General features: G+C 71.8%; 106 protein-coding genes and 1 tRNA gene (2 of these 107 cut by a window edge). 63 read left to right on the top strand and 44 right to left on the bottom strand.

The window, feature by feature from the left end:
* A protein-coding gene (locus M6G08_RS01080) for a class I SAM-dependent methyltransferase (RefSeq protein ID WP_272585305.1) crosses the window boundary here: on the top strand, window positions 1–252 show its end. Its footprint begins 444 nt before the window's first position; only the last 252 of its 696 coding nucleotides appear in the window; its start codon lies off the left edge, out of view; it ends in the stop codon at window positions 250–252.
* A gap of 64 nt (window positions 253–316) precedes the next feature.
* Window positions 317–793, top strand: coding sequence for a DoxX family protein (locus M6G08_RS01075; RefSeq protein WP_272585304.1), 477 nt, complete (start codon window positions 317–319; stop codon window positions 791–793).
* Window positions 794–820: 27 nt separating this feature from the next.
* Here M6G08_RS01075 and hslR read toward each other — a convergent pair whose 3' ends face one another.
* Window positions 821–1,372, bottom strand: a complete 552-nt coding sequence (hslR, locus tag M6G08_RS01070; protein WP_272585303.1) for an Hsp15 family ribosome-associated heat shock protein — start codon at window positions 1,370–1,372, stop codon at window positions 821–823.
* A gap of 135 nt (window positions 1,373–1,507) precedes the next feature.
* Here hslR and M6G08_RS01065 point away from each other — a divergent pair, with 135 nt between their 5' ends.
* Window positions 1,508–2,221 carry a uracil-DNA glycosylase gene (locus tag M6G08_RS01065; RefSeq protein ID WP_272585302.1) on the top strand — a complete coding sequence of 238 codons (714 nt, stop codon included), beginning with the start codon at window positions 1,508–1,510 and terminating at the stop codon, window positions 2,219–2,221.
* A gap of 41 nt (window positions 2,222–2,262) precedes the next feature.
* Window positions 2,263–3,363, top strand: coding sequence for a prolyl aminopeptidase (gene pip, locus M6G08_RS01060; RefSeq protein WP_272585300.1), 1,101 nt, complete (start codon window positions 2,263–2,265; stop codon window positions 3,361–3,363).
* On the opposite strand, the gene M6G08_RS01055 is transcribed toward pip, so the two are convergent.
* Window positions 3,323–3,736: a RidA family protein gene (locus M6G08_RS01055; protein ID WP_272585298.1), complete on the bottom strand. Its 414-nt coding sequence runs from the start codon at window positions 3,734–3,736 to the stop codon at window positions 3,323–3,325. The two genes, pip and M6G08_RS01055, sit on opposite strands and share 41 nt — an antisense overlap.
* A 152-nt stretch (window positions 3,737–3,888) precedes the next feature.
* Between M6G08_RS01055 and M6G08_RS01050 the strand changes: the two genes are divergently transcribed.
* From M6G08_RS01050 to M6G08_RS01035, 4 genes are all read left to right on the top strand, one after another.
* Window positions 3,889–4,662, top strand: coding sequence for a nucleotidyltransferase domain-containing protein (locus M6G08_RS01050; protein WP_272585297.1), 774 nt, complete (start codon window positions 3,889–3,891; stop codon window positions 4,660–4,662).
* Window positions 4,663–4,887: 225 nt separating this feature from the next.
* Window positions 4,888–6,267 carry an amidohydrolase gene (locus M6G08_RS01045; protein ID WP_272585296.1) on the top strand — a complete coding sequence of 460 codons (1,380 nt, stop codon included), beginning with the start codon at window positions 4,888–4,890 and terminating at the stop codon, window positions 6,265–6,267.
* 127 nt (window positions 6,268–6,394) lie between these two features.
* A complete protein-coding gene (locus tag M6G08_RS01040; protein WP_272585295.1) occupies window positions 6,395–7,084 on the top strand; it encodes a DUF899 domain-containing protein in 690 nt (229 codons plus the stop codon).
* A gap of 155 nt (window positions 7,085–7,239) precedes the next feature.
* Window positions 7,240–7,428 carry a DUF8839 family protein gene (locus M6G08_RS01035; protein WP_272585294.1) on the top strand — a complete coding sequence of 63 codons (189 nt, stop codon included), beginning with the start codon at window positions 7,240–7,242 and terminating at the stop codon, window positions 7,426–7,428.
* A 28-nt stretch (window positions 7,429–7,456) separates the two neighbouring features.
* On the opposite strand, the gene M6G08_RS01030 is transcribed toward M6G08_RS01035, so the two are convergent.
* From M6G08_RS01030 to M6G08_RS01020, 3 genes are all read right to left on the bottom strand, one after another.
* Window positions 7,457–9,322 carry an ABC transporter ATP-binding protein gene (locus M6G08_RS01030; protein ID WP_272591217.1) on the bottom strand — a complete coding sequence of 622 codons (1,866 nt, stop codon included), beginning with the start codon at window positions 9,320–9,322 and terminating at the stop codon, window positions 7,457–7,459.
* A gap of 270 nt (window positions 9,323–9,592) precedes the next feature.
* Window positions 9,593–10,033, bottom strand: coding sequence for a hypothetical protein (locus M6G08_RS01025; protein WP_272585293.1), 441 nt, complete (start codon window positions 10,031–10,033; stop codon window positions 9,593–9,595).
* The gene (locus M6G08_RS01020; protein WP_272585292.1) at window positions 10,024–10,665 is read right to left on the bottom strand and encodes an ATP-binding protein; all 642 of its coding nucleotides are present in this window, start codon (window positions 10,663–10,665) and stop codon (window positions 10,024–10,026) included. The genes M6G08_RS01025 and M6G08_RS01020 overlap by 10 nt, the downstream gene beginning before the upstream one ends.
* Before the next feature lie 223 nt (window positions 10,666–10,888).
* Here M6G08_RS01020 and M6G08_RS01015 point away from each other — a divergent pair, with 223 nt between their 5' ends.
* Both M6G08_RS01015 and M6G08_RS01010 read left to right on the top strand, forming a co-directional pair.
* The gene (locus M6G08_RS01015; RefSeq protein ID WP_272585291.1) at window positions 10,889–11,749 is read left to right on the top strand and encodes a Sco1979 family transcriptional regulator; all 861 of its coding nucleotides are present in this window, start codon (window positions 10,889–10,891) and stop codon (window positions 11,747–11,749) included.
* A complete protein-coding gene (locus M6G08_RS01010) occupies window positions 11,750–12,025 on the top strand; it encodes a DUF397 domain-containing protein (RefSeq protein WP_272585290.1) in 276 nt (91 codons plus the stop codon).
* A gap of 125 nt (window positions 12,026–12,150) precedes the next feature.
* On the opposite strand, the gene gltD is transcribed toward M6G08_RS01010, so the two are convergent.
* Both gltD and M6G08_RS01000 read right to left on the bottom strand, forming a co-directional pair.
* Window positions 12,151–13,641, bottom strand: coding sequence for a glutamate synthase subunit beta (gltD, locus tag M6G08_RS01005; RefSeq protein ID WP_272585289.1), 1,491 nt, complete (start codon window positions 13,639–13,641; stop codon window positions 12,151–12,153).
* 128 nt (window positions 13,642–13,769) lie between these two features.
* Complete coding sequence (locus tag M6G08_RS01000) at window positions 13,770–14,249, bottom strand: anthrone oxygenase family protein (RefSeq protein ID WP_272585288.1); 480 nt, start codon at window positions 14,247–14,249, stop codon at window positions 13,770–13,772.
* 162 nt (window positions 14,250–14,411) lie between these two features.
* On the opposite strand from M6G08_RS01000, the gene M6G08_RS00995 reads away from it, so the two are divergent.
* The gene (locus M6G08_RS00995) at window positions 14,412–15,044 is read left to right on the top strand and encodes a nucleoside/nucleotide kinase family protein (RefSeq protein ID WP_272585287.1); all 633 of its coding nucleotides are present in this window, start codon (window positions 14,412–14,414) and stop codon (window positions 15,042–15,044) included.
* A gap of 24 nt (window positions 15,045–15,068) precedes the next feature.
* Here the strand turns inward: M6G08_RS00995 and M6G08_RS00990 are convergent, their stop codons facing one another.
* Window positions 15,069–16,196 carry a magnesium and cobalt transport protein CorA gene (locus tag M6G08_RS00990; RefSeq protein ID WP_272585286.1) on the bottom strand — a complete coding sequence of 376 codons (1,128 nt, stop codon included), beginning with the start codon at window positions 16,194–16,196 and terminating at the stop codon, window positions 15,069–15,071.
* Between the two features lie 220 nt (window positions 16,197–16,416).
* Here M6G08_RS00990 and M6G08_RS00985 point away from each other — a divergent pair, with 220 nt between their 5' ends.
* Window positions 16,417–17,211: a methyltransferase domain-containing protein gene (locus M6G08_RS00985; protein ID WP_272585285.1), complete on the top strand. Its 795-nt coding sequence runs from the start codon at window positions 16,417–16,419 to the stop codon at window positions 17,209–17,211.
* A gap of 181 nt (window positions 17,212–17,392) precedes the next feature.
* Here M6G08_RS00985 and M6G08_RS00980 read toward each other — a convergent pair whose 3' ends face one another.
* Window positions 17,393–18,310 (bottom strand): carbohydrate kinase family protein, encoded by a 918-nt coding sequence (locus tag M6G08_RS00980; protein ID WP_272585284.1) that lies wholly within the window; start codon window positions 18,308–18,310, stop codon window positions 17,393–17,395.
* The gene (locus M6G08_RS00975) at window positions 18,307–19,215 is read right to left on the bottom strand and encodes a pseudouridine-5'-phosphate glycosidase (RefSeq protein WP_272585283.1); all 909 of its coding nucleotides are present in this window, start codon (window positions 19,213–19,215) and stop codon (window positions 18,307–18,309) included. The genes M6G08_RS00980 and M6G08_RS00975 overlap by 4 nt, the downstream gene beginning before the upstream one ends.
* Before the next feature lie 159 nt (window positions 19,216–19,374).
* Here M6G08_RS00975 and M6G08_RS00970 point away from each other — a divergent pair, with 159 nt between their 5' ends.
* Window positions 19,375–19,803, top strand: a complete 429-nt coding sequence (locus M6G08_RS00970; RefSeq protein ID WP_272591216.1) for a VOC family protein — start codon at window positions 19,375–19,377, stop codon at window positions 19,801–19,803.
* Window positions 19,804–19,837: 34 nt separating this feature from the next.
* Here M6G08_RS00970 and M6G08_RS00965 read toward each other — a convergent pair whose 3' ends face one another.
* Window positions 19,838–20,392 (bottom strand): methylated-DNA--[protein]-cysteine S-methyltransferase, encoded by a 555-nt coding sequence (locus tag M6G08_RS00965; protein ID WP_272585282.1) that lies wholly within the window; start codon window positions 20,390–20,392, stop codon window positions 19,838–19,840.
* A gap of 33 nt (window positions 20,393–20,425) precedes the next feature.
* A complete protein-coding gene (locus M6G08_RS00960; protein ID WP_272585281.1) occupies window positions 20,426–21,340 on the bottom strand; it encodes a glycerophosphodiester phosphodiesterase in 915 nt (304 codons plus the stop codon).
* Between the two features lie 290 nt (window positions 21,341–21,630).
* Here M6G08_RS00960 and M6G08_RS00955 point away from each other — a divergent pair, with 290 nt between their 5' ends.
* The 6 genes from M6G08_RS00955 to M6G08_RS00930 all read left to right on the top strand — a co-directional run bounded on the left by M6G08_RS00955 (window position 21,631) and on the right by M6G08_RS00930 (window position 30,034).
* Window positions 21,631–22,509 (top strand): MHYT domain-containing protein, encoded by an 879-nt coding sequence (locus tag M6G08_RS00955; RefSeq protein WP_272585280.1) that lies wholly within the window; start codon window positions 21,631–21,633, stop codon window positions 22,507–22,509.
* Between the two features lie 40 nt (window positions 22,510–22,549).
* Window positions 22,550–24,694, top strand: a complete 2,145-nt coding sequence (uvrB, locus tag M6G08_RS00950; protein WP_272585279.1) for an excinuclease ABC subunit UvrB — start codon at window positions 22,550–22,552, stop codon at window positions 24,692–24,694.
* Between the two features lie 141 nt (window positions 24,695–24,835).
* Entirely contained in the window at window positions 24,836–25,414 is a 579-nt protein-coding gene (locus tag M6G08_RS00945; RefSeq protein ID WP_073721720.1) for a TerD family protein, read from the top strand.
* A 74-nt stretch (window positions 25,415–25,488) separates the two neighbouring features.
* The gene (locus tag M6G08_RS00940) at window positions 25,489–27,498 is read left to right on the top strand and encodes a TerD family protein (protein WP_272585278.1); all 2,010 of its coding nucleotides are present in this window, start codon (window positions 25,489–25,491) and stop codon (window positions 27,496–27,498) included.
* Window positions 27,499–27,771: 273 nt separating this feature from the next.
* Window positions 27,772–28,761, top strand: coding sequence for a TerC family protein (locus M6G08_RS00935; RefSeq protein ID WP_443048714.1), 990 nt, complete (start codon window positions 27,772–27,774; stop codon window positions 28,759–28,761).
* 172 nt (window positions 28,762–28,933) lie between these two features.
* Window positions 28,934–30,034 (top strand): calcium:cation antiporter, encoded by a 1,101-nt coding sequence (locus tag M6G08_RS00930; protein WP_272585276.1) that lies wholly within the window; start codon window positions 28,934–28,936, stop codon window positions 30,032–30,034.
* A gap of 31 nt (window positions 30,035–30,065) precedes the next feature.
* Here M6G08_RS00930 and M6G08_RS00925 read toward each other — a convergent pair whose 3' ends face one another.
* Window positions 30,066–31,112: a S66 family peptidase gene (locus M6G08_RS00925; RefSeq protein WP_272585275.1), complete on the bottom strand. Its 1,047-nt coding sequence runs from the start codon at window positions 31,110–31,112 to the stop codon at window positions 30,066–30,068.
* A 104-nt stretch (window positions 31,113–31,216) separates the two neighbouring features.
* Between M6G08_RS00925 and aroQ the strand changes: the two genes are divergently transcribed.
* Entirely contained in the window at window positions 31,217–31,690 is a 474-nt protein-coding gene (gene aroQ / locus M6G08_RS00920) for a type II 3-dehydroquinate dehydratase (RefSeq protein ID WP_272585274.1), read from the top strand.
* A gap of 54 nt (window positions 31,691–31,744) precedes the next feature.
* Here the strand turns inward: aroQ and M6G08_RS00915 are convergent, their stop codons facing one another.
* Both M6G08_RS00915 and M6G08_RS00910 read right to left on the bottom strand, forming a co-directional pair.
* On the bottom strand, window positions 31,745–32,401 hold the full coding sequence (locus tag M6G08_RS00915; RefSeq protein WP_272585273.1) for an MBL fold metallo-hydrolase: 657 nt from the start codon (window positions 32,399–32,401) through the stop codon (window positions 31,745–31,747).
* 54 nt (window positions 32,402–32,455) lie between these two features.
* The gene (locus M6G08_RS00910; protein WP_272585272.1) at window positions 32,456–33,142 is read right to left on the bottom strand and encodes a maleylpyruvate isomerase family mycothiol-dependent enzyme; all 687 of its coding nucleotides are present in this window, start codon (window positions 33,140–33,142) and stop codon (window positions 32,456–32,458) included.
* A 223-nt stretch (window positions 33,143–33,365) separates the two neighbouring features.
* Between M6G08_RS00910 and uvrA the strand changes: the two genes are divergently transcribed.
* Entirely contained in the window at window positions 33,366–36,407 is a 3,042-nt protein-coding gene (gene uvrA / locus M6G08_RS00905) for an excinuclease ABC subunit UvrA (RefSeq protein WP_272585271.1), read from the top strand.
* 69 nt (window positions 36,408–36,476) lie between these two features.
* On the opposite strand, the gene M6G08_RS00900 is transcribed toward uvrA, so the two are convergent.
* The 3 genes from M6G08_RS00900 to M6G08_RS00890 form a co-directional block, all read right to left on the bottom strand.
* Window positions 36,477–36,866, bottom strand: coding sequence for a YceI family protein (locus M6G08_RS00900; protein ID WP_272585270.1), 390 nt, complete (start codon window positions 36,864–36,866; stop codon window positions 36,477–36,479).
* Between the two features lie 84 nt (window positions 36,867–36,950).
* Complete coding sequence (locus M6G08_RS00895; protein WP_272585269.1) at window positions 36,951–37,859, bottom strand: carbohydrate kinase family protein; 909 nt, start codon at window positions 37,857–37,859, stop codon at window positions 36,951–36,953.
* On the bottom strand, window positions 37,856–38,920 hold the full coding sequence (locus M6G08_RS00890) for a LacI family DNA-binding transcriptional regulator (RefSeq protein WP_272585268.1): 1,065 nt from the start codon (window positions 38,918–38,920) through the stop codon (window positions 37,856–37,858). The genes M6G08_RS00895 and M6G08_RS00890 overlap by 4 nt, the downstream gene beginning before the upstream one ends.
* A gap of 233 nt (window positions 38,921–39,153) precedes the next feature.
* Here M6G08_RS00890 and M6G08_RS00885 point away from each other — a divergent pair, with 233 nt between their 5' ends.
* On the top strand, window positions 39,154–39,579 hold the full coding sequence (locus tag M6G08_RS00885; protein WP_272585267.1) for a Rieske (2Fe-2S) protein: 426 nt from the start codon (window positions 39,154–39,156) through the stop codon (window positions 39,577–39,579).
* A 24-nt stretch (window positions 39,580–39,603) separates the two neighbouring features.
* Here M6G08_RS00885 and M6G08_RS00880 read toward each other — a convergent pair whose 3' ends face one another.
* On the bottom strand, window positions 39,604–40,554 hold the full coding sequence (locus M6G08_RS00880; RefSeq protein ID WP_272585266.1) for a hypothetical protein: 951 nt from the start codon (window positions 40,552–40,554) through the stop codon (window positions 39,604–39,606).
* A 397-nt stretch (window positions 40,555–40,951) separates the two neighbouring features.
* On the opposite strand from M6G08_RS00880, the gene uvrC reads away from it, so the two are divergent.
* The 11 genes from uvrC (at window position 40,952) to pgi (ending at window position 55,827) form a co-directional block, all read left to right on the top strand.
* Window positions 40,952–43,099: an excinuclease ABC subunit UvrC gene (uvrC, locus tag M6G08_RS00875; RefSeq protein WP_272585265.1), complete on the top strand. Its 2,148-nt coding sequence runs from the start codon at window positions 40,952–40,954 to the stop codon at window positions 43,097–43,099.
* Window positions 43,096–44,112: an RNase adapter RapZ gene (rapZ, locus tag M6G08_RS00870; RefSeq protein ID WP_272585264.1), complete on the top strand. Its 1,017-nt coding sequence runs from the start codon at window positions 43,096–43,098 to the stop codon at window positions 44,110–44,112. The genes uvrC and rapZ overlap by 4 nt, the downstream gene beginning before the upstream one ends.
* Window positions 44,109–45,200: a gluconeogenesis factor YvcK family protein gene (locus tag M6G08_RS00865; RefSeq protein ID WP_272585263.1), complete on the top strand. Its 1,092-nt coding sequence runs from the start codon at window positions 44,109–44,111 to the stop codon at window positions 45,198–45,200. The genes rapZ and M6G08_RS00865 overlap by 4 nt, the downstream gene beginning before the upstream one ends.
* Window positions 45,191–46,183, top strand: coding sequence for a DNA-binding protein WhiA (gene whiA / locus M6G08_RS00860; protein ID WP_272585262.1), 993 nt, complete (start codon window positions 45,191–45,193; stop codon window positions 46,181–46,183). The genes M6G08_RS00865 and whiA overlap by 10 nt, the downstream gene beginning before the upstream one ends.
* 661 nt (window positions 46,184–46,844) lie before the next feature.
* Window positions 46,845–49,808, top strand: a complete 2,964-nt coding sequence (locus tag M6G08_RS00855; RefSeq protein WP_272585261.1) for a M14 family metallopeptidase — start codon at window positions 46,845–46,847, stop codon at window positions 49,806–49,808.
* A gap of 226 nt (window positions 49,809–50,034) precedes the next feature.
* On the top strand, window positions 50,035–51,042 hold the full coding sequence (gene gap / locus M6G08_RS00850) for a type I glyceraldehyde-3-phosphate dehydrogenase (protein ID WP_272585260.1): 1,008 nt from the start codon (window positions 50,035–50,037) through the stop codon (window positions 51,040–51,042).
* 142 nt (window positions 51,043–51,184) lie between these two features.
* On the top strand, window positions 51,185–52,402 hold the full coding sequence (locus M6G08_RS00845) for a phosphoglycerate kinase (RefSeq protein ID WP_272585259.1): 1,218 nt from the start codon (window positions 51,185–51,187) through the stop codon (window positions 52,400–52,402).
* A 5-nt stretch (window positions 52,403–52,407) separates the two neighbouring features.
* Window positions 52,408–53,184 carry a triose-phosphate isomerase gene (gene tpiA, locus M6G08_RS00840; protein ID WP_272585258.1) on the top strand — a complete coding sequence of 259 codons (777 nt, stop codon included), beginning with the start codon at window positions 52,408–52,410 and terminating at the stop codon, window positions 53,182–53,184.
* Window positions 53,185–53,316: 132 nt separating this feature from the next.
* Window positions 53,317–53,547, top strand: a complete 231-nt coding sequence (secG, locus tag M6G08_RS00835) for a preprotein translocase subunit SecG (RefSeq protein ID WP_055416354.1) — start codon at window positions 53,317–53,319, stop codon at window positions 53,545–53,547.
* A 248-nt stretch (window positions 53,548–53,795) separates the two neighbouring features.
* Window positions 53,796–54,083, top strand: coding sequence for an RNA polymerase-binding protein RbpA (locus M6G08_RS00830; RefSeq protein WP_007448238.1), 288 nt, complete (start codon window positions 53,796–53,798; stop codon window positions 54,081–54,083).
* Between the two features lie 91 nt (window positions 54,084–54,174).
* Window positions 54,175–55,827: a glucose-6-phosphate isomerase gene (gene pgi, locus M6G08_RS00825; RefSeq protein WP_272585257.1), complete on the top strand. Its 1,653-nt coding sequence runs from the start codon at window positions 54,175–54,177 to the stop codon at window positions 55,825–55,827.
* A 37-nt stretch (window positions 55,828–55,864) separates the two neighbouring features.
* Here the strand turns inward: pgi and M6G08_RS00820 are convergent, their stop codons facing one another.
* The 3 genes from M6G08_RS00820 to M6G08_RS00810 are packed head-to-tail and all read right to left on the bottom strand — an operon-like array spanning window position 55,865 to window position 59,874.
* On the bottom strand, window positions 55,865–58,543 hold the full coding sequence (locus M6G08_RS00820) for an ABC transporter permease (RefSeq protein ID WP_272585256.1): 2,679 nt from the start codon (window positions 58,541–58,543) through the stop codon (window positions 55,865–55,867).
* Window positions 58,544–58,594: 51 nt separating this feature from the next.
* Entirely contained in the window at window positions 58,595–59,362 is a 768-nt protein-coding gene (locus M6G08_RS00815; protein ID WP_272585255.1) for an ABC transporter ATP-binding protein, read from the bottom strand.
* Window positions 59,359–59,874: a PadR family transcriptional regulator gene (locus M6G08_RS00810; RefSeq protein ID WP_272585254.1), complete on the bottom strand. Its 516-nt coding sequence runs from the start codon at window positions 59,872–59,874 to the stop codon at window positions 59,359–59,361. Before M6G08_RS00810 ends, M6G08_RS00815 begins: the two co-directional genes overlap by 4 nt.
* Before the next feature lie 347 nt (window positions 59,875–60,221).
* Here M6G08_RS00810 and M6G08_RS00805 point away from each other — a divergent pair, with 347 nt between their 5' ends.
* The 5 genes from M6G08_RS00805 (at window position 60,222) to M6G08_RS00785 (ending at window position 66,945) form a co-directional block, all read left to right on the top strand.
* Window positions 60,222–61,487 (top strand): ABC transporter substrate-binding protein, encoded by a 1,266-nt coding sequence (locus tag M6G08_RS00805; RefSeq protein WP_272585253.1) that lies wholly within the window; start codon window positions 60,222–60,224, stop codon window positions 61,485–61,487.
* A gap of 169 nt (window positions 61,488–61,656) precedes the next feature.
* Window positions 61,657–63,282 carry a glycoside hydrolase family 13 protein gene (locus M6G08_RS00800; RefSeq protein ID WP_272585252.1) on the top strand — a complete coding sequence of 542 codons (1,626 nt, stop codon included), beginning with the start codon at window positions 61,657–61,659 and terminating at the stop codon, window positions 63,280–63,282.
* Between the two features lie 36 nt (window positions 63,283–63,318).
* Complete coding sequence (locus M6G08_RS00795; RefSeq protein ID WP_272585251.1) at window positions 63,319–64,647, top strand: ABC transporter substrate-binding protein; 1,329 nt, start codon at window positions 63,319–63,321, stop codon at window positions 64,645–64,647.
* A gap of 13 nt (window positions 64,648–64,660) precedes the next feature.
* On the top strand, window positions 64,661–66,025 hold the full coding sequence (locus M6G08_RS00790; protein ID WP_272585250.1) for an ABC transporter permease: 1,365 nt from the start codon (window positions 64,661–64,663) through the stop codon (window positions 66,023–66,025).
* 80 nt (window positions 66,026–66,105) lie between these two features.
* Entirely contained in the window at window positions 66,106–66,945 is an 840-nt protein-coding gene (locus M6G08_RS00785; protein ID WP_272585249.1) for a carbohydrate ABC transporter permease, read from the top strand.
* Between the two features lie 131 nt (window positions 66,946–67,076).
* On the opposite strand, the gene pgl is transcribed toward M6G08_RS00785, so the two are convergent.
* Genes pgl through tkt form a run of 5 tightly spaced genes read right to left on the bottom strand, consistent with a single transcriptional unit; the run spans window position 67,077 to window position 73,683 of the window.
* Window positions 67,077–67,859 (bottom strand): 6-phosphogluconolactonase, encoded by a 783-nt coding sequence (gene pgl, locus M6G08_RS00780; protein ID WP_272585248.1) that lies wholly within the window; start codon window positions 67,857–67,859, stop codon window positions 67,077–67,079.
* Window positions 67,856–68,920, bottom strand: a complete 1,065-nt coding sequence (opcA, locus tag M6G08_RS00775; protein ID WP_272585247.1) for a glucose-6-phosphate dehydrogenase assembly protein OpcA — start codon at window positions 68,918–68,920, stop codon at window positions 67,856–67,858. Before opcA ends, pgl begins: the two co-directional genes overlap by 4 nt.
* A complete protein-coding gene (zwf, locus tag M6G08_RS00770) occupies window positions 68,917–70,440 on the bottom strand; it encodes a glucose-6-phosphate dehydrogenase (protein WP_272585246.1) in 1,524 nt (507 codons plus the stop codon). Before zwf ends, opcA begins: the two co-directional genes overlap by 4 nt.
* A 2-nt stretch (window positions 70,441–70,442) precedes the next feature.
* Window positions 70,443–71,561, bottom strand: a complete 1,119-nt coding sequence (gene tal, locus M6G08_RS00765) for a transaldolase (RefSeq protein WP_272585245.1) — start codon at window positions 71,559–71,561, stop codon at window positions 70,443–70,445.
* 34 nt (window positions 71,562–71,595) lie between these two features.
* Window positions 71,596–73,683 (bottom strand): transketolase, encoded by a 2,088-nt coding sequence (tkt, locus tag M6G08_RS00760; protein WP_272585244.1) that lies wholly within the window; start codon window positions 73,681–73,683, stop codon window positions 71,596–71,598.
* 375 nt (window positions 73,684–74,058) lie between these two features.
* Between tkt and M6G08_RS00755 the strand changes: the two genes are divergently transcribed.
* The 3 genes from M6G08_RS00755 to M6G08_RS00745 all read left to right on the top strand — a co-directional run bounded on the left by M6G08_RS00755 (window position 74,059) and on the right by M6G08_RS00745 (window position 76,686).
* The gene (locus M6G08_RS00755) at window positions 74,059–75,012 is read left to right on the top strand and encodes a heme o synthase (RefSeq protein ID WP_272591215.1); all 954 of its coding nucleotides are present in this window, start codon (window positions 74,059–74,061) and stop codon (window positions 75,010–75,012) included.
* An 86-nt stretch (window positions 75,013–75,098) separates the two neighbouring features.
* A complete protein-coding gene (locus M6G08_RS00750; protein WP_272585243.1) occupies window positions 75,099–75,446 on the top strand; it encodes a hypothetical protein in 348 nt (115 codons plus the stop codon).
* Between the two features lie 82 nt (window positions 75,447–75,528).
* A complete protein-coding gene (locus M6G08_RS00745; protein WP_272585242.1) occupies window positions 75,529–76,686 on the top strand; it encodes an amidohydrolase family protein in 1,158 nt (385 codons plus the stop codon).
* On the opposite strand, the gene M6G08_RS00740 is transcribed toward M6G08_RS00745, so the two are convergent.
* The 4 genes from M6G08_RS00740 to M6G08_RS00725 all read right to left on the bottom strand — a co-directional run bounded on the left by M6G08_RS00740 (window position 76,673) and on the right by M6G08_RS00725 (window position 80,610).
* Window positions 76,673–77,680 (bottom strand): COX15/CtaA family protein, encoded by a 1,008-nt coding sequence (locus M6G08_RS00740; protein ID WP_272585241.1) that lies wholly within the window; start codon window positions 77,678–77,680, stop codon window positions 76,673–76,675. The two genes, M6G08_RS00745 and M6G08_RS00740, sit on opposite strands and share 14 nt — an antisense overlap.
* 55 nt (window positions 77,681–77,735) lie before the next feature.
* Complete coding sequence (locus M6G08_RS00735; protein ID WP_272585240.1) at window positions 77,736–78,509, bottom strand: ABC transporter permease; 774 nt, start codon at window positions 78,507–78,509, stop codon at window positions 77,736–77,738.
* 88 nt (window positions 78,510–78,597) lie between these two features.
* Complete coding sequence (locus tag M6G08_RS00730; RefSeq protein WP_272585239.1) at window positions 78,598–79,521, bottom strand: ABC transporter ATP-binding protein; 924 nt, start codon at window positions 79,519–79,521, stop codon at window positions 78,598–78,600.
* Window positions 79,522–79,821: 300 nt separating this feature from the next.
* Complete coding sequence (locus tag M6G08_RS00725) at window positions 79,822–80,610, bottom strand: AAC(3) family N-acetyltransferase (protein WP_272585238.1); 789 nt, start codon at window positions 80,608–80,610, stop codon at window positions 79,822–79,824.
* Window positions 80,611–80,770: 160 nt separating this feature from the next.
* Between M6G08_RS00725 and M6G08_RS00720 the strand changes: the two genes are divergently transcribed.
* From M6G08_RS00720 to dapD, 11 genes are all read left to right on the top strand, one after another.
* Window positions 80,771–81,529 carry a helix-turn-helix transcriptional regulator gene (locus tag M6G08_RS00720; protein WP_272585237.1) on the top strand — a complete coding sequence of 253 codons (759 nt, stop codon included), beginning with the start codon at window positions 80,771–80,773 and terminating at the stop codon, window positions 81,527–81,529.
* On the top strand, window positions 81,526–82,947 hold the full coding sequence (sufB, locus tag M6G08_RS00715) for a Fe-S cluster assembly protein SufB (protein ID WP_272585236.1): 1,422 nt from the start codon (window positions 81,526–81,528) through the stop codon (window positions 82,945–82,947). The genes M6G08_RS00720 and sufB overlap by 4 nt, the downstream gene beginning before the upstream one ends.
* 81 nt (window positions 82,948–83,028) lie before the next feature.
* The gene (gene sufD, locus M6G08_RS00710; RefSeq protein ID WP_272585235.1) at window positions 83,029–84,219 is read left to right on the top strand and encodes a Fe-S cluster assembly protein SufD; all 1,191 of its coding nucleotides are present in this window, start codon (window positions 83,029–83,031) and stop codon (window positions 84,217–84,219) included.
* Complete coding sequence (locus M6G08_RS00705; RefSeq protein WP_073721582.1) at window positions 84,216–84,533, top strand: non-heme iron oxygenase ferredoxin subunit; 318 nt, start codon at window positions 84,216–84,218, stop codon at window positions 84,531–84,533. Before sufD ends, M6G08_RS00705 begins: the two co-directional genes overlap by 4 nt.
* A 7-nt stretch (window positions 84,534–84,540) precedes the next feature.
* Window positions 84,541–85,305 (top strand): Fe-S cluster assembly ATPase SufC, encoded by a 765-nt coding sequence (sufC, locus tag M6G08_RS00700; protein ID WP_073721580.1) that lies wholly within the window; start codon window positions 84,541–84,543, stop codon window positions 85,303–85,305.
* A complete protein-coding gene (locus tag M6G08_RS00695) occupies window positions 85,302–86,558 on the top strand; it encodes a cysteine desulfurase (protein WP_272585234.1) in 1,257 nt (418 codons plus the stop codon). Before sufC ends, M6G08_RS00695 begins: the two co-directional genes overlap by 4 nt.
* 17 nt (window positions 86,559–86,575) lie before the next feature.
* Window positions 86,576–87,046: a Fe-S cluster assembly sulfur transfer protein SufU gene (gene sufU, locus M6G08_RS00690; RefSeq protein ID WP_272585233.1), complete on the top strand. Its 471-nt coding sequence runs from the start codon at window positions 86,576–86,578 to the stop codon at window positions 87,044–87,046.
* Window positions 87,043–87,375, top strand: coding sequence for a metal-sulfur cluster assembly factor (locus M6G08_RS00685; protein WP_073721574.1), 333 nt, complete (start codon window positions 87,043–87,045; stop codon window positions 87,373–87,375). The genes sufU and M6G08_RS00685 overlap by 4 nt, the downstream gene beginning before the upstream one ends.
* A 99-nt stretch (window positions 87,376–87,474) precedes the next feature.
* A complete protein-coding gene (locus tag M6G08_RS00680) occupies window positions 87,475–87,795 on the top strand; it encodes a DMT family transporter (protein WP_272585232.1) in 321 nt (106 codons plus the stop codon).
* Window positions 87,795–88,373 (top strand): TetR/AcrR family transcriptional regulator, encoded by a 579-nt coding sequence (locus tag M6G08_RS00675; protein ID WP_272585231.1) that lies wholly within the window; start codon window positions 87,795–87,797, stop codon window positions 88,371–88,373. Before M6G08_RS00680 ends, M6G08_RS00675 begins: the two co-directional genes overlap by 1 nt.
* A gap of 53 nt (window positions 88,374–88,426) precedes the next feature.
* Window positions 88,427–89,416, top strand: coding sequence for a 2,3,4,5-tetrahydropyridine-2,6-dicarboxylate N-succinyltransferase (dapD, locus tag M6G08_RS00670; RefSeq protein WP_073721568.1), 990 nt, complete (start codon window positions 88,427–88,429; stop codon window positions 89,414–89,416).
* A gap of 76 nt (window positions 89,417–89,492) precedes the next feature.
* Here the strand turns inward: dapD and M6G08_RS00665 are convergent, their stop codons facing one another.
* Entirely contained in the window at window positions 89,493–89,663 is a 171-nt protein-coding gene (locus M6G08_RS00665) for a hypothetical protein (RefSeq protein WP_272585230.1), read from the bottom strand.
* A gap of 186 nt (window positions 89,664–89,849) precedes the next feature.
* Here M6G08_RS00665 and M6G08_RS00660 point away from each other — a divergent pair, with 186 nt between their 5' ends.
* Entirely contained in the window at window positions 89,850–90,080 is a 231-nt protein-coding gene (locus M6G08_RS00660; RefSeq protein ID WP_217254245.1) for a hypothetical protein, read from the top strand.
* Here M6G08_RS00660 and dapA read toward each other — a convergent pair.
* Window positions 90,065–90,985: a 4-hydroxy-tetrahydrodipicolinate synthase gene (dapA, locus tag M6G08_RS00655; RefSeq protein ID WP_272585229.1), complete on the bottom strand. Its 921-nt coding sequence runs from the start codon at window positions 90,983–90,985 to the stop codon at window positions 90,065–90,067. The two genes, M6G08_RS00660 and dapA, sit on opposite strands and share 16 nt — an antisense overlap.
* A 156-nt stretch (window positions 90,986–91,141) precedes the next feature.
* On the opposite strand from dapA, the gene M6G08_RS00650 reads away from it, so the two are divergent.
* The 3 genes from M6G08_RS00650 (at window position 91,142) to M6G08_RS00640 (ending at window position 92,862) form a co-directional block, all read left to right on the top strand.
* Window positions 91,142–91,561, top strand: coding sequence for a phage holin family protein (locus tag M6G08_RS00650; protein ID WP_272585228.1), 420 nt, complete (start codon window positions 91,142–91,144; stop codon window positions 91,559–91,561).
* On the top strand, window positions 91,558–92,022 hold the full coding sequence (locus tag M6G08_RS00645; protein WP_272585227.1) for a DUF3618 domain-containing protein: 465 nt from the start codon (window positions 91,558–91,560) through the stop codon (window positions 92,020–92,022). Before M6G08_RS00650 ends, M6G08_RS00645 begins: the two co-directional genes overlap by 4 nt.
* 135 nt (window positions 92,023–92,157) lie before the next feature.
* Complete coding sequence (locus M6G08_RS00640) at window positions 92,158–92,862, top strand: antibiotic biosynthesis monooxygenase (RefSeq protein ID WP_272585226.1); 705 nt, start codon at window positions 92,158–92,160, stop codon at window positions 92,860–92,862.
* Between the two features lie 22 nt (window positions 92,863–92,884).
* On the opposite strand, the gene M6G08_RS00635 is transcribed toward M6G08_RS00640, so the two are convergent.
* Complete coding sequence (locus tag M6G08_RS00635) at window positions 92,885–94,714, bottom strand: DUF8508 domain-containing protein (protein WP_272585225.1); 1,830 nt, start codon at window positions 94,712–94,714, stop codon at window positions 92,885–92,887.
* 289 nt (window positions 94,715–95,003) lie between these two features.
* On the opposite strand from M6G08_RS00635, the gene M6G08_RS00630 reads away from it, so the two are divergent.
* The 4 genes from M6G08_RS00630 to M6G08_RS00615 all read left to right on the top strand — a co-directional run bounded on the left by M6G08_RS00630 (window position 95,004) and on the right by M6G08_RS00615 (window position 100,218).
* Window positions 95,004–96,431 (top strand): hypothetical protein, encoded by a 1,428-nt coding sequence (locus M6G08_RS00630; protein ID WP_272585224.1) that lies wholly within the window; start codon window positions 95,004–95,006, stop codon window positions 96,429–96,431.
* Between the two features lie 256 nt (window positions 96,432–96,687).
* Window positions 96,688–98,160, top strand: a complete 1,473-nt coding sequence (locus M6G08_RS00625; RefSeq protein ID WP_272585223.1) for an alkaline phosphatase PhoX — start codon at window positions 96,688–96,690, stop codon at window positions 98,158–98,160.
* Between the two features lie 45 nt (window positions 98,161–98,205).
* A tRNA-Lys gene (locus tag M6G08_RS00620) sits at window positions 98,206–98,275 on the top strand.
* A 359-nt stretch (window positions 98,276–98,634) separates the two neighbouring features.
* The gene (locus tag M6G08_RS00615) at window positions 98,635–100,218 is read left to right on the top strand and encodes a TROVE domain-containing protein (protein WP_272585222.1); all 1,584 of its coding nucleotides are present in this window, start codon (window positions 98,635–98,637) and stop codon (window positions 100,216–100,218) included.
* A 25-nt stretch (window positions 100,219–100,243) separates the two neighbouring features.
* On the opposite strand, the gene M6G08_RS00610 is transcribed toward M6G08_RS00615, so the two are convergent.
* The gene (locus M6G08_RS00610) at window positions 100,244–100,717 is read right to left on the bottom strand and encodes a hypothetical protein (RefSeq protein ID WP_272585221.1); all 474 of its coding nucleotides are present in this window, start codon (window positions 100,715–100,717) and stop codon (window positions 100,244–100,246) included.
* A 119-nt stretch (window positions 100,718–100,836) separates the two neighbouring features.
* Between M6G08_RS00610 and M6G08_RS00605 the strand changes: the two genes are divergently transcribed.
* Window positions 100,837–101,421 (top strand): TetR/AcrR family transcriptional regulator, encoded by a 585-nt coding sequence (locus M6G08_RS00605; protein WP_272585220.1) that lies wholly within the window; start codon window positions 100,837–100,839, stop codon window positions 101,419–101,421.
* Window positions 101,422–101,475: 54 nt separating this feature from the next.
* On the opposite strand, the gene M6G08_RS00600 is transcribed toward M6G08_RS00605, so the two are convergent.
* The 8 genes from M6G08_RS00600 to M6G08_RS00565 form a co-directional block, all read right to left on the bottom strand.
* A complete protein-coding gene (locus M6G08_RS00600; RefSeq protein WP_272585219.1) occupies window positions 101,476–102,699 on the bottom strand; it encodes a TerD family protein in 1,224 nt (407 codons plus the stop codon).
* Window positions 102,700–102,763: 64 nt separating this feature from the next.
* Window positions 102,764–103,009, bottom strand: coding sequence for a hypothetical protein (locus M6G08_RS00595; protein ID WP_272585218.1), 246 nt, complete (start codon window positions 103,007–103,009; stop codon window positions 102,764–102,766).
* Window positions 103,010–103,182: 173 nt separating this feature from the next.
* Window positions 103,183–104,172: a zinc-dependent alcohol dehydrogenase family protein gene (locus M6G08_RS00590; RefSeq protein ID WP_272585217.1), complete on the bottom strand. Its 990-nt coding sequence runs from the start codon at window positions 104,170–104,172 to the stop codon at window positions 103,183–103,185.
* Window positions 104,169–105,056, bottom strand: a complete 888-nt coding sequence (locus M6G08_RS00585; protein ID WP_272585216.1) for a carbohydrate ABC transporter permease — start codon at window positions 105,054–105,056, stop codon at window positions 104,169–104,171. The genes M6G08_RS00590 and M6G08_RS00585 overlap by 4 nt, the downstream gene beginning before the upstream one ends.
* The gene (locus M6G08_RS00580; protein ID WP_272585215.1) at window positions 105,053–105,997 is read right to left on the bottom strand and encodes a carbohydrate ABC transporter permease; all 945 of its coding nucleotides are present in this window, start codon (window positions 105,995–105,997) and stop codon (window positions 105,053–105,055) included. The genes M6G08_RS00585 and M6G08_RS00580 overlap by 4 nt, the downstream gene beginning before the upstream one ends.
* Window positions 105,994–107,367: an ABC transporter substrate-binding protein gene (locus M6G08_RS00575; protein WP_272585214.1), complete on the bottom strand. Its 1,374-nt coding sequence runs from the start codon at window positions 107,365–107,367 to the stop codon at window positions 105,994–105,996. The genes M6G08_RS00580 and M6G08_RS00575 overlap by 4 nt, the downstream gene beginning before the upstream one ends.
* Window positions 107,368–107,461: 94 nt before the next feature.
* Complete coding sequence (locus tag M6G08_RS00570) at window positions 107,462–108,232, bottom strand: DeoR/GlpR family DNA-binding transcription regulator (RefSeq protein WP_272591214.1); 771 nt, start codon at window positions 108,230–108,232, stop codon at window positions 107,462–107,464.
* A gap of 272 nt (window positions 108,233–108,504) precedes the next feature.
* Window positions 108,505–109,314 carry an NAD-dependent epimerase/dehydratase family protein gene (locus M6G08_RS00565; protein ID WP_272585213.1) on the bottom strand — a complete coding sequence of 270 codons (810 nt, stop codon included), beginning with the start codon at window positions 109,312–109,314 and terminating at the stop codon, window positions 108,505–108,507.
* 196 nt (window positions 109,315–109,510) lie between these two features.
* Between M6G08_RS00565 and M6G08_RS00560 the strand changes: the two genes are divergently transcribed.
* Window positions 109,511–110,461, top strand: a complete 951-nt coding sequence (locus M6G08_RS00560; RefSeq protein ID WP_272585212.1) for a 5-dehydro-4-deoxyglucarate dehydratase — start codon at window positions 109,511–109,513, stop codon at window positions 110,459–110,461.
* Window positions 110,458–111,627 (top strand): hypothetical protein, encoded by a 1,170-nt coding sequence (locus M6G08_RS00555; protein ID WP_272585211.1) that lies wholly within the window; start codon window positions 110,458–110,460, stop codon window positions 111,625–111,627. The genes M6G08_RS00560 and M6G08_RS00555 overlap by 4 nt, the downstream gene beginning before the upstream one ends.
* A gap of 110 nt (window positions 111,628–111,737) precedes the next feature.
* Here M6G08_RS00555 and M6G08_RS00550 read toward each other — a convergent pair whose 3' ends face one another.
* Window positions 111,738–112,215, bottom strand: the 3' portion of a protein-coding gene (locus M6G08_RS00550) for an MFS transporter (protein WP_272585210.1). The gene runs 704 nt beyond the window's last position; only the last 478 of its 1,182 coding nucleotides appear in the window; the start codon falls outside the window, past its right edge; the stop codon is at window positions 111,738–111,740.

Here is a 112,215-nt window from a genome sequence, read left to right as displayed (position 1 = left end):
GAGCGGGTCGATCCCCGCGGCTTCACGGTACGGATCGTGTCGTCGGAGCCGGTCGGGGACGGCGTCAACTCGGTGCGCGCGGAGTACGAGTTCCCCGACGCGGTCTGGACGCAGACGTTCCGGGCGCGGCCGATGACCGACACGCAGTTCGAGGAGGCGCTGTCCGAGGCGGGGCTGCGAGCGGACCGCGTTCTGACCGACGACGGGACGTGGGTGAGGGCGGTGCCCACATCGTGGAGTGAGGGGCGATGAGTTCCGGGCCGACCGGCGGTCTACATCCCCGACAGCATCACGGACCGCTCACCAGGAGAGCCCCATGTCTCAGCCCGTCGCCTCCACCGTCCCCACCTCCCCCGCGGCCCCTGCCGCTTCCGCGGCCTCGGCGACTTCCGCCGCACCGGCCCGTGGGCGGGGCGCCCGGATCGTCCTGCGTGCGGTGCAGGTGCTCCTCGCGGTGTTCTTCGCCGTGGCGAGCGCCCTGCCCAAGCTGATCGCGCACTCCTCGGCGGCCGACATCTTCGCCGACATGGGCTGGGGCAACGCGGGCATGTTCACCATCGGCGCGCTCGAACTGGCGGGTGCCATCGCCCTGTTGATCCCCGTACTCCAGTCGGTGGCCGCGACGGCGCTCAGCGCTCTGATGGTCGGCGCGTTCGTGGTCCAGCTCGCCTACTTCGACGGAGCCAACGCCGCGACTCCCGTCATCCTCATGGTGCCGCTCCTGATCATCGCCTGGGCCCGCCGTGGACACAACGCGGAGCTTCTCCGATGGGCACGGATTCGGCGCGCCTGAGCCGGTCACGCGGATCGCCGCACGCTCTCAGGGCCTGGTCTGGGCGTCCTTGCGGGCGCGGTTCAGGCCCTCGAGCCCACGCAGCCGTTCCAGCTCGCGGCGGTCGCGCTTGGTCGGGCGGCCGGTGCCCCGGTCGCGGACGCCGGCCGGGGCGACGGCCTCGCGGGGCGGAGGCGGAGGGGAGTTGTCGAGGTAGCACTGGGCGGCGACCGGTGCACCGACGCGCTTGCGGATCAGCCGCTTCACGACGACGACGCGTTCCCTGCCCTCGTGGCGCAGGCGGACCTCGTCCCCGACGCGCAGCGAGTACGCGGGCTTCACCCGCTCGCCGTTCACCCGGACATGGCCGCCTCGGCAGGCGGTCGCGCCCAGGGATCGAGTCTTGATGAGACGGACGGCCCAGATCCAGCTGTCCACGCGGACGCTCTCGCCGCTCTGCGGCCCGGCCGCCTCGGCGGCGGCGATCGCTGCGGCGGTCTTCGGGTCCGGGAGCGGGGCCTGGGATGTGGCGGCACCACCGTCGCCGGTGCCGGTTCCGGCCGGCCCGCCGTTCCTGCCCTCGTCATGCTCGGAAGCCATGCCCCGACCTTAACCGCCCGGCGCACCGGGCGGGGCCGCCATTTCCGGGGCGACCCGGGTCCGACCCCGGTGTCCCGGCGTCCCCGCGTTCGGCCGGCAGGTCCCTGTGGGCCGGGGCGGACCTACGGTGGAGGCATGGACACCAGCGGCCTCTGCGAACTCGACCGGCGGATCTCCGGGTGCCGGGCCTGCCCACGGTTGGTCGACTGGCGGGAGGAGGTGGCCCGTACCAAACGGGCGGCCTTCGCCGACTGGACCTACTGGGGCCGGCCGGTGCCGGGCTTCGGCCCGCCGGACGCGCGGCTGCTGATCATCGGCCTCGCCCCCGCGGCCCACGGCGGCAACCGCACCGGCCGGATGTTCACCGGTGACCGCTCCGGGGACATGCTGTACCAGACGTTGTACGACGTGGGCCTCGCCTCACAGCCCACCGCGGTCGCCGCCGACGACGGCCTGGAGCTGTACGGAGTGCGCATCACCTCGCCGGTGCACTGCGCCCCGCCCGCCAACAAGCCCACTCCCACCGAACGGGACACCTGCCGTTCCTGGCTCGTCCAGGAGCTGGGCCTGCTGAGGCCGACGCTGCGGGCCGCGGTCGTACTCGGCGCCTTCGGCTGGCAGTCCGCACTGCCGGCGTTCGCCGAGGCCGGCTGGACCGTGCCCCGGCCACGCCCCGCCTTCGCACATGGCGCGCACGTCGCCCTGGACGCCGCCGAGGGACCGGCCCTGCGCCTCTTCGGCTGCTTCCACGTCAGCCAGCGCAACACGTTCACCGGCCGGCTCACCCCCGAGATGCTCCGCGAGGTGCTGCGCACGGCGGCCCGGACGGCAGGGCTGACCGTCAGGTAAAGGAGATGAGCGGTTCCGGCCGGCCGGGCTACGGTGCTCCGATGGGCCTCTATCCGGTGATCGAACCGTACGACCACGGCATGCTCGACGTGGGCGACGGCAACCACGTCTACTGGGAGACCAGCGGGAACCCGCACGGCAAGCCCGCGCTGGTCCTGCACGGGGGGCCGGGGAGCCGGACGAGTCCGAACCTCAGGCGGTACTTCGACCCCGCCGCCTACCGGATCGTCCTGCTCGACCAGCGCGGCGCCGGGCGGTCGCTGCCCCGCGCGAGCGCCCACGACACCGACATGAGCGTCAACACGACCGCCCACCTCATGGCCGACCTGGAGCGGCTGCGCGCCCACCTGGGCATCGAACGGTGGCTGGTGTGGGGCGTGTCATGGGGCTCGATACTGGGCCTGCGGTACGCGCAGACCCACCCGGGAGTGGTGTCCGAGCTGGTGCTGACCGGAGTCGCGACCGGTTCCCGCGCCGAGGTGGAGCTGCTGACGCGCGGGTTGGGCAAGATCTTCCCCGACGCCCACGAACTGTTCCTCGCCGAGCTGCCCCCGAAGGACCGCGACGGCAACCTGGCCGCCGCGTACAACCGCCTCCTGGAGTCGCCCGAGCCCTCGGTGCGTGACCGGGCCGCGCGTGCCTGGACCGACTGGGAGACGGCGACGATCCCGGCACCGCCCGGTTCGGTCGCCCGGTTCGAGGACCCGGAGTTCCGCAGGGGCTTCGCCCGCACCGTCACGCACTACTGGGGCAACGACCACTTCCTCGGCGAGGGCGAGGGCGAGGGCGAGGGCGAGGGCGAGAACGAGAGCGACGGTGGCGACGAGGGCGTGGTCCTGAGGGACGCGCACCTGCTGGAGGGCATCCCGGGCACCCTGGTGCAGGGCAGCCTCGACTTCGGCAACCTCCTCGGCATCGTATGGAGACTCCACCACGCCTGGCCGGACAGCGAGCTGGTGGTCGTGGACGAGGCCGGACACGACGCGGGAGCGGTCGGTGACGAGGCGCTGCGGGCGGCGACCGACAAGTACGCCCGAGCCGGGGACCGGACCACCGGCCGTTCCTCCTCGCGCACGGACCTCTCGCGCACGGACCCCTTGCTCACGGACTCGTCCGTTCCGGCACGGCCGCCGTCGCCGTGATCTCCACGAGCTGCCCCGGGTATCCGAGGCAGGCGACCCCCAGCAGCGTCGAGGAATGCGGCCCGGTACTGAGCCCGGACGCCTCGACGACCTCCCACACGGCGGACAGCGCGGCGGTCTCGGTGCTCACGACGTACACGTCGGTCGACAGGACGTGCTCCGGCCCGCTGCCCACGGCGTGCAGCTGCTCGGTGAGATTCGCGATCACCTGCTCCGCCTGCCGGACCGGATCGCCCTCACCGACCAGCTTTCCCTCGCCGTCGAGCGGCACCGATCCGGCGAGGAAGGCGAGCTTCGTCCCCGCCTCGACGACGGAGGCGTGGGAGTAGGCGGGCGGCGGAAACAGACCCGGTACGGTGACGCGCTGAATCATGTGGGCTCCAGGGAGGCGAACGGACAATGCTCCGATCGTCCGCTCATCCCGCCCCGCGCCGCACCTGAATTTCCCTCGCTCCCCGCGCTCCGGCCGCCTAAGCTGCCGACTCCCACCACACCGGCCCTCCCCGCCATCAGGAGCCCCGCGCAGTGCCCTCCCTCACGGACCAGGCCTTCCTCGACACGACCGCCGACCGGCTCGCCGCCCTGCCCGCCGTCCGGGCGGTCACGCTGGGCGGCTCCCGGGCCCAGGGCACCCACGGGCCCGGCAGCGACTGGGACCTGGCGGTCTACTACCGGGGCGACTTCGACCCCGACGACGTCCGCGCCCTCGGCTGGCCCGGTGAGGTCTCCGAGGTCGGTGCCTGGGGCGGCGGCGTCTTCAACGGCGGCGCCTGGCTGACGATCGACGACCGCCGGGTCGACCTGCACTACCGCGATCTCGACGCGGTCGAACACGAGACGGCGCAGGCGGCGGCGGGACGCTTCCGCATCGAGCCGCTGATGTTCCACCTCGCCGGCATCCCGACGTACCTTGTGGTCGCGGAACTGGCCGTCAACGAGGTGCTGCGCGGCGAACTGCCCCGCCCCGCCTACCCCGGGGCCCTGCGTGCCACCGCTCCCGACCGCTGGCACGGTGCGGCCGCCGCCACCCTCGCCTACGCCAAGGCGGGCCACGCACCCAGGGGTGCCCTCACCCAGGTGGCCGGCGCGATCGCCCTCGCCGCCACCCAGACGGCACACGCGGTCCTGGCGGCGCGGGGGGAGTGGGTGACGAACGAGAAGGGGCTGACCGGGCGCGCCGGGCTGGACGGCGTCGACGCGTTGGTGGCGGACCTGACGCCGGAGCCGATGAACTTGGCGCGGGCGGTCGGTGACTGCGAGACGCTGCTCGGCCGGGCAGTACGGACGGCGGCCGGGTGAGAGCGGTTGCTCGTGCGGATGTCATCGATCGGCTGTCCACGATCGGCGGACCGGGCAAGCAATGGAAGGCGGAGCGGCCCCGGGCCGTCCGCGCGGCGTCCCTTTCGCCGGGGAGCGATCGCGAGGAGCGCCACGCGAGCCAGGCACGTGAGCGGTTGGCGGAACCGGAGGCCCTGTCGACGGACGCCCCCGAGACCGGACGGACCGCTGCCGTACGTTGACGTGATGACGCCTCCTTCCCATGAGAAGCGCCCCCGCGAGACGCCCGCCGACCTGATCGTCACCGGATGCGCCGTCCTCGTCCACGACGACCGGGAACGGATCGGCTTCGAGGAGGACGCGGCCGTCGTCGTACGGGACGCGGTGGTCGACTCCGTGACCACCGCCGCCGCGGTGGACGGCCTGCCCGCCGCCGAGCGCATCGATGCCCGCGGACAGGTCGCCCTCCCCGGGCTGATCAACTGCCACACGCACGCGCCGATGGTCGCCCTGCGCGGCCTCGCCGAGGACCTGCCCACCGACGAGTGGTTCAACGACGTCGTCTGGCCGGTCGAGTCCAACCTCGGCGAACGGGACGTGGAACTGGGCGCCCGGCTCGCCTGCGCCGAGATGATCCGGGCGGGGGTGACGACGTTCGCGGACCACTACTTCGCCATGGACGCCGTCGCCGCGGTGGTCGCCGACTGCGGGATGCGGGCGCTGCTGGGGCAGGCGTTCTTCTCCTCACAGGGACCTGAAGGGCGGGAAGCGTCACTGGAGTTCGCGCTGCGGCACCGCGGCTCCGCCGACGGGCGCATCACCACCGCCCTCGCCCCGCACGCCCCCTACACCGTGACCGACGCCGACCTCGCGGCCACCGCCGGCCTCGCCCGCGACCACGGCCTGCCGGTGCACCTGCACGCCGCCGAGAACCGCGACCAGACCGACACCAGCCTCGCCCGGCACGGCGCCACCCCGATCGGCGTCCTGGAGCGCACCGGCATCCTCGACACCGACGTGCTCATCGCCCACGGCACCGGCATCACCGAGGACGACCTCCCGCTCCTCGCCCGCGCGAGCGGCCGTACGGCCGTGGCCACCGCACCACGCGGCTACCTGAAGTTCGCCTGGCCCACCACCACACCCGTGCGCGCCCTGCGCGACATCGGCGTCCCGGTCGGACTGGCCACGGACGGCGCCGCCTCCAACAACTCCCTGGACGTGTGGGAGTCGATGGCGCTGACGTCCCTGGTCCAGAAGACCACCGAGGGCGACCCACGCTGGCTCACCTCCCGCCAGGCCCTGCACCACGCCACCGCGCAGAGCGCCCGAGCGGTCGGGCTCGGTGACAGCGTCGGACGCATCGCGCCGGGACGGCGCGCCGACCTCGTCCTCGTCGACCTCACCGGCCCCCACACCCAGCCCGTGCACGATCTCGCCGCCACCCTCGTGCACAGCGCGCGCTCCGCCGACGTGCGTACGACGATCGTCGACGGGCGCGTACTCATGCGGGACCGCGAGCTGCTGACCCTGGACGTCCCCGCGGTGGTGCGCGAACTGGGGGAGCGGCTGCCGGCGCTGACCGACCGCCGCCACGGCCGCCGTATCCAGAAGTACGACACCTGAAAGGCGAGGTCAGCGGCTTACGGGTGCCGCCGTGAAAAAAATGTCGCCGGACGGCGATGAGTTCCGCTCCGCGCGACGGTCACCTCCCCGACGGACCGTCGCATGCCGCACAGGAGGAGCTGGAGCCATGTCGCTGCCCGAGATCGTCAGCCGCGCGGACTGGCGCGCGGCGCGCGAGGCCTTACTGACCAAGGAGAAGGCGGCCACACGCGCGCGTGACGCGCTCAACGCCGAGCGGCGCGGGCTGCCCATGGTGGAGGTCGACAAGGAGTACGTGTTCGAGGGCGGCGACGGCAAGGCGACGCTGCTCGACCTCTTCGAGGGCCGCGACCAGCTCGTCGTCTACCACTTCATGTTCGCGCCGGAGTGGGACGCCGGCTGCCGCAGTTGCTCCGCCTTCCTGGACCAGCTCGGGCACCTCGCGCACCTGCGGGCCCGCGGCACGTCGTTCGCGGCCGTCTCCCGGGCGCCGTACCCGAAGATCCTGCCGTTCAAGGCGCGGATGGGCTGGACCCTGCCCTGGTACTCGTCGCACGTGTGCGACTTCAACACCGACTTCGAGGTGACCCTGGAGCACGAGGGCGAGCTCGTCGAGCGGCCGGGGCTCAGCTGCTTCCTGCGGGACCGCGAGCGGGTCTTCCACACCTACTCGACGTACGAGCGGGGCCTGGACGGACTCGGTTCGACCACCAGCCTGCTCGACCTGACCGCGCTCGGCCGGCGGGAGCAGTGGGAGAAACCCGAGGGGCGTGCGTCGGCTCTCGGGGCGCCCGCGGGCAGCGAGGGAATCAGGTACCACGACGAGTACGAGGACTGACACGCTCGGTAGCGGTTCGAGTCAAATGGATGAGGAGCCGCTCACACTTTGCGGTGAACGAGTGTCAACTATGTCTCAGTACCATCACCACGCGAGGCATTCGCTCCATGGTTGGCGTTTGACTCTACGAGTACAGCGCTACATGGAGGTGCAGGATGGTGAACGGGCGAACGGTGCTCGGGCGCTTTCCCGCCGGCGGACCGCGAGGATCATGGCCGGCGGAGGAGTTCGCGCAGGCACGCCGTCTGGAGGGCCTGCCCGCCGAGGTCGTCATGGATCTGGCCACGGACACGTTCCTGGTCATCGTCCGCGGCGGCGACACCGTGGCCGGCGTGGCCGCCTGACCCGCGGACATCCGTGAGACGGCTCTCGTCAGCCGGCCCTCGGGGCGGGCACCGGCCGGCTGGTGAACTGCTCCGCCTGCAGTGAGTACAGCTCCGCGTAGACCCCGCCGGCCGCCAGCAGCTCGTCCGGTGTCCCGGACTCCACCAGCCGGCCCTGGTCGAGGACGTGGACGAGGTCCGCGTGGCGCACGGACGCCAGCCGGTGGGTGATCAGCACGACCGTCTGCCCGCTGCCGGCCAGGGCACGGATCTTCTCGAAGACCTCCAGCTCGGCCCGTGCGTCCAGGGCCGCCGTCGGCTCGTCCACGATGAGGATGCTGCCCTGCCGGTACGCCGCCCGCGCGATCCCGACCCGCTGCCACTGACCGCCGGACAGCTCGTGGCCGCCGCTGAAGTTCCGGGCCAGCAGGGTGTCCAGGCCGCGCGGCAGGTCCGCGACCACCTCCTCGGCTCCCGCCTCGGCGACCGCGGAGGCCACGCGTTCCTCGCCGAGCGGCACGGAGGAGCGGCCCACCGCGACGTTCACCCGCGCGGTGAACGGCCACCGCTTGAAGTCCTGCGCCACCATCGCGACCCGCTCGGCGAGCGCGTGCCGGTCCGCGGTCGACACGTCGACGCCGTCCCACGTGATGCGGCCCGCCTCCGGCGTGTACAGCCCCGCGAGCAGTTTGACGAGGGTCGTCTTGCCCGAGCCGTTCTCCCCGACGAGCGCCACGATGCGGCCCAGCGGCAGGGAGAGCGTCACGTCGTCGAGGGCCGGGCGGGCCGCGTCGCCCGGGTAGCGGAACGTGACGTTCTCGAAGCGGATCTCCTTCGGGTCCTCGGGCAGCGCGGCGCCGCCCACCGGGATGGCCCGGCCGGCCGCCTCCACGTGCAGCCGTTCCAGGTCGCCGACGAACAGGGCCTCCTCGTGGAGCGCGTTGACCTCCACGACCAGGGTGCCGAGGCTCTGCGAGCCGGTGCGGATCGCGATCACGGCCGTGCCCGCCACGGACAGGGCCATCGCGCCGCCCAGCAGCAGTCCGCCGAGCGTCGCGTACGTCGCCGCCGTCGCCAGCCCCGTCAAGGCCCCCGCGATCAGCCCCGTACGGGCCGCCAGCCGGGCCAGCCGCGTCTGCTCCGCCTCCGCGGTCTCCGACATGGCGCGGAAGTGGCGCAGCAGGAAGGGACCGACTCCGTGCACCCGGATCTCGGGGGCGGCGGCCGGTTCGATCAGGAGACTCGCCAGCAGCCGGCCCGCCCGCTCGTGCTGCACCCAGGCGTGGAAGGACTCGTACCGGCGGCGGGCGAGGGTCAGCGCGCTCCAGGCGCTCGGCAGCGTCATCGTGACCAGCAGCGGCAGCAGGACCGGGTGCAGCACGGCCAGCACGCCCGCCGCCGCGATCAGCGAGATCACCGCGTTCACCACGCGCGTGCCGTACGAGATCATGCGCCGTGCGGAGGCGGCACCGTACTGGGCGGTGTCCAGCAGCTTGTGGAAGGCGTGGTCCTCGATCGCGGACAGCTCCACGGCCGCCGCCCGCTCCAGGTACCGCTCGGTGGCCACTCGCTCCACCTTGGGTTCGAGCCGCCCGGTCGCGTATGTCGACGCCGCCCGCAGCAACGCCGCGACCAGCATGACCACGGCCACCGTGATCAGCGCCGGGGCGGCCCCGCGCAGCCGGTCCTCGATCGGGCCTTCGGCCATCAGCCCGGCCAGCACGCTGTTGACCGCGAGCAGACTGACCGCCTGCGCCACACCCCGGCCCGCCTCGGCCGCCAGCACCGTCCGCGCGGCCTGCGGGTCGGCCTGCCGGGCGAGTCGCAGGCTGGACGCCAGCAGGGACGGCAGCCTGGTCAGCATCGCCCGGAAGCCCAGCTCCAGGAAAGCGTCCGCGTGCTGGTTCCACCCCATGTCGTAGCGCAGCGGGCCGCCGAAGAGCAGCCGCTCCGACTCCGACACCCCGGCCGCTTCCGTGCCGCCCTTCCTGCGCACCGTCTGCCTCCCCCGATCGTGGACGGACGGCCACTATCGCGGGGTGTGGGTGTCTGCGGGCAGGGCGCGGGCGGGGGGAGACCGGAGCGCGCGGGCGCACTCCCGGCCCGGGCGCGCCGGAAGGGGGCGTGCGGGGGTGGGTCGGGGGAGTGGGGTGGAGTCCAGAAGCGTGCCCGGCGCGCGGCAGCGTTACGCGCTCACCGGGCGCGACCAGGTCGGCGTCGTGTTCGTCAGCCGGCACAGCGCCAGGTACAGCGGGATGGGCGGGGTGTACGGGACCGTGCCGTCCGGCCGGTGGATGAGCCCGGGGACGTCCGGGGAGTCGGCGACGACCGCGCCGGTGGCGTACCGCGCGGGGGCGGGCCACTCCAGGGCGTAGTCGGAGTCGGACGGAACGATCCACCACCAGTGCGCGTCGTCGGCGTAGACGCAGCCCACGCGCGGCAGCCGGGGCATCACCAGGGGCCCGAAACGGGCGGGCACCGCCACCGCGTCGCAGCCCAGTGGGGCCGTCATGCCGTCCGGTACGAGCAGCCGCCGGGGCGTCCCGGGGGCGTCCAGCCGCCGCTGCAGGCGGACCAGTGTGTCGAGGCCGAGTGGCCGGATGCCGGACGCAGCCCTCACAGCCATGCGGTCCCCGTTCCGCGGCGGGCCTGCGGATGGCGTCCCTCCGCCTCGCCGTCGTCGCCCGAGCCGTCGGCCGGGCCGGGCTTGGGGCGGGCGCCCCAGCCCAGGTCGTTGTGGGGCTCCGCCGGGTCGCGCGGGCCGTCGGCCTTGCGCGGCAGCTCCGCCCAGACCAGCAGTCCGGGCCCGTGCTCGTGGGCTCCCCACGCGTCGCACAGGGCGTCGACGAGGAGCAGGCCCCGGCCGTGCTCGTCCTCGGGCTGCTGACCGGCCTGCGGGTGTGGCTGACCGGGGGCGCATCCCTCGTCACGTACGGCTATGCGCACCAGGTCGGCACTGTCGTGCAGCTCGCACACTATGTGCCGGCTCGCGGTGTGCACGATCGCGTTGGTGACCAGCTCGGAGACGACCAGGGCCGCGGTGTCGCAGGTGTCCTCGCACACCGACCAGCCGTTCAGCCGGGCGCGCGTCAGGCGTCTGGCCTGCGCGGGCGAGCCCGGATGTGCGGCCAGCTCGAACCGGAACCGGCGCTCGGCGGCGGTGGTCCCCGAAGGGCCGGCTCCCACGGCGGCGGTGAGGCCCAGGGAGCCCGCAGTGGCCTCTGTTCCTAAGGGCGCGGACGGAATCACGCTTGCCACTATCTCCCCGTCGTGAACACTTGGCAAGTGTCACTCTGAAAAATGCAGAGTGCGGTGTGACGGTCTGCAAGGCCGTGGCACACTGCTCGCAACAGCACGTCGAGCGGCGCCACTTCAGGTCACCGAAGGTCTGCACGGGCTTTCGAAAGGGCCTTCGAATGGCGCCGCCGGGCTGTGTGCACAAAGACGCAACGGGCTCTTCGGGATCTTCAGGAGGTGGGCGGTGAGCGAGCCCCGGTCGGCGCCGACGGTCGGCCAGGTCGTCCTCGGCCGGCGCCTGCTGGACCTGCGCGAACGCGCCGGTCTCAAGCGCGAGGAAGCCGCCCGCGTCCTGCGCGTCGCCCCTGCCACGGTACGCCGGATGGAGACGGCCGAGGTGGCCCTCAAGATCCCGTACCTCCAGCTCCTGCTGAAGGCCTACGGCATCGGCGACGAGGAGGCCGACGCCTTCGTCAAGCTGGCCGAGGACGCCAACAGACCCGGATGGTGGCAGCGCTTCCACGACATCCTGCCGGGCTGGTTCTCGATGTACGTCAGCCTGGAGGGCGCGGCCTCCCTGATCCGCTCCTACGAGCCCCACTTCGTCCCCGGCGTGCTGCAGACCGAGGACTACGCGCGCGGTGTGCTCCGCTCCGGAGCGATCGGGCAGACCCGGCCCGACGACATCGAACGCCACGTCGACCTGCGCATGCGGCGCCAGGAGCTGCTCACCCGCAAGGACGCACCCAGGTTCTGGGCCGTGATGGACGAGACGACGCTGCGCCGCCCCGTCGGCGGCCCGGAGGTGATGCGGGCCCAGATCGACAGACTGCTGGAGGCGACGGAACTGCCCAACGTGACGCTGCAGGTCGCCCCGTTCTCCAACGGGCCGCACCCGGGCACGTACGGCCCCTTCGTCCTCTTCCGATTCGCCATGCCGGAACTGCCGGACATGGTCTACAGCGAGTACCTGACCGGCGCCGTCTACCTCGACGCGCGCGCGGAGGTGGCGACCCACCTCGAGGTCATGGACCGCATGGCGGCGCAGGCCGCCACGGCACACCGCACGAAGGAGATCCTCCGGGACCTCCGCAAGGAGCTGTGAATGAGTCACATCAAACCCCAGCGCTCGCCGCGCAACCGCAGCGAGCGGATCTACAACGGCATGCCCGCCCGTGAGCTGGGCAGCGAGGGCTGGCACAAGCCGTGGAGCGGCGGCAACGGAGGGAACTGCCTGGAGGCCATGAAGCTCGCCGACGGCCGGATCGCCGTACGGCAGTCCACCGACCCCGACGGCCCCGCGCTGATCTACACCTCCGACGAGATAACGGCCTTCATCGAGGGAGCGAAGGCGGGAGAGGCGGACTTCCTGCTGTCCTGAGCGTGCTCTGTTGCTGCTTGTTCTGCCTGTTCTGCTTGTTCTGCTTGTTCTAAAACTGTTTGTACTGGTCCAGCAGGACTCAAGGAAAACTCGACACCTAGCCGGAGGGAGCCTTCGCGGAGCGCTCAAGCCGTCATCGGCCGGTCGTACGGGCCGACCGGTGCCGGCAGCCGGGTAATGCCGCCGGACAGGTGACGGTCGACGGCCGCCGCCACCGCCCGGCCCTCCGCGATCGCCCACACGACGAGCGACTGACCGCGCGCCGCGTCCCCGGCCGCGAACACGCCCGGGACGTTGGTCGCGAACCCCCGGTCCCGGGTGATCGTGCCCCGGGGCTCCGTCTCCAGCCCCAGTCCGCCGACCAGCCCGTCCTCCAGGTCCGGGCCCGAGAAGCCGAGGGCGAGGAGGACCAGGTCGGCGGGGAGCGGGCGCTCGGTGTCGGGCAGCGGCCGACGGCCGGCGTCCACGGCGACCAGGTGCAGCCACCGCACACGTCCCTCGGCGTCGCCGGTGAAACGGAGCGTGGACGCCGCGAACAGCCGCGCGTCCGCGTCCGCCGCCGGTGCGGACCGCAGGTCCCGTGCCTCCTCGTGGGCGGCCGACAGCCGGTACAGCCGTGGATAGGTCGGCCACGGCTCGGCCCCCTCGTCGCGCTCCGGGCCCGGCCGCGCGTAGATGTCCAGCTGGGTCACGGAGGCGGCCCCCTCCCGCACCGCCGTGCCGAGGCAGTCCGCGCCCGTGTCACCGCCGCCCACGATGACGACGTGCTTCCCGGCCGCCGACAGCGGAGAGCGCTCCAGATCGCCCTCGCACACCCGGTTGGCCAGGGGCAGGTACTCCATCGCCTGGTGGACACCGGCCAGCTCCCGGCCGGGCACGGCCAGTTCGCGCCACGCGGTCGCCCCGGTGGCGATCACCACCGCGTCGTAGCGGGCCCGCAGCCCGGCCGCGTCCACGTCCCGTCCGACCGCCGTCGACGTACGGAACCTCGTCCCCTCGGCCCGCATCTGCCCGATGCGCCGCTCCAGATGGCGCTTCTCCATCTTGAACTCGGGGATGCCGTACCGCATCAACCCGCCGATCCTGTCGTCCCGCTCGTAGACGGCGACCGTGTGGCCGGCCCGGGTCAGCTGCTGTGCCGCCGCGAGCCCGGTGGGTCCCGACCCGATCACCGCCACCGTCCTGCCGGACAGCCCCTCCGGCGGCCGCGGCGGGGTGAAGCCCTCCTCCCACGCCTTGTCGGCGATCGCGCACTCGACGTTCTTGATCGTGACGGCCGGCTGGTTGATGGCGAGCACACAGCCCGCCTCGCACGGCGCCGGGCAGAGCCGGCCGGTGAACTCGGGGAAGTTGTTCGTGGCGTGCAGCCGGTCGCTCGCCGCCCGCCAGTCCGAGCGGGAGACCAGGTCGTTCCACTCCGGGATCAGGTTGCCCAGCGGGCACGCCTCGTGGCAGAAGGGGACGCCGCAGTCCATGCAGCGGTCGGCCTGCGGGCCGACGATCGGCAGCAGGGCCCCGGGCACGTACACCTCGTCCCAGTCCCGCACCCGCTCTCCGACCGGCCTTCGGGGCCACTCCCGGCGGGGCGTGGTCAGGAAACCCTTGGGATCGGCCATGACCGTCTTCCTTGCCTGCGGGGCCGGCCGTGCGCGGTCGGGGCGGCGTCCGCTCCTGCGGCCACGATACGGCCCGTCGCCCCTGCGCGCAGCGCGCCCGGTGGCTCTCGCCGACGGCGCCCGCCCCCTCAGACCAGGGCAAGCACGTATGCCACCGCGGCCGCGGCAGAGGCGACCGTGCGGACGTGGTTCCACGCCGTCCACTGGCGAACGTACGTGGGCCACCGGACGGCCGCCTCCGCGGTGCCCGGCTCCAGCCGGAGCAGCGCGGTGTTGCGTGGCACATGGGCGGCCGCGGTCACCCCGAACGACCCGAGGAGATGGAGCGCGCTGCCCAGCAGCAGCTCCACCGCGGCCCCGTCCGGCCACAGCACGAACGTCACCACGGCGATCACCGCGGCCAGTACCGCCGTCCCGAGGAACACGAGCATGAACGGCGGCCTCACCGCGGCCGTGTTGATCGAGTTCATCGCGGCGACCCCCTGCGCGGGAGGGAGCGCCGCGAGCCCCCGCATCACGAACGTCGAGAAGGCGCAGAAGACGCCTGCCGTCAGGCCGGTGCCGAGCACGCCCAGCACCGTCAGCACGAAGTACGGTCCGTCGATCATGTCCTGTCAACTCCCACCCGTCGAGTCGATGCCCGCGCGGTGCCGGCGGCCGTCGATGCCCCGAGTCAACCTCGGTGCGGCCATGGTGACCATGGCCGGTCGGCGCGGGCGCATGTGCGAGCGTCCACGCGGGCGGACCGGTGGGCGGAGCATCATGGGCGGGTGCGACTGGAAGCGATCACCTGGGACAGGCTCGGCGACCTGCTCGCCGAGCGCCTGCTCGACCTCGAGCCCGCCGACGGCGGCGACCGGCCACGCGTCGCCTTCGACGGCGCCCCGGCCGCCCGCCCCGGCGAACTCGCCCAGCGGGTGTCCGACGCGCTGCGGATCCGCGGCCGCCCCTCCCTCGTCGTCGGGACGGAGGGCTTCCTGCGCCCCGCCTCGGTCCGCCTGGAGTACGGGCGCCGGGACGCGGAGTCCTACTACAGCGGCTGGTACGACACCGGTGCCCTGTGGCGGGAGGTCTTCGACCCGCTCGGACCCGGCGGGGACGGACGTGTGCTGCCGGACCTGTGGGACCCGGTCACCGACCGCGCCACCCGCAGCCCCTACGTCCACCTCCCGTCCGGTGGCGCGCTGCTGCTGCACGGCCCCTTCCTGCTGCGCCACTGGTTCCCCCTCGACCTCAGTGTCCACCTCGTCCTGACCCCCGGGGCCCTGCGACGCCGCACTCCCGACTCCGAGCACTGGACCCTCCCCGCCTTCGAGCGCTACGAGGAGGAGACCGACCCCTCGGCCACCGCCGACGTCCTGGTGCGCACCGATGATCCGCGGCACCCCGCGTGGAACGGCTGATCCGCCGGCCGGGTCCGCCAACGCTCAGAGCCAGCCGTTGCGCCTGAACCCCCGGTGCAGCGTCACGCAGGCGACGGCTATGACGGCGATGACCATGCCGTAGCCGTACCGCCAGCCGAGTTCCGGCATGTGGTCGAAGTTCATGCCGTACACCCCGCAGACCATCGTGGGCACGGCGATGATCGCGGCCCAGGCGGTGATCTTCCGCATGTCCTCGTTCTGCGCGACCGTCACCCGGGCGAGGTGCGCCTGGAGGATGGAGTTGAGCAGTTCGTCGAACGCCGCGATCTGCTCCGCGGCTCGCAGGAGATGGTCGGCGACGTCCCGGAAGTACGCCTGTATGTCCGGCTCGACCACCCGGACCGGCCGCGTGGCCAGCTCGTCCAGCGGCCGGCCGAGCGGCACCACGGCCCGCCGCAGCTCCAGGAGTTCCCGTTTGAGCTGGTAGATCCGGCCCGGGTCGACCCGCGCCCCGTGCTCCGCGAACACCTCCGTCTCGACCTGGTCGATGTCCGCCTGGAACGCCTCGATCGCACTGAGGAAGGCGTCCACCACGTGGTCCGCGATCGCGTGCAGCACCGCGGACGGCCCCTTGGCGAGCTGCACCGGGTCGGACTCCAGTCCCTCCCGGAGGGGGCCCAGCGAGCCGTGCCGTCCGTGCCGCACGGTGATCACGAAGTCCCGGCCGACGAAGACCATGATCTCGCCGGTGCTCACCACCTCGCTCGTGGCCGTGAGCTGCTCGTGCTCCACGTAGCAGACGGTCTTGAACACGGCGAAGAGCGTCTCGTCGTACCGCTCCACCTTCGGGCGCTGGTGGGCCTCGATCGCGTCCTCGACCGCCAGTGGATGCAGGTCGAAGAGGTCCGCCACGCCCGCGAACTCCTGGTCCGTCGGCTCGTGCAGACCCAGCCAGACGAAACCGTCTCCCCGGCTGCGCATCCGCTCCACCACCCGGGCCGGGTCGCCTGCCTCGGGGGTGCGGACACCGTCCCGGTAGGTCACGCAGTTCACCACCGAGGAACCCAGCGGCGAGCGGGCCGGGTGGCTCAGGTCCACCCGCGGGCGCCGCCGGGCCAGCCGTGCCACCTTGCGGAGGCCGCCGGTCCGTCCCAGGCCCGTGACCTTCCGCAGATTGCCTGCCATCGTCATCCGCGTCTCCCCGCGTGGGTCCCCTCGCGCCGTGCTTCCCGCGCCCTGGCGCGCCAGTCTGCCAGGCCGGCGCGGACGGCGGTCGAGCCTGTGGAAAGGGAGCATTCCGCTTTGTTCCCGGCTGTGGACGGGTGGTGCGGAGCCCCTTCCAGTCCCCTCCTGTCCCGTGGCCGGAGCGTCGACCACTTCGGGCAAGCGGGACAACTGGGATGATCGCCGCATGACGCGAACCGACGGGTACCTCCTCGACAACCGGCAGACCGAGGCGGCAGAGCGTTTCGACGCCTTCGCCACCCTCTTCGACCCCACGACGTTCCGGCACCTCCAAACGCTCGGCGTGGGGCCCGGGTGGCGCTGCTGGGAGGTCGGGGCCGGAGGCACCTCCGTGGTGTCCTGGCTGGCCAAGAGGGTGGGGCCGACCGGCAGGGTCCTCGCCACGGACATCGACACCTCGCGGGTCGCACCGGCCGGTCGCCATCCCGTCGAGGTGCGCGTGCACGACGTGGGCGCGGAGGAACCGCCGGGCGAGGGCTTCGATTTGGTGCACGCTCGACTCGTCCTGGTCCATGTGCCGGACCGCGAGCGGGCATTGCGCTCCATGATCAGGGCCCTGCGTCCGGGGGGCCGACTCCTGGTCGAGGACGCCGACCCCGCGCTGCAGCCACTGCTCTGCCCCGACGAGCACGGTCCCGAGCAGCAACTGGCCAACCGGCTGCGGCACGGCTTCCGCCAGTTGCTGGCCCGTCGCGGGGCCGACCTGTCCTACGGCCGCCGCATCCCGCGTCTGCTGCGGGAGGCAGGGCTGCGCCGAGTGGAGGCCGACGCCTACTTCCCGGTCACCTCGCCCGCGTGCGCCGCTCTGGAGTCCGCGACGGTCCGTCAGGTCCGCGACCAACTGGTCGCCGCGGGTGCGGCCACCCACGACGACATCGACCGGCACCTCGCGAACGTGGCATCGGGCAGCATGGACCTGGCGACGGCGCCGATGATCTCCGCGTGGGGACGCAAGGCATAGGGGAGCGGCACCCGGGCCGGCCGACGGCTGACGTCGGCCACGTACGACGCGCGCCGCGAGCAGCCAAGGGTCCACGGGATTCCCGCCCTCCCGAACGAAGCGGTACCCGCTGGGCTCGGGCGTGCCGACGGCCCACGGAAGCCACGCGTGAGTTACCCGGCCCGAAGCCGCGCCCCGGTCCTCAGTCCGCCGCCCCCGGAGGCCTCGCCCCTACCCGCTCGACCGCCCTCGCCCCCGCCCGGCACCCCGCGGCGGCCGCCTCCCCGGGAGCCGCGCCCGTGAGGAGGGCGGCGAGGAACGCTCCGGTGAAGGCGTCGCCGGCGCCGGTACTGTCCCGTGGCGACGCCGGGACGGCGGGGACCCGCGCGCACACGGTGCCGGCCCGGGCGACCAGGGCCCCCTCCGCGCCCTGTTTGACGATCACCGACGGAACGTGCCGGCTCAGCTTCGCCGCGGCGTCGACCGGGTCGGGCAACCCGGTCAGCAGGCACGCCTCGTCACGGCTCGGGAGCAGGACGTCCACTCCCTCGACCAGGTCGAGGAACCGGTCGACGCCCAGCTCGGTGAGGAACCCCGCCGATGCCGGGTCCAGACTCACCGGGACCCCACGCGCGTGTGCGGCGGCCAAGGCGACCGGCACCAGGGCGCGGCTCGGCTCCGAGAACAGGAGGTAGCCCGACAGATGCAGCCGGGCGGCACCGTCGAGCAGCGTGTCCGACCAGTCGCCGGGCGCCAGCCGCAGGGATGCCCCGCTGTCCGTGAGGAACGTCCGCTCGGCCGAGGCGCCCGCGTCGACCAGGCAGATCACCGTCCCCGTCGGTGCGTCCGAGTCGACGACCAGGTGGGGACGCACGCCGAGGGCCGTCAGCTCCCGCCGGTGCCAGTCCGCCGCGTCCGAACCGACCCGTCCCAGCAGCCGGACGTCCCGGCACCCGGCGTACGCGGCCCAGCAGGCCACGTTGGCACCCGCCCCGCCGGGCAGTCGGCGGATCGCGGCGGCCGTGTCCGTGCCGGCGGCCAACGGTCCCCGGTGCCGGGCGACGACGTCCGTCACCACGTCCCCGACCACCAGCAGCGCGCCGCCCCGTCCCGCGGTCATGCTCCGGCCCAGGCCGCCGCGACGCGAGCCGCCAGCCGTACGTTGCCGCGCACCGCCGCCAGATTGGCCTTCAGTGACGCCCCGTCGGTGTGCCGGACCAGATGGGCGAGGAGGAAGGGGGTGACCGCCTGGCCGCTGATCCCCTCTGCGTCGCACGCCCGCAGCGCGTCGGCGAGCACCCGCGCGTGGAGCGCGGGATCCAGCTGCTCCTCCTCGGGGACGGGGTTGGCGACCACGAGCGCGGACCGCGGGCCGCGCAGCGAGTCCTGCGCCCGCATGACGGCTGCCACCTGCGCCGGGGTGTCCAGCGTCCAGTCCACCGGGTGTCCCGAGTCGGACAGGTAGAAGCCGGGGAAACGGTCCGTACCGAAGCCGGCCACCGCGATGCCCAGCGTCTCCAGTCGCTGCAGGGTCGCCGGTACGTCCAGGATGGACTTCACTCCGGCGCAGACCACCGTGATCCGGGTGCGGGCCAGCAGGCCCAGGTCGGCGGACTCGTCCTGCGTGGCCGTCCACTGCCGGTGCACGCCGCCGAGGCCGCCGGTCGCGAACACCCGCACCCCGGCCAGCTCCGCCAGCAGGGCGGTCGCCGACACGGTGGTGGCTCCGCTCGCGCCGGTGGCCACCGCGAGCGGCAGGTCCCGGTGGCCCAGCTTGCGGATGCCTTCCTCGGTCGCGACCCGCTCCAACTGCTGTTTGTCCAGGCCGACGTGCGGCCGTCCGTCCAGCACGGCGATCGTCGCCGGTACCGCGCCCTCCTCCCGGACCGCCTCCTCCAGTTCCCGCGCCACCCGCAGGTTGCGGGGGCGTGGCAACCCGTGCGCGATGATCGTGGACTCCAGGGCCACCACGGGGCGCCGCGCGCCGATCGCCGCCCGTACCTCTTCCGACACCACCAGGGTCACGCGTCCGCCTCCTGTCGTCGGTCCTTCCTCATCTCTGGCGGGCACGGGTGCGGGCCAAACCCGCACCCGGGGGTGGGCCGGACTTCCCCCCGGCTCCACCATCGGCCTCTTGCGGTGCGCTCGGGAGGAAAGGAGCCTGGGCGCATGACGTCTGAGCGCATGACGGACCACACGACACGCCTCGACCACGTAGTCCTCTGGGTGCGCGATCCGGTCGCCGCGGCCCAGTTCTACGAGAAGACCCTGGGGACGGAGCCCCTGCGGGTCACCGAGTACGCCGCGGGAACCGTGAGCTTTCCCTCCGTGCGCCTCAACGAGGAGACCATCCTCGATCTCGCGCCCCGCTCCATGGCGGAACGGATGCGAATGGTCCCCGGCGCCGACACGAGCGCGGGCCACCCCGTCAACCACATCTGCGTGTCCCTGTCACCGCACGACTTCGACGCACTCCGCGCCCGCCTGACGGAGCAGTCCGTTCCGGTGTCCGAGCTCGCGCACGATTCCTACGGCGCACGCGGCCTGGCGAAGCGCAGCTTCTACTTCCCGGATCCGGACGGCAACATCATCGAGGCGCGGCACTACGAGTAGCCCCGGCCCACCGCCACGCAGGGCGGCCGGTCGGTCAGAACAGCGGCTCCGGCAACACGCCCTCCAGCGCGAGCAACTGCCGCTTGGTGTCCACGCCGCCCCCGAACCCGCCGATGCCGCCGTCACTCCCGACGACCCGGTGGCACGGCACCACGACCGGCAGCGGATTGGCCCCCATGGCCGTGCCCACCGCCTGAGCGGCGCCCGGCTGACCGACCCGGCCGGCGAGGTCGCCGTAACCGACGACCGAGCCGTACCGGACGCCGGACACCAGCTCGCGCAGCACCTCCCGGTTGAAGCCCGAGATCAGCGACCAGTCCAGCGGCAGGTCGAAATCACGACGCCGGCCCGCGAAGTACGCCTCCATCTGCCGTATCGCCTCGGTCAGCAGAGGGGAGCCGGGCGCCTCGACGGGCTCCGTGCCGAGCCGGGCCGCCAGTCTTTCGAGGGCCTTGCGGCGCACGGCGCCGGTGGCGTGGAACACGACGTTGACCAGGCCGTCGCGGGTGGCGGCCAGCAGCAGTGGACCGATGCCGGTGTCGATGACGGTCCACACGATCCGCTGCTCGTACTGCCCATTGCTGTCCATGCGCCCACGGTACGGCCGGCCACTGACAACGGGTCACCAACCGGTGAGGAGACCGCCCCGGTCCTCGTCCCCGTCCTCACCCACGGCCTCGCGCACCACGTCGGGCTTGTTGGTGATGATGCCGTCGACGTCGTACCCGGCCACCCGCCGGGCGGTGGCCGCGTCGTCGACCGTCCAGGTGAGGACCTCCAGCGGACGGCCGTGCGGCCCCGTGAACGCGTGGACCGAGGAGACGTAGCTCATGGAGAGCGAGCCGTGTGAGGGATTGATCTGGTCGGCGAACTCCGCGTACTCGGGCAGGTCCGACACGGACGGCGTGCCGAGGAATCCGGTCTTGACGGCCGGCTTGAGCTCGTGGACGGTCCGGATGCTGTCCGCACTGAAGCTCTGCACGACCAGTCGGCCCGCCACGTGCCGCCGGTCGAGCCAGCCCTCGTTGGCGAGCACCTTGAGGGTCTGCTCCTCGATGCCCGGGTACAGCCCGGGATTCTTCAGTTCCAGGAGCAGTTTCTGGTGGTTGTCCTCCACGCGCTCCACGTACTGCTCCAGCGTCGGCACGCGCGCGCCCGCGTACTCGGGACCGAACCAGCTCCCGGCGTCCAGCCTGGCGATCTCCGCGGCGGTGAAGTCCTTCACCTTCCACGGAGAGCGGTCGGGGAAGACCTCCTCCACGTCGGTCGTGCGCCGCAGGCTGTCGTCGTGGAGGACCACGAGTTCGCCGTCCCTGGTGCGCTGGACGTCGTTCTCGACCCAGCGGATGCCCAGCTCGGCGGCCCGGTCCACGGCGGCCAGCGTGTTCTCCGGCGCGTACCCGGAAGCGCCCCGGTGGGCGACGACCACGGGCCCGTCGTCCTCACCGATCTGGGGGGCCCGGGCGTGGGAGAGGGGGGTCAGCAGGGCCACCCCCAGGAACGCGGTGGTCGTCACGGCGACTGCGCGTGCGTACATGCGTGCTCCTCGCGTCGAGCGATCACGGACAGCAATACTGTGACACCGGTGAGTCAACGGGAGAGGGGTGCGGAGTGGCCGCGGGCTGAATGGAAATGCTCAACTCCGCTCACCGGGGCGGCACAAGTGGGGCAAGGCCGTGATTCTTTGCAGGAGAATCGTTCGACCATTCCGGTGGGCGTCATACTCTCTGCCTCGGCCCTGGCCGTTCGTTCGGCTCTGGGATGGGGTGCGCATCAGGACATTCCGGGGTGTATCCGGGCAGCAAGAACGCGGAAGGGCGGCCGCAGATGCAAGGCACGGTCGACGGATTCAGTTACGGACTGGTCACACCGCTGGTGGCCTACCTCATGGCCTGCCTCGGCGGTGCCCTCGGGCTGCGCTGCACCACCCGGACCCTGCGGGTCACCAGCTCCTGGCGTCCCGGATGGCTCGCCCTCGGCTCGGCGGCGATCGGTTCCGGGATCTGGACCATGCACTTCATCGCGATGATGGGGTTCACGATCGAACACACGCCGGTCCGCTATGACTGGCTGCTGACCTTCGTCAGCCTGGCCGTCGCCATCGTCATGGTGGGCGTGGGGGTCTTCATCGTCGGCTACCGGGGGGCGCGGGGAACGGCCCTGTTCACCGGCGGCACCATCACCGGTCTGGGCATCGCCTCGATGCACTACCTGGGCATGGCGGGCATGCGCCTGGACGGGCAGCTGACGTACAACACCTTCACCGTGGCCGTGTCCGTCGTCATAGCCATGGCCGCCGCCACCGCCGCCCTGTGGGCGGCCGGACAGGTCCGGGGCTTCCTGTGGAGCGTCGGAGCCAGCCTCGTCATGGGGCTGGCCGTCACCGGCATGCACTACACCGGCATGGCCGCCCTGGAGGTCCACGTCCACGGCACGAACGACCCCGGCACCGGCGGGTCCCCGGCCGAACTGCTCGCCCCGATGCTGATCGGCCCCCTCGCCCTCCTCCTCCTCGCCGCCGTGGTGGTGATGTTCGATCCGCTGATGGTCACGGGGAAGCCCGCAGGGGCGCCAGTCGAGCGGAAGCCGGGCGTCCCCGCCCACACCGCTGCCCCGCGCACCGTCCCCCGCCCGGTGCGCCGCCCCGCCCTCCGCACCCGCCACCCCCTCGCGCACCGCCGCTCCCGCACCCCGCAGAACCGCTGATCCGGGCCGGTTGTCAGTGGGTGGCCGTACGGTGGAACCCATGCGGCCCGTTTCCCAGATCGAACGCACGGTGGCGCCCTTCGAGGTCGTCAGCCCCTACCAGCCCAACGGCGACCAGCCGGCGGCCATCGCCGAGCTGGCACGGCGTGTCCAGGCGGGTGAGAAGGACGTCGTCCTGCTCGGCGCCACCGGCACCGGCAAGTCCGCCACCACCGCGTGGATGATCGAGAAGATCCAGCGCCCCACCCTCGTGATGGCGCCGAACAAGACCCTGGCCGCCCAGCTGGCGAACGAGTTCCGCGAGCTCCTGCCGAACAACGCCGTCGAATACTTCGTCTCGTACTACGACTACTACCAGCCCGAGGCCTACGTCCCCCAGTCGGACACCTACATCGAGAAGGACTCCTCGATCAACGAGGAGGTGGAGCGGCTGCGCCACTCCGCGACCAACTCGCTGCTCACCCGCCGTGACGTCGTCGTGGTCGCCTCCGTCTCCTGCATCTACGGACTCGGCACCCCGCAGGAGTACGTGGACCGCATGGTCCCCCTCCGGGTCGGCGAGGAGTACGACCGGGACGAGCTGCTGCGCCGCTTCGTGGACATCCAGTACACGCGCAACGACATGGCCTTCACCCGCGGCACCTTCCGGGTGCGCGGCGACACCATCGAGATCTTCCCGGTCTACGAGGAGCTCGCCGTCCGCATCGAGATGTTCGGCGACGAGATCGAGGCCCTGTCCACCCTCCACCCGGTCACCGGCGAGATCATCAGCGACGACCAGCAGCTGTACGTCTTCCCGGCCTCCCACTACGTCGCGGGCCCGGAGCGCCTGGAGCGGGCGGTCAACGACATCGAGAAGGAGCTCGCCGAGCGCCTGACCGAGCTGGAGAAGCAGGGCAAGCTCCTGGAGGCGCAGCGGCTGCGGATGCGCACCACGTACGACATCGAGATGCTCCGCCAGATCGGCTCCTGCTCCGGCGTGGAGAACTACTCGATGCACTTCGACGGCCGCTCGCCCGGCTCCCCGCCGAACACCCTGCTGGACTACTTCCCGGACGACTTCCTCCTCGTCATCGACGAGTCGCACGTCACCGTGCCGCAGATCGGCGCCATGTACGAGGGTGACGCCTCCCGCAAGCGGACCCTGGTCGACCACGGTTTCCGGCTGCCCTCCGCCCTCGACAACCGCCCGCTGAAGTGGGAGGAGTTCCAGGAGCGCATCGGTCAGACCGTGTACCTGTCGGCCACTCCCGGCGCCTACGAGCTGTCCCGTTCGGACGGGGCCGTCGAGCAGATCATCCGCCCCACGGGCCTCGTCGACCCGGAGGTCGTCGTCAAGCCCACCGAGGGCCAGATCGACGACCTGGTGCACGAGATCCGCACCCGGACCGAGAAGGACGAGCGCGTCCTGGTCACCACGCTCACCAAGAAGATGGCCGAGGACCTCACCGACTACTTCCTGGAGCTCGGTATCCAGGTCCGCTACCTGCACAGCGACGTCGACACCCTGCGCCGCGTCGAGCTGCTGCGTGAGCTGCGCGCCGGCGAGTACGACGTCCTGGTCGGCATCAACCTGCTCAGGGAGGGCCTCGACCTGCCGGAGGTCTCCCTGGTGGCGATCCTGGACGCCGACAAGGAGGGCTTCCTGCGCTCCGGCACCTCGCTGATCCAGACCATCGGCCGCGCCGCGCGCAATGTGTCCGGCCAGGTCCACATGTACGCCGACAAGATCACGCCGGCGATGGAGAAGGCGATCGACGAGACCAACCGCCGCCGCGAGAAGCAGATCGCGTTCAACCAGGCGAACGGCATCGACCCGCAGCCCCTCCGCAAGAAGATCAACGACATCGTCGCGCAGATCGCCCGCGAGGACATCGACACCGAGCAACTGCTCGGCTCGGGCTACCGCCAGGCCAAGGAGGGCAAGGGGGCCAAGGCCCCTGTGCCGTCCCTCGGCGGCGAGGCGGCAACCGGCGGCAAGGCGGGCAAGGGCAGGGGGAAGGCCAAGGAGACGCCGGTGACCGACCGTCCGGCGGCGGAGCTGGCCGCGCAGATCGAGGACCTCACCACGCGTATGCGGGCCGCCGCCGCGGACCTCCAGTTCGAGATCGCGGCCCGGCTGCGCGACGAGGTCTCCGAGATGAAGAAGGAACTGCGCCAGATGAAGGAGGCAGGTCTGGCCTGACGGCCCACCCGGGCACGCGCTGTGTTGCAAGACCGACACAAAGTGCGCTCCTGGGTGGGGCGCTGTCAGTGCCCCTGCGTAGGGTTCTGGTCAACCGCGGGCGCCGCGGCAACAGGGGACAGTTCGAGAGGGGATCAGCGCGTGACCGTCAATATGACCAAGGGTCAGGCCATCAGTCTGCAGAAGGACGACGGCGGCAGCCTGACGTCGGTGCGCATGGGTCTCGGCTGGCAGGCGGCTCCCCGGCGCGGTCTGTTCGGTTCCCGCACGCGGGAGATCGACCTGGACGCCTCCGCAGTCCTGTTCGCGGACAAGCAGCCCGTCGACGTCGTCTTCTTCCGCCACCTGGTGAGCGACGACGGCTCGGTGCGCCACACCGGGGACAACCTCGTCGGCGGGGTCGGCCAGGGCGGTGACGACGAGGCGATCCTCGTCGACCTGCAGCGCGTCCCGGTCCACATCGATCAGATCGTCTTCACCGTGAACTCCTTCACGGGCCAGACCTTCCAGGAAGTGCAGAACGCGTTCTGCCGCCTGGTCGACGAGACCAACGGGCAGGAGCTCGCCCGCTACACGCTGGCCGGCGGCGGCGCCTTCACGGCCCAGATCATGGCGAAGGTGCACCGGGTGGGGCAGGGCTGGTCGATGACCGCCATCGGCTCCCCGGCCAACGGCCGCACCTTCCAGGACCTGATGCCCGCGATCCTGCCGGTCCTGTAACGGACGCAAAACACGGCCGCCGCGCGCGTGCCACGGACGCACGAGTGGGCACGAGTGACACAGGGGGAAAGGCGATGACGGCCGAGCTGACGCGGGGGCAGAACCACCCGCTTCCCCGGGCCCGTCTGGAGATCCGGGTCTCGGCCGGCACGCCGGTCGTGGTCGGAGCCACGCTCGGCGACGAGAACGGCGAGGTCCACGACGTGGAACGGGTGGCCCACCCGGGCACACCCACCCTGCCGGGGCTGGAGGTCTCCCGGCAGGCCGCCGCCGACCACCGCCTCGCGGTCGACCTGGACGCGGTGCCGGACGCCGTGCACCGCGTCAGCGTGCTGCTCGCTCTGCCCGTCGGCGGCCAGGGCCCTGCCCGCTTCGGAGCCGTGGCCGCCCCCTTCGTCGCCGTCACGGGCCTCGACGGCGAGGAGGTCGCCAGTTACACCCTCACCGGCCTGGAGGCCGAGTCCGCCGTCGTCGCGCTGGAGCTCTACCGACGCCAGGGCGCCTGGAAGGTGCGCGCCGTCGGCCAGGGCTACGCGGGCGGGCTCGCCGAGCTGTTCGCCGACCAGAAGCTGCCCGAGGCCCACCGCCTCGCCGGCGACATCCAGGACGCGGTGGCCCGCGGCCTGGCCCGTTCGGTGCCGGCCCCCTCGCCCCGCACGCCGGACGGGGACCGCTCCCGGCCCGCCACCGCCTCGGCGCACGACCCCGGCGCGGCCGCGGTCCAAGGCGCCACCGGGGGCGTGCCACCCACACCGCAGACCGACCCCCAGGGCCCTTCGGCACGACAGACGCCCGCTGCCCCGGGACAGCACGCCACGCCGCAGTCGTACCCGGCCACCACGGAACCGTCCGCGGCCACCGGCGGCGGTCCCATCGACTACAGCCACCCCCGCCGGCAGCACGGCGCTCCGCCCCCGCCGGCCGCGCCCCCGACCGCACCCGGGCAGCCCGCAGCACCCGTCGCGGGCGACGCCACCGGCTGGAGCATGGAGGAGCGGCTCTACAACCAGGTCTGGGGCATGTTCGAGGACCTGGCCCGCACCACCGCCGCCTACCGCAGTGCCGTGGACTTCGCGGACTCACGCATGGAGAAGGAGTTCGACCAGGTCCTGTCCGACCCGCGCAACCGGATCGGCGGTCAGGGCGACGCCGCCCGGGACGCGGCCCGCGCCCGGCACGAGCAGCTCGTGACACAGGCCGGGGAGGCCCTGGACCGCGACGTGGCCCAGCTCGCGGCCGAGGCCGAGGTGGTCGAGCCGGCCCTGCCGGCGGCCTACGCGCGCTGGGACAGCCCCGTCTGGCACGCCTACCGCGTGCCCATGGAGATCCCCATGGCCGTCAGGCTGGGCGACCTCCATCTGTCCGAGGCGGACCGCATACGCATTCCGATGCTGGTCCGGTTGCCGCTGGAGCGCGGCCTGTGGATCGACAGCGGACGCGCGGCCTCGCTGGACGGCTCGTACACCGACCCGCACGAGACCCGGCGCCTGGGACTGGAGACCGCGGTCGCACACGCGGCCCGGCTGCTCGCCGTCTACCCGGCGGGCGAGTTCACCGTGCACGTCGTCGACCCGGCCGGATCAGGGACGCAGCCGCTGGCACCGCTGGTGCAGTCCGGGGTGCTCGACGCCCCGCCGGCCCTGGGCGCCGCCGGGACGGCGGACGTGCTCGCGCGCCTGACCCAGCGCGTCGACCTGGTACAGATGGCGTTGCGCGGTGGCGCGCCCGACGCGCTCCCGCCCGGTCTGGACACCTCCCAGCAGCTCCTGATCGTCAACGAGTTCCCGCACGGCTTCGACGACCGGGCGGTGAACCAGCTGCGCTACCTCGCCGACGAGGGACCGGCCGTCGGCGTCCACCTGATGCTGGTCGCCGACCGTGAGGACTCCGCCGGGTACGGGCCGCTGCTCGACCCGCTGTGGCGTTCGCTGCTCCGGCTGACGCCCGTCGCCGACGATCACCTCGCCGACCCGTGGGTGGGACACGCCTGGACGTACGAGCCCTCGCTCGTCCCGCCCGGCAGCCAGGTGCTCCGGCAGGTGCTCGACCAGGTCGCCGCAGCCCGCCGTTCGTGGCCTCGGTAAAAGGCTCTGAGCTGCCCTTTTGAGCTTTATTTGCGAATCTCTTTACCTTCCCTTGGGAAATGGGGTACTGTCGTCCGTACGGAGGGGAGTACTCCCTGCCAACTACTGCGGCGTACCCGTCAATACGGATCAGGCCAGATCCCGGGGCGTCGGCCCGTGGGTTCCGGACGCGTGTCGCGTACCGGGCGCCCGGGGTGGAAGAGACCTCCGGCAGCGACGACGCTGACATCTGCCGTGTGACGTACTGCCGGAGGCGTAGTAGTGGAAGTTTCCATGACCCTGTGGGTCCTGACCGTCGTGGGCCTCGCCGCTCTGATCGGGGCCGACTTCTTCATCGGCCGCAAGCCGCACGACGTATCGATCAAGGAAGCCGGGATCTGGACGGCCGTCTGGATCGCCCTGGCGGGCCTCTTCGGAGTCGGCCTGCTCATCTTCGGCGGCGGCCAGCCCGCCGGCGAGTTCTTCGCGGGCTTCATCACCGAGAAGTCCCTGAGCGTCGACAACCTCTTCGTCTTCATCCTGATCATGGCGAAGTTCGCGGTGCCCTCGCAGTACCAGCAGCGAGTGCTCCTCATCGGTGTCCTCATAGCCCTGGTCCTCAGGGCTGTCTTCATCGCGGCGGGTGCCGCGATCATCGCCAACTTCGCCTGGGTCTTCTACATCTTCGGTGCCTTCCTCATCTACACGGCCTGGAAGCTCATCCAGGAGGCCCGTGCCGACGAGGAGGACGAGGAGTTCGAGGAGAACAAGCTGCTCAAGGCGGCCGAGCGCCGCTTCGGCGTCGCCGACCGCTACCACGGCACCAAGCTGTGGATCGAGGAGAACGGCAAGCGCGTCATGACCCCGATGCTGGTCGTGATGCTCGCGATCGGCACCACCGACGTGCTCTTCGCACTCGACTCCATCCCGGCGATCTTCGGCCTGACCCAGGACCCGTACATCGTTTTCACGGCCAACGCGTTCGCCCTGATGGGTCTGCGCCAGCTGTACTTCCTCCTCGGCGGTCTGCTGAGGAAGCTGGTCCACCTCTCCTACGGCCTGTCGGTCATCCTGGGCTTCATCGGCGTCAAGCTGGTGCTGCACGCTCTGCACGAGTCCGGGGTCCACGTCCCCGAGATCAGCATCCCGGTCTCGCTCGGCGTGATCTGCTCCGTCCTGATCGTCACCACGATCACCAGCCTGCGAGCCTCCAAGAAGCAGGCCGAGGCGGAGGCCGCGGAGAGCCGGAGCGACGACGCCCCGAAGGACAGCGTCGAGGCCTGACCGGAAGTACCGCCCCAGCACGGGCGGAAGCGACCACCGGGAGCGGCGGGCGGCGAGGAGCCGACCGCCGCTCTTCCGTGATGGGCCGTGGAGAGCCCGCGAAACCGCCGTGGTCGGCCCGGTCCGCGGCACAGCGAATGCCGGGACCGTCGCCCTCTGCGACGATCGCGTCATGATCACTCGCCCCAGGGAGTTCCTCACTCAGTGGACGGCCGTCACGCCCGTGGTCGCGGTCGTGCTGCTGGTCCTCACCTGGGGACGCGATCTGCCCGGGGCCGTCGTCGCCCTGCTGACGATCGTCCTCGCCGCCTCCGTCCTCGCCGCCGTGCACCACGCCGAGGTAGTCGCTCACCGGGTCGGCGAGCCCTTCGGTTCCCTGGTTCTCGCCGTCGCCGTCACGGTCATCGAGGTCGCGCTCATCGTGACCCTGATGGCCGACGGCGGCGACAAGAGCGCGTCCCTGGCCAGGGACACCGTCTTCGCGGCCGTGATGATCACCTGCAACGGTGTGGTCGGCCTCAGCCTCCTGGTCGCCTCCGTGCGGCACGGCACCGCGGTCTTCAACCCGGAGGGCACCGGGGCCGCCCTCGCGACCGTCGCCACCCTGGCCACGCTCAGTCTGGTGCTGCCGACGTTCACCACGAGCGCGCCCGGTCCCGAGTTCTCCACCGTGCAGCTGACCTTCGCGGCGCTGTCCTCACTCGTCCTCTACGGCCTGTTCATCACGACCCTGACCGTACGGCACCGCGACTACTTCCTGCCGGTCACCCGGCAGGGCGAGGTGATCACCGTCGAGAACCACGCCCACGCGCCGTCCTCCCGCACCGCGCTGATCAGCCTGGTGCTGCTCGCCCTTGCTCTGATCGGCGTGGTCGGCCTGGCCAAGGGGGTGTCGCCCACCATCGAAGACGGGGTGCAGGCCGCCGGGCTGCACCATGCCGTCGTCGGCGTCGTCATCGCCCTGCTCGTACTGCTCCCCGAGACCATCGCCGCGGTGCGCTCCGCGCGCCGCGACCGGGTGCAGACCAGCCTGAACCTCGCCCTCGGTTCGGCCATGGCCAGCATCGGCCTGACCATCCCGGCCGTCGCCCTCGCCTCCCTGTGGCTCTCCGGGCCGCTGATCCTGGGGCTCGGAGCGGTCCACATGGTGCTGCTCGCCCTGACCGTGGTGGTGGCCTCGCTGACGGTCGTCCCGGGCCGTGCCACGCCCTTGCAGGGAGGCGTCCACCTGGTGCTGTTCGCGGCGTACCTGGAGCTCGCGATCAACCCCTAGCGCCGGCCGGTCCCCCGAACGCGGGGGAGCGTCAGTACGTGACGGTGATGCGCCGCGCGGGCCCGTCGACCCGCACGGTCCCCCCGTAAGGGACGACGACCTGCGGATCGGTGTGGCCGAAGTCCACGTCGAAGACGATCGTGGCCTCGGGGGCGTAGACCCGCATCGCACGCAGCACCGCCTCACGCTGCTGAGCCGCGTACCGTTCGCCCTCCTCGGGGCTGTTGGGGCGTTCGAAGGACCAGGTCTTCGGACGGGCCATCAGGAGCGCGGAGAAACGGCCGAGCAGCCCGCGCTCGCCCATGTTGCGCAGGGTGCGGAAGACCTCCGTCGCGCTCGGCAGCTCCTCGGAGGTCTCCAGGAGCAGCACGCCGCCGTCGTACTCCGCCGGGTCGCGGGCGATCTCGCGGTCGGCCATCAGCAGCCAGGCCAGGATCTCCAGGCAGCCGCCCCAGGTCCGTCCCTCGACCACACGGCCGGCGTTCACCCAGGACCAGCCAGCCCCGGTCCGCATCGACGGTTCCGCCTCGAAGGTGGCCGGGTCGGCCCAGTCGCGGTTGACGTCGTTGAAGCGCTCGGCGGGGCGAAGCTCGTACGGACCGGAGGTGAACAGCGCCGCGCGCAGTGAGTCGGCGGTCTGCGGGTGCATGGCGACGGGGCGCCCCAGCTCCACCATGACGCTCGCGCCGTGGTAACCGACGATGCCCGTGTTGCGCAGGTAGGCGAGCAGGTTCGTGTTGTCGCTCAGGCCGAAGAACGGCTTCGGGTTGGCCCGGATCAGCTCCCGGTCCAGCAGCGGCAGGACGGTGATCTGGTCGTCGCCGCCGATCGACGCGATGACGGCCTTGATCTCCGGATCGGCGAAGGCGGCGTGGATGTCGGCGGCCCGCTCGGCAGGCGTCGAGCCCATCCTCCGCGTCGCCGGATACTCGACGGGCTCCAGGCCGAACTCCTTGCGCAGCCGCTCCAGGCCCAGCTCGTAGGGGAGTGGGAAGAGCCCCGGCAGCCCGGAGGAGGGTGATATCACCGCGATGCGGTCGCCGGGCGACGGCTTGGGCGGGTACTCGATCATCGTCATGGACGGAGGGTAGGGCCGGCCGGGCAGCCGGTGCACCGTGATAAACCGGGGTCCGAGCGGCGGCCCGTACGGGGACCGCCGCATCCGAACGGACCGGAGGAACCGTGCCCCGCACCCTGGCCAACGCCCCGATCATGATCCTCAACGGCCCCAACCTGAACCTGCTGGGCCAGCGCCAGCCGGAGATCTACGGCTCCGACACCCTCGCGGACGTCGAGGCACGGTGCGTGAAGGCGGCGGCGGCACACGGCGGCACGGTGGACTTCCGGCAGTCCAACCACGAGGGTGAACTGGTCGACTGGATCCACGAGGCCCGGCTGAACCACTGCGGGATCGTGATCAATCCCGCCGCCTACTCGCACACCTCCGTCGCGATCCTGGATGCCCTCAACACTTGCGACGGCCTGCCGGTGGTGGAGGTCCACGTCTCCAACATCCACCAGCGTGAGCCGTTCCGGCACCACTCCTACGTGTCGCAGCGCGCCGACGGGGTGATCGCGGGGTGCGGTGTGCAGGGGTACGTGTTCGGCGTGGAGCGGATCGCGGTGCTGGCCGGGACGGGAACGGCCCGGGCCTGAGGCGCCGGGGCCGGCCCCGCGACACCGAGGCCGGTCCCTCCCTACCCCGTGGGCTCACCAGCCGCGCGCGTGCCACTCCGGCAGGTGCGGCCGTTCCGCGCCGAGCGTGGTGTCCCTGCCGTGCCCGGGATAGACCCACGTCTCGTCCGGGAGGACGTCGAAGACCTTGGTCTCCACGTCCCGCATCAGACTCGCGAACGCCTTGGGATCGTCATGGGTGTTGCCCACACCACCCGGAAAGAGACAGTCCCCGGTGAACACATGGGGATGCCCGTGCGGGTCGTCGTACACCAGGACGATGGAGCCCGGCGTGTGTCCGACCAGGTGGCGTGCCGTGAGCTCCACCTGCCCCACCCGGACCGTGTCGCCGTCGTCGAGGAGGACGTCGGTCGGCACGGGGATGCCCTCGGCGTCGTGCCGTCCGGCGTGGGTGCGGGCCCCGGTGGCCGCGACGACCTCGGCGAGCGCCTGCCAGTGGTCGCCGTGCCGGTGGGTGGTGACGACGGAGGCGATGCCGTCGTCACCGATCGTGCCGAGCAGCGTGCGCGCGTCGTTCGCGGCGTCGATCAGCACCTGCTCGTCGGTGGCCCGGCAGCGCAGCAGATAGGCGTTGTTGTCCATCGGGCCGACCGCGACCTTGGTGATCATCAGGTCTTTGAGTTCGTGCACGTCGGCGGGTCCGCCGACCCTGACCTCTCCGCTGTACGTCATGCAGGCCAGCCTAGCGCCGGGAGGCGGCCCGCAGACCGCCTCCCGGGGGCGGCGCTACAACGGAGGCAGCGTCGGCAGCGGGCCGCCCTCCGCGGTCAGCTCGGAGCCCGCGCGGCGTCCGGCGAGCCAGCCGAGCAGGTCGGTCGGGCGTCCGGTGACCGTCACCTCGGGAGCGTCCGCCTCCCGGCCCGTGCGCCACGCGCGCGTGCCGTCGGTGAGCCGGGTGGCCGCCACGTCCGGGTGCCCGGCGAACCGTGCGGCGAGGAAGTCGGTCTCCCGCTCCGTGAACTCCGCCGGAAGATCCTCCAGCTCGTACCCGATGCCCAGGTCCACGTGGTGCAGCTCGACCTCGACCCAGCGCCGGAACGGCAGCCGGGACGCCGAGTCGGTGATCCCGTTGCGCAGCTCCACCGTGCGCGACCAGTCCGCGGGAACGGCGGCGACGTCCTGGAAGCGGGCCGCGCTCTCGCGCACGTCGGCGAGCTGGGCGTCGAGGGGCCGCGGCGCGCCCCGCTCGATGTCGGCGTCCCGCGCCTCGCCGGAGACGTACATGGGGCGTCCTTCGAGGACGTTCACGAGGGCGTCCGCGTTGCGGGCGAGGTGGGCGAGGACGTGGCCACGACTCCAGCCGGGAAGCCGTGACGACTCCGTCACGGACGCGTTGTCCAGTTTCCCGACCGCGCCGAGCAGCCGCTCGGTAGCGTCACGTACAGACTCCAGGTCACGAGCGTGGTCAATCATGATGCTGACCCTAGACCTCGCTACACCTTCGGGTGAAGGTTGTGGACGACCCCCGCAATTCGAATGCACGTGCTATATGGTCGGAAGCGGCGTCGGGCATGCTGGGAAGTCGGGGTTTGTTGACAACCGGTGAATCCGACCGGCGTTGTCAGTGGCTCCCCCTAGTCTGAGAAAGACGGGGGCCTCGCCCCTGTCACTTCTCTCAAGAAAGGTGCGGACCGGCGTGGCCGACCGTCTCATCGTCCGTGGCGCGCGCGAGCACAACCTGAAGAACGTCTCGCTCGACCTGCCTCGTGACTCGCTCATCGTCTTCACGGGCCTGTCCGGGTCGGGCAAGTCCTCCCTGGCCTTCGACACCATCTTCGCCGAGGGCCAGCGGCGCTACGTGGAGTCGCTCTCCTCTTACGCCCGGCAGTTCCTCGGCCAGATGGACAAGCCGGACGTCGACTTCATCGAGGGGCTCTCCCCGGCCGTCTCCATCGACCAGAAGTCGACCTCCCGCAACCCGCGCTCCACGGTCGGCACCATCACCGAGGTCTACGACTACCTGCGCCTGCTCTTCGCGCGCATCGGCAAGCCGCACTGCCCTCAGTGCTCCCGGCCGATCTCGCGCCAGTCGCCGCAGGCCATCGTCGACAAGGTCCTGGAGCTGCCGGAGGGCAGCCGCTTCCAGGTGCTGTCGCCGCTGGTGCGCGAGCGCAAGGGCGAGTTCGTCGACCTCTTCTCCGACCTCCAGACCAAGGGCTACTCCCGCGCGCGGGTGGACGGCGAGACGATCCAGCTCTCGAATCCGCCCACGCTCAAGAAGCAGGAGAAGCACACCATCGAGGTGGTCGTCGACCGCCTCACGGTGAAGGACTCCGCCAAGCGCCGGCTCACCGACTCCGTGGAGACCGCGCTCGGCCTGTCCGGCGGCATGGTCGTGCTCGACTTCGTCGACCTCCCCGAGGACGACCCCGAGCGCGAGCGCATGTACTCCGAGCACCTGTACTGCCCGTACGACGACCTGTCCTTCGAGGAGCTGGAGCCCCGCTCCTTCTCCTTCAACTCGCCCTTCGGCGCCTGCCCCGACTGCTCCGGCATCGGCACGCGCATGGAGGTCGACCCGGAGCTGATCGTCCCCGACGAGGAGAAGTCCCTCGACGAGGGCGCCATCCACCCCTGGTCGCACGGGCACACCAAGGACTACTTCGGCCGCCTGATCGGTGCCCTCGCGGACGCCCTAGGCTTCCGCACGGACATCCCCTTCGCCGGTCTGCCGCTGCGCGCCCGCAAGGCCCTGCTCAACGGCCACAAGACCCAGGTCGAGGTCCGCTACCGCAACCGGTACGGGCGCGAGCGCCGCTACACCACGGCCTTCGAGGGCGCGATCCCCTTCGTCAAGCGCCGGCACAGCGAGGCCGAGAGCGACGCCAGCCGCGAGCGCTTCGAGGGCTACATGCGCGAGGTGCCCTGCCCCACCTGTGAGGGCACGCGTCTCAAGCCGCTCGTCCTCGCGGTCACCGTGATGGGCAAGTCGATCGCCGAGGTCTCGGCGATGTCCATCAGCGACTGCGCCGATTTCCTCGGCGAGCTGAAGCTCAACGCCCGCGACAAGAAGATCGCCGAGCGCGTCCTGAAGGAGGTCAACGAGCGGCTGCGGTTCCTGGTCGACGTCGGCCTGGACTACCTCTCGCTGAACCGCGCGGCCGGCACCCTCTCCGGCGGCGAGGCGCAGCGTATCCGCCTGGCCACCCAGATCGGCTCCGGCCTCGTCGGCGTGCTCTACGTCCTCGACGAGCCGTCCATCGGCCTGCACCAGCGCGACAACCACCGGCTGATCGAGACCCTCGTCCGGCTCCGCGACATGGGCAACACCCTCATCGTCGTCGAGCACGACGAGGACACCATCAAGGTCGCCGACTGGATCGTCGACATCGGCCCCGGCGCCGGCGAGCACGGCGGCAAGGTGGTCCACAGCGGCTCCCTCAAGGAGCTGCTGGACAACGCCGAGTCGCAGACCGGCCTCTACCTGTCCGGGCGCAAGGCCATCCCGCTGCCCGACATCCGGCGCCCCCGCGACCCGGCCCGGCAGCTCACCGTGCACGGCGCCCGCGAGAACAACCTCCAGGACATCGACGTCTCCTTCCCCCTCGGCGTCTTCACGGCCGTCACCGGCGTCTCCGGCTCCGGCAAGTCGACCCTGGTCAACGACATCCTGTACACCCACCTGGCCCGCGAGCTGAACGGCGCGCGCAACGTGCCCGGCCGACACACGCGCGTGGACGGTGACGACCTCGTCGACAAGGTCGTGCACGTCGACCAGTCGCCCATCGGCCGCACCCCGCGGTCCAACCCGGCGACGTACACCGGTGTCTTCGACCACATCCGCAAGCTGTTCGCCGAGACGACCGAGGCGAAGGTCCGCGGCTACCTGCCGGGCCGCTTCTCCTTCAACGTCAAGGGCGGCCGCTGCGAGAACTGCGCGGGCGACGGCACCATCAAGATCGAGATGAACTTCCTCCCGGACGTCTACGTCCCGTGCGAGGTCTGCCACGGCGCCCGGTACAACCGGGAGACCCTGGAGGTCCACTACAAGGGCAAGTCCATCGCCGACGTGCTGAACATGCCGATCGAGGAGGCCACGGACTTCTTCGAGGCGGTCCCCGCGATCTCCCGGCACATGAAGACCCTCAAGGACGTCGGCCTCGGCTACGTCCGGCTCGGCCAGTCCGCGACCACCCTCTCCGGCGGTGAGGCCCAGCGCGTCAAGCTCGCCAGCGAGTTGCAGCGCCGCTCCACCGGGCGCACGGTCTACGTCCTGGACGAGCCGACCACCGGTCTCCACTTCGAGGACATCAGCAAGCTGCTCACGGTCCTGTCCGGCCTCGTCGACAAGGGCAACTCGGTCATCGTCATCGAGCACAACCTCGACGTGATCAAGACCGCCGACTGGGTCGTCGACATGGGCCCCGAGGGCGGCGCCGGCGGTGGCCTGGTGGTCGCCGAGGGCACGCCCGAGCAGGTCGCCGCCGTGCCCGCCAGCCACACCGGCAAGTTCCTGCGGGACATCCTCGGCGCGGACCGCATCAGCGACGCCGCCCCCGTGAAGGCCCCGCGCAAGGCGGCCGCGAAGACGGTGGCGGCCAAGGCGTCCGCCACGAAGACCACCACCAAGGCGGTCACCGGCACGGCGGCGAAGAAGCCCGCCACCAAGCCGGCCAAGACTGCCAAGACGGCCGCGAAGCCCGACGCGAAGAAGACGGCGCGGACGAGCAAGGCCTGAACCGGAGCCGAGCCGGGCCCCACGGACGATCCCGCGGCGCCCGGCTCGGCGTGCGCCCGGCTCGGGGGCTCAGGCGCCCTCCGGCTCCGAATTCGCCGCGTCGGATCTCACCCGTCGCCTCGAACCCGTCGTGCCGCCCGTCACCGCCGACGGCATGGCGCCCAGCCCGCCGAACTCCACGGCGAACATCACCGGCCGGGTCATGTCGCCGATGGTCGGCTCGCCCCTCCATGGTCCCGTCCCTCGCCTCCGCCCGACACCCGGATCGAGCGGTAGGCCATCGTCGGGCGCTTCGCCACGTCGAGCAAGGTCGGAGGCGCGTACGCGCGCGTCCCGGTCGGCGTTCCCGGTGTCGAAGGAGGCCAGGTCGACCGCGGCGGACACCCGGACGTCCTCGTCCCACTCCCGACGAACAGTGACGAACAGTTCGGCCTGCTCGCCGCTGAAGCGCCCGCGCACCTTGGCGAGCCGAGGTGGCCGACGGTGAAGTTCACGCAGCCATGGACCGCCGGGCCCCCGGGGACGGACCGGTGCCGTCGGCGTTCAGCCGGCCACCTCGTGCGCGTACGGCGGCTCCGCGCCCGCCCGCGAGCAGGTGACCGCCGCCGCGCGGGCGGCGAAGCCCAGCAGCCCCGCCCAGCCCTCGGGCCCCAGCGCGGCCACCGCCTCCGCGCTGAGCGCGTCCCGCACCGCGAGGCCGTGCAGCAGCGCCGCGTTCACCGTGTCGCCCGCGCCGATCGTGTCCACCACCTCGACTCGCTCGCCCGGTACCGAGTACTCGCTTCCGTCGCGGGTGTACGCCGTCAGTCCGGCACCGCCCCGGGTGACCACGACCGCCGCCGGACCCGCCGCCAGCCATTCCCGGGGCGTTCCGCCGAGCCACTCGGCGTCCTCGGCGGACAGTTTCAGCAGGTCCACGGAGGGCAGCCAGCTTTTGAACCGGGCCCGGTAGGCGTCGGCGTCCAGGATCAGGCCGGGCCGGATGTTGGGGTCCAGCGCCGTGAGTACGCCCCGGGAGGCCGTCTCCCGCAGCAGTTCCTCGTAGGCGCTCGCGCCCGGCTCCAGCACCAGCGAACAGGTTCCGAAGGAGACCGCACGGGTACCGGACGGCAGCGCGGCGGGCACCGCGAACAACCTGTCCGCCGTCCCGTCGACGTAGAAGGAGTACGCGGCGGAACCGTCCGCGTCCACCGAGGCCACGGCGAGCGTGGTGGGCTCGGCCCCGCGCTGCACGGGGGACACGTCCACGCCCGTCTCGCGCAGCCGCTCCAGCAGGGCCTCGCCGAAGGCGTCGTACGACACCCGGGAGCAGAAAGCGGCGGGGGAGCCGAGGCGGCCGAGCGCGACGGCCGTGTTGTAAGGCCCGCCGCCGAGCGCCGGGCGCAGGGCGGCGAGGGCGCCCGTCCCCTGCGGGACCAGGTCGATCAGGGCCTCACCGGCGACGACGATCACGGGAGTGTCCTTTCGTGAACCATTACGGGGGCTTGCTCGGACCGCTCGGGGCAGCCGCACGAGGTGCGGTGCACGAAGGCGCACGGCAACCGCACGGTCCGGGCGGGCCGGTCCGGCTCGGCGAGGCGCTCCAGCAGCAGCCGGACGGCCCGGGCGCCGAGCTCTCTGCTGGGCTGCGCCACGGCCGTGAGCCGGGGGGAGAAAAGGTCGGCCCAGGGGAAGTCGTCGAAGCAGCACAGCGCCAGGTCGCCGGGTACGGACAGACCGCGGTCCCGCACGGCGCGCAGCGCTCCGATGGTCATCGCGTTGTTGGCGGTGACCAGTGCGGTGGGCGGTACCGGCAGGGACAGCAGGGCGGCCGTGGCCCGTTCGCCGCCGGCCGCCTCGGAGTCGCCGTGGACCAGGAGCCGTTCGTCGAAGGGCAACCCGGCGGCGGCGAGGCCGTGCCGGTACCCGGTGATCCGCTCCCGCGTGGTGCTGAGCCCCGGCCGGCCCGCCACCAGGCCGATCCCGCGGTGGCCGAGCCCGGCGAGATGGGTCACCAGCCGGGTCGTCGGCTCGGCGCCCTCGGCGCAGACCTGGTCGAAGCGCGGAGCGCCGTCGCCGTCCGGGGGGTCCACGACCCGGTCGAGGAACACGGTGGGCACGCGATGGCGGCCGAGGTAGGCGACGAGGCCGCGCGGTTCGGCGGAGGGCGCGACGATCATGCCGTCCACCCGACGCTCGTGCAGCAGCCGTACGGCCTTGCGCTCGTGGTCGGGGTCGTCGTGCGGATCGGCTATGAGCAGGCCGTACCCGTGTTCCAGAGCGGCGGTCTCGACGCCCTGGAGGATCTCCGTGAAGTACGGGTTGCTGATCGCCGACACCGCGAGGCCGATGGAACGGGTGCGGGAGGTCACCAGGGAGCGGGCGAGGGTGTTCGGGGTGTAGCCGAGTTCCTCGATGGCGTCCAGCACCGCCTGCCGGGTACGTGGCAGCACCGGACGGGTGTCGTTGAGCACGTGCGAGACGGTCGCCACGGAGACCCCGGCGCTCCGGGCGACATCGGCCATGGTCGCCATCGACGGCTCCCCTTCCCGTGTACGGCCGCAGATCGGCCGGCCACACCGCACCGTGGGCCACTGGCCGGGACCGTACCTCATGCCCAGTGAGCGCGTAAACGCTCGCGCAAGCGTTTACGCGCCCCGCTCCGAAGGCCACCGGGGTCGTGCCACTTCCGCGCCACCCACCCCGCGGCGGGACCCCGGCCGCCGGATATCGTCGCCCTGCACATCCCCCGACCAGTGGAGCCCGCATGCCCGGCCGTCCCGCCCCGAGCCGCCGTACCGTCCTGCGTACGGCGGCCCTCACGCCCGTCGCCGGACTCGGCGCGGCCGCCTGCTCACCGGGCGATGACGGTGCCGCGCCCGCCCGGCCGACCGCACCCGTCGACCTCGGCGCGGACGGGGCGGTCGCCAAGGGGGCGACGAAGCTGGACCGGGACCACAACGTGGTGGTCAGCCGGGCCGAGGACGGGTCGCTGAAGGCGTTCAGCACGGTCTGCACGCACGCGGGGTGCCCCATCAGGAAGCTGGAAGGGACGAAACTGGTCTGCCCCTGTCACGGCAGCGAGTTCGACGCCCGGACCGGCGAGGTGCTGCACGCCCCGGCGACCGTGCCGCTCGTCGAGCTGCCGGTCGAGGTGAAGCAGGGCCGGATCGTCGCGAGTCCCGGGACCTGACCGGTCGGGCCCGCGACCGCCCGTTCACTCCCAGTCCCACCCGATCCCCAGCATCCCCGACCGCATCCGCGGTTCCACGAGGTGCACCGAGTGGTGCTGCCCGCTGAGGACGAGCTCCTGCCGACCGCCGCGCGGAGCCGCCGGCGAGTGCTGTGTGAACCGGTGGCAGCGCACCGGCAGGGCCGCCGCGTCGAAGCGCACCTGGAGGGCGTACTGCCCGCCCGCCGCGCCGAATCCGCGGGTGTACTCGCGGCTCACCCCCGCCGTGCCGTCCTCGACGCCGTAACGGAAGAGGTGGGTGTCTCCGGTCCGCAGACGCGTGTCGAAGAGCAGCTCGGTCACCAGCACACCGGTGTCGTGGTGGATGCGTACCCGTCCCGTGCGGCAGTTCTCCAGCGCGTGGACGGTCATCCGCGCGGGAGCGCAGCCCGGGTCGCCGTGGTGGACGGCGACGAAGCGGTCGACGCCGTCGCGGTGGGCGCGGACGATGTGGTGCGACTCACGGGCGGCGAGCTCGCGGCGGGTTCCGATCCGGATCCGTTCGTGGTGCCCGAGGACGTGCACCCCGCCGTCCGACGAGTGATGGTCCAGCTCGGCCAGCAGCCGCTCCAGGACGCCGGAGGCCTCCATGTGGGCGCGGTAGGAGCGGACGGCGGGCCGCCGGTCCGCGGGGTCCTCCTCGGCCCCGGCCAGCAGCCGTATCAGCGACTCCTCGGGCAGCTGGAGTATCTCCTCCAAGGCCCGTACGGCCCGCAGCGACTCCGGGCGCTGGGGGCGCCGGGCGCCCTGCTGCCAGTAGCTGAGGCTCGTGACGCCCACCTTCACCCCGTGGCGCGACAGATGGTGCTGCACGCGCTGCAGCGGCAGTCCCCGCGCGGCGATCGCGGCGCGCAGGGCCACGTGGAAGGGGCCACCGCGCAGGGCCGAGTCGAGTTCCGCGGTGGCGACGTCCAGGTGCTGGGTGGCGTGCGGCATGCAGGGGCCTTTCTGTGAAGGACACGACGGCTGGTCAGACCGTTCGGCGCGGATCGACCGGGGCCGCCCCCCGGCCGCGGCGCAGGGCTCTGCACATCCGTACGCCGCGCTTCAGGGCCCCGAGTCCCCCCGCATTGAAGCGCGTTGGTCTGTTCCCGACAACACCTGAAGCCCGACCGTGACGCGCTCCTGGCCGAGAACGCACGGGCCGGGCGCCCCAAGGGCACCCGGCGTGACCGGGTGGCCCCGGACCGTCTCTCCCCGGCCGTGCACCGGGGCGTCCACATACCCCCGCGACCGGTGTCCACAGGGCCCGGCGAAGGGTTGTCCACAGGCCTCGCGGCCCGTCGTCCACAGCCCAGCCGCTGTGTCGGTCCCCGCCAGTAGGGTGTGAGTCATGGCCGACCCCTCCAGCTACCGCCCCAGGCCGGGTGAGATCCCGGACTCCCCGGGGGTGTACAGGTTCCGTGACGAGCACCGCCGGGTGATCTATGTCGGAAAGGCGAAGAGCCTGCGCCAGCGCCTGGCCAACTACTTCCAGGACCTGGCGAACCTGCACCCCCGCACCCGCACCATGGTCACCACGGCCGCCTCCGTGGAGTGGACGGTGGTGTCCACGGAGGTCGAGGCGCTCCAGCTGGAGTACTCCTGGATCAAGGAGTACGACCCCCGGTTCAACGTCAAGTACCGCGACGACAAGAGTTACCCGTACCTCGCGGTGACGATGAACGAGCAGTTCCCGCGCGTGCAGGTGATGCGCGGCCACAAGAAGAAGGGCGTGCGCTACTTCGGGCCGTACGGCCACGCCTGGGCGATCCGCGACACGGTCGACCTTCTGCTGCGCGTCTTCCCGGTGCGCACCTGCTCCGCCGGCGTCTTCAAGAACGCGGCCCGCACCGGCCGCCCCTGCCTGCTCGGCTACATCGGCAAGTGCTCCGCCCCGTGCGTCGAGCGGATCTCCCCCGAGGACCACCGGGAGCTCGCCGAGGAGTTCTGCGACTTCATGGCCGGCCGCACCGGCACCTACCTGCGCCGCCTGGAGCGGCAGATGGCCGACGCGGCCGAGGACATGGAGTACGAGCGGGCGGCACGCCTGCGCGACGACATCGGCGCCCTGAAGAAGGCCATGGAGAAGAGCGCGGTCGTGCTCGCCGACGCGACCGACGCCGACCTGATCGCGGTCGCCGAGGACGAGCTGGAGGCGGCCGTCCAGATCTTCCACGTACGTGGCGGACGGGTGCGCGGCCAGCGCGGCTGGGTCACCGACAAGGTGGAGGAGATCACCACCGGCGCCCTCGTCGAGCACGCCCTCCAGCAGCTCTACGGCGAGGAGACCGGGGACGCCGTTCCCAAGGAGGTCCTGGTCCCCGCCCTGCCCGACCCGGTGGAGCCGGTCCAGCAGTGGCTGGCCGGGCGCCGGGGCTCGGGCGTCTCGCTGCGCATCCCGCAGCGCGGCGACAAGAAGGCGCTGATGGAGACCGTCCAGCGCAACGCCGAGCAGGCGCTCGTCCTGCACAAGACCAAGCGCGCCTCCGACCTGACCACGCGCTCGCGCGCGCTGGAGGAGATCGCCGGGGCCCTGGACCTGGACAGCGCTCCGCTGCGCATCGAGTGCTACGACATCTCTCACCTCCAGGGCGACGACGTCGTGGCCTCCATGGTCGTCTTCGAGGACGGGCTGGCCCGGAAGAGCGAATACCGCCGGTTCCAGATCAAGGGCTTCGCGGGACAGGACGACGTCCGTTCCATGCACGAGGTCATCACCCGCCGCTTCCGCCGCTATCTCGCCGAGAAGGAGAAGACCGGCGAGTGGGCCGACGGCCCGGACACGGACGCGGCGGAAGCGGACGGTGCCGAGCGGCGCGCCGACGGCCTGCCGCTCACGGACGGCCAGGCCGCCCAGGACGACGGCGAGACCCTCGTGGACGGCCCGGCCCTCAAGGACGACGACGGCCGCCCCAAGCGCTTCGCCTATCCGCCCCAGCTCGTCGTCGTCGACGGCGGTCAGCCGCAGGTCGCGGCGGCCCAGCGGGCGCTGGACGAGCTGGGGATCGACGACATCGCCGTCTGCGGTCTCGCCAAGCGCCTGGAGGAGGTGTGGCTGCCCGGCGACGACGACCCGGTCGTCCTGCCCCGCACCAGCGAGGGCCTGTACCTGCTCCAGCGGGTCCGTGACGAGGCCCACCGCTTCGCGATCACCTACCAGCGCGCCAAGCGCGCCAAGCGCTTCCGGTCGAGCCCCCTGGACGACGTGCCCGGACTGGGGGAGACCCGCAAGCAGGCGCTGATCAAGCACTTCGGTTCGGTGAAGAAGCTCAGGTCGGCGACGATCGACCAGATCTGCGAGGTGCCCGGCATAGGCCGCAAGACGGCGGAGACCGTCGCCGTGGCCCTCGCCCAGGCCACTCCGGCGGCACCCGCCGTGAACACGGCGACCGGAGAGATCATGGATGACGAGGACGGGGCACCCGGGACGACGACGGATGCCCCGGGGGAGCCCGTGCCCGCGGGCACCCCGGACGAACGACGGGGGCAGGAGCGATGACCGAGCACGAGGCACAGCCCACAGCGGGACGAGAACAGGCCCACGGAACGGCCGGCGAGGACGCGGACCCGCGGACGGCCGGACCGGGCCCGGGCCAGAACGACGGAGCACAGGTGAGTACGGGCAAGGAAACAGCCGGGGCGCACGAGGCGGCCATCCCCGAGCTGGTGATCATCTCCGGCATGTCCGGGGCCGGTCGCTCGACGGCCGCCAAGTGTCTGGAGGACCTCGGCTGGTTCGTCGTCGACAACCTGCCGCCCGCGCTGATCCCCACCATGGTGGAGCTCGGCGCCCGCTCGCAGGGCAACGTGGCGCGCATCGCCGTGGTCGTCGACGTCCGCGGCCGGCGCTTCTTCGACAACCTGCGGGAATCGCTCGCCGACCTCGACGCCCGCGGCGTCACCCGCAGGATCGTCTTCCTGGAGTCCTCCGACGACGCCCTGGTGCGCCGCTTCGAGTCGGTGCGCCGCCCGCACCCCCTCCAGGGCGACGGCCGGATCGTGGACGGCATCGCCGCCGAGCGGGAGCTGCTTCGCGAGCTGCGCGGCGACGCCGACCTGGTGATCGACACCTCCAGCCTCAACGTGCACGAGCTGCGCGCCAAGATGGACGCCCAGTTCGCCGGCGACGAGGAACCCGAGCTGCGGGCCACCGTCATGTCCTTCGGCTTCAAGTACGGACTCCCGGTCGACGCCGACCTGGTCGTGGACATGCGCTTCCTGCCCAACCCTCACTGGGTCCCGGAGCTGCGCCCGTTCACCGGCCTGAACGAGGAGGTGTCCTCCTACGTCCTCAGCCGGCCCGGGGCCAAGGAGTTCCTCGACCGCTACACCGAGCTGCTCCAGATGATCGCCGCGGGTTACCGTCGGGAGGGCAAGCGCTATGTGACCGTCGCCGTCGGCTGCACCGGCGGCAAGCACCGGTCCGTGGCCATGTCGGAGAAGCTCGCCGCCCGGCTCGCCGCCGAGGGCGTGGAGACGGTGGTCGTCCACCGGGACATGGGACGGGAATGACAGGACGTACTCCGCGGCTGAGCAGGCTGCGCCGGGTGGTGCCCGAAGGGCGCGGCGGCAGACCCGTCGAGGCCCGCGCCGCCCGGCCCGAGCAGGCGCGCGGCGGCAAGCCGCGCCGCCGGGGCGCCCAGCCCAAGGTCGTCGCCCTCGGCGGCGGCATGGGCCTGTCCGCCTCGCTGGCCGCGCTGCGTCGGATCACCGGCGACCTCACCGCCGTCGTCACCGTGGCCGACGACGGCGGTTCCAGCGGGCGCCTCCGTGACGAGCTCGGTGTGCTGCCGCCCGGCGACCTGCGCAAGGCGCTGGCCGCGCTGTGCGGTGACGACGACTGGGGCCAGACCTGGGCCCGTGTCATCCAGCACCGCTTCCAGTCCCAGGGCGACCTGCACGAACACGCGGTCGGCAATCTGCTGATCGTCGCCCTGTGGGAGCAGCTCGGCGACCATGTCCAGGCCCTCGACCTGGTCGGCAAGCTGCTCGGCGCGCACGGGCGGGTGCTGCCCATGTCCGCCGTGCCGCTGGAGCTCCAGGCCCTGGTCAAGGGGCACGACCCGGAGCGGCCCGACGAGGTGGACACCGTGCGCGGGCAGGCGACCGTGGCTCTCACCCCGGGCGAGGTGCAGTCCGTGCACCTCGTGCCGAACGACCCGCCGGCCGTCCCCGAGGCGGTGGACGCCGTCCTGGACGCCGACTGGGTGGTGCTGGGCCCAGGCTCCTGGTTCTCCTCGGTCATCCCGCACCTGCTCGTACCCGACCTGCTGGACGCGCTCGCCGAGACGAAGGCGCGCCGGGTGCTCTCCCTGAACCTCGCGCCGCAGCCCGGGGAAACCGAGGGCTTCTCACCGCAGCGTCATTTGGAGGTTTTGGGACGACACGCCCCTAAACTCGCCCTGGACGTGGTGCTGGCCGACGAGGCCGCCGTGCCCGACCGTGACTCGCTCACCGATGCCGCGAAACGGTTCGGCGCCGCGGTCGAGCTGGCTCCGGTCGCCCGGACCGACGGGACCCCGAGGCACGACCCGGAGCTGCTGGCCGCCGCGTACGACCGTATTTTTCGGATGCATGGAAGGATCGGCCCATGGCGATGACGGCAGCGGTGAAGGACGAGATCTCCCGGCTCCCCGTCACCCGGACCTGCTGCAGAAAGGCGGAGGTCTCCGCCGTCCTGCGGTTCGCCGGCGGCCTTCACCTGGTGAGCGGGCGCATCGTGATCGAGGCGGAGCTGGACACGGCGAGCGCGGCGCGCCGGCTCAAGCGGGACATCCTGGAGATCTTCGGGCACAGTTCCGAGCTGATCGTGATGGCGCCCGGCGGGCTGCGCCGCGGCTCGCGTTACGTCGTTCGGGTGGTCGCGGGCGGTGACCAGCTCGCCCGGCAGACCGGCCTGGTCGATGGGCGGGGCCGGCCGATCCGCGGTCTGCCGCCGCAGGTGGTCTCGGGGGCCACCTGCGACGCGGAGGCCGCCTGGCGGGGCGCGTTCCTGGCGCACGGTTCGCTCACCGAGCCCGGCCGGTCCTCCTCCCTGGAGGTCACCTGCCCGGGCCCCGAGGCCGCGCTGGCCCTGGTCGGCGCCGCCCGCCGGCTGTCGATCGCCGCCAAGGCCCGCGAGGTGCGGGGCGTGGACCGGGTGGTCGTCCGCGACGGCGACGCGATCGGTGCCCTGCTCACCCGGCTCGGCGCCCACGACTCGGTGCTGGCCTGGGAGGAGCGGCGGATGCGTCGTGAGGTCCGGGCCACCGCCAACCGCCTCGCCAACTTCGACGACGCCAACCTGCGCCGCTCCGCCCGTGCGGCCGTCGCCGCCGGGGCCCGGGTCCAGCGGGCCCTGGAGATCCTCGCCGACGACGTCCCGGAGCACCTCGCCGCCGCGGGGCGGCTGCGGATGGAGCACAAGCAGGCCTCGCTGGAGGAGCTGGGTGCCCTCGCCGACCCGCCGCTGACCAAGGACGCGGTCGCCGGCCGCATCCGCCGCCTGCTGGCCATGGCCGACAAGCGGGCCTCGGACCTCGGCATCCCCGGCACGGATGCCAACCTCGGCGAGGAGGAACTGGCCGACAACCTCGTCGGCTGACCGAACGCGCAGAGCCTGCCGAGTGTCCGGACGTACAGAGCCTGTCGGCTGTTCGGACGCGCAGAGCCTGTCGGCTGACCGGGTCTGCAAGCCGGTCGGTTCGCAGGTTGGTCGGTGGTCGGGTCCGCAGGTTGGTCGGTCGTCCGGGTCCGCAGGCCGGTCGGCTACCGGGCGCGCAAGCTCGTCGGGCCGATCGGGGCCGCCAGCCGGTCGCCTCACAGGGAACGCCAGCCGGCAGCCTCACAGGGAACGCCAGCCGGTCGCCTCGCGGGGCACGCCGGCCCGGCGCCCGACCAGGCCCGCAAGCCCGCCGGCTGACCGGACACGCAAGCCCGTCAGCCAACCCGGCAGGCAAGCCGGGCGGGCGGGCGGCCGGGCACCCGAGCCGGTCAGCCGAGCCGGATAGCCGAGCCGGGCGGACGGCCGGACACCCGAGCCGGACAGCCGGCCGAACGCGCGACGGCCCGCCGCACATGCCCCGCCCCCCCCACACACACGGGCCGTCAACCAGCCGGTACGGGCGACCACTTGGGTGACCCGTGCCGGCTTTCGCGTGTCCTTCCCGTGCTCTTGACTCGATCATGAGCTGTCATGAGCCTGGCATCTGTTCGCTGCTGTGGCGAACCCAGGCCTGTCGGACAGGCCCCATCTAGGGGGGTTCATGAGACGAAGAGCGAGATCGATCCTCGCTGTCGGCGCGCTCCTGATCGGCGGAGCGAGCTTCGCACCCATCGCCCAGGCACAACCCTCGGACACCGCGGACACCAACGCGACCGAGGCCGACGAGATAAAGGTCTTCCGCGCCGACGTCACCCAGGAGCAGGTACCCCTGCTGCTGGCCGCCGGTCAGGACGGTCACGAACTCAGTGAGCGGGTCCCCGACAAGGGCACCGCCACCGTCGAGGTCTACCTCACCGACCAGCAGGCCGGAAAGCTGGAGAAGCAGGGCGTCGACCTCAAGGAGCACACCCTCTCCACCCGGGCCGAGAAGCGGGTCGAGGACGCCGCCGAGGGCGTCTTCCGCCCCTACAGCGGCAGCGGCGGCCTCAGGGAGGAGATCCTCCGCACCGCACAGGAGCACCCCCGCCTCACCAAGGTCGTCTCCATCGGCAAGACGGTGAACGGCCAGGACATCCTCGCCCTCAAGCTCACCAAACACGCGGACAAGACCCGCGACGGCTCCAAGCCCGCCGTCCTCTACATGTCCAACCAGCACGCGCGCGAGTGGATCACCCCGGAGATGACCCGGCGGCTGATGCACCACTACCTGGACAACTACAAGAAGGACCGGCGGATCAAGAAGCTCGTCGACCGCACCGAACTGTGGTTCCTGCTGTCGGCCAACCCCGACGGCTACGACTACACCTTCCAGGACGACGACAACCGCCTGTGGCGCAAGAACCTGCGTGACAACAACGGCGACGGCGCCATCGGCACCGGCGACGGCGTCGACCTGAACCGCAACTTCGCCTACAAGTGGGGCTACGACGACGAGGGCTCGTCCCCGAACCCCACCAGCCAGACCTACCGCGGCGCCGGCCCGAACTCCGAGCCCGAGACCAAGGCCCTGGACCGCTTCCAGAAGCGGATCGGCTTCGCCTACGGCATCAACTACCACTCCGCCGCCGAACTCCTCCTCTACGGCGTCGGCTGGCAGGTCGCCACCCACACCCCGGACGACGTCCTCTACGAGGCGCTCGCCGGCACGCCCGAGAACTCCGCGATCCCGGGCTACCGCCCGCAGGTCTCCTCGGAGCTGTACACCACCAACGGCGAGGCGGACGGCCACGCGGCCAACGTCAACGGCGTGGCGATGTTCACCCCGGAGATGTCGACCTGCCAGACCATCTCCGACCAGTACCCCGACGACGAGTGGAACGCGGCCGACTGCCAGTCCGGCTTCAACTTCCCCGACGACGAGAAGCTGATCCAGGAGGAGTTCGAGAAGAACATCCCCTTCGCGCTCTCCGTCGCCGAGTCCGCCGCGCACCCCGACCGGCCGTCGTCGTCCGTCGGCATCGAGGCCGCCGACTTCACCCCGGCCCCCTTCACCACCTCCTACTCGCGCGGCGCCGACCAGGAGGTCTCCGTCGTCGTACGCAAGTCGGTGCGCGACAAGGAGCTGAAGTACCGGGTCAACGGCGGACGCGTCCACGACATGGCCCTGAAGCCCTGGCGCGGCGGCGAGACGTACGGCGGTGAGGACAACCTCTACTTCGACGAGTACCGCGCCAAGGTCAAGGACGGCGACCGCGGGGACAAGGTCGAGGTCTGGTTCACCGGCGAGACGAAGAAGGGCAAGCGGACCGAGAGCGAGCACTTCACGTACACGATCGCCGAGCGGCCCCGCGCGGACGTCCTCGTCGTCGCCGAGGAAGGCGCGAAGGCCACACGGGCGCAGACGTACGTGGACGCCCTCAGGGCCAACGGCAAGCGGGCGGCCGTCTGGGACGTCGCCACCCAGGGCGCGCCCGACGCGCTCGGTGTCCTCGGCCACTTCGACACCGTCGTCCACTACACCGGCGCGGCGAACCCGGGCAACGCCACCCAGCTCCAGCTCCGCGCCCATCTCAACGAGGGCGGCCGGCTGATCGAGGCGGGCGAGCGGGCCGGCGGCAGCGTCGACCTCGGCGACGGCACGCTGTCGAACGACTTCAGCCAGTACTACCTCGGCGCCTACACCCGCACCGGCACCCCCGGAGCCACCGCATTCACCGGCTCCGGCAAGCTCGGCGGCACCACCGGCGCCCTCGGTGACGCCCCGGGCAACCCGCTGGACGCGGCCGGGACCTACAGCGTCACCTCGGACCAGCTGCCCGCCGGCGCCTACCCCCAGTTCGCCAGCGCGGGCGCCGGGAAGTTCGCCGGGACGGTCAACCCGTACGGGCCCTACGCGGGCGAGTGGATGGCCGCCGCCGTCCACACCGACGACGCCTACAAGCGCCTCACCAGCACCGTCGACCTCACCGGTGTCACCGCCGCCGACCGTCCCACCCTGCGCACCCAGCTCCTGTGGGACACCGAAGGCGGCTACGACCACGCCCTGGTCGAGGCGCACACCACCGGTGCCGACGACTGGACCACGCTCCCCGAGGCCGGGGGCGCGACCGGCACCGCCGTACCGGCCGAGTGCGCGGCCGGCTTCTACATGGGCGAGCACCCCTGGCTGGAGCACTACCTCACCCTCTCCGACGACGGCTGCACCGCCACCGGCACCACCGGGCGGTGGAACAGCCTCACCGGCTCCTCCGGAGGCTGGCGGCAGGTCGAGTTCGACCTGAGCGCCTACGCCGGGAAGTCCGTCGAGGTCTCCCTCGCCTACGTCACCGACCCCGGCAGCGGCGGACGCGGCGTCCTCGCCGACGAGGCCTCGCTGGTCGTCGGCGGCACGGCGGCGCGGACCGAGGGCTTCGAGACCTCGCTCGGCGCCTGGCGGGTGGCCGGACCGCCGGCCGGCAGCCCCGCCGTCCTGAAGGACTGGACCCGCACCGGCACCCTGTTCCAGACCTACGGTGCCGTCACCACGGACGACACCGTGCTGCTCGGTTTCGGCCTGGAGCACCTCACCGAACCGGCCGCCCGGACGGCACTGGTCCGGCAGGCGCTGCGTGCCCTGGACGAGTGAGAACCGGAATGCGGGGGACTGAGCCGGTGTAGCGAAATCGGGTGATCGGTCCCCGACGCCCGGGCGGTCCGTACCCCTACTGACGGGTACGGACCGCCCTGCCGGGAATGGGGCGTCTCGATGTCACCCCCGGAGCCCCGGAGAGGTAGGGTCGGAGGTGGTCGGGGACATCCCAAATACAGCTCGCCGGCACATCGGGCCGGCGTACCAACGAGGAGATCGGTTCGTGACGATCCGCGTAGGCATCAACGGCTTTGGCCGCATCGGTCGTAACTACTTCCGCGCGCTGCTGGAGCAGGGTGCAGACATCGAGATCGTGGCTGTCAACGACCTGGGTGACACCGCGACCACCGCCCACCTGCTGAAGTACGACACCATCCTCGGGCGCCTCCCGTACGAGGTCTCGCACACCGAGGACACCATCACCGTCGGCGACAAGACCATCAAGGTCCTCGCCGAGCGCAACCCGGCCGACATCCCGTGGGGCGAGCTGGGCGTCGACGTCGTCATCGAGTCGACCGGCATCTTCACGAAGAAGGCCGACGCCGAGAAGCACATCGCGGGCGGCGCGAAGAAGGTCCTCATCTCGGCTCCGGCCAAGGACGAGGACGTCACCATCGTGATGGGCGTCAACCAGGACAAGTACGACCCGGCGAACCACCACGTCATCTCCAACGCCTCCTGCACCACCAACTGCGTGGCGCCGATGGCCAAGGTCCTCGACGAGAACTTCGGCATCGTCAAGGGCCTGATGACGACGGTCCACGCGTACACGAACGACCAGCGCATCCTGGACTTCCCGCACAAGGACCTGCGCCGCGCCCGGGCCGCCGCGGAGAACATCATCCCGACCACCACGGGGGCCGCCAAGGCCACCGCGCTGGTCCTCCCGCAGCTCAAGGGCAAGCTGGACGGCATGGCCATGCGCGTCCCGGTCCCGACCGGCTCGGTCACCGACCTCGTCCTGGAGCTCGGCCGCGAGGTCACCAAGGAAGAGGTCAACGCCGCCTTCCAGAAGGCCGCCGAGGGCGAGCTCAAGGGCATCCTGGAGTACACCGAGGACGCGATCGTCTCCTCGGACATCGTCAACGCCCCGGCGTCCTGCACCTTCGACTCGTCCCTGACCATGGTCCAGGACGGCAAGAACGTGAAGGTCATCGGCTGGTACGACAACGAGTGGGGCTACTCCAACCGCCTCGTCGACCTCACGGTCTTCGTCGGCAACCAGCTCTGATCCAGCCGGACCCAGCAGGCACCTCGCATGCGACAACAGGGCTCGGGCAGCGCAAGGGCGCGCTGTCCGGGCCCTGCGTCGCGTCCGCGGCGGCCCGCCCTCGTAGGATCACGAGCGATCCGAGAACCCAGGAGCCCACTGCATGAAGACGATCGACGAACTGCTCTCCGAAGGCGTCACCGGCAAGCGCGTCTTCGTCCGCGCCGACCTCAACGTGCCGCTGGACGGCACCACCATCACCGACGACGGCCGCATCCGCGCCGTGGTGCCCACCGTCAAGGCCCTGGCCGACGCGGGCGCGCGCGTGATCGTCGCCTCGCACCTGGGCCGCCCCAAGGGCGCCCCGGACCCGGCCTTCTCCCTGGCCCCGGCCGCCGCCCGCCTCGGTGAGCTGCTCGGTGCGGGCACCGGCGTCGCCTTCGCCGAGGACACGGTCGGCACCGCCGCCGAGTCCACGGTCGCCGGCCTCGCGGACGGCCAGGTCGCGGTCATCGAGAACCTTCGCTTCAACGCCGGCGAGACCAGCAAGGACGACGCCGAGCGCGCCGCCTTCGCCGACAAGCTGGCCGCCCTCGCGGACGTGTACGTCGGCGACGGCTTCGGCGCCGTGCACCGGCGGCACGCCTCGGTCTACGACCTGCCGAAGAAGCTCCCGCACTACGCCGGCTACCTCATCGCCACCGAGGTCGGCGTCCTGAAGAAGCTCACCGACGACGTCCAGCGTCCCTACGTGGTCGCCCTCGGCGGCGCCAAGGTCTCCGACAAGCTCGCCGTCATCGACCAGCTGCTCGGCAAGGCCGACCGGCTCCTCATCGGCGGCGGCATGGCGTACACCTTCCTCAAGGCCAAGGGCCACGAGGTCGGCATCTCCCTCCTCCAGGAGGACCAGATCCCGGCCGTCAAGGAGTACATGGAGCGCGCCGAGAAGAACGGCGTCGAGCTGGTCCTCCCGGTCGACGTGCTGGTCTCGTCCGAGTTCCCGGACCTGAAGACCAAGGCCCCCGCGAACCCCGCCACCGTCGCCGCGGACGCCATCCCCGCCGACCAGGAGGGTCTGGACATCGGTCCCGAGACCCGCAAGCTGTACGCCTCGAAGCTCGCCGACGCCGCCACCGTCTTCTGGAACGGCCCGATGGGCGTCTTCGAGCACCCCGACTACGCCGAGGGCACCAAGGCGGTCGCCCAGGCCCTCGTCGACGCCCCGGGCTTCACCGTGGTCGGCGGCGGCGACTCCGCCGCGGCCGTCCGCACGCTCGGCTTCGACGAGAACGCATTCGGCCACATCTCGACCGGCGGCGGCGCCTCCCTCGAATACCTCGAGGGCAAGACGCTCCCCGGCCTCGCCGCACTGGAGGACTGACCCCGATGACCACCCGCACGCCGCTGATGGCGGGCAACTGGAAGATGAACCTCAACCACCTCGAGGCCATCGCCCACGTCCAGAAGCTCGCCTTCGCCCTCGCGGACAAGGACTACGACGCCGTCGAGGTAGCCGTCCTCGTCCCCTTCACCGACCTGCGCTCGGTGCAGACCCTGGTCGAGCACGACAAGCTGAAGATCAAGTACGGCGCCCAGGACGTCTCCGCCCACGACGGCGGCGCCTACACCGGCGAGATCTCCGGCCCGATGCTGGCCAAGCTGCGCTGCACCTACGTGGCGATCGGCCACTCCGAGCGCCGGCAGTACCACGCCGAGACCGACGAACTGGTCAACGCCAAGGTCAAGGCCGCCTACAAGCACGGTCTGACCCCGATCCTGTGCGTCGGCGAGGAGCTGGACGTCCGTGAGGCGGGCAACCACGTCGCCCACACCCTCGCCCAGGTCGAGGGCGGCCTGAAGGACCTCCCGGCCGAGCAGGCCGAGACGATCGTGATCGCCTACGAGCCCGTGTGGGCCATCGGCACCGGCAAGGTCTGCGGCGCCGAGGACGCCCAGGAGGTCTGCGCGGCGATCCGCGGCAAGCTCGCCGAGCTGTACTCGCAGGAGCTGGCCGACAAGGTCCGCATCCAGTACGGCGGCTCCGTCAAGTCCGGCAACGTCGCCGAGATCATGTCGCAGGCCGACATCGACGGTGCCCTGGTCGGAGGAGCCTCCCTGGACTCGGACGAGTTCGTCAAGATCGTCCGCTTCCGCGACCAGTAGACCCACCGGTCACGTCGACCGGTGAGTATGCGCTAGCGGCGATACGTCGTACCCTTGCGGGGGCATGGTGGCCTGCTGTCACCGTGCCCCCGTCGTTCATCCGAAGCCGAGGAAGTTGGTCCAGCCGTGGTTATGGGGTTCTCGATCGCCCTGATCGTCTTCAGCCTGCTGCTGATGCTGCTGGTGCTGATGCACAAGGGGAAGGGCGGCGGCCTCTCCGACATGTTCGGTGGCGGCATGCAGTCGTCCGTCGGCGGCTCCTCGGTCGCCGAGCGCAACCTCGACCGCATCACCGTGGTGGTCGGTCTGCTGTGGTTCGCGTGCATCATGGTGCTCGGCCTGCTGATGAAGGCGAACAACTGACCCGTCACACACTCCAGCACGTAAAGCCCCATGTCCGGTACGCGCCGCAAGGCGCCGCCTATCATGGGGCTTGCGTCTGAGCGCTGGAGCTTGTAACTCCAATCACTGGACGCGCGTTGGGCCTTACGTAGACTGAGGCGCCTCGCAGCGAAGCGAAACGCCGACTCGCTTCGCGGCACCATCACGCAGGGAGTTACACCGTGGCAAGTGGCAACGCGATCCGGGGGAGCCGGGTCGGGGCGGGGCCGATGGGCGAGGCCGAGCGCGGCGAGTCCGCGCCGCGTCTGCGCATCTCCTTCTGGTGCTCCAACGGACACGAGACACAGCCGAGCTTCGCGAGCGACGCACAGGTCCCGGAGACCTGGGACTGTCCGCGCTGCGGCTTCCCCGCCGGGCAGGACCGGGACAACCCGCCGGACCCGCCGCGCACCGAGCCCTACAAGACGCACCTCGCGTACGTGCGCGAGCGCCGCAGCGACGCGGACGGCGAGGCGATCCTCGCCGAGGCGCTCGCCAAACTGCGGGGCGAGATCTAGTTCCGCAGCGCCATCCTTCTTCCGTACTGATCAATTAGGTTGGACCAGCCGGGACAGCTGGGACACCCAAGGAAGAAGGCTGACGTCCGACATGAACGCAGACGGCCGTACCAGGCTCGATCAGACGCCCGAATGGACCGCGCTGGCCAAGCACCGTGACCAGCTCGGCGAGGTGCGGCTGCGCGAACTCTTCGCCGCCGACCCGGACCGCGGCACCGGCTGCACGCTCCGGGTGGGAGACCTGTACGTCGACTACTCCAAGCATCTCGTCACCGACGAGACCCTGCGGCTGCTGCGGGAGCTGGCCGCCGCCACCGACGTCTTCGGCCTGCGCGACGCGATGTTCCGCGGCGAGAAGATCAACACCACCGAGGACCGGGCGGTCCTGCACACCGCGCTGCGCGCCCCGCGGGACGCGGTGATCGAGGTCGACGGCGAGAACGTCGTCCCCGAGGTGCACGCCGTGCTCGACAAGATGGCCGACTTCTCCGACCGGGTCCGCTCCGGCGAGTGGAAGGGCCACACCGGCAAGCGCATCAGGAACGTCGTCAACGTCGGCATCGGTGGCTCCGACCTGGGCCCGGCGATGGCGTACGAGGTGCTGCGCGCCTTCACCGACCGGGACCTGACGGTCCGTTTCGTCTCCAACGTCGACGGCGCCGACCTGCACGAGGCCACCCGTGACCTGGACCCGGCCGAGACGCTGTTCGTCATCGCCTCCAAGACCTTCACCACCATCGAGACGGTCACCAACGCCACCTCCGCCCGGACCTGGCTGCTGAACGCCCTGGGTGACGAGGCCGCGGTCGCCAAGCACTTCGTCGCCCTGTCGACGAACGCCGAGAAGGTCGCCGAGTTCGGCATCGACACGGCCAACATGTTCGAGTTCTGGGACTGGGTCGGCGGCCGCTACTCGTACGACTCGGCGATCGGCCTTTCCCTGATGATCGCCATCGGCCCGGACCGCTTCCGCGAGATGCTCGACGGCTTCCACCTCGTCGACGAGCACTTCCGCACCGCCCCCGCCGAGTCCAACGCGCCCCTGCTGATGGGCCTGCTGGGCATCTGGTACGGCAACTTCCTGGGCGCCCAGTCGCACGCCGTGCTGCCGTACAGCCACTACCTGTCGAGGTTCACCGCCTACCTCCAGCAGCTCGACATGGAGTCCAACGGCAAGTACGTCGGCCGCGACGGACGCGAGGTCGCGTGGCAGACCGGGCCGGTCGTGTGGGGCACGCCCGGCACCAACGGGCAGCACGCCTACTACCAGTTGATCCACCAGGGCACGAAGCTGATCCCGGCGGACTTCATCGGCTTCGCCCGGCCGGTCGCCGAACTCAGCGACGAGCTGAAGGCCCAGCACGACCTACTGATGGCCAACTTCTTCGCCCAGACCCAGGCGCTCGCCTTCGGCAAGACGCCCGACGAGGTGCGCGCCGAGGGCGTCCCGGAGGAACTCGTCCCGCACAAGACGTTCAAGGGCGACCACCCGACGACCACCATCCTCGCCCGAGAGCTGACCCCGTCGGTGCTCGGACAGCTCGTGGCGCTCTACGAGCACAAGGTGTTCGTCCAGGGCGCGGTCTGGAACATCGACTCCTTCGACCAGTGGGGCGTCGAACTGGGCAAGGTCCTCGCCAAGCGCGTCGAACCCGCCCTCACGGCGGGTGCCGAGGTCCCCGGCCTGGACGCCTCCACCAAGGCGCTGGTCGCCGCCTACCGGGAGCTGCGCGGCCGGCAGTGAGCGGAACGCGCGTGCGCGGCGGCCCGGCCGGTTGAGGTCAGGCCACCGCGCCGAGCGTGTCCGCGAGCCGGCGCCGGGCCGCACGGGCCGCCGGCACCGCGGCCAGCGCCGCCGCACCGAGTACGGCAGCCGCGCCCACCAGCATCAGGAGCCCGGGGGAGGGGGCCTGGGCGATCCCCGCGCCGATGCCGCTGGAGGCGCCCTGGGCGTCGATCAGCCAGTGGGCGAGCGGCAGCCCGAGGGCGGCGGCCAGGAGTACGGCCGCCAGGGCGGTGCACCCGGTGGCCGTGACCGTGATGCCGGTGATCTGGCGCGGGGACAGCCCGATCGCCTTGAGGGCGAGCAGGTCCCGTTCGCTCTCCCGGACGGTGCCGCCGATCGCGGTGAGCAGTTCGATCAGCCCGACGAGCGCGAGTACGGCGATCAGCCCGAGGACCACCGGGCGCAGCGGGGACAGCCCGTCCGCCGGGTTCGCCACGGCGTGCACGTCGAGCCGTCCCCGCCCGGCGTCGGCGAGCCGGTCGGCGACCTCGTCCGGGTCGGCGCCCGGGTGCAGGCGCAGTTGGTAGAGGGCCGGTTCGAGCCGCGGGTCGTTCTCCCGGAGGGTGTCCAGGGACGTGGAGATGACCCGGCCCGCGTTCTCCGGCTCGATGCTGCGGCCCACGATGTGCAGGATCTGCGGCCGGTCCCCGACGGTCATCCGCACCCAGTCGCCGACCCCGACCTCCAGCAGGTCCAGCAGTCCCTGCCCGGCCACCGCCTCGTCCGGCCCGTGCGCACGGCGGCCCTCGGCCAGCGTGTACGGGTACGGGTCCTCGCGGGTACCGAGCCCGCGCAGCGCGATCGTCGCGGTCTGGCCCGGCACCAGGGCGGCCACCTCCACGCCCGGGTAGGCGGCGGCCACCCCTGGGTCGCGCTCCAGCAGGGCCCGGGTGCCGGCCGTGCCGGAACCGGCCTCGGCTCGGACGGTGAGCGCGGTCGGCAGGCCGATCTGCTCGGGGCGGTCGTGGAAGCGGTCGATGGTGGTCCACGCGCTCATCGCGACCACGATCAGCAGCAGCGGCAGCGTGAGGCGCGCGACCGCGGCGAACGAGCGCGGGCGCCGGGCGAACGCCTTGTGCCAGCCGAGCACGAGCGCGGGCGGCACCCGCACCTCCGGTTCGCGCGCGCCGGATGCCCCGCAGCGACCGGTGCCGGTTCCTCCGCTGCCCACGTTCCCGGGTTCCGCAGGGCTCGGGACATCGCTCTCTCCGGCCCGCGGGTCGTCGCTGCCGTCGATGCCTGAGAGGTCGGTGTCCCGGCGGCCCGGGGTGCCGGGCTCCGCCGGGGTGGGCGTGTCGGGGGCTGTGGGGGTCCGGGCGCTGGTCTCTCCGGCCCGCGGGTCGTCGCTGCCGTCGATGCCTGAGAGGTCGGTGTCCCGGTGGTGGCCCAGGGTGCCGGGCTCCGCCGGGGTGGGCGTGCCGGCGACTGTGACGGTCCGGACGCCGGGCTCCCCTGCACCCCGGACACCACGCCCCCGTACCCGCACCGGAACCCGGAACACCCGCAGCCCCAGCACCCCCCGAGCCGCCCCCGACAGCCCCCCGCCCTGCGCCGCCGCCGGGCGCGGCACCGGAACCGGCGGCACCCGGCCCGCCCGCCAGGCCGCGAGGCCGGTGGTGGCGCCGATGAACAGGACCACGCACGCCGGTACGGCGAACAGCGCGACGGTGTGTCCGGGCAGCCCCTGCCACACGCCGAGCGCGTCCCCGAGCCGCCCCGGGACCCGGCTGCCGAGGGCCTGGGTGAGCCCCGCGGCGGTCACCGCGCCGAGCAGCGCGTAGGCCAGGTGCTGGAGCAGGAAGACCCGCACCACCTGGCCCGGGGTGAAGCCGATCGCCTTCAGCACCGAGATGTCCCGCAGATGACCGCGGATACGGGTGCCGATCGCCCCGTGCACCGCCAGCCCCGCGGCCAGCAGCGCGCCCAGCCCGAACAGGCCGAGCACCTGACCGAGCAGCCGGTTGTCGCCCTGCGCCTCCGCACGGGCCTGTTCCCAGGTGGAGACCTGCCCGATCGCACCGGCGCCCAGCACGGTCACCGCCCGCTGCACGGCGTAGTCCGTCTCCCCGGGATCGGTCAGCCGCAGTCCGATCACCTGACCGCCCGGGTCGGGCACCGCGTCCGGCGGTGCCCACACCAGGCCCGGCTGCTCGCCCGGCCGGTAGCGGCGTTCGGGACTGTCGGCGATGCCGAGCACCGTGAGGGTGCGCGGTGTGCCGGGCAGCGCGAGGGTGTCGCCGGGCTGGGCCAGCAGCGCGCGGGCGAGGCGGCTCTCCAGGACCACCCCGTCGGGGTCGTCGGCGTCGAGCCAGTGCCCGGCGGTGAGCAGCGGCCGCCCCACCTCCGGCTCCTCGGCGGTGCCGCGCAGCTCGACGGAGGCCCGGGTGCCGCGTACGGCGACGGTGGCGGAGGCGGTCGGATAGGGGCCGGCGACGGACTGGACACCGTCCAGCGCGGCCAGCTTCCCGGTGTCGGCGGCTCGGTCGGTGTGCAGCCAGACGTGCGCGCCGCGGGCCTGCGCGAAGACCCGCTGCCAGGGGTTGGTCGCGTACCCGAACAGGGCCGTGGCCAGCAGCAGCGAGGCGACGATCCCGGCGGTGGCGAGGACGAGGAACAACGCCTCGCCCCGGTGCGTGCGCAGATCGGAGTGGGCCCAGCGCAGGGTGGCTCGCACGGGCCTCAGCCTTCCGGTGCGCGGTGCGCGCGGTGGTCGTACGCCCGCATGTCAGTCCTTGAGTTCCAGCACGGCGGACGCCCCCGGGCGGCGGCGCGGCGGCGCACCGGCGTCCAGTTCGGCGTCGTCGGCGATCCGCCCGTCGAAGAAGCTGATCACCCGGTCGGCGGAGCTGGCGAGCCGCGCGTCATGGGTGACCAGCAGGATCGTCTGGCCCCGCTGGTGGAAGCGGGACAGCAGCCGCATCACCTCGCGGGTGCCCTTGCTGTCCAGGCTGCCCGCGGGCTCGTCCGCCAGCAGCAGCGGCGGATGGTTGACCAGGGCCCGGGCCAGCGCCACCCGTTGCTGCTCGCCGCCGGACAGCTCACCGGGCATGCTGCGCTCCTTGCCGGTCAGGCCCAGCTCGGCCAGCAGCTCCTCCCGCTCGGCGCGCGCCCGCTTCGGCGGCAGCCCGGCGAGCAGGGCGGGCAGCTCGACGTTGTCGGCGACGGACAGGTCGGAGACCAGGTTGAAGAACTGGAAGACGATCCCGATCCGCTTCCTGCGCTCGACCGCCCAGCGCTTCTCGCTGTATCCGTCCGTGCACGCGCCGTCCAGCCAGAGGCGGCCGGCGTCCGGCCGCTGGAGCCCGCCGAGCAGATGCAGCAGCGTCGACTTCCCGGCACCGGACGGCCCGGTGACCGCCACGAACTCGCCCCGCCGCACGCACAGGTCCACCCCGCGTACGGCGTGCGCCGGGGCGCCCTCCCCGTGGTGCGTCTTGACCAGGCCCTCGGCGCGCAGCAAGGGAGCGGGATCGGCACTCGTGCCAGCGCTCACTCCAGCTCCTCCAGCTCTTCCTGGCACCGTTCCAGCCAGTCGAGGTCGGCCTGCAGGTGCAGCATCGCGCCCTCGATGAGGAGGTGGGCGACGCGGTTGTCCCGGTCTTCGGCGGCGGCCAGCCTCGACAGCTGCCGCATGGTGTTCAGGTACTGCCGCCGCTGCTTGTTGATCAGGGTGATCTGGTCGGCGAGCCCGGTCTGCGGAGCCAGGGCGAGCTTCATGAAGAACTCGTCCCGCACCCGCGGCTCGTCCGCCGTCTCCTCGTACCAGGCCCGCAGCTCGTCGCGCCCGGCCTCGGTGAGGTGGTAGACCTTCTTGTTGGGCCGGCTCGACTGCTCGATGTCCTCGCCCTCGATCAGCCCCGTCTTCTCGAGACGGCCGAGGGTGACGTAGATCTGGCCGACGTTCGGCTGAGGGTACGCGGAGCCCAGCAGTTGCTCAAGGTCCTGCTTCAGCTCGTAGCCGTGGGCCGGACCGCGGGCCAGGAGAGCCAGGAGGTGCAGGCGCACTCAGCCGTCCTCCCGCTTCTGTTCGAGTCCCCGGATGTGCTCCAGGCCCCTAGGGGCTGTCGTTTGGATCATGCCGCAGACGCGGGGTCTGGCACGCACATCTGCCGCGTTGTCGTCGGTTGTCAACGCTCCGCGTTGCCGCCCTCCTCCGCCTTGCAGCTGCACGCACCAGACCCCGCTCACCGGCGTTGATCAGTCACGCGTCTTCCCTGCGACCTGATCCAAACGACAGCCCCTAGTATCGCGCACACCTAACAGGTATACATGGCCTCTGACCCGGGACGAGGACGCCCGGTGCCGGTGCGTGCCAGCGGGCCCGGTGTACGAGGGTGTACAGGGAGGAACCTATGCGGTGGATCCACGCCGCCGGTAGGGGCCTCCTCGTTCTCCTCGTCGTCCTGACCGGGTACGTGGCCTCCGGCGCCCGCGCGGACGAGGGTGCCGCGAGCGGTCGCGGCCCGCTCACCCTGGCCACCGCGGGCGACCTCACCGGTTACCTCGGCCCGCTGCTGGAGGGCTGGAACCGCGCCCACCCCGGCGAACGCGTCACCCTCGTCGAACTGCCCGACTCCGCCGACGAGACCCGCGCGCAGATGGCCACCGACCTGCGCGACGGCGGACGGCACCGCTTCGACGTCCTAAACATCGACGTCAACTGGACCTCCGAGTTCGCCGCCGCCGGCTGGATACGCCCGCTGCCCCGCGACCGCTTCCCGCTCGGCACCTTCCTGCCGCCCGTCGTCGACACGGCGACCTACGACGGCCGCCTCTACGCAGTCCCGTACGTCACCAACGCCGGACTGCTCCTGTACCGCAAGGACGTCCTGGCCGCCGAGGGCGTCCCGCCGCCGCGCACCTGGACGGAGCTGGAGCGGTACGCCGAGACCATCGCCCCGAAGCACGGACTGGACGGCTACGCGGGCCAGTTCCTGCCCTACGAGGGCCTGACCGTGAACGCCGCCGAGGCCGTCTACTCGGCCGGCGGCAGCATCCTCGGTGACGAGGGCGAACGCGTCACCGTCGACTCGGCGGCGGCCCGCGAGGGCATCGGGTTCCTGGCGCGCGGGGTGCGCGAGGGCTGGATACCGCGAGAAGCGCTGGCCTACAAGGAGGAGGAGTCCAAGCAGGCCTTCCAGGACGGCCGCCTGCTCTTCCTGCGCAACTGGCCCTACGCCTACGTCAGCGCCTCCGCCCCGGACTCCGCGGTCGCCGGGGAGGTCGGCACCGTGCCGCTGCCGGGCCCCCACGGCCCCGGCACCAGCGTCCTCGGCGGCTCCAACCTGGCCGTGGGCGCCCACGCCCGGCACCCCGACTCCGCCGCGCGCCTCATCGCCTACCTCACCAGCGAGCGCGTCCAGCGCCAGGTCCTCACGCGCGGCGCGCTGCCGCCCGTGCGGGCCGACCTGTACGAGGACCCCGCGCTCATCGAGGCGTTCCCCTACCTGCCGACCCTGCGCCAGAGCGTGCTCGCCGCCGCCCCGCGCCCCAAGAGCCCGCGCTACGACCAGGTCAGCCTGGCCGTGCAGGCGGTCGTGCACGACGCGATGACCGGGCGGCAGACGCCCGAGGCGGCGGTGCGGCGGCTGGCCCGCGAGCTGGCAGCCATCTCCTAGTTACGTGTTAGGTAACGCCCGCGTCTCATCTGCGCCTGCCTTGGGGCGAAAAGTCTGCATATAAGGGCCCAACTGCTCAGTAGTCTCTGTTCCGCTCATTGACACCCTCGCGACATCGCTACCTAACATGCATGCATAACAGCGACCCCTCTACAGACAGGTTCCCGGGGTGAACAGGCACCACTGGTGGCGTGACGCGGTGATCTACCAGGTCTACGTCCGCAGCTTCCTCGACAGCACCGGCGACGGCGTCGGCGACCTCGCCGGTGTCCGGGCCGGACTGCCGTACCTGCGCAAACTCGGCGTGGACGGGATCTGGCTGAGCCCCTTCTACCCCTCGCCTCAGCACGACCACGGCTACGACGTCGCCGACTACCGGGGCGTCGACCCGCTCTTCGGCGACCTCGAAGAGTTCGACGCGCTGGTCGCCGCGGCCCGGCGCCTCGGCATCCGGGTCCTGCTCGACATCGTCCCCAACCACTGCTCCAGCGAGCACCCGTGGTTCCGCGAGGCCCTGGCCTCCCCGCCCGGCAGCCCGGCCCGCGCCCGCTTCCACTTCGCCGACGGCCGCGGACCCGACGGCGACGAGCCGCCCAACAACTGGCACGCCATGTTCGGCGGCCCCGCCTGGACCCGCGTGCCGGGGCCCGACGGCCGCCCCGGCCAGTGGTACCTGCACATGTTCACGCCCGAGCAGCCGGACTGGAACTGGCGCACCCCCGAGGTCGCCGCCGAGTTCGACCGGATACTCCGCTTCTGGCTGGACCGGGGCGTCGACGGCTTCCGCATCGACGTCGCCGCCGGCCTCTACAAGCACCCGGAGCTGCCCGACTCCCCGGACCCGGAGGCCGACGCCCGCACCCGCGACTCGGTCAACCCGCTCGCCTGGAACCAGCCCGAGGTGCACGACGTGTGGCGGCACTGGCGCGCGGTCTGCGAGGAGTACACCGCCCGCGACGGCCGCGAACGCCTGCTCGTCGGCGAGGTGTCCGTCCCCAGCGCCCGCGAACACGCCCGCTACGTCCGCCCCGACGAACTCCACCAGGCCTTCTTCTTCGACCTCCTCGGCGCCCCCTGGGACCCCGACGCCTTCCGCAAGGTCATCTCCGAGGCCATGCAGGACATCGCCGGCACCGGCTCCACGGTCACCTGGGTCCTCAACAACCACGATCAGGTCCGCACGGTGACGCGGTACGGCGAGCCCGCCACCGACGGCAGCGGCCTCGGCACCGCCCGCGCCCGCGCCGCCGCCCTGCTCATGCTGGCGCTGCCCGGAGCCGCGTACATCTACCAGGGCGAGGAACTGGGCCTGCCCGAGGTCGTCGACCTGCCCGACGACGTGCTCACCGACCCGATCTTCCACCGCACCGGCAGCCGTGCCCGCGTCCGCGACGGCTGCCGGGTGCCGCTGCCCTGGTCTGGACAGGCGTCCCCGTTCGGCTTCACCTCCGGCGACGGGAGTGCCAAGCCCTGGCTGCCGCAGCCCGAGTACTTCGCCGAGTACGCCACCGACCGCGCCCTGGCCGACACCCGCTCCTTCTGGCACCTCTACCGCGACGGCCTGCAACTCCGCTCCGAACTGCCCCAGCTGGGCGAGGGCACCCTGCGCTGGCTGGACACCCCGCCCGGCGTGCTGGCCTTCGTCCGCGGCGACGGCCTGGTCTGCGCCGTCAACTTCGGCACCGCCCCCACGCCGGCCCCCGTCCCCGGCGCCCCGCTGCTCACCAGCGACGGCCCCTGCCCGCCCGGCGTCCTGCCCGGCTCCACCGCCGCCTGGTGGATCGCCGACCTCTGACCTTGCTCCACCCGACCCTTCGAAGGGACATCAACGATGATGCGACGACGCACCTCCCTGCTCACCGGCTGCACCGCCCTCGTCCTCGCCCTCGGCGCCACCGCCTGCGGCGGCTCGGGGCCCGTCACGGCCGCCGGCGGCGACAAGGCGCTCAGCGGACAGTCGGTCACCGTGGCCGGCGTCTGGTCCGGCACCGAGCAGGAGAACTTCCAGAAGGTGCTGGACGCCTTCACCGAGAAGACCGGCGCCGAGACCTCCTTCGTCTCCACCGGCGACAACGTCTCCACCGTCGTCGGCAGCAAGATCGAGGGCGGCAACGCCCCCGACGTCGTGATGGTGCCCCAGGTCGGCGTGCTGGGGCAGTTCGCCGGCAACGGCTGGCTGAAGCCGCTGTCCAAGACGGCCCAGAAGTCCGTCGGCACCAACTTCGCGGACGTCTGGCAGACGTACGGGACCGTCGACGGCACCCTCTACGGCCTCTACTTCAAGGCCGCCCACAAGTCGACGGTCTGGTACAGCCCCGACGCCCTCGCCCAGGCCGGGGTCGAGCCGCCGAAGACGTACGACGAGATGCTGGAGGCCGGGCGGACCGTCTCCGACTCCGGGCTCGCCGCCTTCTCGGTCGCCGGCCAGGACGGCTGGACGCTGACCGACTGGTTCGAGAACATCTACCTCTCCCAGGCCGGACCCGAGAAGTACGACGCGCTCGCCTCCCACGAACTGAAGTGGACCGACGCGAGCGTGGTCGAGGCGCTCACCACCCTCGGCAAGCTCTTCAAGGACAAGCAGCTCGTCGAGGGCGGCCAGAAGGGCGCCCTGAACACCGACTTCCCGGGCTCCGTGGAGAAGGTCTTCGGCCCGAAGCCCGAGGCCGGCATGGTCTACGAGGGTGACTTCGTCGCCGGGGTCGCCAAGGACCAGTTCGGCAAGGAGATCGGCAAGGACGCCGACTTCTTCCCGTTCCCCGCGGTCGACGGCGGCGAGGCGCCCGTGGTCAGCGGCGGCGACGCGGCCGTCGTCCTCAAGGACGGCAAGAACTCCGAGGCCGGCATGGCGCTCCTGGAGTACCTCGCGACGCCCGAGGCCGCGGCCGTGTGGGCCGAGGCGGGCGGTTTCCTCTCCCCGAACAAGAACCTCGACCTCGCCTCCTACGGCGACGACGTCACCCGGGCCACCGCCGAGTCCCTCGTCGGCGCCGGGAACTCGGTCCGCTTCGACATGTCCGACCAAGCGCCCGCGGCCTTCGGCGGCACCAAGGGCGCGGGCGAGTGGAAGATCCTCCAGGACTTCCTGCGCGACCCCTCCGACCCGAAGGCGACCGCCGCCGAGCTGGAGGCCGCGGCGGCCAAGGCCTACAAGGGCTGAGGGCCGACCCGTCATGACCTCCACCCTGGTGAAAGAGACGAGCCCGCCCGCCGCGGCCGGTCCGGCGCCCCTGCGGCGCCCCCGGCGGCGCCGGGCGGCCGTCGCCCTGCTCTTCGTCCTGCCGGCGCTGCTCCTGCTGGGCGCGCTCGTCGTGTACCCCGTGCTGTTCTCCGTCGGCCGCAGCTTCTTCGACGCCTCGGGAACGCGCTTCGTGGGCGGCGACAACTACACCGAGATGTTCCGCGACCCGACCACCCTCAAGGCCATCCGGAACACGGCGATCTGGGTCGTCGTCGCGCCCACGCTGCTGACCGGCCTCGGCCTGATCCTCGCCGTCCTGGTGGAGAAGGTCCGCTGGGCCACCGCGTTCAAGCTGCTGCTCTTCATGCCGATGGCGGTCTCCTTCCTCGCCGCCGGCATCATCTTCCGGCTCGCCTACGACCACGACCCGGACAAGGGCGTCCTCAACGCCGCCGTGACCGGCGTGCACGACGCCTTCGCCGGCACGTCGTCCTATCCGGGCGCGCGGGCTCGGGAGGGCCAGGACGCCGGCCTGGTCAAGGGGGCCGACGGCTCGTACCGGACCGGCGCGGGCGTGTCCCCCGGCGACACGGTGGCGCTCGGCCTGGTCGGCGTGGGGCCCGACGACCTGCCGTCCGGCGCGAGGACCGCGTACGGGGCCGCGGGTCAGAACGCCGCCGACGACGAGCTGCGGGGCGTCGCCTACCTGGACTTCACGCCCGGCGGGGGAGGGGAGCAGGGCCGGGTGGACCGGCGGGAGAGCGGGCTGCCCGGGATGACGGTCGAGGCGGTGCGCGACGGCCGTACGGTCGCGACCACGACCACCGGGGACGACGGCTCCTTCCGCTTTGAGGAGCTGGCGGAAGGCTCGTACACCGTCCGGCTCCCCGCCTCGAACTTCGCCCCGCCCTACGAGGGCGTCTCCTGGCTCGGACCCGCCCTCGTCACTCCCGCGATCATCGGGGCGTACCTGTGGATCTGGACCGGGTTCGCGATGGTGCTGATCGGCGCCGGGCTGTCCTCGCTGCCGCGCGACGCGCTGGAGGCGGCGCGGATGGACGGTGCCAACGAGTGGCAGATCTTCCGGCGGATCACCGTGCCGTTGCTGGCCCCGGTGCTCACGGTCGTCTTCATCACCCTCGTGATCAACGTGATGAAGGTCTTCGACCTCGTCTACATCATCGCGCCCGGCCCCGTGCAGGAGGACGCGACGGTGCTCGCGACGCAGATGTGGCTGGTGTCGTTCGGCGGCGGCAACAACCAGGGGCTCGGCAGCGCGCTCGGCGTCCTGCTCCTGCTGCTCGTCGTCCCGGCCATGGTCTTCAACGTCCGCCGCTTCAAGAGGAGTCAGCGATGAGGAGTCAGCGATGAGGAGTCAGCGATGAGGAGTCAGCGATGAGGAGTCAGCGATGAGGAGTCAGCGATGAGGAGTCAGCGATGAACGCCGTCCGGCGGTATCTGGGCAACGGGGTCGTCCAGGCCTTCCTCGTGCTCATCGGGCTGGTGTGGATGACGCCGCTGGCCGGGCTGTTCCTGTCCTCGCTGCGGTCGTCCGAGGACACGGCGAAGGGCGGCTGGTGGACGGCCCTGGCCAGCCCCGGGCAGCTCTCCCTCGACAACTACTCCGCGCTGCTCGGCAACTCGGGCATCACCCAGGCCTTCTGGAACACGGTGCTGATCTCCGTGCCGACGACCGTGCTCGTCGTGGTCGTCGGAGCGCTCGCCGGGTACGCCTTCGCCTGGCTGGACTTCCCGGGGCGCGAGGCGGTCTTCCTGGTCGTCGTCGCGCTGCTGGTGGTGCCCGTGCAGATCGGACTGCTGCCGGTCGCCAAGCTCTTCGGGCAGCTGGGGCTGTTCGGGACGATCCCGGGCGTGGTCCTGTTCCACGTGGCGTACGGGCTGCCGTTCGCCGTGTTCCTGCTGCGGAACTACTTCGCCGAGATGCCCAAGGAGATGCTGGAGGCCGCCCGCATGGACGGGGGCAACGAGTGGCGGATCTTCACGCGGCTGGTCCTGCCGGTCGGAAAGCCGGCCATCGCCAGCCTCGCCATCTTCCAGTTCCTGTGGGTGTGGAACGACATGCTGGTCGCGCTGCTGTTCGCGGACAGCTCGTCGCAGCCGCTGACGGTGGAGCTCCAGTCGCAGATCCGGCAGTTCGGCAGCAACATCGACGTGCTGGCGCCGGGGGCGTTCCTGTCGCTGGTGGTTCCGGTGGTGGTGTTCTTCGCCTTCCAGCGGCACTTTGTGCAGGGGGTTATGGCGGGGTCGGTGAAGTGACGGCGGGGGGTGGGGCGGCGGGGAGGGGCTTAGCCCCCGCCGCCCCTTCACTTCCCGTCCCTGGGGGCTGCCGTCCCCAGACCCCCGCTTCGGCCTGGACGGCCTCGTCCTCAAACGCCGGACGGGCTGGGTCAGGCCGACGCGGGTGGGTAGAGGGATCTCGGCAGTTGTGATGCCGCCGCCGTGTCCAGGAGCCACAGGGTGCGGGTGCGGCCCCGCGCTCCGGCTGCCGGGGCCTGGACCTCGCCCGCTCCCGAGAGGGCCATCGCCACCGCGTTCGCCTTGTCCTCGCCCGCCGCCAGCAGCCACACCTCGCGGGCGGCGCGGATGGCGGGGAGGGTGAGGGAGACGCGGGTGGGCGGGGGCTTGGGAGAGCCGTGGACGCCGATGACCGTGCGGTCGGTCTCCCGGACGCCCGGGTGCTCCGGGAACAGGGACGCCACGTGCGTGTCCGGGCCGACGCCCAGGAGGAGGACGTCGAAGGACGGGACCGACGCGTGGTTCTCGGGGACCGACGCCGCGGCCAGTTCCCGCGCGTACGCGGCGGCCGCCGCCTCCGGGTCGGAGCCGTGCGGGCCGTCGGCCGCCGGCATCGCGTGCACCCGCTTCGGGTCCAGCGGCACCGAGTCCAGCAGGGCCTCCCGCGCCTGGGTGACATTGCGCTCCGGGTCGCCCTCCGGCAGGAAGCGCTCGTCGCCCCACCACAGGTCCAGGCGGGACCAGTCGACGGCGTCCCGGGCCGGGGAGCCCGCGATCGCGGTCAGCAGGCCGTTGCCGTTGCGGCCGCCGGTGAGGACCACGGACGCCGAGCCCCGGGAGGCCTGCGCGTCCACGATCTTCGTGATCAGCCGCGCCGCCGCGGCCTCGGCCATCAGCTCCTTGTCGCGGTGCACGACCAACTGGGGAGTGCTCACTTCGCCGCCGCCTTCTTCACCGGTGCCTTCTCCCGCGCCGCCTTCTTCGCGGGAGCCTTCGCGGCCGTCTCGACGGGGGCGGGGACGGCCACCGCCTCCTCCCCGTCGCCGCTCTTCCCGTCGGCCGGGCCGCCGGGCGTGTTCAGCCGGTTCACCCCGTACCGCAGCGCCGACGCGTACGTGTCGTCCGGGTCCAGGCGCCGCAGCTCCTCCGCGATCAGCTCGGCCGTCTCACGCCGCTTCAGCGCCACCGCCCGCGACGGCTGACCCTTGATGGACAGCGTCGCCAGCGAACCGTCGGCCCGGTCCAGGACGACCGGGCCGCAGTCGGTGGCCATGCGGACCGCGGTCAGGCCGGGGCCCTCGGACGCGGTGCGCTGCACCGGGACGTCCAGCCGGTCCGCCAGCCACATCGCCAGCAGCTCGCAGCTCGGGTTGTACTCCTCGCCCTCCACCTCGACCGACTGCACCTCGCAGTCGACCTGGTCCAGGGCCGCCGCCAGCATCGAACGCCACGGCGTGATGCGGGTCCAGGACAGGTCGGTGTCACCGGGCGCGTAGGCCTCCGCGCGGGCGGCCAGCTCCCGTACCGGCTCCTCGCAGGCGTAGGTGTCGGTGACCCGGCGCTGGGCCAGGGCGCCCAGCGGGTCACCGGCCGGGTCCAGCGGCGCGTTCACCGGCCACCACACCACGACCGGCGCGTCCGGCAGCAGCAGCGGCAGGACGACCGACTGGGCGTGGTCGACCACGTCGCCGTACAGCCGCAGCACGATCGTCTCGCCGGTGCCCGCGTCGGCGCCGAGGCGGACCTCCGCGTCCAGGCGGGACTTCGTACGGTCCCGGGGCGAGCGGGAGACGCGCTTGATGACGACCAGCGTGCGCGAGGGGTGCTCGTGCGCCGCGTCGCTCGCGGCCTTCAGCGCGTCGTAGGCGTTCTCCTCGTCGGTGACGATGACCAGCGTGAGCACCATGCCGATGGCCGGGGTGCCGATCGCCCGGCGGCCCAGCACCAGCGCCTTGTTGATCTTGCTGGCCGTGGTGTCCGTGAGGTCTGTCTTCATGGCCGGCGCCAGCTCCGTCCGTCTCGCTCGAGCATTTCGTCCGCCTCGACGGGCCCCCAGGTGCCGGCCGGGTACCGGGCCGGCACGCAGTGCTCGTCCCAGTACTCCTCGATCGGGTCGAGGATCTTCCAGGACAGCTCGACCTCCTCGGTGCGCGGGAAGAGGTTGGCGTCGCCCAGGAGGACGTCGAGTATCAGGCGCTCGTACGCCTCCGGGCTGGACTCCGTGAAGGACTCGCCGTACGCGAAGTCCATGGACACGTCCCGGATCTCCATCGACGTGCCCGGCACCTTCGAGCCGAAGCGGACGGTGACGCCCTCGTCGGGCTGGACGCGGATGACGATCGCGTTGGAGCCCAGCTCCTCGGTGGCCGTCGTGTCGAAGGGGGAGTGCGGGGCCCGCTGGAAGACGACCGCGATCTCCGTCACCCGGCGGCCCAGGCGCTTGCCGGTGCGCAGGTAGAAGGGGACGCCCGCCCAGCGGCGGTTGTCGATGCCGACCTTGATCGCGGCGTAGGTGTCGGTCTTCGACTTGGCGTCGATGCCGTCCTCGTCGAGGTAGCCGATGACCTTCGCGCCGCCCTGCCAGCCCGCCGCGTACTGGGCGTGCACGGTGTCGCGTCCCAGGTCCTTGGGGAGGCGGACCGCGCCGAGCACCTTGGTCTTCTCGGCGGCCAGCGCGTCCGCGTCGAAGGAGGCGGGCTCCTCCATCGCGGTGAGCGCGAGGAGCTGGAGGAGGTGGTTCTGGATGACGTCGCGGGCGGCGCCGATGCCGTCGTAGTAGCCGGCCCGGCCACCGATGCCGATGTCCTCGGCCATGGTGATCTGCACGTGGTCCACGTAGGACCGGTTCCAGATCGGCTCGAACATCGTGTTGGCGAAGCGCAGCGCCAGGATGTTCTGGACGGTCTCCTTGCCCAGGTAGTGGTCGATGCGGAAGACCTGGTCCGGGGCGAAGACCTCGTGGACGATCGCGTTGAGTTCCTCGGCCGACCTCAGGTCGTGGCCGAAGGGCTTCTCGATCACCGCGCGGCGCCAGGAGCCGTTCGTCTGGTCGGCCAGCTGGTGCTTCTTCAGCTGCTGGATGACGACCGGGAAGGACTTCGGCGGCACCGAGAGGTAGAAGGCGAAGTTGCCGCCCGTGCCCTGCGCCTTGTCCAGGTCGTCGATGGTGGCGCGCAGCCGCTCGAAGGCGTCGTCGTCGTCGAAGGTGCCCTGGACGAAGCGCATCCCCTGGATGAGCTGCTGCCAGACTTCCTCGCGGAACGGTGTGCGCGAGTGCTCCTTGACGGCGTCGTGCACGACCTGGGCGAAGTCCTCGTGCTCCCAGTCGCGGCGCGCGAACCCGACGAGCGAGAAGCCCGGCGGCAGCAGACCCCGGTTGGCGAGGTCGTACACGGCGGGCATGAGCTTCTTGCGGGAGAGGTCACCGGTGACGCCGAAAATGACCAGACCCGACGGCCCCGCGATACGCGGGAGCCGTCGGTCTGCGGGGTCACGCAGCGGGTTGCTGCTTGACAATTTTAGTCCTCCGAGGGAGCGAGGCGCTTGAGCTCTGCCTCCGTCGACTTGAGCAGGTCGTTCCAGGAGTCCTCGAACTTGTCGACGCCCTCCTTCTCCAGGAGCTGGACCACCTCGTCGTAGGGGATCCCCAGCTTCTCGACCGCGTCGAGGTCCGCGCGGGCCTGCTCGTAGGTGCCGGCGACGGCGTCACCCTTGATCTCGCCGTGGTCCTCGGTGGCCAACAGCGTCGCCTCCGGCATCGTGTTCACCGTGTTGGGCGCGACCAGGTCGGTGACGTACATGGTGTCGCTGTACGCCTTGTCCTTGACGCCGGTCGACGCCCACAGCGGACGCTGCTTGTTGGCGCCGGCCTTCTCCAGGGCGGCCCAGCGGTCGGAGGCGAAGACCTCCTCGTACGCCTGGTAGGCGAGGCGGGCGTTGGCGACGGCGGCCTTGCCGCGCAGCGCCTTGGCATCGTCGGTGCCGAGCGCGTCGATCCGCTTGTCGATCTCGGTGTCCACGCGGGACACGAAGAAGGACGCCACCGAGTGGATCTGCGACAGGTCCAGGCCGCGCTCCTTGGCCTTCTCCAGGCCGGTCAGGAAGGCGTCCATGACCTTGCGGTAGCGCTCCAGCGAGAAGATCAGCGTGACGTTGACGCTGATGCCGAGGCCGATGGTCTCGGCGATCGCCGGCAGGCCCGCCTCGGTGGCCGGGATCTTGATGAAGGTGTTGGGCCGGTCCACCAGCCAGGCCAGCTGCTTGGCCTCGGCGACCGTCGCGTGCGTGTTGTGGGCCAGGCGCGGGTCGACCTCGATGGAGACCCGGCCGTCCTTGCCGCCGGTGTTGTCGTACACCGGGCGCAGGATGTCGGCGGCGTCGCGGACGTCCGCCGTGGTGATCATCCGGATGGCCTCTTCGACCGACACCCGGCGGACGGCGAGGTCCGAGAGCTGCTGGTCGTAGCCGTCGCCCTGCGAGATCGCCTTCTGGAAGATCGAGGGGTTGGTGGTGACGCCCACGACGTGCTGCTGGTCGATCAGCTCGGCGAGGTTGCCGGACGTGATCCGCTTGCGCGACAGGTCGTCCAGCCAGATCGCGACGCCTTCATCGGAGAGGCGCTTGAGTGCGTCTGTCATGGAAAATGCATCTCCTACGTGTCGTGTGTGAGCGTCAGCGCTGGGCTGCGGCGATCGATTCCCGCGCCTGGGCGGCCACGTTCTCGGCAGTGAAGCCGAACTCCTGGAAGAGCACCTTGCCGTCGGCCGAAGCACCGAAGTGCTCCAGGGAAACGATGCGGCCGGCGTCCCCCACGTACTTGTGCCAGGTCAGACCGATCCCGGCCTCGACCGCGACACGAGCCTTCACGGACGGGGGCAGGACGCTGTCCCGGTACCCCTGGTCCTGCTGCTCGAACCACTCGACGGACGGCATCGACACCACACGCGTCGGCACACCGTCGGCCTGGAGCGCCTCGCGGGCCTCCACGGCCACGTGCACCTCGGAGCCGGTGGCGATCAGCACGACCTGCGGCTCGCCGCCCTCGGCCTCGAACAGGACGTAGCCGCCCTTGGCCGCGTCGTCGTTCGGCTCGTACGTCGGCACGCCCTGGCGGGTCAGCGCCAGACCGTGCGGCTGGCCCTTGCCGAACTCCTTCGTCCAGCGGCGCAGGATCTCGCGCCAGGCGATCGCCGTCTCGTTGGCGTCGGCCGGGCGGACCACGTTCAGGCCCGGGATGGCCCGCAGCGAGGCCAGGTGCTCGACCGGCTGGTGGGTCGGGCCGTCCTCACCGAGGCCGATGGAGTCGTGCGTCCACACGTACGTCACCGGCAGGTGCATCAGCGCCGACAGGCGGACGGCGTTGCGCATGTAGTCGGAGAAGACCAGGAACGTTCCGCCGTAGATGCGGGTGTTCCCGTGCAGCGCGATGCCGTTCATCTCCGCGGCCATCGCGTGCTCACGGATGCCGAAGTGGATGGTGCGGCCGTACGGGTCGGCCTCCGGCAGCGGGTTGCCCGCCGGGAGGAAGGACGACGTCTTGTCGATCGTCGTGTTGTTCGACCCGGCCAGGTCGGCCGAGCCGCCCCACAGCTCCGGGATCACCGCGCCGAGCGCCTGGAGCACCTTGCCGGACGCGGCACGGGTGGCGACGCCCTTGCCCGCCTCGAAGACCGGGATCTTCTCCTCCCAGCCCTTGGGCAGCTCGCCCTTGGCCACGCGGTCGTACTCCGCGGCGCGCTCGGGGTTGTTGTCCCGCCACTGCTGGTACGCCTTCTCCCAGACCGCGCGGGCGGCCTGGCCCTTCTCCAGGGCCTTGCGGGTGTGGCCGATGACCTCGTCGGAGACCTCGAAGCTCTGCTCCGGGTCGAAGCCCATGACGCGCTTGGTCGCCGCGACCTCGTCGTCGCCGAGCGCCGAGCCGTGGGCGGCCTCGGTGTTCTGCGCGTTCGGGGCGGGCCAGGCGATGATCGAGCGCATCGCGATGAAGGAGGGGCGGTCGGTGACCTTCTTCGCCGCCTCGATCGCGTCGTAGATCGCGTTCGGGTCCAGGTCGCCGTCCGGCTTCGGGGCGACGCGCTGCACGTGCCAGCCGTAGGCCTCGTACCGCTTGCAGGTGTCCTCGGAGACGGCGGTCTCGGTGTCGCCCTCGATCGAGATGTGGTTGTCGTCCCACAGCAGGACCAGGTTGCCCAGCTTCTGGTGGCCCGCCATCGAGGACGCCTCGGCGGAGATGCCCTCCTGGAGGCAGCCGTCACCGGCGATGCAGTAGACGAAGTGGTCGAACGGCGACTCGCCCTCGGGAGCCTCCGGGTCGAACAGACCACGCTCGTAGCGGGCGGCCATCGCCATGCCCACCGCGTTGGCGACACCCTGGCCCAGCGGACCGGTCGTGGTCTCCACGCCGGTGGTGTGCCCGTACTCCGGGTGGCCGGGGGTCTTCGAGCCCCACGTCCTGAAGGACTTCAGGTCGTCCAGCTCCAGGCCGAAGCCGGCCAGGTACAGCTGGGTGTAGAGGGTCAGGGACGAGTGGCCGGCGGACAGCACGAAACGGTCGCGCCCGACCCAGTCCGCGTCGGCGGGGTCGTGCCGCATCACCTTCTGGAAGAGGGTGTAGGCGGCGGGCGCCAGGCTCATCGCCGTACCCGGATGGCCGTTGCCAACCTTCTGTACGGCATCGGCGGCCAGGACGCGGGCGGTGTCCACGGCCCGCTGGTCCAGTTCGGTCCACTCGAGGTCTGTGGTGGTCGGCTTGGTGCTCACCCTGAGTCAGGGCTCCTCTCCACATGTCGGATGCCGGTGCGCGTGGCGCCCACCGGCTGCCGGCGCGTCCGTGAGATCGGCCGGCCGCTGCTGAGCCTACCCCCGTAAGTACGTGCGTTTTTCCGCTGGAAACCAGACTGCCGGGACTCTTCACGATCCGCCTGTCGACTGGGCGAAACCGCATTCGGCAAGTGAATACGGAGGCGCTCATCTGACCGCTCAATCGACTCGTCCGGCGCACGTCGGAGCACCCTTCTCAACACGACCCCACCCCCGCGAAGGCCGAGGTACGGCCAACGTCTAAAGTGGCGTGGTACGCGCGAGCCTTTACCGCCACTTCACACGGGGAGGCTTGCTGGGATGTCTCTGTCAGGGGTGTGCGTGACGGCCGTTGAATCCCGTCCTGCGGGGGTAATCGGGACGAGCCAGAGCCCGAGTCACCGGCCGTTCGGGGCCCGTGTCAAGGCGTTCGTGGCATTGACCAAGCCGCGGATCATCGAACTTCTGCTGATCACCACCGTTCCGGTGATGTTCCTCGCCGAGCAGGGTGTTCCGAATCTGAAGCTGGTGCTGCTGACCTGCGTCGGCGGCTACCTTTCCGCGGGCGGCGCCAACGCGCTGAACATGTACATCGACCGTGACATCGACGCGCTGATGGACCGCACCTCGCAGCGGCCGCTGGTGACCGGCATGGTCAGCCCGCGCGAATGCCTCACCTTCGGCATCACCCTGGCGATCGTGTCGACGCTGCTGTTCGGTCTCACCGTGAACTGGCTGTCGGCCTGGCTGTCGCTCGGCGCGCTCCTCTTCTACGTCGTCGTCTACACGATGATCCTCAAGCGCCGCACCTCGCAGAACATCGTCTGGGGCGGCATCGCCGGCTGCCTGCCGGTGCTCATCGGCTGGTCGGCCGTGACGAACTCGATGTCCTGGGCGCCGATCATCCTCTTCGGGGTCATGTTCTTCTGGACGCCGCCGCACTACTGGCCGCTGTCCATGAAGGTCAAGGAGGACTACGCGCGCGTCGGCGTGCCGATGCTCCCGGTCATCGCCTCCAACAAGGTCGTCGCCCGGCAGATCGTCATCTACAGCTGGGTGATGGTCGCGGTGTCGCTGCTGCTGACGCCGCTCGGCTACACCGGCTGGTTCTACACGGCGGTCGCCCTGCTGGCCGGCGGCATGTGGCTGTGGGAGGCGCACGGCCTGCAGAACCGCGCCAGGGCCGAGGTCACGGGCGGCAAGCTCAAGGAGATGCGGCTCTTCCACTGGTCGATCACCTACGTGTCGGTGCTCTTCCTGGCGATCGCGGTGGACCCCTTCCTGCGCTGAGGACTCTTCGGACGGGCGGGGTGCGTGGCCAAGGCCACGCACCCCGCCCGTCGCCGTTCGATCTACCCGTCGGTAGCATCCTGTCCATGGCAGACACGCAGCAGTCGGACACCCAGCAGGCTGACGCGAAGGCGGAGCGCGAGAGCACGCGCCTCGCCCGGCGGATCGACTCCTTCTCCAAGGCGCACGGCGGTGCCGAGGGCCAGGTGGCCTACCTCGGCGAACGCGGCGCCCGGATCGTGCTGGTCGGCGAGGACGGCGCCTGGGGGGACGTGGTCGCGCGCTCCTGCGAGACGGCGCGCAAGGCCGTGGAGAAGTCCGGGATCACCGTCCACGAGGACTTCGACGGGGAGTTCGCGGCCAAGGTGACGACGGGCCGCTACGAGTGGTCCCGCATGGCCGGTCTCCAGATCGGCGGCCCGAGCAACACCTGAGACCGGGTTCACCCGTTAGGACCGTAGGAGGCCGCACGGCGTACGAGCCGTGCGGCGCACGGTCCGACCGCGGGGAGTCCGGATGATCGAAACGCCGTCCCTGGTGGACCAGTACTGCCACGGCGTCCTGAGAACGGAGCTGGGCCTCGGCACCTTCGAGGCCCAGCTGGCCCGCACCGAGGGCCCGCCCGCCCCGGGCACCACCCTCTTCGACACCCAGACCGGCTTCGCGGTACGCCGCTGGTGCCCGCCCCTGCTCGGCCTGGAACCGCACTGCCCGCCCGCCCGCTACCTGGCCCGGCGCCGCGAGCTGGGCGTCCTCGAGGCCGACCGCCGGCTGCTGCGCGGCAGCGGCATCACCACCTACCTGGTCGACGCGGGCCTGCCCGGCGACCTCACCGGCCCCGAGGAGATGGCCTCCGCGGCGGCCGCCGACGCCCACGAGATCGTGCGCCTGGAACTGCTGGCCGAGCAGGTCGCCGACACCTCCGGCACCGTCGAGTCCTTCCTCGCCAACCTCGCCGAGGCCGTCCACGGCGCCGCCGCCCACGCGGTCGCCTTCACCTCGGTCGCCGGCGTACGGCACGGTCTGGCGCTGGCGCCGGAACCGCCGGGGCCGGGCGAGGTGCGCGGTGCCGCCGCCCGCTGGCTGAGCGGGCGCGAGGTCGGCGGCGAGCTGAGCGACCCGGTGCTGCTGAGGCACCTGCTCTGGATCGCCGTGGCCGCCGGACTGCCGCTCCAGCTGCACGCCGGCCTCGGCGAGCCCGGGCTGCGCATCGACCGCACCGACCCGGTCCTGCTCACCGACTTCGTGCGGGCCACCGCCGGCCTCGGCACCGACCTGGTCCTGCTGCACGGCTACCCGTACCACCGCCACGCCGCCCACCTCGCCGGCGTCTTCCCACACGTCTACGCCGACTCGGGAGCCGCCCTGGTGCGCACCGGCGCCCGCGCGGCGACCGTCCTCGCGGAGATCCTGGAGCTGGCCCCCTTCGGCAAGATCCTGTTCTCCAGCGGCGCCCAGGGCCTGCCCGAGCTGCACGTGGTCGCCGCCCGCCTGTTCCGCGACGCCCTGGGACGGGTGCTGGGCACCTGGGTGGCCGAGGGGGCGTGGTCCCTGGGGGACGCGCAGCGGGTGGCGGGGATGATCGCGGCGGGGAACGCGGGGCGGGTGTACGGCCTGGAGGAACACGCCCCGGCGCACTTCACCGGGAACGTGAGCCCGCTCAGGCCCGGGTGAGTGTCGCCTCTACCGCCGGTCCGGGCACGTCGGCCGTGTCCTGCGGCCGCTCGCGCAGCGCCAACAGCACCCGCAGTGTCGCGATCCACACCAGGCAGGAACCGAACATGTGCAGTCCGACCAGGACCTCCGGGAGGTCGGTGAAGTACTGCACATAGCCGATGAGGCCCTGGGCGAGCAGCACCAGGAACAGGTCTCGCGTACGGGCCAGCGGCCCCTTGGGCGCGTCGACCGCCTTGAGCACGAACCACAGCGCGAACGTCAGCGTCACCACGACCCACGCCAGCACGGCGTGCGCCTTGCTCACGGTCTCCCAGTCGATCGGCATCCGCTCGACCTCGCTGGAGTCGCCCGCGTGCGGGCCCGCGCCGGTCACCACGGTGCCGACCGCGATCAGCAGCACGGAGACCACGACCAGCACCCACACCAGCTGCTGGATCGCCTTGCCGACCAGGGGACGCGGTGCCGCGTCGCCCTCCCGGGTGCGCTGCCACATCGCCGTGGCGACCGCGATCAGCGCGGTGGACAGCAGGAAGTGCGCGGCGACCGTGTACGGGTTGAGGCCGACGAGAACCACGATGCCGCCGAGGACGGCGTTGCCCATCACGATCCAGAACTGCGCCCACCCCAACCGCGTCAGGCTGCGCCGGAACGGCTTCTGCGACCGCGCGGCGATGATCGCCCAGCCGACCGCCGCGCACAGCACGTAGGTCAGCAGGCGGTTGCCGAACTCGATGACGCCGTGGATGCCCATCTCGCTGGTGTTGGTGAGCGAGTCCTCGGTGCACTTGGGCCAGGTCGGGCAGCCGAGGCCGGATCCGGTCAGGCGCACCGCGCCGCCGGTGACCACGATGACCACCGACATGACGAGTGCGGTGAGGGCCGCCCGCCGGACCGTCCGGGGGTCCGGGGTCCAGCGTGCGGCGATGAAGGCGAGCGGGTTGCGCACGGCGGCTGCGGCGTCGGCGCGGGTCACGTTTGGCACGCCGTCCATCGTAGGCGCCTGCTTGTGCACGCTTTCACGAGGGTCGGTCCCAGGCATCGCGTCCCTACTCCCAGCGGAAGAACTTCCCGGCGGCCGCGATGCCCACGACGCCCCACGCGGCGAGGATGCCCAGGTCGCCCCAGGGCATCGCGGCGCCGTGCTGGAGCACGTCCCGCAGGCCGTCCGACAGGGCGGAGATCGGCAGCAGCCCCAGCACGCTCTGCGCCGCGTCCGGGAACTTGTCCAGCGGCACGATCACCCCGCCGCCGACGAGCAGCAGCAGGAAGACCAGGTTGGCGGCGGCCAGCGTCGCCTCCGCCTTCAGCGTGCCCGCCATGAGCAGCCCGAGCCCCGAGAAGGCGGCCGTGCCGAGGACCAGGAGCAGTAGCACGGCGAACGGGTTGCCCTGCGGCGACCAGCCCAGCGCGAAGGCGATCACGGTCAGCAGGACGATCTGGAGCACCTCGGTGACCAGCACGGCCAGCGTCTTCGCGGTCATCAGGCCCCAGCGCGGCAGCGGCGAGGCGGCCAGCCGCTTCAGCACCCCGTACCGCCGCTCGAAGCCGGTCGCGATGGCCTGCCCGGTGAACGCCGTCGACAGCACGGCGAGCGCCAGGATGCCGGGGGCGAGGAAGTCGACGGCCTCACCCGCGCCGGTGTCGACGATGTCGACGGTGCTGAACAGCACCAGCAGCAGCGTCGGGATGATCACCGTGAGGAGCAGCTGCTCGCCGTTGCGGAGCAGCATCTTCGTCTCGAGCGCGGCCTGCGCGGCGATCATGCGGCCGAGCGGCGCGGCACCGGGCTTCGGCGTGTAGGTGCCGGTGGTCGTCGTCATGAGCGCGGCTCCTTGCCGGTCGGCTCCAGGCTGTGTCTTCCCGGGGGACGACCCCCGGACCTCCGGCCGATCTCTGTGCGGACGCGGATCATGAGCGCAGCTCCCTGCCGGTCAGCTCCAGGAAAACGTCCTCCAGGGTGTGCCGCTCCACCGAGATCCGGTCCGGCATCACCCCGTGCTGGGCGCACCAGGACGTCACGGTGGCGAGGAGCTGCGGGTCGACCTTGCCGTTGACCCGGTAGGTGCCCGGCGTCAGCTCGGCGGCCGAGGAGTCGGCGGGCAGCGCCTTGAGCAGCGAGGCGACGTCGAGTCCGGGACGGCCGGTGAAGCGCAGGGTGTTCTCGGCGCCGCCGCGGCACAGCTCCTCGGGGGAGCCCTGGGCGATGACCCGGCCGGTGTCGATGACGGCGACGTCGTCCGCGAGCTGTTCGGCCTCGTCCATGTGGTGGGTGGTGAGGATGACGGACACGCCGTCGGTGCGCAGGTCCCGCACGAGGTCCCAGGTGGCGCGGCGGGCCTGCGGGTCCAGCCCGGCGGTCGGCTCGTCCAGGAACACCAGCTCGGGGCGTCCGACCACGGCCATCGCCAGGGCGAGCCGCTGCTGCTGGCCGCCGGAGAGCCTGCGGTACGTGGTCCGGCCGCACGAGCCGAGCCCCAGCCGTTCGATCAGCGCGTCGACGTCGAGGGGGTGGGCGTGGAGCTTCGCGACGTGGCGGAGCATCTCGTCTGCGCGGGCGCCCGAGTAGACGCCGCCGGACTGGAGCATCACGCCGATCCGGGGCCGCAGCTCGCCGCCCTGGCGCACCGGGTCGAGGCCCAGGACGCGCACCGTGCCGGAGTCCGGCCTCCGGTACCCCTCACAGGTCTCGACGGTGGTCGTCTTGCCGGCTCCGTTGGGGCCGAGTACGGCGGTGACACCCGCCCGGGCCACCAGGTCGAGGCCGTCCACCGCGGTCTTCGTGCCGTACCGCTTCACCAGGGCCTGGACCTGGACCACGGGCTCGCTTCGCATGGGTCACGAGTCTAGGTAGGCGGGGGAGAGACCGGGCGCGGGGGTGCGGGATCTCCTCCGGAGGGGTGGTGGCGGGGCCCGCCTGGGGCGGAGGAGGGGCGTGGTCCGTCCGCAGGGCCACGGGTGGGGAGCACGCCCCTCCGGGGCGAGTGGGCGAGAGGGCGAGTGTGCGAGAGGGTGGGAGGGCGGGCGCGGTGGGCGGTGACGGCGTACGGGCTCGTCGGCGGGGTCCGCCCGCAGCACCGGCACGCGGCGCGCGCTTCCTACGGGTCACCGCCCGGGCCGGTCGTCCCGCAGGCCTCACTCCCGCGGCCGGTGCAGCGGCAGCCACCGTTCCGCGTACGCGACGGCGTCGGCCAGCGGGAACAGACGGGTCACCGCCGCGCCGACCCGCCCGCGCAGGACGGGCCGGTCCCGTTCGAAGTCGTCGCCCAGTTCGTCGAACCGCTCGGAGGTGATCGACACCTCGGTCACCCGCTCCCAGCCCACCGGCCCCGGCCGCCCCACCTCCACCAGCGGGGAGGGAATCCGGTACTCGGCGAGGTGGAAGCCGGTGCACGCCTCGTAGCCGGCGCCGAGCAGCAGTACCCGGGCGCCCATCCGTTCCAGGGCCGCCAGGGGACTGCGCTCACCGAGCCGGCAGTCCGTCGCGTGCCCGGCGACCACCTCGGCGGCGCGCGGGCCGACGGCGGCGAACGACGTCTGCGGGTGCGCGCTGCGCAGGGCGCCCGGCCAGGTGCGCACGGTCTCGGGGATCACGCCGACCCCGCGCGAGGGCGTGATCAGCGGGTCGTAGGCGGGCATCGCGGCGCGGACGGTGTCCCACCACTGCTCGGGCACCGGCGGGCTGCGCCACAGCGCCGGGTCGGAGAGGTCGCCGGTCTGGGTGGGGACCACCAGGGTGCCGTCCGGGCCGAGCGCGTCGAGCAGGCCCTGGACCACCGCGACGGGCCCTCCGCACACCCATCCGAGGGAGCTGAGGGAGGAGTGCACGAGGAGCGTGTCGTCACTGCGCACACCCAGCTCGCGCAGTCCGGCGGCGATCGCGCCGCGGGTGACGAGTGGGCCGGTGGGAGGGGGTGCGGACATGCCGGGGAGTGTCCCGCAGGCCCGGCCCGGGCGCCACCGGATTGATCGATCAGTGATCGTTTCCGCAGGTCAGATTAGGTATGCCTAAGTGACGCAGGGCACCGTCCGGTGATCCGGTCGCGGCTTGCCCGGCTCCGAGGAATTACGCAACAATGGCGTTGTGAAAAACGTTGGCGAGGCTCCGCAGGAGGAACTCGCGACCGGTGAGCGGTCCACCCGCAACCGCGTCGCGCGCTCCATCCTGGACCACGGGCCGTCGACCGTCGCCGAGCTCGCCGGGCGTCTGGGGCTGACCCAGGCCGCCGTCCGGCGCCACCTCGACGCGCTGGTCGCCGACGACGTGGTCGAGGCCCGCGAGCAGCGGGTCTACGGCACGCGCACGCGCGGACGGCCGGCCAAGGTCTTCGCGCTCACCGACTGCGGCCGGGACGCCTTCGACCAGTCGTACGACAAGCTGGCCGCGGACGCCCTGCGCTGGATCGCCGAGCAGGAGGGCGGGGAGAAGGCGATCGCCGCCTTCGCCCGGGCCCGCATCGCCGGCCAGGCGGGCGCGTACCGCAAGGCGGTCGAGTCCGTGCCGCCCGAGAAGCGTACGGAAGCGCTGGCCAAGGCCCTGAGCGCGGACGGGTACGCTGCTGTCGCGCGGAGCGCACCCCGGCCCCAGCAGGGCGAGCAGCTGTGCCAGCACCACTGCCCGGTCGCCCACGTCGCCGAGCAGTTCCCGCAGCTGTGCGAGGCGGAGACGGAATTTTTCGCCGAGCTGCTCGGTACACATGTGCAGCGGCTCGCGACCATCGCGCACGGCGACGGGGTCTGCACCACGTTCATTCCGAAGACTTCGCACGCGCCGCCCGCGGCGCAGGCGCCCACGAACACCGATCAAGCATCTGCAAGCACGGCCGGGAGGAACCCCGCATGACTCTCCCCACGGAGACTGCTCACCCTGAGCTCGAGGGCCTGGGCAAGTACGAGTACGGCTGGGCCGACTCCGACACGGCCGGCGCCTCTGCCAGGCGCGGCATCGACGAGGACGTCGTCCGGGACATCTCCGACAAGAAGTCCGAGCCGGAGTGGATGACCAAGCTCCGTCTCAAGGGCCTCAAGCTCTTCGAGAAGAAGCCCATGCCCAACTGGGGCTCGGACCTCTCGGGCATCGACTTCGACAACATCAAGTACTTCGTGCGCTCCACGGAGAAGCAGGCGGAGTCCTGGGAGGACCTGCCCGAGGACATCAAGAACACCTACGACAAGCTGGGCATCCCCGAGGCGGAGAAGCAGCGCCTCGTGGCCGGTGTCGCCGCCCAGTACGAGTCGGAGGTCGTCTACCACCAGATCCGCGAGGACCTGGAGGAGCAGGGCGTCCTCTTCCTCGACACCGACACCGCGCTGAAGGAGCACCCGGAGCTCTTCAAGGAGTACTTCGGCACGGTCATCCCCGCCGGTGACAACAAGTTCGCCGCGCTGAACACGGCCGTGTGGTCCGGCGGCTCCTTCATCTACGTGCCGAAGGGCGTGCACGTCGAGATCCCGCTCCAGGCCTACTTCCGCATCAACACGGAGAACATGGGCCAGTTCGAGCGGACCCTGATCATCGTCGACGAGGGTGCCTACGTGCACTACGTCGAGGGCTGCACGGCGCCGATCTACAAGTCGGACTCCCTGCACTCCGCGGTCGTCGAGATCATCGTCAAGAAGAACGCCCGCTGCCGCTACACGACCATCCAGAACTGGTCGAACAACGTCTACAACCTGGTCACCAAGCGCGCCGTGGCGTACGAGGGCGCGACCATGGAGTGGATCGACGGCAACATCGGCTCCAAGGTGACGATGAAGTACCCGGCCGTCTACCTGATGGGCGAGCACGCCAAGGGCGAGACCCTGTCCATCGCCTTCGCGGGCGAGGGCCAGCACCAGGACGCCGGCGCCAAGATGGTCCACATGGCCCCGAACACGTCCTCCAACATCGTCTCCAAGTCGGTGGCGCGAGGCGGCGGCCGCACCTCCTACCGCGGCCTGATCGAGATCGGCGAGGGCGCCCCGGGCGCCAAGTCCAACGTGCTCTGCGACGCGCTGCTCGTCGACACCATCTCCCGCTCGGACACCTACCCCTACGTGGACGTCCGCGAGGACGACGTGTCCATGGGCCACGAGGCGACCGTCTCCAAGGTCTCCGAGGACCAGCTCTTCTACCTGATGAGCCGCGGCCTGTCCGAGGACGAGGCGATGGCGATGATCGTGCGCGGCTTCGTCGAGCCGATCGCCAAGGAGCTGCCGATGGAGTACGCGCTCGAACTCAACCGGCTGATCGAGCTCCAGATGGAAGGCGCGGTCGGCTAACACCGGCCGGGGGCGGCCCACCGGCCGCCCCGCCGTCCCATCCAGCCCCATACGTAACGGAAAGCGAGCACTACGACAGCCATGGCTGAGGCTCAGAACATCCCGGTCGGTTCCACGACCGCCGGTGCGATCGCGGTGGCCGCCGAGGCCGACTCGACCGTCGCCACGCGCATGAGCGCGCCCCCGTCCTTCGACGTGGCGGACTTCCCGGTCCCGCACGGCCGCGAGGAGGAGTGGCGCTTCACCCCGCTGGAGCGGCTGCGCGGCCTGCACGACGGCACCGCCACCGCCACCGGCGAGGGCGTCAAGGTCGCCGTCGAGGCCCCCGAGGGCGTCACCGTCGAGACCGTCGGCCGCGACGACGCCCGGCTCGGCCGGACCGGCAAGCCCGTGGACCGCGTCGCCGCCCAGGCGTACACCGCCTTCGCGCAGGCCGGCGTGATCACCGTCCCCAAGGAGACGGTGCTGACCGAGCCCGTCCGCATCGCCGTGCACGGCGAGGGCGGCACGGCCTATGCCCACCAGGTCATCGAGCTGGAGGCCTTCGCCGAGGCCGTCGTGGTCATCGACCACACCGGTGACGCGGTGCTCGCCGCCAACGTCGAGTACGTCCTCGGCGACGGCGCCAAGCTCACCGTCGTCTCCGTCCAGGACTGGGACGCGGGGGCCGTGCACGTGGGCCAGCACAACGCCCTCGTGGGCCGCGACGCGAGCTTCAAGTCGGTCGTCGTCACCTTCGGCGGCGACGTCGTCCGCCTCCACCCGCGCGTCCAGTACGCCGGTCCCGGCGGCGAGGCCGAGCTGTTCGGCCTGTACTTCACCGACCGGGGCCAGCACCAGGAGCACCGCCTCCTGGTCGACCACAACGTCCCGCACTGCAAGTCCAACGTCGTCTACAAGGGCGCGCTCCAGGGCGACGACGCGCACGCGGTCTGGATCGGCGACGTGCTCATCGAGGCCAAGGCCGAGGGCACCGACACCTACGAGATGAACCGCAACCTCGTCCTCACCGACGGCGCGCGGGTCGACTCCGTGCCGAACCTGGAGATCGAGACCGGTGAGATCGTCGGCGCCGGCCACGCCTCCGCGACCGGCCGCTTCGACGACGAACAGCTCTTCTACCTGATGGCGCGCGGCATCCCCGAGATCGACGCCCGCCGCCTGGTGGTCCGCGGCTTCTTCGCCGAGCTGGTCCAGCAGATCGGCGTCGCGGACATCGAGGAGCGCCTGCTCGCCAAGATCGAAGAGGAGCTGGAGGCGTCCGTCGCATGACCTTCGTACGCGTCTGTGGAGCGGGCGAGCTGGAGGAGGACACCCCCAAGCGGGTGGAACTCGACGGCACGCCGATCTCCGTCGTGCGCACCGAGGGCGAGGTCTTCGCGATCCACGACATCTGCTCGCACGCGAACGTCTCCCTCGCCGAGGGCGAGGTCGACGACTGCCACATCGAGTGCTGGCTGCACGGCTCGCGCTTCGACCTCCGCTCGGGCAAGCCCGACAGTCTGCCGGCGACGCGCCCCGTCCCCGTATACCCCGTAAAGATCGAAGGGGACGACGTGCTCGTCTCCCTCACCCAGGAGTCCTGAGGCACCCATGGCAACGCTTGAAATCCGAGACCTGCACGTCACCGTCGAGGCCGACAACGCCACGAAGGAGATCCTCAAGGGCGTCGACCTCACCGTGAAGCAGGGCGAGACGCACGCCATCATGGGCCCCAACGGCTCCGGCAAGTCGACCCTCGCCTACTCCCTCGCGGGTCACCCCAAGTACACGATCACCGGCGGCACCGTCACCCTCGACGGCGAGGACGTCCTGGAGATGTCCGTCGACGAGCGCGCCCGCGCCGGCCTCTTCCTCGCCATGCAGTACCCGGTCGAGGTCCCCGGCGTCTCCGTCTCCAACTTCCTGCGCACCTCCGCCACCGCCGTCCGCGGCGAGGCCCCCAAGCTGCGCACCTGGGTGAAGGAGGTCAAGGAGGCCATGGAGCGCCTCAACATGGACCCCGCCTTCGCCGAGCGCAACGTCAACGAGGGCTTCTCCGGCGGTGAGAAGAAGCGCCACGAGATCCTCCAGCTGGAGCTGCTCAAGCCGAAGATGGCGATCCTCGACGAGACCGACTCCGGCCTCGACGTCGACGCCCTGCGCGTCGTCTCCGAGGGCGTCAACCGGGTCCGCGAGACCGGTGAGGTCGGCACCCTGCTGATCACCCACTACACGCGCATCCTGCGCTACATCAAGCCCGACCACGTCCACGTCTTCGCCAACGGCCGCATCGCCGAGTCCGGCGGCGCCGAGCTGGCCGACAAGCTGGAGGCCGAGGGCTACGAGGCATACACGAAGGGTGGCGCATCCGAGTGACACAGCTGCCGGGCCTCCTCGACACCGAGGCGATCCGCAAGGACTTCCCGATCCTGGACCGCGTGCTCCACGACGGTAAGAAGCTCGTCTACCTCGACAACGCCGCGACCTCGCAGACCCCGCGCCAGGTCATCGACGTGCTCGACGAGTACTACGAGCAGCACAACGCCAACGTCCACCGTGGCGTGCACGTCCTCGCCGAGGAGGCCACGGCGCTGTACGAGGGCGCGCGGGACAAGGTCGCGGAGTTCATCAACGCGCCCTCCCGCGACGAGGTGATCTTCACCAAGAACGCCTCGGAGTCCCTCAACCTCGTGGCCAACATGCTGGGCTGGGCCGACGAGCCCTACCGCGTGGACCACGAGACCGAGATCGTCATCACGGAGATGGAGCACCACTCCAACATCGTGCCGTGGCAGCTGCTCGCGCAGCGCACCGGCGCGAAGCTCCGCTGGTTCGGCCTGACCGACGACGGCCGCCTGGACCTGTCCAACATCGACGAGGTCATCACCGAGAAGACGAAGATCGTCTCCTTCGTGCTGGTCTCCAACATCCTGGGCACCCAGAACCCGGTCGAGGCGATCGTGCGCCGCGCCCAGGAGGTCGGCGCGCTCGTCTGCGTCGACGCCTCCCAGGCCGCGCCGCACATGCCGCTGGACGTCCAGGCCCTCCAGGCCGACTTCGTGGCCTTCACCGGCCACAAGATGTGCGGCCCGACCGGCATCGGCGTCCTGTGGGGCCGCCAGGAGCTGCTGGAGGACCTGCCCCCGTTCCTCGGTGGCGGCGAGATGATCGAGACCGTCTCGATGCACTCCTCCACGTACGCCCCGGCCCCGCACAAGTTCGAGGCGGGCACGCCGCCGGTCGCGCAGGCGGTCGGTCTGGGCGCGGCGATCGACTATCTCAACTCGATCGGCATGGACAAGATCCTCGCCCACGAGCACGCGCTCACGGAGTACGCGGTCAAGCGGCTGCTGGAGGTCCCGGACCTGCGCATCATCGGCCCCACCACGGCCGAGGAGCGCGGCGCGGCGATCAGCTTCACGCTCGGCGACATCCACCCCCACGACGTCGGCCAGGTCCTGGACGAACAGGGCATCGCGGTCCGGGTCGGCCACCACTGCGCCCGCCCCGTCTGCCTGCGCTACGGAATTCCTGCGACCACGCGAGCGTCGTTCTATCTGTACTCCACGCAGGCCGAGATCGACGCCCTGGTCGACGGTCTGGAGCACGTACGGAACTTCTTCGGCTGACGGGACGAGCGAAGAGCATGAAGCTGGACTCCATGTACCAGGAAGTCATCCTGGACCACTACAAGAACCCGCACGGGCGGGGCTTGCGGGATGGCGACGCCGAGGTCCACCACGTCAACCCGACATGCGGCGACGAGATCACCCTCCGCGTGAAGTACGACGGCACGACGATCAGCGACGTCAGCTACGAGGGGCAGGGCTGCTCGATCAGCCAGGCCAGCGCCTCCGTGCTGAACGACCTGCTGGTCGGCAAGGACCTGGCCCAGGCGCAGCGCATCCAGGAGACCTTCCTGGAGCTGATGCAGTCCAAGGGCAGGATCGAGCCCGACGACGCGATGGAGGAGGTCCTGGAGGACGCGGTCGCGTTCGCCGGGGTCTCGAAGTACCCGGCCCGGGTCAAGTGCGCCCTGCTGAGCTGGATGGCCTGGAAGGACGCGACGTCCCAGGCACTGGACGGAGCCGACGCCGAGAAGGAGACGACGGCATGAGTGAGACCGTGGAAATGAAGCCCGCCTCCGAGGAGGAGGTCCGCGAAGCCCTGCTGGACGTCGTGGACCCCGAGCTGGGCATCGACGTCGTCAACCTGGGCCTGATCTACGGCGTCCACATCGACGACGCGAACATCGCGACGATCGACATGACCCTGACGTCGGCGGCCTGTCCGCTGACCGACGTGATCGAAGACCAGGCCAAGTCCGCTACGGACGGCCTCGTCAGCGAGCTGCGGATCAACTGGGTCTGGATGCCGCCGTGGGGCCCGGACAAGATCACGGACGACGGCCGCGAGCAGCTGCGCGCGCTCGGCTTCAACGTCTGAGGCACATCGCTGAGGCACATCGCTTGAGAGAACGGCGGCGCCCTATGGGCGCCGCCGTTGTCGTGCGTGTGGACGCCTTCGTTATGTACGCTCGTACACATGGGATATCTGCTCCTGGCCGGAGCCATCGCCGCCGAGGTCGCCGGCACCACCGCCATGAAGTACAGCGAGGGTTTCACCAGGCTGGTCCCCTCACTGCTGACGGCACTCGCCTACATCCTCTCCTTCACGCTGCTCGCCCAGACCCTGAAGACCCTCGCCGTCGGCACCGCCTACGCCATCTGGGCCGGTGTCGGCACGGCGACCATCGCCGCCATCGGCGTGGCGTTCATGGGCGAGGGGATGACCGTCGCCAAGGCCGCGGGCATCGCACTGATCATCATCGGCGTCGTCGTCCTCAACCTCGGTGGCGCGCACTGATGCCGCGCCGCCACGACCCCGAGCGGCGTCAGCGGATCATCGACGCCGCGATCCGCGTCGTCGGACGGCAGGGCATCGCGGGCCTCAGCCACCGCACGGTCGCCGCCGAGGCGGACGTCCCGCTGGGCTCGACGACGTACCACTTCGCCACCCTCGACGAACTCCTGGTAGCCGCCCTGCGCCAGGCCAACGAGGGCTTCGCCAAGGTGGTCGCGGGCCACCCGGCCCTCGCCGACCCCCGCGCGGACCTTCCCGCCGAGCTCGCCCGCGTCCTCGGCGAGTGGCTGGGCGGGGACCGCACGGGTGTCGAGCTGGAGTACGAGCTGTATCTGGCGGCCCTGCGCCGGCCCGCGCTGCGCCCGGTGGCCGCGGAGTGGTGCGAGGGGGTGGGCGCGCTCCTCGCCGCCCGGACGGACCCGGTGACGGCGCGGGCGCTGGTCGCGGTGCTGGACGGGATCTGTCTGCAGGTGCTGCTGACGGACTCGGCGTACGACGAGGGGTACGCGCGACAGGTGCTGGCGCGGGTGCTGGGCTCAGGCGGGTCGGTGCGGGCCGGGGCGGGGGCGACCGGCACGTGAGATGCCCGGCGGCCGGTTCGCTACCGGACCCCCCGGCCGGTTAGGTTGCCCTCATGACCGACACGACTGCTTCCCGCACCACCGGCGCCGTGGCCGCCGGGCTCGCCACGATCGCCGCCGACGGCACCGTCCTCGACACCTGGTTCCCGGCTCCCGAACTCGCCGCCGAGCCCGGCCCGTCCGGCACCGAGCGCCTCACCGCAGAGCAGGCCGCCGAGCTCCTCGGCGGCGGCGCCACCGCCGCGGTCGGTCCCGACGCCCGCCGCGGCGTCGAGGTGGTCGCGGTCCGCACGGTCATCTCCTCGCTCGACGAGAAGCCGGTCGACACGCACGACGTCTACCTGCGCCTGCACCTGCTCTCCCACCGCCTGGTCAAGCCGCACGGCCAGAACCTGGACGGCATCTTCGCCCACCTCGCCAACGTCGCCTGGACCTCGCTGGGCCCGGTCGCCGTCGACGACATCGAGAAGGTCCGCCTCAACGCCCGCGCCGAGGGCCTGCACCTCCAGGTCACCTCGGTCGACAAGTTCCCGCGCATGACGGACTACGTCGCCCCCAAGGGTGTCCGTATCGCCGACGCCGACCGGGTCCGGCTCGGCGCGCACCTGGCCGAGGGCACCACGGTCATGCACGAGGGCTTCGTCAACTTCAACGCCGGCACGCTGGGCACCTCAATGGTCGAGGGCCGCATCTCCGCGGGCGTCGTCGTCGGCGACGGCTCCGACATCGGCGGCGGCGCCTCCACCATGGGCACCCTCTCCGGCGGCGGCAACGTCCGCATCGTCATCGGCGAGCGCTGCCTGGTCGGTGCCGAGGCGGGCGTCGGCATCGCGCTGGGCGACGAGTGCGTGGTCGAGGCCGGCCTCTACGTCACCGCGGGCACCCGCGTGACCATGCCCGACGGCCAGGTCGTCAAGGCCCGCGAGCTCTCCGGCGCCTCCAACATCCTCTTCCGCCGCAACTCGGTCACGGGCACGGTCGAGGCCCGCCCGAACAACGCGGTGTGGGGCGGCCTGAACGAGATCCTGCACAGCCACAACTGACCGGCGTCGGCGGAGCGCCGACCGAGTCACCGAAACGCCCTCCCGACCCGCCCGTACGCGGCGCCCGGGAGGGCGTTCAACGTTTCAGGGCCCGGTACCGCTTCAGCAGGGCGGCGATGCGGTCCCGGTCGGCCGCGCCGTTCAGCTCCTTCAGGATGCCGTCGGGGCACAGCTCGTAGTGCTCGCCCCAGAAGCGGCGGCTCCGGTTGTCCCATATCCGGTAGCCGCCCGGGACGCCCCGGGCCACCGTCGTCTGCTCACCGCGTGACCCCAGGCGCGCGGGTGGTGCGGGGCCAACACGATTTGCCGCCGCGTGCCTCGAGCGCCCCCCTGCACATACGGATGACGGCCGTGACCTTCCGGTGGTCTTGGCGGATGAACGGGTGGACGCAGAGTCCGATCAGACGCCGATCCGACGAAACGAGGACCTGGTATGACGAACGAGCGGGCGAGGACCGTGGCGCGTTGGCTGGCCGGGGCGGGCGCCGCCGTGCTGGTGTGCTGGGCCCCGGCGGGGGCCGCGCACGCCGACGAGACCACCACCGGTTCGCACAACGGCCCCCGGGTCGGCCTCCTCAACGTCAACGTGGGGCAGATCGACGACCCGGCGGAGGACGTACTGGAACACACCCTGCTGTTCGGCGACGGCTACACCTGGAGCTGACCGGCGCCGGCCACCAGATCCTCGTACGCCGTCAGCAGGGCGCCGGTCGTCTCCCGGTCCGCGGCCCGCAGCGGCGCCCGCACCGGCCCCGCGGGCAGGCCCAGCGCGCCCAGCAGCGCCTTCGCGGTGACCGTGCCGGGCAGACCCGCCGCCGTCATCGCCTCGATGAGCGGGACCGCCCGGCGCTGCAACAGGGCGGCCCGCCCGGTGTCGCCCGCGTCGAAGGCGTCGAGGACGGACCGGAACAGCTCCGGTACGACGTTCGCGACCGTGCTGACACAACCCGCCGCGCCCATCGCGTACAGGGCGAGGACCTGCTCGTCGCAGCCCGCGTAGTAGGCCAGGTCGGTGGCGGAGAGGACCTTCTGGGTGCCGAGAAGGTCGTAGGAGCAGTCCTTGACGGCGACGATCCGCGGATGGTCCGCGAGCCGGACCAGGGTGGCCGGCTCGATGCGGGTGCCGGTGCGGCCGGGGATGTCGTAGAGCACGAGGGGCAGGCCGGACGCGTCCGCGACCTCCCGGAAGTGCGCTTCCACGGCATCCTGCGGGGGCCTGCTGTAGTAGGGCGACACCACCAGCAGCCCGTCCGCGCCGGCCTTCTCCGCGGCCAGCGCCAACTCCACCGTGTGCCGGGTGTCGGCGGTGCCCACCCCGGCGACCAGCGTCGCGCGCTCGCCGACGGCCTCGCGCACCGCCGTGACCAGCGCCGCCTTCTCGGCGTCCGTGGTGGTCGGCGACTCGCCCGTGGTGCCGGACAGCACCAGACCGTCGCAGCCGGCCGACACCAGCCGGTCGGCGAGCCGCCGCGCACCGTCCAGGTCGAGCGCGCCGGACTCGGTGAGGGGCGTGACCATGGCGCACAGGGCGCGGCCGAAGGGGGCGGGGGAACGGTGGTCCGTCGTCATGGAAGCAGTCTCGGCGCGACGACCGTGCAGCTCTACTTAAATCTGCTACGAGGTACCGGTAAGGGACGCTGCGGGATCGGTGGCCGGACACCGGCAGGGGTAGTGCCCGTCGGCCGGGGGTACCCGGGGTGCTCCGAACCGAGAGGAGGCGGAACCGTGACCGGGACCATGCACACCAGGCCGGTGCGCGACGAGCAGCACTCCGTGGGCGAACTCGTCGGTCAGGCCACCGAACAGCTCTCCCGGCTCGTGCGCCAGGAAGTGGCCCTCGCCAAGATGGAGCTGGCCGAGAAGGGCAAGCGCGCCGGGCGCGGCGGCGGGATGCTCGGCGCCGCGGGAGCCATCGCGTACGTCGGCCTGTTCGCGTTGGCCGGCACGGCCACCGCCGCGCTCTCGCTGGCGCTGCCCGTCTGGGCCGCGGCGCTCATCGTGACGGCGGTGCTCTTCGTGATCGCGGGCGTACTGGCCATGATGGGCCGCACCCAGCTCCGCCGCGCCGTGCCCCCGAAACCCGAGGCGACCCTCGGCAGCGTCAGGAGCGACGTGGACGTGATCAGGGAAAGGGCGCATCGATGACCGACGCGACGAGCGGGGACGGCACGAGGGCCGGCTCCACCGCGCAGCCAGTGGGCGGGGCCAAGGGCCCCGACGAGCTGCGGCAGCAGATCGAGCAGACCCGCAGCCAGCTCGGCGACACCGTGGAGGAGCTGGCGGGCAAGGCGGACGTGAAGGGCCGTGCCAAGGCCCGGGCCGCCGACCTCAGGGACAAGGCCGGCGCCATGACCGTGCAACTGCGCAGCTCCGCCGCGCACGCCGGCCACGCGGTGCAGGACAAGGCCGGGCAGGCCGGCCACTCCGCGCAGGACAGGGCCGGCAGGGCCGGGCACACCGTCGAGCGGCGCGTGCCGCGGCGGGCTCGCGGCGCGGTACGGTCCGGGCTCGGGCATCCCCGGGCGGTGCTGGTCGCCGGGGCGGCGGCGGGCGCCGTCGTGGTGTCGGCGGGCGTGCTGCGGCGCCGTCACCGCGGGCACTGCTGAGAACACGGCGTGAGGAGGGGCCTGCGAACGGGCCCCTCCTCACGCATGTCCGGCCCGAAGGCACTTGACCTCAACCTTGGTCGAGCCCCGAGGGTGGTGCGTGCACCCGACGACCACCCACCTCTGGAGGCCGGCATGACCCGCCGTACCGACGCCCACCCCGAACTCGCCCGCCCCGACGTCCGGGCGCCCTTCTTCAGCACCTGGTCGGTGGGCACCCCCGAACGGCAGCGGCAGACCGTCGACGCGATCGCCCACACCTGGGAGCGCCGCCCTTGGCCCGCCGACGACCTGCTCGGCTACCACGTCTACACCGGCCACGACGGCAGCACCCTGCTGCACCACTCCCAGTGGGCCGACGAGCAGGCCTACGAGGCCTTCGTCAAGACACACCGCCGGGAACGCGTCGACGAGATCGACACCGCCGTGCCGGGCATCGAACGGCTGTGGCTCGGCCGGTACCGGCACTACCGCAGCCTCACCCGCGAGGACGGCACGGCGCCCGTCCCGGGCTGCGTCGTCATCGTCGACGTCGAGTTCGAGGGCCCCGGCCCCGACCGGCAGCGCGCCTGGGTGGACGCGGTGTTCGAGGCCCTGGAGAGCGAGCCGGAGCCGCACCCCGGAGGTATCTCCGCCCACTTCCACCTCAGCACCGACGGCACCCGCGTCCTCAACTACGCCGAGTGGGAGAGCGCCCAGGCCCACATCGACGCCCTCGCCGCACCGGGTGACGGCGTCGGTTCGGGGTCCGCCCTGTGGGAGCGGGTGCAGAACTGGCCCGGCCTGAAGAGCAGCACGGTCAACCGCTACGACCACGCCCTCGGCCTCGTGCCCCGCTGAACCCGCCCCCACCGGGCGCCGGTTACGGGCGGAAGCGCAGCACCTGCGGGTCGTGGTCGCTGATCTGGTCGTGGAACTCGGCGTTGACGTGCACGCTGTCGTACGACAGCCGCCCGTGCCACCGGATCGACGGGCTGACCAGGATCTGGTCCAGGACCTGGCTGTTGCCCTGGTAGACGTACGAGTAACGCTCGCTCCTCGGCAGCGACTTGACCGCCGACCACAGGGCGCCGTCGTCCTCCAGGAGACGGGTCGTCCTCGAGAACTCGAAGTCGTTGATGTCGCCGAGGGCGATGACGTCCGCGTTCCGCTGGACGGCCAGGATGTCCTTGACGAAGGTGTTCACCACCGTCGCCTGCGCGTGGCGCTGCGTCTCCGAGCCGCGCGACGGCGGCTGGTACTGAGCCGTCAGGCTCTGGTCGCCGCCCTTGGAGTTGAAGTGGTTGGCGATGACGACGACGGTCCGGCCGCGGAAGACGAACTCGCCGGCCAGCGGCTTGCGGCTGTCCTCCCAGGCCGCGTTCGCCGGGTCGACGCGGCCGGGGGAGTGGGTGAGCGCCGCCTTGCCGCGCACCTTCGTCACCCCGGTCGCGGTGGTCGCGTCACCGGCCCCGCGGTCGGTGAACGAGACCCGCTCCGGGTTGAACAGGAACGCCTGGCGGATGTTGCCGCCGGGCTGGCCGCCGTCCTCGCCGTCCACCGGGTCGATGCCGCGCCAGTCGTAGCGCGGGCCGCCGGCCGCGACGATCGCGTCGATCAGCTTGCCGACCGTCGCGCCGGCGGTCACCGTGCCGTCGTCCGTGGCGCCGTTGTCGTCCTGGATCTCCTCCAGGGACACGATGTCGGGCGAGGCGAGGTTGTGCACGATAGCCTCGGCGTGCGCGGCGAAGGTGTCGTCGGACGGGTCGAGGTTCTCGACGTTGTACGTCGCCACCGCCAGCTCGCGGCCGCTCTGCCGGCGCGTCGACTCCCGCTCCAGGCCTCCGCTCCGGAGGGTGCCGATCTCGCTCGCCACCATCGTGTAGCCGCCGTACTGGTTGTAGTCCAGCGGGCCCGCGGTGGTGCCGGCGAGGGTGTCGCCCACGTTGGCGTCGGGGAAGTCGGCCGGCCTGCCCAGGGACTGGATCTGGAGGCGGCCGGTGTTCTGGGAGTCGTACGAGCCGTAGACGGTGCCACCGCGGCGGTTGGCGTTCTCCCAGGGCTTCACCGTGACCCACAGCTCGGTGTACGGGTCGGAGGCGCCGACCACGCGGGCGTCGGTGACCCGGACGTTCATGCCCTCCAGGGACTCGTAGTGGTCCAGGGCGTACTTCGCGGGCCGCAGCGGCAGGCCGTTGACCGAGCCGTTCGCGGCCTCGTCGCCCTCGGGGGCGTACGCCCGCGGCACGGAACGGGCGGAGATCGTCGTCGGCGCGGGGACCTCGTTGCCGCTGGAGACGACCGTGAACACCGGCCGGGTGATCTCGGTCAGCGACTGGTTGCCGGAGGAGGTGCCGCCGGGGACGTACTCCGAGACCGTGCCGGAGACGGTGACCGCGTCACCGACGGCGACGCCCTTCGGGGTGGAGCCGGTGAAGACGAACACGCCCTCACTGGTGGCCGGGTCGGCGTCGGGACGCGGATCCTGGATCCAGAAGCCTCTGGAGGAGCCGTAGCCGCGGACACCGGTGACGATTCCGGCCACGTCGGTGACCTGCTCGCCCGCGTACGGCGACAGCCGCGTGCTGCCCTGGATGTCGTGGACGCGCACGGAGTCGGCGTGCGCGGGCGAGGTGAGGACGATCGTGGACGCCGCCGAGCAGACGGCGGCGACGGTGAGCGCGGCGAGGCGCGCGGAGGACTTGCTGGCCAACGGAAATCCCTCCGGGGACGTGACGGGGCACCGGGACGAGGGTGGGGCGTGGGGCGTGGGACGCGAGAAGCCGCAGGGCACACGGGAACCTGAGCGCGTGGGCCTGGGTGAACACTTGTCCCCCCGCTTTCTACGCGCGTCAATCTCCTGCCTCGCCAGGCCAGTTGTCAAGGTTTCGGCCATGTACCGCACCCGTCGGGGAGATGAACCGGGCGGCATGGGTGCAATTCCGTCTAGGCTGAGCGGCTGAGCCGTACGGCGTCCGGAACGCGCGAGGAGAAAACAGCCGATGTCAGACCGCTCCACCCTGCCGCCCGCACGGTTGCGTCCCGAAGCGGAGCTGGCTCGCGACGCGCTGGCCACGCCACTGCTCGCCCGGGCCGCCCGGCTGGCCCGCTGGGCGGGTCCCGGGACCCGCGTCGACGCCGGCGGCGGACTCGTCGAGGAGCAGCTGCCCGCGGCGGCCGGGGAACTCGGGCTGACCGGCGACGACGCCGCCGCGTACGCGAGCGAGGCCTGGCGGATCGCCGTGGACACCGGGCTCGTCGAGATCACCGACGAGGAGACGGGCACCGTCGAGCGGGGCGACGACCTCGCCCTGCTCACCGGCGGCTCCCCGCAGGACGTGCTCGGTGTGTGGCTCACCGCGCTGGAGACGGTGCTCGCGGACGCGAGCGTGCCCGACCTCGACGACCTGGTCGACGCGATGGCCGAGGGCGGCACGGTCGACCTGTCGACCCTGGAGTGGGACCCGGAGGCCGAGGCGGAGTTCCTCGACGGGGTACTCGGCAACCTCTACCTGCTCACCGTCGGCGAGGACGGGGCCGGCGACACCCCGGTGCCGCTGCCCGCGCTGGCCGCGTCCGTGATCGTGCCCAGCGACATGGGCGAGCCCACCAACGACGTCCTGGAACAGGTCTCCGACGCGATGATGCGGCTGGACGACCAGTTCCGGATGCTGGAGCCGGTCGGCCTCGTCGCCTACCGGCCGGTCGACGAGGCCCTGATGGCCGACGCCGACGAGGAACCGGCGGCACCCGACGACGAGGCCGACGTCGCCCGCTACGGCATGGTGCGGCTCACCCCGCTCGGACTGTACGGACTGCGCACCAGGCTCCAGGAGGCCGGCTTCGACGTACCCGTCGTCGGAGACCTCGCCGACAAGGGCGCCGACGCGCTGCTCGACGGCACGGCACCCTTCCCGCCGGCCGCGGCGCACGCCGAGACCGAGCTGTGGCTGGCCGGCCGCGGCCCCGTCGACGCCGCCCGTGAACTCCTCGCGGCCGCCCGCGGCACGGACCCCGGCGCACCCCTGCGCCGGCTCTGCTGCCAGCAGGCGCTGTCCCTGGTCGGCACCGAGGCGGAGCCCGCGCTGCGGGAGGTCCTCGACGACCCCGAACTGGGCGGCCTCGCCCGGGTCTGGCTGACCGAGCACGGCGCCCGGGACGTGCCGGCGCCGCCGCAGGAGATGGTCTTCTGGCTGACCATCGACACCGTGGCCGCACAGCTCGCGGCGGAGGGCAACTCCGACGAACTGCGCGCCCTGGTGGAGGGACTGGCCCAGCAGCACAGCGGGTTCTTCGACACGGCCTGGCGGGTCGGCCACCCGGCCACGCCGGACGTCCTGGAGGCGATGGGGCGGCTGCACCCCGACAAGAAGGTCGCCAAGGAGGCGCGGAAGGCGGCGTTCAAGGCGCGGTCGCAGCACGGGGGCTGACACCGGGCACCGGGGCCGGGTGGGCCGGGCGGGCGGAGCCGCCCGGCGCCGGCGGGGTGGTACCCGCGCACGCTCGGCTTCGCCCACGTGGGAGAGGCCCATGATCCGGAGGCGGCGCCCCGCCCGTGCCCGCGGTTGTGCGGGCTGCCCAGCGGGCGCCGCGCACCGTTCAACTCCCGTTCAGGCGCGGGCGCGACCGTGACGCCGAACGAGGTCCGCCACCCTCCACGGCACGTCCACCGTCACAGGAGACACCATGTCGCTCACCCGCAGGGACTTCGCCGGCCGATCCGCGCTCACCGGCGCCGGGATCGCGCTGGCGGGCAGCGTCGGCGCCCTCGCCACCGCCCCGAACGCCCTCGCGTCCACGGACACCGAGAGCGCGGCGGAGGGGCACGGCAGAGGCGGCCATGGACACGGGCACGACCACGGCGGGGTCGGCTACGGACCGCTGCTCCCCGACCCGGACGGCATTCTCGCCCTGCCCGCCGGGTTCCGGTACGAGATCATCACCTACTGCGGCCGGACCAGGCTGGAGTCGGGCGAGTACACCCCCTCCGACCACGACGGCACCGCCGCCTTCGACGGCCCCCGCGGCACCACCCTCCTCGTCAACAACCACGAGATCGGCGGCCACCGCGACGACTCGCCGCACCCCGTCCCGCTCACCGAGGGCCTCGTCTACGACCCCGCCGCCGCCGGCGGCTGCACGGTCGTCGAGGTCCGCCGCGGCGGCCACGTCGCCGAGTGGGTCGGCATCGCCGGCACCGCCACCAACTGCGCGGGCGGCAGCACGTCCTGGGGTACCTGGCTGACCTGCGAGGAGACCGAGGACAAGGCCGGCGAGGACGGGATGACCAAGGATCACGGCTACGTCTTCGAGGTCGACCCCGCAGACCGCCGGGCCAACCGCGACCCCAAGCCGATCAAGGCGCTCGGCCGCTACGCCCACGAGGCCGTCGTCATCGACCCCAAGCGCGGCCACGCCTACCTCACCGAGGACGCCTCCGGCCCCAACGGCCTCTTCTACCGCTGGGTCCCGCCGGAGGGCTTCCGGCACGGCCGCGGCCGGCTGCGCACCCTCGCCGACGACGCCGGGGTCCTCCAGGCCTTCAAGTGCTTCGACTCCGGCGGCAGGTTCGTCGACGACCTCTCCCGCGCCACCAAGACCGGCACCGTCTACGGCGTCGACTGGGTCGACGTCCCCGACCGCGACGCCCGGAACACCTCCGTGCGCAGGCAGTTCACCGACGGCCAGGTCACCCGGGGCCGCAAGCTGGAGGGCATGTGGTGGGCCGACGGCGGCGCCTACGTCGTCTCCTCCTTCGCCCGTGACGAGAGCCCCGGCCGCCCGCACGACGGCCAGGTCTGGTTCTACGACCCGGCGCGCCGCACCCTCACCCTCAAGGTCCTCCTCGGCGTCAACCCCGACCCGTCCGCGGACGGCGCGTTCGACGGCCCCGACAACATCACCGTCTCCCCCTACGGCGGCCTCGTCATCGCCGAGGACGGCGACGGCGTCCAGCACCTGTTCGGCGCCACCGACAGCGGGCGCACCTACCCCATCGCCCGCAACGAACTGAACGTCGGCAGCGACGACGACCCGGAGTACAGCGAATTCACCGGCGTCACCTTCTCGCCCGACGGGAAGACGCTCTACGCCAACATCCAGGACCCCGGCATCATGCTCGCGATCACCGGGCCCTGGAAGCGTCAGAAGCGCCGCTGATTAATTCGCTCGCCCGAGCGGTGGCCGCCCTTTTAGAGTGATGCACGTCCAGGTGCGAAGGCAGGACCTACTTCCACTCTTAATGGGGCGGTCACGGGTTCGAGTCCCGTCACCGGCACAACACGCCGGTGTAGCTCAGGGGTTAGAGCACCTTGTCGGTTCCGCCGACCTGAACTCTGGACACCCAGAACTTCACGCACCTCCCGGTGCGCAGGCCGCGGCTACTTCGTTGTGATCGAATCAGACGCCGCGGCCGACATGAACTCGGGAGGCGCGGCAACTGGTGGGTGCCCGGTGCGCAGGCAGCGGATACTTCCTTTGATCGGACGGTTGCGGGTTCGAATCCCGTCATCGACTTCGGGTCGGTGTAGCTCAAACGGCAGAGCATCCGAATGTTCCCGTCGCCGATCCCGACCTCGGGCACCCTCCTTCCGCCGCGCCCTCCCGCCGAAAAGGAATTCGGGGGAATTCACCATGGCGCGTTTCAACACCAAGGCCGCGAAGGCGCAGCCCACCTCGCGTGTGACGTCGACGGGCCGCGTACTGCGCACCTTCGAGGGCGGCCGGGGCCACGAGCGCGACGCGCGCTCCGAGCTTTTTCTGCTGTCGGTCGCGAACTTCGTGTCGCAGCGGACCTTCTACGAGTCCGGCGCGGCCCGCGACGACCGGTTCGCGACGCTCGTGCGCGAACTGGCCGTCTCCGACCCGGTCTGGACGGCCGGCCTGCTCGGCTGGCTGCGCGGCGAGGGCAACCTGCGCACCGCCTCGATCGTCGGCGCCGCCGAGTACGTAAAGGCCCGCCTCGACGCCGGCGCCACCGACGGACCGACGAACCGACAGGTCGTCGCCTCCGTCCTCCAGCGCCCCGACGAGCCCGGCGAGCTGCTCGCGTACTGGACGTCGACGTACGGGCGTGCCGTGCCCAAGCCGGTCAAGCGGGGGATCGCCGACGCCGTACGGCGGCTCTACCACGGCAAGTCGCTGCTGAAGTACGACACCGCGTCCAAGGGCTACCGCTTCGGCGACATCCTCAACCTGGTGCACGCGGCGCCGGACCCGGACAAGCCGTGGCAGGGCGAGCTGTTCCAGTACGCGCTGGACCGCCGCCACAACCCGGACACCGCGGTGCCGCCCGCCTCGAACCGTGTCCTCACGGCGCACCGGGAGCTGATGGCGCTGCCCGTCCAGGAGCGGCGAGCGCTCGTCACGGCGCCCGACGGTGCCGAGCGGCTGGCGGCGGCGGGCGTCACCTGGGAGATGCTGGCCGGCTGGCTCCAGGGGCCGATGGACAAGGCGGCCTGGGAGGGCGTGATCCCGTCCATGGGGGTCATGGCGCTGCTGCGAAACCTCCGCAACTTCGACGAGGCCGGGGTCTCCGACGAGGTCGCGGCCCGGGTGGCGGCGCGGATCAGCGACCCGGCCGAGGTGGCGCGGTCGCGGCAGTTCCCCTTCCGCTACCTCGCCGCGTACCGGCACGCGCCGTCGCTGCGCTGGTCGTACCCGCTGGAGCAGGCGCTCGGGCACTCGCTGGCCAACGTGCCCGCGCTGCCCGGCCGGACGCTCGTCCTCGTGGACCGCTCCGGCTCGATGTTCTACTCGCGGATGTCGGACCGCTCGGAGCTCACCCGGGCCGACGCGGCGGCGGTCTTCGGCACGGCGTTCGCGCTGCGGGCGGCCGACGCGGACCTCGTCGAGTTCGGTACGTCGAGCAACCGCGTGAAGTACCGCAAGGGCGAGTCGGTCCTGAAGGTCCTGGAGCGCTTCGGCGACCTCGGCGGCACCGACACGACCGACGCGGTCCGCCGGCACTACAAGGGGCACGACCGGGTGCTGATCATCACCGACGAGCAGTACGCGCACAACCGGCACGGCGACCCGACCGAGCAGGTCCCGCAGCAGGTGCCGGTCTACACCTGGAACCTCGCCGGGTACCGGGCGGGCCACGGCCCGTCGGGCAAGGCGAACCGGCACACCTTCGGCGGCCTGTCGGACGCGGCGTTCCGGATGGTTCCGCTGCTCGAAGCCGCCCGGGACGCCGACTGGCCGTGGGCGGTCTGAGCCCGCGAACGCGGCGTCCCGGGCGTCAGCCGCTCCACCACGTCTCGAAGGAGGCGACCCACCAGGCCGCCGCCGACAGGACACAGAGCTGCGCCACCGCCGCCGTCCACCACCGGAAGAGGACCGCGACGCCGCTCGTCCACCACATGACGGTGAGCAGACCGTGGACGGCGTCGTCCTGGTAGGAGGCGGCGGTGGTGTCCATCGTGCGCGCATCGCCCATCCAGTCCTCGGTGAAGACGCCGTCCTGACCGAGGAGCAGGATCAGGGCCACCACCCACAAGTCGAAGAGGACCAGGCACAGGGTCGCGATCCGGTCCAGGCGCAGGTAGGCGGGTGTCGGGAACAGCAGTCGCACCGCCCGCGGCCCCTCGTCGCGCATCAGGTCCACCGGCCGGGTGCGCGCGAGCGCGCCCAGCAGGTAGCCGAAGGTCACGAGGACCGCGATCCATCCGCCGACCGCGTACAGCGCGAACAGCAACATCAGCAAGGCAGTCATCCCTGGACAGGAGACCCCGCCGGTGCGGAGTGGTTCCCTCCGTTCGTGCGGGCCGGGCGGCGGCGCACGGGTGCGCGGTAGGGTTCGGCGGAGGACCCCGGTGTGCAGGGAGTAGTGGGATGGCGCAGGTCAGGGCCATGCGCGCGGATGCCCGCCGCAACCGTGAGCGGCTGCTGGAGGTCGCGGCGGCGGCCTTCGCCGAGCACGGTGAGGGTGCTTCCCTGGACGACATCGCCAAGCGCGCGGGCGTCGGAACCGGCACGCTGTACCGGCACTTCCCGACACGGCAGGCGTTGCTGGAGGCCGCTTACCTCGACCGGATCGAGGCGATCGCGGCGCGGGCGGACGTCGTCGCGGCCGAGCGGGCGCCGGGCGAGGCGCTGCGGGAGTGGCTGGAGGAGCTGGCCGCCGGAATGATCCAGGTCCGCGGGATGAAGGCGCTGCTCGGCACCGCCGTCACGGCCGGGGGCTCGACGGTGGACACGGCGTGCGGCGACTGCCTGCGGGGCGCGGCCGGCCGGCTGGTACGGGCGGCGCAGGAGGCGGGGGCGCTGCGGCGGGACGTGGAGCCGATCGAGGTGCTGCGGCTGGTGCACGGGGTGGTCACGGCGGCCGGGGCGATCGACGGGGGACACGGGGAGGACGGAGAGCCGGTGTCGGTCCGCCGGTACCTGTCGCTGGTGTGGGACGGGTTGCGGGGGTAGGCGGTGCCGGTGGGGCGGCACCCCGTGCCGGGAGCGCCCCACCGAACCGGCTGCCTACAGCGCCTTCGCCGCCGGCTTCACCATGCCCCGCACCGTGCGGGACTTGACGAACTCACCCATGGCGGTCATCTCCCACTCGCCGGAGTACTGCCGGATCAGCTTCGCCATCATCACGCCGGTCTGCGGCTCGGCGCTGGTGAGGTCGAAGCGGACCAACTCCTCGCCGGTCGCGGCGTCCAGGAGGCGGCAGTACGCCTTGGCGACCTCGGTGAACTTCTGCCCGGAGAACGAGTTCACCGTGAAGACCAGACCACTGACCTCCTGCGGGAGCCGGCCCAGGTCGACGGTGATCACCTCGTCGTCACCGCCGCCCTCGCCGGTCAGATTGTCGCCGGAGTGCTTGATCGCGCCGCCCACGATGGACAGCTTGCCGAAGTAGCAGCTGTCGATGTGGTTGCGCTGCGGGCCGTAGGCGATGACCGACGCGTCGAGGTCGATGTCCTTGCCGCGGTACGCCGGCTCCCAGCCGAGGCCCATCTTGACCTGGGAGAGCACCGGACGGCCGCCCTTGACCAGGGAGACGGTCTGGTTCTTCTGGAGGCTGACCCGGCCCTTGTCGAGGTTGATCTTGCCGGTGCCCGGCGTCGGGGCCGGCGGGGCGGCCGGTGCCGCCGGGGGAGCGGCGGGCATCGTCGGCGCGGCGGCGGGCGGCGGGGGAGTGGCCGCGTGCGAGCGCGCCGGGGGCGAGGGCTGTGCGGGTGCGGCGGGCTGGGCCGGGGCGGCCGGCTCCTCCACCGTGACGCCGAAGTCGGTGGCGATGCCGGCCAGGCCGTTCGCATAGCCCTGGCCGACCGCGCGGGCCTTCCAGGCGCCGTTGCGCAGGTAGACCTCCACGATGACCAGGGCGGTCTCGGTGCCGAGCTGCGGCGGGGTGAAGGTGGCGAGGACGGAGTTGTCGTCCGCGTTGCGGATGGTGGCGGTGGGCTCGATGCCCTGGAAGGTCTGCCCGGCCGCGTCCGGGCTGGCGGTGACGACGATCTTCTCGATGCCCGGCGGGACGGCGGCGGTGTCCACCACGATCGCGTCCGGGGCGGTGCCGCCGCCGGAGCGGTACGTCACGCCCTGGCCGGTGGGCTGGTTGTAGAAGATGAAGTCGTCGTCGGAGCGCACCTTGCCGTCGGCGGTGAGCAGCAGGCCCGATACGTCGAGCCGCACGGGCGCGGCGACGTCCACCGTCACGCGGGCGGCGGAGAGGGGGATGTTCGAGCCGGGGGTCATAGCTGTCATGCCCGGTGAACGAGCGAGGGCGTTTTACCGTTCCCTTACCCGGGGGCCAATCGGGTCAGCGGCGGGGACGGGGGCTGTTCCGGGGGGTGTTGCGGGCGTGGTTGCGGGCCGTGCGTTCGTTTCCGTGTTTGTAGTTGCCGGTCCAGCGGGCCATGACCAGCTGGGGGTCGCCCGCCGCGACCTCCTGGAGGAAGCGGGCGGCTCGGGAGCCGTTGAGGGTGGTGGCGGGGTGGTTGTGGTGGGTGATGTGGACGGTGCCGGTCGCGGTTGCGGTGTAGGCGAAGCCGTTCGGTTTGGGCATGCGGGGATCGTAGGAGGGGTGCGGGTGGGGGACCAGGGGTTTTCGCCCCCGCCGCCCCTTCCCTTCCCGTCCCCGGGGGCTGCGCCCCCAGACCCCCGCTTCCCCGCTTTCGGCCTGGACGGCCTCGTCCTCAAACGCCGGACGGGCTGGAGGTGCCGGCCGGGTGAGAAGTCCTACGGCACCACCACGATCTTCCGGCCCACCCCCGCCGCGAACTGCTCCAGCGCCTCCGGATAGCGAGCCAGCTCGATGCGGTCGCTGATGAAGACGTCCGGGTCCAGGACGCCGTTCGCGAACAGCTCGGCCGCGCGTTCGTAGCTGTGCAGGACCGCCATCGAACCGGTGATCGTGATCTCCTGGTTGTAGATGCGGTACGGGTCGATCTGCACCCGGGTCGCGTAGTCGGCGACGCCGAACTGGAGGAAGGTGCCGGCCTTGGCGACGCGGTCCAGGCCGTCCTGGATGGCCGCGGCGTTGCCGGTGGCGTCGATGACCAGGTCCCAGCCCTGGGGGCGGTCCAGTTCGTCGGGGGTCGCGGCCGAGGCCGAGACGCCCAGGCCGCGGGCGGTCTCCAGGCGGGCCGGGTTGAGGTCCACCACGTCCACGCTCGCGGCGCCGGTGCGCTTGGCCAGCTCCAGCATCATCAGGCCCATCGTGCCGGAGCCGTAGATCAGGACGTGGGCGCCGAGGCGGGACTGGAGGACGTCGTAGCCGCGGACCGCGCAGGAGAGCGGTTCGATCAGGGCGGCGTCCTGGGTGCGGACGTGTTCCGGGAGTTTCACGCAGTTCGCGACCGGTGCCACCGCGTACTGTGCCGCGCCGCCCGCCGTGGTGACGCCGATGGCCGCCCAGCGTTCGCAGAGGTTGTTGTGGCCGGTGCGGCAGTAGCGGCACTCGTAGCAGTAGAGGGAGGGGTCGACGGCGACCTGGTCGCCGACCGCCACCTCCGTGACCCGCGCGCCGACGCCGACCACCTCGCCGGCGAACTCGTGGCCCGGCACGATCGGGAGCTTGGGGGCGAACTCGCCCTGGAGGATGTGCAGGTCGGTGCCGCACAGGCCGCAGGCGGCGACCTCGACGACGACCTCGCGCGGCCCTGGCGTCGGGTCGGGGACCTCGGTGACGACGGCGCGGCCCACGGACTCGATGACGGCGGCCTTCATTTCACGGCTCCCAACGACAGGCCCTGGACCAGTTTGTCCTGGGCGGCGAACCCCGCGGCGAGCACCGGCAGGGAGATGACGAGCGACGCGGCGCACACCTTGGCCAGGAAGAGGCCCTGGCTGGTGATGAAGCCGGTCAGGAAGACGGGGGCGGTCTCGGCGACCACGCCCGTCAGCACCCGGGCGAAGAGCAGTTCGTTCCAGCTGAAGATGAAGCAGATGAGGGAGGTCGCGGCGATGCCGGGCAGGGCGATCGGGGCGACCACCCGGGCCAGGACGGTGGGCAGTTTCGCGCCGTCCACCCGGGCCGCTTCGATGATCGCGACCGGGACCTCGGCCAGGAAGGACTGCATCATCCAGACAGCGATCGGCAGGTTCATCGACGTGTAGAGGATGACCAGCAGCCAGATGTTGTCCAGCATGTCCGTGTTCTTGGCGAACAGGTAGATCGGCAGCAGGCCCGCCACCACCGGCAGCATCTTGGTGGAGAGGAAGAAGAAGAGGACGTCCGTCCACCTCTTCACCGGGCGGATCGAGAGGGCGTACGCGGCGGGCAGGGCCAGGACCAGGACCAGGAGGGTCGAGGCGACCGACGCGACCGCCGAGTTGATCAGCGCGGGCCAGGGGCTCGCGCCGCCGTCCGCGCCGAAGAACTCTCGGTAGCCGTCCAGGGTGAGGGAGGCGGCGAAGGACGGCGGGTTGGTGGCGGCGTCCTCCTCGGAGTGGAAGGAGGTCAGGGCCATCCAGGCGATGGGCAGGAAGAAGACGATCCCGGCCAGCCAGGCGGCCAGGCCCAGGCCGGCGCCCGCCTTGCGGCGGGTCCGTACGGGCTTGTCGGCGGTGGTGCCGGTGGCGGCGGGGCGTACGGCGGTGGTGGCGCTCATGCGCGGCCGACCTCCTCGCGGAACAGGGACGACACCACGCGCAGCGCGAAGGTGGCGATGACGATGGAGCCGATGACGACCAGGACGCCCGCGGCCGAGGCGAGGCCGTTCTCGTGGGCCTGGTAGAAGCTCTGGTAGACGGTGTAGGGCAGGTTGGCCGTGCCCAGGCCGCCGGAGGTGATGGTGAAGACCGCGTCGAAGTTCTGGACGATGTAGATGGAGCCGAGCAGGGCGCCGAGTTCCAGGTAGCGGCGCAGGTGGGGCAGGGTGAGGTGGACGAAGATCTGCCAGTCGCTCGCGCCGTCCACCCGGGCGGCCTCGATCTGCTGCTGGTCCCGGCTCTGGAGGCCGGCGAGCAGGATCAGCATCATGAAGGGCGTCCACTGCCACACCAGCGCGGCCTCCACCGCGAGCAGCGGGGTGTTGGAGATCCAGTCGGGCTGCGGGCCGCCGACGTAGTGCAGCAGGCCGTTGAGCAGGCCGTACTCCGGGTTGTAGAGGACGTGCTTCCAGAGCAGGGCGGCCGCGACGGGGACGACGAGGAACGGCGCGATGAGCAGGGTGCGGACCACACCCCGGCCCTTGAACCTCCGGTCCAGGAGCAGCGCGAGGGCCAGGCCCAGGACCAGGCTGGCCAGGACCACCGCCACCGTCAGCAGGATCGTCGTCCACACCGACTTGCGCAGCGCCGGGTCGGACAGCACGTCGCCGTAGTTGCCGAAGCCGGTGAAGGAACGGGCGTCGGGGTAGAGGGCGTTCCAGTCGAAGAAGGAGATCACCAGGGTCGCCACGAAGGGCAGCTGGGTGACCACGATCATGAAGATGAGGGCGGGCAGGAGCGGGGCCCGGGTGGCCCAGGCCTTCAGCCGGGGCGACGGCGGGCGGACGGGGGCGGGTACGTGGTCGGGTGCGGCCGAGGGGGCCGTTGTCGTGGCGCTCATCGTCCCTCGTACTCCTCGGAGATCTGCTCGGCGAGCTGCTGGGACTTCTTCAGGGCCTGTTCGACGGACTGGCGTCCGGCGATGGCCGCGCTGATCTCCTGGGAGACCTTGGTGCCGAGGTCGGTGAACTCGGGGATGCCGACGAACTGGATGCCGGGCGCGGGGCGCGGCTGCACGCCGGGGTCCTTGGGCTTGGCGCCCTCGATGGCCGCCCGGGTCATCTCCTGGAAGGCGGCGGCCTCCTTGACGTAGTCAGGGTTCTCGTACGTCGAGGCGCGCTTGCCGGCCGGGACGTTGGACCAGCCGATCTCGTCGCCGACCAGCTGCTCGTACTCCTTGCTGGACGCCCAGGAGACGAACTGCCAGGCCTTGTCGGGGTTGCGGGAGGCCTTCTGGATGCCCCAGGCCCAGGTGTAGAGCCAGCCGGAGGAGTCGGTCTTCTCCACGGGGGCGGGCGCGTAGCCGATCTTGCCCTTGACGGGGGAGTTCGCCGACTCCAGGGAGCCGGCCGCGGAGGTGGCGTCGTACCACATGGCGACGTTGCCCTGGGTCATGTTGTTCAGGCACTCCGCGAAGCCGGACTGGGCGGCGCCGGACTGGCCGTGCTCGCGGACCAGGTCGACATAGAACTTCGTCGCCTTCTCCCACTCGGGGGAGTCGAGCCGGGCGTTCCAGTCCTCGTCGAACCAGGTGCCGCCGAAGGTGTTCACGACCGTCGTCAGCGGCGCCATCAGCTCGCCCCAGCCGGGCAGGCCGCGCAGGCAGATCCCCTTCATGTCCGGTTCGGCGCCGTCGAGTTCGGCCGCGAGGTCCGCCACCTGGGTCCAGGTGGGTCGCTCGGGCATGGTCAGGCCCTCCTGCTCGAACACGTCCTTGCGGTACATCAGGAAGGACGACTCGCCGTAGAAGGGCTGGCCGTAGAGCTTGCCGTCGTCGCCGGTGAGGGACTCGCGCATCGGCTTCAGGATGTCCTGCTGGTCGTACGCCGGGTCCTCGGCGACATAGGGGTCCATCTCGTGCAGCCAGTCGTTGCGGGCGTAGATCGGTATCTCGTAGTTGGAGAGGGTGGCGACGTCGTACTGGCCGGCCTGGTTGGCGAAGTCCTGGCTGATCTTGTCGCGGACGTCGTTCTCCGGCAGGACGGTGAAGTTCACCTTGATGCCGGTGTCCTTGGTGAAGTGGTCGGCGGTGAGCTTCTGCAACTCGGCCATCTGCGGGTTGTTGACCATCAGGACGTTGATGGAGTTGCCGCCGGATCCGGCGCCGCCCGCCCCGACCCAGCAGCCGGAGAGCAGCGGGGCGAGCAGCGTCCCTGCGGCGGCCATGGCGAGCGTGGCTTGCGGCAGCCTCCGTCGGCTCTGGGTTCGCATGGATCGCTCCTGAACATATGGGGAGGTATGGGGCAGCGGAGGGTGTGGGGGTGCCCTCCGGGGACGTGGGTGGGTGTGTCGGTGGTTCGGTGTGTCAGACGCGGACGACCTGCGGGCCGAGCAGTGAGTAGCGGTGGGCCTCGGCCGTGGGCAGCAGGGTGCTGGTGACGATCGCCTCCAGGGCGCCGACCTCCGCGAACCGGCAGAAGCTGACCGCCCCGAACTTGGTGTGCGTGCCCGCGAAGACGGTGCGGCGGGCGGCCCGGATGGCCTGGGCCTTGACCTCGCTGACCGCCGGGTCGGGGGTGGTGAGGCCGTGCTCGCGGGAGATGCCGTTGGCGCCGATGTACGCCAGGTCGATGACGAAGCCGGCCAGCATCTTCGTCGTCCAGTGGTCGACGGTGGCCAGCGTGCCCGAGCGGACCCGGCCGCCGAGCAGCAGGACGGAGGTGTCCGAGGACTCGGCGAGCGCGCCGGCGACCGGGAGGGAGGCGGTGACCACGGTGAGCGGGCGGTCCCGGGGCAGGGCCTCGGCGATGAGCTGGGGGGTGAAGCCCTCGTCGACGAAGACCGTCTCGGCGTCGCCGAGCAGTTCGGCCGCCGCGGCGGCGACCCGGCGCTTCTCGGGAACGTGGCTGGTGGCGCGGAAGGCGAGCGTGGTCTCGAACCCGGCGCTCTCCACGGGATAGGCGCCGCCGTGGGTGCGGCGGACCAGGCCGTGGTCCTCCAGGGCGCGCAGGTCCCGGCGGACGGTCTCCTTGGCGACGCCCAGGTCGGCGGCGAGCGCGGTGACGTCGACGGAGCCGGTGGCGCGGGCGATCCGCACGATCTCCCGCTGGCGTTCCTCCGCCGTCCTCGTGCCCATGCCGAACACCCGCCTCACCGCCTCGTCGCCGTGACCCTGCCCGTTCGGGCCCGTGGGACCCATGGGGGAAGTTGTACAGCGGCCATGCGGCACTGACCAGGTCTGTCGCGGAGCCGATGCTGCCCGTTTGTGCCCGTTCCGGTCGCCGGGTGCCCGTCCCGGACCTGGCAGTCGGCAGCCGGGAGGGTGGGAACGGGCAGTGCGGACGCCCGCATGCCGGGGCGGGCGGGCCCGTTCGGTGCCCGCCCGCCCCGCCCGCCGACCGGTTCCGGTCAGTACGGCCAGATCGGGGGGTCGGTCACGAAGTGACCGCCCAGGCACGCGTGCGCCGGATCGTCCGGGTCGAGTTCGCCCTGCTCGGCGATCAGCTTCGCGGCGTACGGCTCGGAGTCGTCCTGCGGTGCGTAGCCGAGCGCCCGCGCGGAGGTGAGGTCCCACCACAGGCGGGTGTTGGCGGAGGAGCCGTGGACGACGGTGTGCCCGACGTTCCGAGCGGTCAGGGCGGCGTCGAAGAGCCGGGCGCCGTCGGCGGGGCTCATCCACACCGAGAGCATGCGCACGCTGGTCGGCTCGGGGAAGCAGGAGCCGATGCGGACGGAGACCGTCTCCAGGCCGTGCTTGTCCCAGTAGAGCTGGGCGAGGTCCTCGCCGAAGCACTTGGACAGGCCGTAGAAGGTGTCCGGGCGGCGCGGGGTGTCGATCGGGATGAGCGGGTCGTCGCCCCGGGGACGCGGGGTGTAGCCGACGGCGTGGTTGGAGGAGGCGAAGACGATGCGTTTGACGCCTTCCTCGCGGGCGGCCTCGTAAAGGTTGTACGTGCCCTCGATGTTGGCCTTCAGGATCTTCTCGAAGGGGGCTTCCAGGGAGATGCCCGCGAGGTGGATGATCGCGTCGACGCCCCGGACCGCCTCGCGCACGGCCGCCCGGTCGGCCAGGTCGGCGACGACCGCCTCCGGCTCGCCCTCGATCGGGCGCAGGTCGAGCAGGCGCAACGCGTAGCCGTGGGCGGGCAGCAGCTCCCGCATGAGGGTGCCGAGGCCGCCGGCGGCGCCGGTGAGCAGGACGGTGCGGGGAGCGGGCATCCTTCGGGACTCCTGGGTTTCCTGAAGCGGCGACAGTTGTACGAATCCGTGCCTGGAGTTCATATGCGTGGACACGCTAAGGAGCGGGTGGTCGTGCGTCAAGAGGGCGCCTGCTTGACGGTGTTCGCGGGGCGGCTTAGCGTGGTCGCGTTCAGAAATGTAGACGCAGATCATGCATATGGAATGGGGAGCGCCCGTGACCTCAGCCCCTCTCGCCGCCCGGCTCACCGTCCCCAGCGGGCCGCTGTTCTTTCCCGTCACGGCCTACGGCCCCGACGGGGGAGTGGACCTCGACGTCTACCGCGCGCACGTGCGCCGCGGGGTGGACGCCGGTGCCGCCGCCGTCTTCGCCTGCTGCGGCACCGGAGAGTTCCACGCGCTGACGCCCGAGGAGTTCGAGGCGTGCGTACGGGCGGCCGTCGAGGAGACCGCGGGACGCGTCCCCGTCCTCGCCGGCGCGGGCTACGGCACCGCCCTCGCCGTGCGCTACGCCCGCCTCGCCGAGCAGGCCGGGGCCGACGGCCTGCTCGCCATGCCGCCCTACCTGGTCGTCGCCGGGCAGGAAGGGCTGCTGCGGCACTACCGGGAGCTGGCCGCCGCGACCGCCCTGCCGGTCGTCGTCTACCAGCGCGACAACGCCGTGTTCACCCCGGAAACGGTGGTCCGACTGGCCCGCACGGACGGGATCGCCGGCCTCAAGGACGGCCTCGGCGACCTCGACCTCATGCAGCGGACCGTCAGCGCCGTGCGCACCGACGCCCCGGACGGCGACTTCCTCTACTTCAACGGACTGCCGACCGCCGAGCAGACCCAGCTCGCCTACCGCGCCCTCGGCGTCCCCCTCTACTCGTCCGCGGTCTTCTGCTTCGCCCCCGAGGTCGCCCTCGCCTTCCACCGGGCGCTGCGCGAGGACGACGACGCCACCGTGCACCGTCTGCTGGACGGCTTCTACCGGCCGTTCGTCGAACTGCGCTCCCAGGGCCGCGGGTACGCCGTCGCCCTGGTCAAGGCGGGCGTACGGCTGCGCGGCCTGGACGTGGGGGAGGTGCGGACGCCGTTGCAGGAACCGGCCGAGGAGCACGTGAAGCAGCTCGCCCTGCTGATCGAGCGGGGCCAGGCGCTGCTGGACGCGGAGGGTGACCAGTGAGGGCGTCGGCGTTCGTCTACCCCTGGGACGTCAACGGGGACCCGGCGGCGGCGCAGCGCGTCGCGGACCTGGGCGTGGAGCAGGTGACGCTCGCCGCCGCCTACCACTCCACCCGCGCCCTGACCCCCCGCCACCCGCGTCACCGCGTCGTCACCGCCGAACACGCCGCCGTCCTCTACCCACCGGACACCGCCCGCTGGGAAGGCCACGAGCTGCGCCCGTACGAGGCCGGCGACTGGGCGCCCGGCGACGCGTACGGCGAGGCCGCCGCCGCGCTCGCGGACGCGGGCCTGGAGGTGCACACCTGGGTCGTCCTCGCCCACAACTCCCGCCTCGGCGCGGAACACCCGCAGACCTCCGTCGTCAACGCCTACGGCGACCGCTACCCCTGGGCGCCGTGCGTCGCGCAGCCCGCCACCCGCGCGTACCTCACCGGCCTGGCCGCCGAGGCGGCGACGCGTCCCGGGGCACGCGGCACCGAGCTGGAGTCCCTCGGCTGGTACGGCCTCGCCCACCTGCACGCCCACGACAAGACCGGCGGGGTCGGTCTCGGGGACGCCGGGCAGTACCTCATGTCCCTGTGCTTCTGCCCGCACTGCCGGGAGGGCTACGGCGCGCAGGGCCTCGACGCCGACGCCCTGGCCGCCGCCGTGCGCGCCGCACTGGAGCCGGTGTGGCGGGGGAGCGCACCGTCGGACGGGGGCTGGCCGGGCGTGGAGAAACTGCTCGGCGAGGGATACGCGAACGCCACGCGCGCCTGGCGGGACGAGCGGGCCCGCACCCTCCAGGAGGCGGCGGTCGCGGCCGTGCGCGCCGCCGCTCCCGACGGCTTCCGGGTCCTGCTGCACGCCGACCCGGTGTCGTACCACTGCGGCGCCAACGCCGGTGTCGACCCCGCGCACATCCTCTCCGTCGCCGACGGCGTGGTCATGCCCTGCACGGGCGGCGCGGGTCTGCTGACGCCGTTCGCCGAGCAGGGCCGCGACGGGGCCGTCCTCGCGGCCAACCTCACCGTGGTCTCCGGGATGGGCGGCCGCCCCGACACGCTCGCCGCGGACGCGGCACGGGCGGGGGAACTGGGCGCGACGGAGCTGCGGCTGTACCACGCGGGGCTGGCGTCGGACGGGGATCTGGAGGCGGTGCGGGAGGGGTTGCGGGTGAGGTGAGTGGGGGGGGCGGGCCCGTGTCTCGGGCCCGTGTCTCGGGTGCGGGTCGGTGGGGGCTGGTCGCGCAGTTCCCCGCGCTGCTTTCAGTGGCGCAGTTCCCCGCGTTCCTTTCAGGGGCGCCGCAGTGCCGTCGCCGTCGCTGCCAGGACCACGCCCAGGGCCGGCATCAGCAGACGCAGGTCGACCGTCTCGACCAGCACGGCGCCGACGGCCAGCCCGAGCACGTTCGGGGCGAAGACCAAGGAGCCCGCCGTCGCGGTCACCCTGCCCAGCAGCGCGCCCGGCGTCTCGTGCTGGACGGCGGTCAGGGTCGCGATCAGCACCGCGGGCAGCCCCGCGCCGATCGCCGCGCCGGACGCCAGGGCCACGGCGTCGTAAGGCGCCGCCCGCGCCGTCACCGCCACCGCCAGCAGGGCGATCCCGGCCGCCGCGAACCGTCGTCCGCCCAGCCGTCGCAGGGCCGGCCCCGCCAGCAGCCCGACCACCACCGACCCGGCGCCCTGGACGGCGTACAGCGCGCCCGCGTACGCGGGGGAGTGCCCGAGGGCGTCGACGACGGCGTAGGCCGTGGCGCCGTTCACGCCCGCG

Source organism: Streptomyces sp. M92 (assembly GCF_028473745.1).
Lineage (GTDB): Bacteria > Actinomycetota > Actinomycetes > Streptomycetales > Streptomycetaceae > Streptomyces.
This window is presented reverse-complemented; position numbering and strand designations above follow the sequence as displayed.

Bases quoted from the DNA above. Each gene is read 5' to 3' on its own strand.
- M6G08_RS01075 (WP_272585304.1), top strand. From the start codon at position 317: ATGTCTCAGCCCGTCGCCTCCACCGTCCCCACCTCCCCCGCGGCCCCT.
- hslR (WP_272585303.1), bottom strand. From the start codon at position 1,372: ATGGCTTCCGAGCATGACGAGGGCAGGAACGGCGGGCCGGCCGGAACC.
- M6G08_RS01065 (WP_272585302.1), top strand. From the start codon at position 1,508: ATGGACACCAGCGGCCTCTGCGAACTCGACCGGCGGATCTCCGGGTGC.
- pip (WP_272585300.1), top strand. From the start codon at position 2,263: ATGGGCCTCTATCCGGTGATCGAACCGTACGACCACGGCATGCTCGAC.
- M6G08_RS01055 (WP_272585298.1), bottom strand. From the start codon at position 3,736: ATGATTCAGCGCGTCACCGTACCGGGTCTGTTTCCGCCGCCCGCCTAC.
- M6G08_RS01045 (WP_272585296.1), top strand. From the start codon at position 4,888: ATGACGCCTCCTTCCCATGAGAAGCGCCCCCGCGAGACGCCCGCCGAC.
- M6G08_RS01040 (WP_272585295.1), top strand. From the start codon at position 6,395: ATGTCGCTGCCCGAGATCGTCAGCCGCGCGGACTGGCGCGCGGCGCGC.
- M6G08_RS01035 (WP_272585294.1), top strand. From the start codon at position 7,240: ATGGTGAACGGGCGAACGGTGCTCGGGCGCTTTCCCGCCGGCGGACCG.
- M6G08_RS01030 (WP_272591217.1), bottom strand. From the start codon at position 9,322: ATGGGGTGGAACCAGCACGCGGACGCTTTCCTGGAGCTGGGCTTCCGG.
- M6G08_RS01025 (WP_272585293.1), bottom strand. From the start codon at position 10,033: ATGGCTGTGAGGGCTGCGTCCGGCATCCGGCCACTCGGCCTCGACACA.
- M6G08_RS01010 (WP_272585290.1), top strand. From the start codon at position 11,750: ATGAGTCACATCAAACCCCAGCGCTCGCCGCGCAACCGCAGCGAGCGG.
- gltD (WP_272585289.1), bottom strand. From the start codon at position 13,641: ATGGCCGATCCCAAGGGTTTCCTGACCACGCCCCGCCGGGAGTGGCCC.
- M6G08_RS01000 (WP_272585288.1), bottom strand. From the start codon at position 14,249: ATGATCGACGGACCGTACTTCGTGCTGACGGTGCTGGGCGTGCTCGGC.
- M6G08_RS00990 (WP_272585286.1), bottom strand. From the start codon at position 16,196: ATGACGATGGCAGGCAATCTGCGGAAGGTCACGGGCCTGGGACGGACC.
- M6G08_RS00985 (WP_272585285.1), top strand. From the start codon at position 16,417: ATGACGCGAACCGACGGGTACCTCCTCGACAACCGGCAGACCGAGGCG.
- M6G08_RS00980 (WP_272585284.1), bottom strand. From the start codon at position 18,310: ATGACCGCGGGACGGGGCGGCGCGCTGCTGGTGGTCGGGGACGTGGTG.
- M6G08_RS00970 (WP_272591216.1), top strand. From the start codon at position 19,375: ATGACGGACCACACGACACGCCTCGACCACGTAGTCCTCTGGGTGCGC.
- M6G08_RS00965 (WP_272585282.1), bottom strand. From the start codon at position 20,392: ATGGACAGCAATGGGCAGTACGAGCAGCGGATCGTGTGGACCGTCATC.
- M6G08_RS00960 (WP_272585281.1), bottom strand. From the start codon at position 21,340: ATGTACGCACGCGCAGTCGCCGTGACGACCACCGCGTTCCTGGGGGTG.
- M6G08_RS00955 (WP_272585280.1), top strand. From the start codon at position 21,631: ATGCAAGGCACGGTCGACGGATTCAGTTACGGACTGGTCACACCGCTG.
- uvrB (WP_272585279.1), top strand. From the start codon at position 22,550: ATGCGGCCCGTTTCCCAGATCGAACGCACGGTGGCGCCCTTCGAGGTC.
- M6G08_RS00940 (WP_272585278.1), top strand. From the start codon at position 25,489: ATGACGGCCGAGCTGACGCGGGGGCAGAACCACCCGCTTCCCCGGGCC.
- M6G08_RS00935 (WP_443048714.1), top strand. From the start codon at position 27,772: ATGACCCTGTGGGTCCTGACCGTCGTGGGCCTCGCCGCTCTGATCGGG.
- M6G08_RS00930 (WP_272585276.1), top strand. From the start codon at position 28,934: ATGATCACTCGCCCCAGGGAGTTCCTCACTCAGTGGACGGCCGTCACG.
- M6G08_RS00925 (WP_272585275.1), bottom strand. From the start codon at position 31,112: ATGACGATGATCGAGTACCCGCCCAAGCCGTCGCCCGGCGACCGCATC.
- M6G08_RS00915 (WP_272585273.1), bottom strand. From the start codon at position 32,401: ATGACGTACAGCGGAGAGGTCAGGGTCGGCGGACCCGCCGACGTGCAC.
- M6G08_RS00910 (WP_272585272.1), bottom strand. From the start codon at position 33,142: ATGATTGACCACGCTCGTGACCTGGAGTCTGTACGTGACGCTACCGAG.
- M6G08_RS00890 (WP_272585268.1), bottom strand. From the start codon at position 38,920: ATGGCGACCATGGCCGATGTCGCCCGGAGCGCCGGGGTCTCCGTGGCG.
- M6G08_RS00885 (WP_272585267.1), top strand. From the start codon at position 39,154: ATGCCCGGCCGTCCCGCCCCGAGCCGCCGTACCGTCCTGCGTACGGCG.
- M6G08_RS00880 (WP_272585266.1), bottom strand. From the start codon at position 40,554: ATGCCGCACGCCACCCAGCACCTGGACGTCGCCACCGCGGAACTCGAC.
- uvrC (WP_272585265.1), top strand. From the start codon at position 40,952: ATGGCCGACCCCTCCAGCTACCGCCCCAGGCCGGGTGAGATCCCGGAC.
- rapZ (WP_272585264.1), top strand. From the start codon at position 43,096: ATGACCGAGCACGAGGCACAGCCCACAGCGGGACGAGAACAGGCCCAC.
- M6G08_RS00865 (WP_272585263.1), top strand. From the start codon at position 44,109: ATGACAGGACGTACTCCGCGGCTGAGCAGGCTGCGCCGGGTGGTGCCC.
- whiA (WP_272585262.1), top strand. From the start codon at position 45,191: ATGGCGATGACGGCAGCGGTGAAGGACGAGATCTCCCGGCTCCCCGTC.
- M6G08_RS00855 (WP_272585261.1), top strand. From the start codon at position 46,845: ATGAGACGAAGAGCGAGATCGATCCTCGCTGTCGGCGCGCTCCTGATC.
- M6G08_RS00845 (WP_272585259.1), top strand. From the start codon at position 51,185: ATGAAGACGATCGACGAACTGCTCTCCGAAGGCGTCACCGGCAAGCGC.
- tpiA (WP_272585258.1), top strand. From the start codon at position 52,408: ATGACCACCCGCACGCCGCTGATGGCGGGCAACTGGAAGATGAACCTC.
- secG (WP_055416354.1), top strand. From the start codon at position 53,317: ATGGGGTTCTCGATCGCCCTGATCGTCTTCAGCCTGCTGCTGATGCTG.
- M6G08_RS00830 (WP_007448238.1), top strand. From the start codon at position 53,796: ATGGGCGAGGCCGAGCGCGGCGAGTCCGCGCCGCGTCTGCGCATCTCC.
- pgi (WP_272585257.1), top strand. From the start codon at position 54,175: ATGAACGCAGACGGCCGTACCAGGCTCGATCAGACGCCCGAATGGACC.
- M6G08_RS00805 (WP_272585253.1), top strand. From the start codon at position 60,222: ATGCGGTGGATCCACGCCGCCGGTAGGGGCCTCCTCGTTCTCCTCGTC.
- M6G08_RS00795 (WP_272585251.1), top strand. From the start codon at position 63,319: ATGATGCGACGACGCACCTCCCTGCTCACCGGCTGCACCGCCCTCGTC.
- M6G08_RS00790 (WP_272585250.1), top strand. From the start codon at position 64,661: ATGACCTCCACCCTGGTGAAAGAGACGAGCCCGCCCGCCGCGGCCGGT.
- M6G08_RS00785 (WP_272585249.1), top strand. From the start codon at position 66,106: ATGAACGCCGTCCGGCGGTATCTGGGCAACGGGGTCGTCCAGGCCTTC.
- opcA (WP_272585247.1), bottom strand. From the start codon at position 68,920: ATGAAGACAGACCTCACGGACACCACGGCCAGCAAGATCAACAAGGCG.
- tal (WP_272585245.1), bottom strand. From the start codon at position 71,561: ATGACAGACGCACTCAAGCGCCTCTCCGATGAAGGCGTCGCGATCTGG.
- M6G08_RS00750 (WP_272585243.1), top strand. From the start codon at position 75,099: ATGGCAGACACGCAGCAGTCGGACACCCAGCAGGCTGACGCGAAGGCG.
- M6G08_RS00745 (WP_272585242.1), top strand. From the start codon at position 75,529: ATGATCGAAACGCCGTCCCTGGTGGACCAGTACTGCCACGGCGTCCTG.
- M6G08_RS00740 (WP_272585241.1), bottom strand. From the start codon at position 77,680: ATGGACGGCGTGCCAAACGTGACCCGCGCCGACGCCGCAGCCGCCGTG.
- M6G08_RS00735 (WP_272585240.1), bottom strand. From the start codon at position 78,509: ATGACGACGACCACCGGCACCTACACGCCGAAGCCCGGTGCCGCGCCG.
- M6G08_RS00730 (WP_272585239.1), bottom strand. From the start codon at position 79,521: ATGCGAAGCGAGCCCGTGGTCCAGGTCCAGGCCCTGGTGAAGCGGTAC.
- M6G08_RS00725 (WP_272585238.1), bottom strand. From the start codon at position 80,610: ATGTCCGCACCCCCTCCCACCGGCCCACTCGTCACCCGCGGCGCGATC.
- sufB (WP_272585236.1), top strand. From the start codon at position 81,526: ATGACTCTCCCCACGGAGACTGCTCACCCTGAGCTCGAGGGCCTGGGC.
- sufD (WP_272585235.1), top strand. From the start codon at position 83,029: ATGGCTGAGGCTCAGAACATCCCGGTCGGTTCCACGACCGCCGGTGCG.
- M6G08_RS00705 (WP_073721582.1), top strand. From the start codon at position 84,216: ATGACCTTCGTACGCGTCTGTGGAGCGGGCGAGCTGGAGGAGGACACC.
- sufC (WP_073721580.1), top strand. From the start codon at position 84,541: ATGGCAACGCTTGAAATCCGAGACCTGCACGTCACCGTCGAGGCCGAC.
- sufU (WP_272585233.1), top strand. From the start codon at position 86,576: ATGAAGCTGGACTCCATGTACCAGGAAGTCATCCTGGACCACTACAAG.
- M6G08_RS00685 (WP_073721574.1), top strand. From the start codon at position 87,043: ATGAGTGAGACCGTGGAAATGAAGCCCGCCTCCGAGGAGGAGGTCCGC.
- M6G08_RS00680 (WP_272585232.1), top strand. From the start codon at position 87,475: ATGGGATATCTGCTCCTGGCCGGAGCCATCGCCGCCGAGGTCGCCGGC.
- M6G08_RS00675 (WP_272585231.1), top strand. From the start codon at position 87,795: ATGCCGCGCCGCCACGACCCCGAGCGGCGTCAGCGGATCATCGACGCC.
- dapD (WP_073721568.1), top strand. From the start codon at position 88,427: ATGACCGACACGACTGCTTCCCGCACCACCGGCGCCGTGGCCGCCGGG.
- M6G08_RS00660 (WP_217254245.1), top strand. From the start codon at position 89,850: ATGACGAACGAGCGGGCGAGGACCGTGGCGCGTTGGCTGGCCGGGGCG.
- dapA (WP_272585229.1), bottom strand. From the start codon at position 90,985: ATGACGACGGACCACCGTTCCCCCGCCCCCTTCGGCCGCGCCCTGTGC.
- M6G08_RS00645 (WP_272585227.1), top strand. From the start codon at position 91,558: ATGACCGACGCGACGAGCGGGGACGGCACGAGGGCCGGCTCCACCGCG.
- M6G08_RS00640 (WP_272585226.1), top strand. From the start codon at position 92,158: ATGACCCGCCGTACCGACGCCCACCCCGAACTCGCCCGCCCCGACGTC.
- M6G08_RS00630 (WP_272585224.1), top strand. From the start codon at position 95,004: ATGTCAGACCGCTCCACCCTGCCGCCCGCACGGTTGCGTCCCGAAGCG.
- M6G08_RS00625 (WP_272585223.1), top strand. From the start codon at position 96,688: ATGTCGCTCACCCGCAGGGACTTCGCCGGCCGATCCGCGCTCACCGGC.
- M6G08_RS00615 (WP_272585222.1), top strand. From the start codon at position 98,635: ATGGCGCGTTTCAACACCAAGGCCGCGAAGGCGCAGCCCACCTCGCGT.
- M6G08_RS00610 (WP_272585221.1), bottom strand. From the start codon at position 100,717: ATGACTGCCTTGCTGATGTTGCTGTTCGCGCTGTACGCGGTCGGCGGA.
- M6G08_RS00605 (WP_272585220.1), top strand. From the start codon at position 100,837: ATGGCGCAGGTCAGGGCCATGCGCGCGGATGCCCGCCGCAACCGTGAG.
- M6G08_RS00600 (WP_272585219.1), bottom strand. From the start codon at position 102,699: ATGACCCCCGGCTCGAACATCCCCCTCTCCGCCGCCCGCGTGACGGTG.
- M6G08_RS00595 (WP_272585218.1), bottom strand. From the start codon at position 103,009: ATGCCCAAACCGAACGGCTTCGCCTACACCGCAACCGCGACCGGCACC.
- M6G08_RS00590 (WP_272585217.1), bottom strand. From the start codon at position 104,172: ATGAAGGCCGCCGTCATCGAGTCCGTGGGCCGCGCCGTCGTCACCGAG.
- M6G08_RS00585 (WP_272585216.1), bottom strand. From the start codon at position 105,056: ATGAGCGCCACCACCGCCGTACGCCCCGCCGCCACCGGCACCACCGCC.
- M6G08_RS00580 (WP_272585215.1), bottom strand. From the start codon at position 105,997: ATGAGCGCCACGACAACGGCCCCCTCGGCCGCACCCGACCACGTACCC.
- M6G08_RS00575 (WP_272585214.1), bottom strand. From the start codon at position 107,367: ATGCGAACCCAGAGCCGACGGAGGCTGCCGCAAGCCACGCTCGCCATG.
- M6G08_RS00570 (WP_272591214.1), bottom strand. From the start codon at position 108,232: ATGGGCACGAGGACGGCGGAGGAACGCCAGCGGGAGATCGTGCGGATC.
- M6G08_RS00565 (WP_272585213.1), bottom strand. From the start codon at position 109,314: ATGCCCGCTCCCCGCACCGTCCTGCTCACCGGCGCCGCCGGCGGCCTC.